At 66.8% G+C, this 115,343-nt stretch carries 96 protein-coding genes, 1 tRNA gene and 1 pseudogene (2 of these 98 running past the window's edge); 59 read left to right on the forward strand and 39 right to left on the reverse strand.

Features of this window, described 5'->3' with window-relative positions; all coding sequences use genetic code 11:
- A protein-coding gene (gene pucL, locus AC3ANU_RS05520; RefSeq protein ID WP_026264395.1) for a factor-independent urate hydroxylase crosses the window boundary here: on the reverse strand, positions 1-359 show its beginning. It extends 550 nt beyond the left edge of the window; only the first 359 of its 909 coding nucleotides appear in the window; its start codon is at positions 357-359; its stop codon lies off the left edge, out of view.
- Between the two features lie 348 nt (positions 360-707).
- Here pucL and AC3ANU_RS05525 point away from each other — a divergent pair, with 348 nt between their 5' ends.
- Complete coding sequence (locus tag AC3ANU_RS05525) at positions 708-890, forward strand: hypothetical protein (RefSeq protein WP_488315608.1); 183 nt, start codon at positions 708-710, stop codon at positions 888-890.
- An 18-nt stretch (positions 891-908) separates the two neighbouring features.
- Here the strand turns inward: AC3ANU_RS05525 and ligD are convergent, their stop codons facing one another.
- Positions 909-2,153, reverse strand: a complete 1,245-nt coding sequence (ligD, locus tag AC3ANU_RS05530) for a non-homologous end-joining DNA ligase (protein WP_488315609.1) — start codon at positions 2,151-2,153, stop codon at positions 909-911.
- A 39-nt stretch (positions 2,154-2,192) separates the two neighbouring features.
- Positions 2,193-3,569: an 8-oxoguanine deaminase gene (locus AC3ANU_RS05535; RefSeq protein WP_488315610.1), complete on the reverse strand. Its 1,377-nt coding sequence runs from the start codon at positions 3,567-3,569 to the stop codon at positions 2,193-2,195.
- Positions 3,570-3,954: 385 nt separating this feature from the next.
- Between AC3ANU_RS05535 and AC3ANU_RS05540 the strand changes: the two genes are divergently transcribed.
- From AC3ANU_RS05540 to AC3ANU_RS05580, 9 genes and pseudogenes are all read left to right on the forward strand, one after another.
- Positions 3,955-4,449 (forward strand): nucleoside deaminase, encoded by a 495-nt coding sequence (locus AC3ANU_RS05540; RefSeq protein WP_018761064.1) that lies wholly within the window; start codon positions 3,955-3,957, stop codon positions 4,447-4,449.
- A gap of 14 nt (positions 4,450-4,463) precedes the next feature.
- On the forward strand, positions 4,464-5,993 hold the full coding sequence (locus AC3ANU_RS05545) for an NCS2 family permease (RefSeq protein WP_488315611.1): 1,530 nt from the start codon (positions 4,464-4,466) through the stop codon (positions 5,991-5,993).
- Between the two features lie 99 nt (positions 5,994-6,092).
- Positions 6,093-7,310: an XdhC family protein gene (locus AC3ANU_RS05550; RefSeq protein ID WP_018769704.1), complete on the forward strand. Its 1,218-nt coding sequence runs from the start codon at positions 6,093-6,095 to the stop codon at positions 7,308-7,310.
- A complete protein-coding gene (locus AC3ANU_RS05555) occupies positions 7,301-8,236 on the forward strand; it encodes an FAD binding domain-containing protein (protein ID WP_018769705.1) in 936 nt (311 codons plus the stop codon). The genes AC3ANU_RS05550 and AC3ANU_RS05555 overlap by 10 nt, the downstream gene beginning before the upstream one ends.
- Before the next feature lie 2 nt (positions 8,237-8,238).
- Complete coding sequence (locus AC3ANU_RS05560) at positions 8,239-11,070, forward strand: molybdopterin-dependent oxidoreductase (RefSeq protein WP_018769706.1); 2,832 nt, start codon at positions 8,239-8,241, stop codon at positions 11,068-11,070.
- Between the two features lie 98 nt (positions 11,071-11,168).
- Positions 11,169-12,149 carry an aldo/keto reductase gene (locus tag AC3ANU_RS05565; protein WP_488315612.1) on the forward strand — a complete coding sequence of 327 codons (981 nt, stop codon included), beginning with the start codon at positions 11,169-11,171 and terminating at the stop codon, positions 12,147-12,149.
- A 32-nt stretch (positions 12,150-12,181) separates the two neighbouring features.
- Positions 12,182-12,481, forward strand: a pseudogene (locus AC3ANU_RS05570) (HEAT repeat domain-containing protein); the annotation flags it as partial.
- A 417-nt stretch (positions 12,482-12,898) separates the two neighbouring features.
- A complete protein-coding gene (locus tag AC3ANU_RS05575) occupies positions 12,899-13,540 on the forward strand; it encodes a uracil-DNA glycosylase (protein WP_488315945.1) in 642 nt (213 codons plus the stop codon).
- 49 nt (positions 13,541-13,589) lie between these two features.
- Entirely contained in the window at positions 13,590-15,146 is a 1,557-nt protein-coding gene (locus tag AC3ANU_RS05580) for an HNH endonuclease signature motif containing protein (protein ID WP_488315613.1), read from the forward strand.
- A 13-nt stretch (positions 15,147-15,159) separates the two neighbouring features.
- Here AC3ANU_RS05580 and nboR read toward each other — a convergent pair whose 3' ends face one another.
- From nboR to aceE, 3 genes are all read right to left on the reverse strand, one after another.
- The gene (gene nboR, locus AC3ANU_RS05585; RefSeq protein ID WP_488315614.1) at positions 15,160-15,810 is read right to left on the reverse strand and encodes a nicotine blue oxidoreductase; all 651 of its coding nucleotides are present in this window, start codon (positions 15,808-15,810) and stop codon (positions 15,160-15,162) included.
- Positions 15,811-15,844: 34 nt separating this feature from the next.
- Positions 15,845-16,762 (reverse strand): NAD(P)H-dependent flavin oxidoreductase, encoded by a 918-nt coding sequence (locus AC3ANU_RS05590; RefSeq protein ID WP_488315615.1) that lies wholly within the window; start codon positions 16,760-16,762, stop codon positions 15,845-15,847.
- Between the two features lie 178 nt (positions 16,763-16,940).
- The gene (gene aceE, locus AC3ANU_RS05595; RefSeq protein ID WP_488315616.1) at positions 16,941-19,682 is read right to left on the reverse strand and encodes a pyruvate dehydrogenase (acetyl-transferring), homodimeric type; all 2,742 of its coding nucleotides are present in this window, start codon (positions 19,680-19,682) and stop codon (positions 16,941-16,943) included.
- Positions 19,683-19,993: 311 nt separating this feature from the next.
- Here aceE and AC3ANU_RS05600 point away from each other — a divergent pair, with 311 nt between their 5' ends.
- The 3 genes from AC3ANU_RS05600 to AC3ANU_RS05610 are packed head-to-tail and all read left to right on the forward strand — an operon-like array spanning position 19,994 to position 23,108.
- Positions 19,994-21,562, forward strand: a complete 1,569-nt coding sequence (locus tag AC3ANU_RS05600; protein ID WP_478222898.1) for an NCS1 family nucleobase:cation symporter-1 — start codon at positions 19,994-19,996, stop codon at positions 21,560-21,562.
- A gap of 27 nt (positions 21,563-21,589) precedes the next feature.
- On the forward strand, positions 21,590-22,333 hold the full coding sequence (locus AC3ANU_RS05605; protein ID WP_018768995.1) for an aspartate/glutamate racemase family protein: 744 nt from the start codon (positions 21,590-21,592) through the stop codon (positions 22,331-22,333).
- A gap of 13 nt (positions 22,334-22,346) precedes the next feature.
- Positions 22,347-23,108, forward strand: coding sequence for an SDR family oxidoreductase (locus AC3ANU_RS05610; RefSeq protein WP_018768994.1), 762 nt, complete (start codon positions 22,347-22,349; stop codon positions 23,106-23,108).
- Positions 23,109-23,148: 40 nt separating this feature from the next.
- Here the strand turns inward: AC3ANU_RS05610 and AC3ANU_RS05615 are convergent, their stop codons facing one another.
- Genes AC3ANU_RS05615 through AC3ANU_RS05625 form a run of 3 tightly spaced genes read right to left on the reverse strand, consistent with a single transcriptional unit; the run spans position 23,149 to position 26,223 of the window.
- Positions 23,149-23,526: a sterol carrier family protein gene (locus AC3ANU_RS05615; protein ID WP_018768993.1), complete on the reverse strand. Its 378-nt coding sequence runs from the start codon at positions 23,524-23,526 to the stop codon at positions 23,149-23,151.
- A gap of 40 nt (positions 23,527-23,566) precedes the next feature.
- Positions 23,567-24,583: an asparaginase gene (locus AC3ANU_RS05620; protein ID WP_018768992.1), complete on the reverse strand. Its 1,017-nt coding sequence runs from the start codon at positions 24,581-24,583 to the stop codon at positions 23,567-23,569.
- 53 nt (positions 24,584-24,636) lie between these two features.
- Entirely contained in the window at positions 24,637-26,223 is a 1,587-nt protein-coding gene (locus AC3ANU_RS05625; RefSeq protein WP_026265721.1) for a molybdopterin-dependent oxidoreductase, read from the reverse strand.
- 95 nt (positions 26,224-26,318) lie between these two features.
- Between AC3ANU_RS05625 and purD the strand changes: the two genes are divergently transcribed.
- Both purD and AC3ANU_RS05635 read left to right on the forward strand, forming a co-directional pair.
- Complete coding sequence (gene purD / locus AC3ANU_RS05630) at positions 26,319-27,635, forward strand: phosphoribosylamine--glycine ligase (protein ID WP_488315946.1); 1,317 nt, start codon at positions 26,319-26,321, stop codon at positions 27,633-27,635.
- 1 nt (position 27,636) lies between these two features.
- Positions 27,637-28,575, forward strand: a complete 939-nt coding sequence (locus AC3ANU_RS05635) for a phosphoribosylaminoimidazolesuccinocarboxamide synthase (protein WP_018768989.1) — start codon at positions 27,637-27,639, stop codon at positions 28,573-28,575.
- Positions 28,576-28,623: 48 nt separating this feature from the next.
- Here AC3ANU_RS05635 and AC3ANU_RS05640 read toward each other — a convergent pair whose 3' ends face one another.
- The gene (locus AC3ANU_RS05640; RefSeq protein WP_018768988.1) at positions 28,624-29,892 is read right to left on the reverse strand and encodes a helix-turn-helix domain-containing protein; all 1,269 of its coding nucleotides are present in this window, start codon (positions 29,890-29,892) and stop codon (positions 28,624-28,626) included.
- Between the two features lie 128 nt (positions 29,893-30,020).
- Between AC3ANU_RS05640 and AC3ANU_RS05645 the strand changes: the two genes are divergently transcribed.
- Positions 30,021-30,239, forward strand: coding sequence for a hypothetical protein (locus tag AC3ANU_RS05645; protein WP_488315617.1), 219 nt, complete (start codon positions 30,021-30,023; stop codon positions 30,237-30,239).
- Between the two features lie 138 nt (positions 30,240-30,377).
- On the opposite strand, the gene AC3ANU_RS05650 is transcribed toward AC3ANU_RS05645, so the two are convergent.
- From AC3ANU_RS05650 to AC3ANU_RS05670, 5 genes are all read right to left on the reverse strand, one after another.
- Positions 30,378-30,454, reverse strand: a tRNA-Pro gene (locus tag AC3ANU_RS05650).
- A gap of 82 nt (positions 30,455-30,536) precedes the next feature.
- Complete coding sequence (locus AC3ANU_RS05655; RefSeq protein ID WP_056392561.1) at positions 30,537-32,363, reverse strand: ABC transporter ATP-binding protein; 1,827 nt, start codon at positions 32,361-32,363, stop codon at positions 30,537-30,539.
- Complete coding sequence (locus AC3ANU_RS05660; RefSeq protein ID WP_488315618.1) at positions 32,360-34,168, reverse strand: ABC transporter ATP-binding protein; 1,809 nt, start codon at positions 34,166-34,168, stop codon at positions 32,360-32,362. Before AC3ANU_RS05660 ends, AC3ANU_RS05655 begins: the two co-directional genes overlap by 4 nt.
- A gap of 135 nt (positions 34,169-34,303) precedes the next feature.
- A complete protein-coding gene (locus tag AC3ANU_RS05665) occupies positions 34,304-35,248 on the reverse strand; it encodes a metallophosphoesterase (protein ID WP_488315619.1) in 945 nt (314 codons plus the stop codon).
- A gap of 6 nt (positions 35,249-35,254) precedes the next feature.
- A complete protein-coding gene (locus AC3ANU_RS05670; RefSeq protein ID WP_488315620.1) occupies positions 35,255-37,579 on the reverse strand; it encodes a transglycosylase domain-containing protein in 2,325 nt (774 codons plus the stop codon).
- Between the two features lie 37 nt (positions 37,580-37,616).
- On the opposite strand from AC3ANU_RS05670, the gene sp36 reads away from it, so the two are divergent.
- The 8 genes from sp36 to arfA all read left to right on the forward strand — a co-directional run bounded on the left by sp36 (position 37,617) and on the right by arfA (position 45,278).
- A complete protein-coding gene (sp36, locus tag AC3ANU_RS05675) occupies positions 37,617-37,772 on the forward strand; it encodes a Sp36 family protein (protein ID WP_009359196.1) in 156 nt (51 codons plus the stop codon).
- A complete protein-coding gene (locus AC3ANU_RS05680) occupies positions 37,772-38,305 on the forward strand; it encodes a RidA family protein (RefSeq protein ID WP_488315621.1) in 534 nt (177 codons plus the stop codon). Before sp36 ends, AC3ANU_RS05680 begins: the two co-directional genes overlap by 1 nt.
- Before the next feature lie 15 nt (positions 38,306-38,320).
- Positions 38,321-39,232 carry an NUDIX hydrolase gene (locus AC3ANU_RS05685; RefSeq protein ID WP_110541722.1) on the forward strand — a complete coding sequence of 304 codons (912 nt, stop codon included), beginning with the start codon at positions 38,321-38,323 and terminating at the stop codon, positions 39,230-39,232.
- Between the two features lie 59 nt (positions 39,233-39,291).
- The gene (locus AC3ANU_RS05690; protein WP_026265720.1) at positions 39,292-40,290 is read left to right on the forward strand and encodes a LacI family DNA-binding transcriptional regulator; all 999 of its coding nucleotides are present in this window, start codon (positions 39,292-39,294) and stop codon (positions 40,288-40,290) included.
- A gap of 290 nt (positions 40,291-40,580) precedes the next feature.
- Positions 40,581-41,846, forward strand: coding sequence for an extracellular solute-binding protein (locus AC3ANU_RS05695; RefSeq protein ID WP_478223412.1), 1,266 nt, complete (start codon positions 40,581-40,583; stop codon positions 41,844-41,846).
- Positions 41,847-41,872: 26 nt separating this feature from the next.
- Complete coding sequence (locus AC3ANU_RS05700; protein ID WP_018768978.1) at positions 41,873-42,775, forward strand: carbohydrate ABC transporter permease; 903 nt, start codon at positions 41,873-41,875, stop codon at positions 42,773-42,775.
- 2 nt (positions 42,776-42,777) lie between these two features.
- Positions 42,778-43,674 (forward strand): carbohydrate ABC transporter permease, encoded by an 897-nt coding sequence (locus tag AC3ANU_RS05705; RefSeq protein ID WP_018768977.1) that lies wholly within the window; start codon positions 42,778-42,780, stop codon positions 43,672-43,674.
- 65 nt (positions 43,675-43,739) lie between these two features.
- Positions 43,740-45,278: an arabinosylfuranosidase ArfA gene (arfA, locus tag AC3ANU_RS05710; RefSeq protein ID WP_488315622.1), complete on the forward strand. Its 1,539-nt coding sequence runs from the start codon at positions 43,740-43,742 to the stop codon at positions 45,276-45,278.
- 131 nt (positions 45,279-45,409) lie between these two features.
- On the opposite strand, the gene AC3ANU_RS05715 is transcribed toward arfA, so the two are convergent.
- Positions 45,410-46,087 (reverse strand): Crp/Fnr family transcriptional regulator, encoded by a 678-nt coding sequence (locus AC3ANU_RS05715; protein WP_011775987.1) that lies wholly within the window; start codon positions 46,085-46,087, stop codon positions 45,410-45,412.
- 195 nt (positions 46,088-46,282) lie between these two features.
- Between AC3ANU_RS05715 and AC3ANU_RS05720 the strand changes: the two genes are divergently transcribed.
- Positions 46,283-47,467 carry a MarP family serine protease gene (locus tag AC3ANU_RS05720; protein WP_134164154.1) on the forward strand — a complete coding sequence of 395 codons (1,185 nt, stop codon included), beginning with the start codon at positions 46,283-46,285 and terminating at the stop codon, positions 47,465-47,467.
- Between the two features lie 10 nt (positions 47,468-47,477).
- On the opposite strand, the gene aroQ is transcribed toward AC3ANU_RS05720, so the two are convergent.
- From aroQ to AC3ANU_RS05745, 5 genes are all read right to left on the reverse strand, one after another.
- Complete coding sequence (aroQ, locus tag AC3ANU_RS05725; protein ID WP_056392571.1) at positions 47,478-47,942, reverse strand: type II 3-dehydroquinate dehydratase; 465 nt, start codon at positions 47,940-47,942, stop codon at positions 47,478-47,480.
- Between the two features lie 81 nt (positions 47,943-48,023).
- The gene (locus AC3ANU_RS05730) at positions 48,024-50,216 is read right to left on the reverse strand and encodes an alpha-galactosidase (protein ID WP_056392573.1); all 2,193 of its coding nucleotides are present in this window, start codon (positions 50,214-50,216) and stop codon (positions 48,024-48,026) included.
- A 152-nt stretch (positions 50,217-50,368) separates the two neighbouring features.
- On the reverse strand, positions 50,369-51,715 hold the full coding sequence (locus AC3ANU_RS05735) for an ABC transporter substrate-binding protein (RefSeq protein ID WP_134164153.1): 1,347 nt from the start codon (positions 51,713-51,715) through the stop codon (positions 50,369-50,371).
- A 76-nt stretch (positions 51,716-51,791) separates the two neighbouring features.
- Positions 51,792-52,715, reverse strand: coding sequence for a carbohydrate ABC transporter permease (locus AC3ANU_RS05740; RefSeq protein WP_018768971.1), 924 nt, complete (start codon positions 52,713-52,715; stop codon positions 51,792-51,794).
- A 10-nt stretch (positions 52,716-52,725) separates the two neighbouring features.
- Positions 52,726-53,658, reverse strand: coding sequence for a carbohydrate ABC transporter permease (locus AC3ANU_RS05745; protein WP_488315623.1), 933 nt, complete (start codon positions 53,656-53,658; stop codon positions 52,726-52,728).
- Positions 53,659-53,840: 182 nt separating this feature from the next.
- Here AC3ANU_RS05745 and AC3ANU_RS05750 point away from each other — a divergent pair, with 182 nt between their 5' ends.
- Together AC3ANU_RS05750 and AC3ANU_RS05755 are read left to right on the forward strand one after the other, a co-directional pair.
- The gene (locus AC3ANU_RS05750; protein ID WP_018768969.1) at positions 53,841-55,046 is read left to right on the forward strand and encodes a Gfo/Idh/MocA family protein; all 1,206 of its coding nucleotides are present in this window, start codon (positions 53,841-53,843) and stop codon (positions 55,044-55,046) included.
- A 10-nt stretch (positions 55,047-55,056) separates the two neighbouring features.
- Positions 55,057-56,079, forward strand: a complete 1,023-nt coding sequence (locus AC3ANU_RS05755; protein WP_488315624.1) for a LacI family DNA-binding transcriptional regulator — start codon at positions 55,057-55,059, stop codon at positions 56,077-56,079.
- Here the strand turns inward: AC3ANU_RS05755 and AC3ANU_RS05760 are convergent.
- Positions 56,076-56,873, reverse strand: a complete 798-nt coding sequence (locus AC3ANU_RS05760) for a DeoR/GlpR family DNA-binding transcription regulator (protein WP_018768967.1) — start codon at positions 56,871-56,873, stop codon at positions 56,076-56,078. The two genes, AC3ANU_RS05755 and AC3ANU_RS05760, sit on opposite strands and share 4 nt — an antisense overlap.
- 90 nt (positions 56,874-56,963) lie before the next feature.
- On the reverse strand, positions 56,964-58,985 hold the full coding sequence (gene acs, locus AC3ANU_RS05765) for an acetate--CoA ligase (protein WP_134164195.1): 2,022 nt from the start codon (positions 58,983-58,985) through the stop codon (positions 56,964-56,966).
- 410 nt (positions 58,986-59,395) lie between these two features.
- Between acs and AC3ANU_RS05770 the strand changes: the two genes are divergently transcribed.
- Genes AC3ANU_RS05770 through AC3ANU_RS05780 form a run of 3 tightly spaced genes read left to right on the forward strand, consistent with a single transcriptional unit; the run spans position 59,396 to position 62,344 of the window.
- Positions 59,396-60,832: an energy-coupling factor transporter transmembrane component T family protein gene (locus tag AC3ANU_RS05770; RefSeq protein ID WP_488315625.1), complete on the forward strand. Its 1,437-nt coding sequence runs from the start codon at positions 59,396-59,398 to the stop codon at positions 60,830-60,832.
- A gap of 43 nt (positions 60,833-60,875) precedes the next feature.
- Complete coding sequence (gene nth / locus AC3ANU_RS05775) at positions 60,876-61,670, forward strand: endonuclease III (RefSeq protein ID WP_018768965.1); 795 nt, start codon at positions 60,876-60,878, stop codon at positions 61,668-61,670.
- On the forward strand, positions 61,667-62,344 hold the full coding sequence (locus AC3ANU_RS05780; RefSeq protein WP_056392582.1) for an NUDIX hydrolase: 678 nt from the start codon (positions 61,667-61,669) through the stop codon (positions 62,342-62,344). The genes nth and AC3ANU_RS05780 overlap by 4 nt, the downstream gene beginning before the upstream one ends.
- A gap of 3 nt (positions 62,345-62,347) precedes the next feature.
- On the opposite strand, the gene AC3ANU_RS05785 is transcribed toward AC3ANU_RS05780, so the two are convergent.
- Positions 62,348-62,539: a YegP family protein gene (locus AC3ANU_RS05785; RefSeq protein ID WP_018768963.1), complete on the reverse strand. Its 192-nt coding sequence runs from the start codon at positions 62,537-62,539 to the stop codon at positions 62,348-62,350.
- 165 nt (positions 62,540-62,704) lie between these two features.
- Positions 62,705-64,441, reverse strand: coding sequence for a bifunctional 3'-5' exonuclease/DNA polymerase (locus tag AC3ANU_RS05790; RefSeq protein ID WP_488315626.1), 1,737 nt, complete (start codon positions 64,439-64,441; stop codon positions 62,705-62,707).
- Positions 64,442-64,772: 331 nt separating this feature from the next.
- Between AC3ANU_RS05790 and ssd the strand changes: the two genes are divergently transcribed.
- From ssd to AC3ANU_RS05825, 7 genes are all read left to right on the forward strand, one after another.
- A complete protein-coding gene (gene ssd, locus AC3ANU_RS05795) occupies positions 64,773-65,852 on the forward strand; it encodes a septum site-determining protein Ssd (protein WP_488315627.1) in 1,080 nt (359 codons plus the stop codon).
- The gene (locus AC3ANU_RS05800; RefSeq protein ID WP_488315628.1) at positions 65,849-67,153 is read left to right on the forward strand and encodes a TadA family conjugal transfer-associated ATPase; all 1,305 of its coding nucleotides are present in this window, start codon (positions 65,849-65,851) and stop codon (positions 67,151-67,153) included. Before ssd ends, AC3ANU_RS05800 begins: the two co-directional genes overlap by 4 nt.
- A complete protein-coding gene (locus AC3ANU_RS05805; RefSeq protein ID WP_488315629.1) occupies positions 67,150-67,947 on the forward strand; it encodes a type II secretion system F family protein in 798 nt (265 codons plus the stop codon). Before AC3ANU_RS05800 ends, AC3ANU_RS05805 begins: the two co-directional genes overlap by 4 nt.
- Positions 67,944-68,549, forward strand: a complete 606-nt coding sequence (locus AC3ANU_RS05810) for a type II secretion system F family protein (protein WP_018768958.1) — start codon at positions 67,944-67,946, stop codon at positions 68,547-68,549. The genes AC3ANU_RS05805 and AC3ANU_RS05810 overlap by 4 nt, the downstream gene beginning before the upstream one ends.
- A gap of 164 nt (positions 68,550-68,713) precedes the next feature.
- A complete protein-coding gene (locus AC3ANU_RS05815) occupies positions 68,714-69,094 on the forward strand; it encodes a DUF4244 domain-containing protein (protein ID WP_018768957.1) in 381 nt (126 codons plus the stop codon).
- On the forward strand, positions 69,091-69,594 hold the full coding sequence (locus AC3ANU_RS05820) for a TadE family type IV pilus minor pilin (RefSeq protein ID WP_018768956.1): 504 nt from the start codon (positions 69,091-69,093) through the stop codon (positions 69,592-69,594). The genes AC3ANU_RS05815 and AC3ANU_RS05820 overlap by 4 nt, the downstream gene beginning before the upstream one ends.
- Positions 69,591-70,013, forward strand: a complete 423-nt coding sequence (locus AC3ANU_RS05825; RefSeq protein ID WP_018768955.1) for an Rv3654c family TadE-like protein — start codon at positions 69,591-69,593, stop codon at positions 70,011-70,013. Before AC3ANU_RS05820 ends, AC3ANU_RS05825 begins: the two co-directional genes overlap by 4 nt.
- A 21-nt stretch (positions 70,014-70,034) precedes the next feature.
- Here the strand turns inward: AC3ANU_RS05825 and AC3ANU_RS05830 are convergent, their stop codons facing one another.
- On the reverse strand, positions 70,035-72,410 hold the full coding sequence (locus AC3ANU_RS05830; RefSeq protein WP_488315630.1) for a DEAD/DEAH box helicase: 2,376 nt from the start codon (positions 72,408-72,410) through the stop codon (positions 70,035-70,037).
- Between the two features lie 86 nt (positions 72,411-72,496).
- Positions 72,497-73,189 carry a GNAT family N-acetyltransferase gene (locus AC3ANU_RS05835; RefSeq protein WP_056392594.1) on the reverse strand — a complete coding sequence of 231 codons (693 nt, stop codon included), beginning with the start codon at positions 73,187-73,189 and terminating at the stop codon, positions 72,497-72,499.
- Between the two features lie 132 nt (positions 73,190-73,321).
- Here AC3ANU_RS05835 and trhO point away from each other — a divergent pair, with 132 nt between their 5' ends.
- The gene (trhO, locus tag AC3ANU_RS05840; RefSeq protein ID WP_134164140.1) at positions 73,322-74,218 is read left to right on the forward strand and encodes an oxygen-dependent tRNA uridine(34) hydroxylase TrhO; all 897 of its coding nucleotides are present in this window, start codon (positions 73,322-73,324) and stop codon (positions 74,216-74,218) included.
- 65 nt (positions 74,219-74,283) lie between these two features.
- Here the strand turns inward: trhO and AC3ANU_RS05845 are convergent, their stop codons facing one another.
- Positions 74,284-74,847, reverse strand: coding sequence for a DUF6023 family protein (locus AC3ANU_RS05845; RefSeq protein WP_268001942.1), 564 nt, complete (start codon positions 74,845-74,847; stop codon positions 74,284-74,286).
- A 50-nt stretch (positions 74,848-74,897) separates the two neighbouring features.
- On the reverse strand, positions 74,898-75,374 hold the full coding sequence (locus AC3ANU_RS05850) for a DUF6023 family protein (protein WP_018768950.1): 477 nt from the start codon (positions 75,372-75,374) through the stop codon (positions 74,898-74,900).
- A gap of 43 nt (positions 75,375-75,417) precedes the next feature.
- On the opposite strand from AC3ANU_RS05850, the gene AC3ANU_RS05855 reads away from it, so the two are divergent.
- From AC3ANU_RS05855 to proC, 5 genes are all read left to right on the forward strand, one after another.
- On the forward strand, positions 75,418-77,085 hold the full coding sequence (locus AC3ANU_RS05855; protein ID WP_018768949.1) for a DUF7059 domain-containing protein: 1,668 nt from the start codon (positions 75,418-75,420) through the stop codon (positions 77,083-77,085).
- 129 nt (positions 77,086-77,214) lie between these two features.
- Complete coding sequence (gene topA / locus AC3ANU_RS05860; protein ID WP_018768948.1) at positions 77,215-79,941, forward strand: type I DNA topoisomerase; 2,727 nt, start codon at positions 77,215-77,217, stop codon at positions 79,939-79,941.
- Positions 79,942-79,992: 51 nt separating this feature from the next.
- Positions 79,993-80,412, forward strand: coding sequence for an SseB family protein (locus AC3ANU_RS05865; protein ID WP_018768947.1), 420 nt, complete (start codon positions 79,993-79,995; stop codon positions 80,410-80,412).
- Positions 80,413-80,419: 7 nt separating this feature from the next.
- The gene (locus tag AC3ANU_RS05870; protein ID WP_018768946.1) at positions 80,420-81,409 is read left to right on the forward strand and encodes a Ppx/GppA phosphatase family protein; all 990 of its coding nucleotides are present in this window, start codon (positions 80,420-80,422) and stop codon (positions 81,407-81,409) included.
- 235 nt (positions 81,410-81,644) lie between these two features.
- The gene (gene proC, locus AC3ANU_RS05875) at positions 81,645-82,478 is read left to right on the forward strand and encodes a pyrroline-5-carboxylate reductase (RefSeq protein WP_018768945.1); all 834 of its coding nucleotides are present in this window, start codon (positions 81,645-81,647) and stop codon (positions 82,476-82,478) included.
- Here the strand turns inward: proC and AC3ANU_RS05880 are convergent.
- The gene (locus tag AC3ANU_RS05880) at positions 82,475-83,161 is read right to left on the reverse strand and encodes a potassium channel family protein (protein ID WP_026265713.1); all 687 of its coding nucleotides are present in this window, start codon (positions 83,159-83,161) and stop codon (positions 82,475-82,477) included. The two genes, proC and AC3ANU_RS05880, sit on opposite strands and share 4 nt — an antisense overlap.
- Positions 83,154-84,587, reverse strand: coding sequence for a TrkH family potassium uptake protein (locus tag AC3ANU_RS05885; protein WP_488315631.1), 1,434 nt, complete (start codon positions 84,585-84,587; stop codon positions 83,154-83,156). The genes AC3ANU_RS05880 and AC3ANU_RS05885 overlap by 8 nt, the downstream gene beginning before the upstream one ends.
- Before the next feature lie 104 nt (positions 84,588-84,691).
- Between AC3ANU_RS05885 and AC3ANU_RS05890 the strand changes: the two genes are divergently transcribed.
- Together AC3ANU_RS05890 and AC3ANU_RS05895 are read left to right on the forward strand one after the other, a co-directional pair.
- The gene (locus AC3ANU_RS05890) at positions 84,692-85,903 is read left to right on the forward strand and encodes an acetoin utilization protein AcuC (RefSeq protein WP_056392604.1); all 1,212 of its coding nucleotides are present in this window, start codon (positions 84,692-84,694) and stop codon (positions 85,901-85,903) included.
- Positions 85,904-85,963: 60 nt separating this feature from the next.
- Positions 85,964-86,608, forward strand: coding sequence for an ArsR/SmtB family transcription factor (locus AC3ANU_RS05895; protein ID WP_488315632.1), 645 nt, complete (start codon positions 85,964-85,966; stop codon positions 86,606-86,608).
- A gap of 29 nt (positions 86,609-86,637) precedes the next feature.
- Here the strand turns inward: AC3ANU_RS05895 and AC3ANU_RS05900 are convergent, their stop codons facing one another.
- Positions 86,638-87,975 carry an alpha-hydroxy acid oxidase gene (locus AC3ANU_RS05900; RefSeq protein WP_488315633.1) on the reverse strand — a complete coding sequence of 446 codons (1,338 nt, stop codon included), beginning with the start codon at positions 87,973-87,975 and terminating at the stop codon, positions 86,638-86,640.
- A 66-nt stretch (positions 87,976-88,041) separates the two neighbouring features.
- On the opposite strand from AC3ANU_RS05900, the gene AC3ANU_RS05905 reads away from it, so the two are divergent.
- Positions 88,042-88,734: a FadR/GntR family transcriptional regulator gene (locus AC3ANU_RS05905; RefSeq protein ID WP_026265711.1), complete on the forward strand. Its 693-nt coding sequence runs from the start codon at positions 88,042-88,044 to the stop codon at positions 88,732-88,734.
- 25 nt (positions 88,735-88,759) lie between these two features.
- On the opposite strand, the gene AC3ANU_RS05910 is transcribed toward AC3ANU_RS05905, so the two are convergent.
- Entirely contained in the window at positions 88,760-89,794 is a 1,035-nt protein-coding gene (locus AC3ANU_RS05910) for a LacI family DNA-binding transcriptional regulator (RefSeq protein WP_018768938.1), read from the reverse strand.
- A gap of 359 nt (positions 89,795-90,153) precedes the next feature.
- On the opposite strand from AC3ANU_RS05910, the gene AC3ANU_RS05915 reads away from it, so the two are divergent.
- Genes AC3ANU_RS05915 through AC3ANU_RS05935 form a run of 5 tightly spaced genes read left to right on the forward strand, consistent with a single transcriptional unit; the run spans position 90,154 to position 96,036 of the window.
- The gene (locus tag AC3ANU_RS05915; protein WP_018768937.1) at positions 90,154-91,569 is read left to right on the forward strand and encodes a Gfo/Idh/MocA family protein; all 1,416 of its coding nucleotides are present in this window, start codon (positions 90,154-90,156) and stop codon (positions 91,567-91,569) included.
- Between the two features lie 10 nt (positions 91,570-91,579).
- Positions 91,580-92,545 (forward strand): NAD-dependent epimerase/dehydratase family protein, encoded by a 966-nt coding sequence (locus AC3ANU_RS05920; RefSeq protein WP_488315634.1) that lies wholly within the window; start codon positions 91,580-91,582, stop codon positions 92,543-92,545.
- Entirely contained in the window at positions 92,542-93,447 is a 906-nt protein-coding gene (locus AC3ANU_RS05925) for a 5-dehydro-4-deoxyglucarate dehydratase (protein ID WP_056392616.1), read from the forward strand. The genes AC3ANU_RS05920 and AC3ANU_RS05925 overlap by 4 nt, the downstream gene beginning before the upstream one ends.
- Positions 93,447-94,556, forward strand: coding sequence for a mandelate racemase/muconate lactonizing enzyme family protein (locus AC3ANU_RS05930; RefSeq protein ID WP_488315635.1), 1,110 nt, complete (start codon positions 93,447-93,449; stop codon positions 94,554-94,556). Before AC3ANU_RS05925 ends, AC3ANU_RS05930 begins: the two co-directional genes overlap by 1 nt.
- Positions 94,557-94,584: 28 nt before the next feature.
- A complete protein-coding gene (locus AC3ANU_RS05935; protein ID WP_488315636.1) occupies positions 94,585-96,036 on the forward strand; it encodes an aldehyde dehydrogenase (NADP(+)) in 1,452 nt (483 codons plus the stop codon).
- A 78-nt stretch (positions 96,037-96,114) separates the two neighbouring features.
- Here the strand turns inward: AC3ANU_RS05935 and AC3ANU_RS05940 are convergent, their stop codons facing one another.
- The 4 genes from AC3ANU_RS05940 to AC3ANU_RS05955 are packed head-to-tail and all read right to left on the reverse strand — an operon-like array spanning position 96,115 to position 101,744.
- Positions 96,115-97,227, reverse strand: coding sequence for a M24 family metallopeptidase (locus tag AC3ANU_RS05940; protein ID WP_056392622.1), 1,113 nt, complete (start codon positions 97,225-97,227; stop codon positions 96,115-96,117).
- On the reverse strand, positions 97,224-99,269 hold the full coding sequence (locus tag AC3ANU_RS05945; RefSeq protein WP_488315637.1) for a DUF6807 family protein: 2,046 nt from the start codon (positions 99,267-99,269) through the stop codon (positions 97,224-97,226). Before AC3ANU_RS05945 ends, AC3ANU_RS05940 begins: the two co-directional genes overlap by 4 nt.
- A 30-nt stretch (positions 99,270-99,299) precedes the next feature.
- Complete coding sequence (locus AC3ANU_RS05950; RefSeq protein ID WP_134164128.1) at positions 99,300-100,421, reverse strand: acetylxylan esterase; 1,122 nt, start codon at positions 100,419-100,421, stop codon at positions 99,300-99,302.
- A gap of 54 nt (positions 100,422-100,475) precedes the next feature.
- Positions 100,476-101,744, reverse strand: coding sequence for an ABC transporter substrate-binding protein (locus AC3ANU_RS05955; RefSeq protein ID WP_488315638.1), 1,269 nt, complete (start codon positions 101,742-101,744; stop codon positions 100,476-100,478).
- Positions 101,745-102,115: 371 nt separating this feature from the next.
- On the opposite strand from AC3ANU_RS05955, the gene AC3ANU_RS05960 reads away from it, so the two are divergent.
- The 3 genes from AC3ANU_RS05960 to AC3ANU_RS05970 all read left to right on the forward strand — a co-directional run bounded on the left by AC3ANU_RS05960 (position 102,116) and on the right by AC3ANU_RS05970 (position 105,607).
- Positions 102,116-103,060: a carbohydrate ABC transporter permease gene (locus AC3ANU_RS05960; protein ID WP_018761806.1), complete on the forward strand. Its 945-nt coding sequence runs from the start codon at positions 102,116-102,118 to the stop codon at positions 103,058-103,060.
- On the forward strand, positions 103,050-103,994 hold the full coding sequence (locus tag AC3ANU_RS05965) for a carbohydrate ABC transporter permease (RefSeq protein WP_018768928.1): 945 nt from the start codon (positions 103,050-103,052) through the stop codon (positions 103,992-103,994). The genes AC3ANU_RS05960 and AC3ANU_RS05965 overlap by 11 nt, the downstream gene beginning before the upstream one ends.
- A 254-nt stretch (positions 103,995-104,248) precedes the next feature.
- Positions 104,249-105,607 carry an ABC transporter substrate-binding protein gene (locus AC3ANU_RS05970; RefSeq protein ID WP_488315639.1) on the forward strand — a complete coding sequence of 453 codons (1,359 nt, stop codon included), beginning with the start codon at positions 104,249-104,251 and terminating at the stop codon, positions 105,605-105,607.
- 123 nt (positions 105,608-105,730) lie between these two features.
- Here the strand turns inward: AC3ANU_RS05970 and AC3ANU_RS05975 are convergent, their stop codons facing one another.
- Positions 105,731-107,782, reverse strand: coding sequence for a beta-galactosidase (locus AC3ANU_RS05975; RefSeq protein ID WP_488315640.1), 2,052 nt, complete (start codon positions 107,780-107,782; stop codon positions 105,731-105,733).
- Positions 107,783-107,980: 198 nt separating this feature from the next.
- Between AC3ANU_RS05975 and AC3ANU_RS05980 the strand changes: the two genes are divergently transcribed.
- The 5 genes from AC3ANU_RS05980 (at position 107,981) to AC3ANU_RS06000 (ending at position 113,120) form a co-directional block, all read left to right on the forward strand.
- Positions 107,981-109,270 carry an ABC transporter substrate-binding protein gene (locus AC3ANU_RS05980; RefSeq protein WP_056392636.1) on the forward strand — a complete coding sequence of 430 codons (1,290 nt, stop codon included), beginning with the start codon at positions 107,981-107,983 and terminating at the stop codon, positions 109,268-109,270.
- Between the two features lie 45 nt (positions 109,271-109,315).
- On the forward strand, positions 109,316-110,269 hold the full coding sequence (locus AC3ANU_RS05985) for a carbohydrate ABC transporter permease (protein WP_018768924.1): 954 nt from the start codon (positions 109,316-109,318) through the stop codon (positions 110,267-110,269).
- Positions 110,266-111,183 (forward strand): carbohydrate ABC transporter permease, encoded by a 918-nt coding sequence (locus tag AC3ANU_RS05990; protein WP_134164123.1) that lies wholly within the window; start codon positions 110,266-110,268, stop codon positions 111,181-111,183. Before AC3ANU_RS05985 ends, AC3ANU_RS05990 begins: the two co-directional genes overlap by 4 nt.
- Before the next feature lie 18 nt (positions 111,184-111,201).
- Positions 111,202-111,837: a hypothetical protein gene (locus AC3ANU_RS05995; protein ID WP_018768922.1), complete on the forward strand. Its 636-nt coding sequence runs from the start codon at positions 111,202-111,204 to the stop codon at positions 111,835-111,837.
- 107 nt (positions 111,838-111,944) lie between these two features.
- Complete coding sequence (locus AC3ANU_RS06000; RefSeq protein ID WP_488315947.1) at positions 111,945-113,120, forward strand: MFS transporter; 1,176 nt, start codon at positions 111,945-111,947, stop codon at positions 113,118-113,120.
- Here the strand turns inward: AC3ANU_RS06000 and AC3ANU_RS06005 are convergent.
- Positions 113,107-115,343, reverse strand: partial view of a family 78 glycoside hydrolase catalytic domain gene (locus AC3ANU_RS06005; protein ID WP_134164120.1) — the 3' portion only. It continues 1,027 nt past the right edge of the window; 2,237 of the gene's 3,264 nt are visible here — the last part of the coding sequence; its start codon lies beyond the right edge, outside the window; it ends in the stop codon at positions 113,107-113,109. The genes AC3ANU_RS06000 and AC3ANU_RS06005 overlap by 14 nt on opposite strands.

The following is a 115,343-nucleotide window of genomic DNA, read 5'->3' on the forward strand; positions in this document are numbered from 1 at the left end:
GAGTGGTCGTGTTCGCTTCCGTGCGCCTGGATGCGGTTCCAGGCGTACGATTCGGCTTCCCAGCGGCCGCCGGTGACCCAGTCGAAGCTGGAGGTGAAGTGCTCGCCGAGCCGCAGCAGGAAGGCCTCGGGCGAACCGATGCCGTCCCGGGCGAAGGCGTAGATGGTGTTCTTCTGGGTGTCCGTGGCCACCACGTGGGCGTTGTCGCCTTCAAGGTGGGCCGCGGCGAAGTCGCCCCGCAACTGCGAGGTGACGTTCAGGTCTTCGATCTCGTGGCGGTTGGTGTCCCTGGTGATTTTGACGACGCGGACTTCGGCCTTGCCGTATTGGTTTTCGCCGAGAATGATCTTGCTGCTCATGGTCTTTTCCCAATCTCCGGTAAGTGGAACCAAGGTTCCATCACTGAAATTAAGCGCGCGTTTCAAGCGCGTTTCCGGTGGAGCCGACCCAACAAAAAAGAGCCGGCATCCATTGATGCCAGCTCATTACGACCCTGCCTGCTGCTCCCAGGTTACGTGACGTGCGCCACGAGTTGCCTACCAGCGTACCCCCGCCGGCCGGTGGTGTACATCACAACCCCAAAATTCAGTTTGTGACCGGACTGCCCGGGCGGGGGTTCCCGAGCGACTGTTGACGGCCCGGCGCGTTGATCCTAAACTTTCACAAAGTAGAATTTGCTTTCCGCATTACGAAATTAGGAGGTTTCGATGTACCAGCAGGACACCCCTCCCATGCCGGCCGCCCCGGCCGCCGGAGCCGGCGCGCAGGAGTTCTACCTCCCGATCGGCGGCGGGATCGACCCGGACCTGTTTGTGCCGGAAGAACGGCACCACGAACGCGGGCTGTTCTCGCGCTGGGTCCACGCGCTGCCGGTATTTGGCCGGCGCTGATGGCAGTAGCGGCAAGGCTCAGGAGCCGGGGCGTCCCGGCCACTGCTTGCCTGCCCAGGGGTCGTAGTCCGCGATGAGGTCTTCCTGCGGAGGGCGTTCGTCCTCGGGGACGTGCTGGAGGTTGACGCGGACCCGGTACCAGAGCGAGCTGGACCCGCGCATCCCGTCCACAAGGACGTCGGCCGGCTGGAGCGCGCCAACCGCTGCGGGATGCCGGGCCTTCCACTGGTCAAGGGCTGCCAGCGCCTCGGGCTTGGTCTTGGTCCGGGCAACCTCGATAAGCGGCATGAGCGACTGCCGGCGGCCGGTTCCGTTGCCGCTGCGGGGCGCCTTCTCTGCTGGGCCTAGCTTTTCGGCCAGGGCGAGGAGCCCGTCAAGTGCGCCCACCGCGTCATCGATTCCGGCATGCGGATCGCCGATGTCCGCGAAGCGCTGCGGTACCGTCTGCACCGTGAACTGCGCCGGCCGGGCGGTGCGGACCTCTTCCCACGTGAGCGGCGCGGACACCCGGGCGTCCGGCAGCGGCCTGACCGAGTAGGCGGAGGCCACGGTGCGGTCCTTCGCGTTCTGGTTGAAGTCCACGAAAACGCTCTCGCCGCGCTCCTCCTTCCACCACCGTGCCGAGGCGAGGCCGGGCGCACGGTTTTCCACCTCCCTCGCAAGGGTCTCGGCGGCGAGCCGGACATCACGGTACGACCACTGCGGGGCGATGCGCACCAGGATATGCAGTCCCCGTGATCCGCTCGTCTTCGGCCAGCCCACCAGCCCCGCGTCGGCCAGGACCTCCCGTGCCACGTAGGCGACGTCCACGATCTGCGACCAATCCACGCCGGGCATCGGATCGAGGTCCACCCGCAGTTCGTCCGGGTGCTCCAGGTCTTCGGCCCGCACCGGATGCGGATTCAGGTCCAGGCAGCCAAGGTTGATGACCCAGGCTAGGCCCGCCGCATCCCGGATGACAGCTTCCTCGGCCGACGTTCCGGACGCGTAATGCAGCGTGGTGGTGCCGACGAAGGGCGGGTGGTTCTCCGGCACGCGCTTCTGGAAGAACGGCTCGGCGTCGATGCCCTTGGGAAACCGTTTGAGCACCATCGGCCGGCCACCCGCGCCGCGCAGCGCCCCGTCCGCCACGGCCAGGTAGTACCGCACCAGGTCCAGCTTGGTCAGCCCGGGGTCCGGGAACACCACCTTGTCCGGGCTCGAGATCCGGACCTCAACACCTTCGATATCCAGGACCTCGGCCGGCGTCTTTGACGGAGTCATGCCGCCACGGTAGCAGTGGCCCGGACCCGTGTCAGCCGATCACCGGCCCCCGTTTACCAGGCGCTTGGCCGCCGCTGAGTGCTCCGCGATGAGCCCGGCGATGTCCAGGCCGGGGATTTGCCCATCCACGACGCGCCACTGGCCGCCCACCATCACGCGGTCGGCGCGGTCGGCGGCGCACAACAACAGGGCGGCGACGGGGTCGTGGCTGCCGGAGAAGCGCAGGTCATCGAGCTTGAACAGGGCAAGGTCGGCCTGCATCCCTGGCGCCAGCTGGCCAAGCCCGGGCTGTCCCAGCACTGCGGCCGAACCACGGGTGGCCCAGCCGAGTGCCCGCTCCACGGGGACATCAGCGCCGTAGCGGAGGCGCTGGAGGTACAGCGCCTGCCGGGCCTCCAGGATCATGTTGGAAGCATCGTTCGACGCCGAACCGTCTACTCCCAGCCCCACCGGAACGCCCGCGTCCTCGAGTTCCAGGACCCGGGCAGTGCCCGAGGCGAGCCGCATGTTGGACGTGGGGCAGTGGGCGACCGCGGTCCCCGCCGAACCGAGGCGGCCGATTTCGGCGTCGCTGAAGTGGATCCCGTGCCCCAGCCAAGTGCGGTCCGTCAGCCAGCCCACGCTCTCCAGGTAGTCCACCGTCCGCAGCCCAAACATCTCCCGGCAGAAGTCTTCCTCGTCAAGGGTTTCGGCCAGGTGGGTGTGCAGCCGGACGTCCAGCCGTTCGGCGAGTGCGGCACTCTCGGCCATGATTTCCTTCGTGACGGAGAACGGCGAGCACGGCGCCAGGGCGATCTGGATGACGGCGTCCTCCCCACGCTCGTGGTACGCGCCGATCAGCCGTTCGCTGTCCGCCAGAACCACCTCCGGTGCCTGGACCGTTGACTGCGGCGGCAGGCCGCCGTCGTCCGTTCCCAGCGTCATGGAGCCGCGGGTGAGTGTTGCCCGCATGCCCAGCCGGCGCACGGCCGCCACCTCGATGTCGATGGCGTCTTCCAAGCCGGCGGGAAAGAGGTAGTGGTGGTCGGCGGCGGTGGTGCAGCCGCTGAGCAGCAGCTCCGCGAGGGCGGCGGTGGCGGCGAGCTCCACATCCTTGGGTGTGAGCCGGGCCCAGACCGGATAGAGGTTCTGCAGCCAGGGGAACAGCGGGGCGTTGGCCACCGGACCCCAGGCGCGGGTGAGGGTTTGGTAGAAGTGGTGGTGCGTGTTGATCAGTCCCGGCAGCAGCACGTGGCTGCCGGCGTCGAACGTCTCGGCACAGGGTTCGGACGGTATCTGTCCGGCGGCCAGGACCTCGGTGATGACGCCGCCGCTGATGACAATCCCGCCGGAGGCGTCAAGGTTGTTGGCGGTGAACGCGGCCTGCGGATTCCGGATCCAGAGCCGGGGTGCGGGTGATGGTGCGGGCTGGTGCATGGGTTTTCCTGTCCTGAGCGCGGTGGCAATTGTTCCAGCTCAGTGAGGCCCTGTCTGCTGATCCAGGTGGCCGCGGCGGGCCGCGGATCCGATGAGACTAGCCAGCCCGGGCGCAGGGCGTCAATACCGGCGGGATGTGACTGGCGGGGGTTAGCAGACTGAAACATGGATTTCACATAGCGAAATTAAATTTCCAGAAAACTATGGCGCGGGCCACAAACCGGTGCTAATCTCGATTCTGCCAAAGGCGGGCACCCGAACCCGGGAAGCTATCTACCAGGCGCAACTTAACCTTCGCAGCACATGCTGAAGCCTGGTAACCGTCGCACCTGGTTCTACTGGTCCTTGCACGGCATCAGGCTTCCCGGCAAAAGGAAGTCGCATCATGAGTACCACCGTCACGGCCGAGCAGTTCCTGGCCAGATCCATCCGGCTGGCAACAGCCAACGTCCTGAACAGCGGCGGCCCTTTCGGCGCCATGATCGTTACCGCGGACGGCAAAACGTTCGACGGCGTCAACCGCGTCACCGCGGACAACGATCCCACGGCCCATGCCGAAGTCACCGCCATCCGCACCGCCTGCCGCGAACTCGGCACCTTCGACCTCAGCGGTGCGGTCCTCTACACCAGCTGCGAGCCATGCCCCATGTGCCTCGCCTCCGCCCTCTGGGCCCGGGTTGACCGGGTGGTCTACGCCGCCGACCGGCACGATGCCGCCTCTGTGGGCTTCGACGACGCCGTCTTTTACGAATACTTCGAAAACCAGGACAGGGACTCCCTGATGCCGGTATCCAAGCTGGAACTGGGCGATCCCCAGGCACCCGCACCGCTGGAACCGTTCAATACCTGGAACACGCTCGAATCCAGGATCGACTACTAGGCCGGGCGGCTGAGATGACCATCCTGGACCATTCCCACGAGGAGCATCCGGCTCCAACCACCAGCACCTCGCGGCGGTCGCCGCGTACCCCATCCGTACCCGGCCCGCCGGCGTCGGGATCCTTCCTGGACCGCTTCTTCCAGATCACCCGCCGTGGCTCAACCGTTGCCCGGGAATTCCGGGGCGGCCTGGTCACCTTCTTCACCATGGCGTACATCGTCATCCTGAACCCCCTCATCCTGGGCGGGTTCAGCGCGGACAACGCACCCACCGATGTGGCTGGCGGCTGGCTCTCCGCGTCCCAGGTGGGTGCCGTCACCGGCCTCACCGCCGGCGTCATGACCATCCTCTTCGGCCTCATCGCCAACCTGCCGTTCGGGCTCGCCGCCGGACTGGGCATCAACTCCTTCCTGGCCGTCTCGGTGATCCACGAGGTCACCTGGCCCGAGGCCATGGGGCTGGTGGTCATCAACGGCATCCTGATCGTCCTCTTCGGCGTCACCGGCGCCCGGACCGCGATCTTCAGGGCCGTTCCCAAGGAACTCAAGGCCGCCATCACCGTGGGCATCGGCCTGTTCATCGCCTTCATCGGATTCGTCGACTCCGGCTTCGTCCGGCCCACGGCGGGCGGTCCGCCGGTCCAACTGGGCGACGGCGGCTCCATCACCTCGGTGCCAACGCTGGTGTTCGTCGTCGGCCTCCTGGCCATGGGGATCCTCGTGGCGCGCAAGGTGCAGGGCGGCCTGCTCATCGGCATCGTCGGCACCACCGTGCTGGCCGCTGTCGTGGAAGCCATCATGAAACTGGGTCCTGCCGGCACCACCAACCCCGGCGGCTGGCACCTGAACACCCCTGTCCTGTCCGGCCAGCTGGTCTCCGCACCCGACCTGGGGCTGGTGGGGCACTTCGACCTCTTTGGTTCGTTCAGCCGGATCGGCGGACTTGCGGCCACCATGCTGGTGTTCACGCTGGTGTTCACCAACTTCTTCGACGCCATGGGGACCATGACCGGCCTGGCCAAGAGCGCAGGCGTCGCACACAAGGACGGCACGTTCCCGCGGCTGAAAGCCGCCTTCATCGTCGAAGGCTTCGGCGCCGTGGCGGGCGGAGCAACCTCAGGTTCCTCCAACACGGTGTACATCGACTCCGCGGCAGGGATCGGCGAAGGCGCCCGGACGGGCCTGGCATCAGTGGTCACCGGCCTGCTGTTCCTCGGCTCAATGTTCCTCACCCCGCTCACCAGCGTGGTGCCGCTCGAAGTCGCGGCCGCCGCCCTGGTGGTGGTGGGCGCCATGATGATGGCCCAGATCCGGGAGATCAAGTTCACCAAGTTCACCGTGGCCCTGCCGGCATTCCTGACCATCGTCACCATGCCGCTGACCTACTCGATCGCCAACGGCATCGGTGTTGGCTTCGTGAGCTGGGCCGTCATCGGGGCTGCGTCAGGCAAGGCGAAGAAAATCCATCCGCTGATGTGGGTGGTGAGCATCGGGTTCCTGGTGTACTTCGCCCGCGGTCCGATCAACCACCTGCTCGGAGGCTGAGCTTGCGCCAGCCACACCGGGGGCCGGGCCAACCCTTGGCCCGGCCCCTGCCAGGACCGACAATGGACACCACCGCCGCGCGGAAGAAGGAGTGCCGCCATGCTTGACCTGATCCCTTCGCTGGGCCCGTGGCTGCACCGGCTTGCAGACGGGCAGTTCGCCGTTGCCACCATCGTGGCGGCGTCCGGTTCCGTGCCCCGGCCGGTGGGAACATCCATGCTGGTCACCGAATCCGGCGAGGTGCTGGGCAGCCTCTCCGGCGGCTGCGTGGAAGGCGCCGTGGTGGTGCTCGCCCAGGAGGCAATGGACGACGGCGGCCCGCGCCTTGAGTCCTACGGGTTCAGTGCCGCCGACGCCTTCGCCGCCGGGCTCACCTGCGGGGGACGGCTGGACATCCACATCCAGCCGGTGCCTGCCGCGGTTCCGGCCGAACCCGCCCATCCGCTGCGCACCGCCCTGCTGCAACTCGCCGAACCCGGCCCGGACCAACCCATGGCCCTGGTACGGCTGCTGGGCAGCCCGGGAGGCGCCGCCGTCGTACTGCACCATCCCGCCACGGCCGGCGTGGCCGCATCCCCGGAGCTGTCCTTCCTCCAGGGGGAGGCGGCACTGCAGGTGGAGGCCATCCTGCGCCTCGGTGGCACCGGACTGGTCAGTATTCCCGGGGCAGGGGACTGTCTGCCAGACCGGACAGCGCAGCCTATGGACGGGTCCGCCGTCCTCGTGGAGTCGCGGCTGGCCCCGCCGCGGATGCTGGTGTTCGGCGCCAACGACTTCGGCGCGGCGCTGGTACCGGCTGCGAAGCTGCTGGGCTACCACGTGACCCTGGTTGATGCCCGGCCCGCCTTCGCCAGGCAGCCCCGTTTTGCCGCCGCCGACCAGGTGGTGGCCGAGTGGCCGCACCGGTACCTGGCGGCGGAAGCGGCTGCGGGCAGGACGGACCACCGCACCGTGGCCGCCGTCCTGACCCATGATCCGAAGTTCGACATCCCGTTGCTGGAAGCCGCGCTGGCCCTGGACCTCGCCTACGTTGGCGCCATGGGCTCCCGCCGGAGCCACCTCCAGCGGGTGGGCGAACTCCTCAGCGCGGGTGTCCCGCCGGAGCGGATCGCCCAGCTGCACTCACCCATCGGGCTGGACCTTGGTGCCGCCACCCCCGCCGAAGTGGCGGTGTCCATCACCGCGGAAATCATCGCTGCCCGCAACCGCGCCGCCAGCTGCCTGCCGCTGCGCGAAACCTCCGGCACCATCCACCCCCACCCCGCGCCCACGCCGGCGCCTACAGACTCTGACAAGCAGGAGATTGCATGGACATGAACACCATTGAAGCGGTGGTCCGCACCACCGACCCCGCGGAATGGCGCGACGGCGACGCCTGGCTTGCCGGCGGGACGGTCCTTTTCTCCTACGGCAGCTACGCCTTCGGGCCCCAGCCGCTCAAACGGCTCCTGGACCTCGGCGCCGCAGGCTGGACGCCCATCACCGTCACCGACGACGGGATCGAGCTTGCCGCCACCTGCACCATCGCCGGGCTGTACAGCCTTCCCGGGCTTCCGGATGTGTCGGACCGCGGCTGGCGGGCGCTGGACCTGGTCCGGGCATGCTGTGACTCCTTCGTGGCTTCCTTCAAGGTGTGGAACATGTCCACCGTGGGCGGCAACCTCTGCACCTCGCTGCCCGCCGGGCCCGTCATTTCGCTTTGCGCCGGACTGGACGGCACAGCCACCCTCATCGCACCGGATGGCGGCAGCCGCACCCTTCCGGTGGCGGACTTCATCACCGGCGACGCGAAAAACGCCCTGGCACCCGGTGAGCTGCTCCGCAGCGTCCACCTCCCGGCGTCGGCCCTTTCCGCCCGCGTGGCGTTCCGCCGCCTGTCCCTGAGCAACCTGGGCCGGTCCGGCGTGCTGCTCATTGGAAGGCTCGACGGCGGCACCTCCCTGGTGCTGACCGTCACCGCCGCCACCAAGCGGCCCGTGCAGCTGCGCTTCGACGCGCTGCCGGACGCGGACCGGCTGGCGGCCGGACTCGATGACCATATTCCGGCGGAGCTCTACCACGACGACATCCACGGGCTGCCCGCCTGGCGCCGCGACATGACGTACCGGCTGGCCGAGGAAATCCGCGGCGAGCTGGCAGCGCCGCAGGGAACGCCGGGACTGGCTGTGTCCGGGGACTTCTGGCCGCCCCGGACCGGCGGGATGCCGGGGCCCGGGCCCACAACTCTTTCGAAAGGGGCCTGAGCATGGCCATCGAGATTAACGGAATTTCCGCGGACGCGGCACCCCGTCCCGGGCAGTGCCTGCGCACGTTCCTGCGGGAGCAGGGAAACCTTGGGGTAAAGAAAGGCTGTGACGGCGGCGACTGCGGTGCCTGCACGGTGCACGTGGACGGCACCCCGGTCCACAGCTGCATCTACCCGGCTGTCCGGGCGGAGGGCCATGCCGTCACCACTATCGAGGGGCTCGCGGGTGCCGGCGGCCCCGACGGGCAGCTCCACCCGGTGCAGCAGCAGTTCCTGGAGCGCCAGGGCTTCCAGTGCGGCTTCTGCACGGCCGGCATGGTGATGACGGCCGCCACCTTCACAGATGAACAGAAGGAGAACCTGCCCCGGAACCTCAAAGGCAACCTCTGCCGGTGCACCGGCTACCGTGCCATCGCGGATGCCGTCTGCGGGGACGCCGGGCGCCCGGATCCCCAGGGGCCGGGCTCCGGCATCGCAGGGGACGGGCAGCCGGATCCGGAGCCGGGCCGGCTGGGCGATGACGTCCCGGCGCCGGCCAGCCGCGCGGTGGTCACGGGCGCTGCCCGGTACACCCTGGACGTGCCGCCGGAGCAGCTGCAGGGGCTGCTGCACCTGAAGATCCTCCGTTCGCCCCATGCCCACGCGCGGGTGGTGTCCATCGACAAGGCTGCGGCGCTGAGGGTTCCCGGCGTGGTAGCCGTCTTCACCTCCGAAGACGCCCCGGAACAGCTGTTCTCCACCGCACAACACGAGCTGTTCACGGACGACCCCGATGACACCCGGGTGCTCGATGACGTGGTCCGGTTCATTGGGCAGCGGGTGGCCGCCGTCGTGGCTGAATCGGTGGGCGCCGCGGAAGCCGGCGTCCGTGCCCTCCGGGTGGACTATGAGGAACTCCCGGCGGTCCTCTCACCGCAGGATGCACTGCTGCCCGGCGCCCCGCTGGTCCACGGTGGCAAGGATGCTGCAGGCTCCCGGATCGCCCGGCCTGAGCGGAACGTGGTGGCGGAGCTCCACTCGGAGCTGGGCAGCGTGGCCGACGGTTTCGCTGCCGCCGACTTCATCCACGAAAAGACCTACCAAACCCAGCGGGTCCAGCACGTGGCACTGGAAACCCATGCAGCCATCGCCTCGGTGGACGCGGAAGGACGGCTGCAGGTGCGCACCTCCAGCCAGGTCCCCTTCCTGGTCCGCCGCACCCTGTGCCGGATCTTCGGCCTGGAAGAGGACAGAGTGCATGTGGTGGCCGGCCGCGTGGGCGGCGGGTTCGGCGGCAAGCAGGAAGTGCTCACCGAGGACCTCGTGGCGCTCGCGGCCCTCAAGCTCGGGCGGCCCGTCCAGCTGGAACTGACCCGCACCGAACAGTTCACCGCCACCACCACCCGGCACCCCTTCACCATCAAGCTGAAGGCCGGAGCGAGCAAGGACGGGAAGCTGACGGCCCTGGAGCTGGACGTGGTGACCAACACCGGCGCCTACGGAAACCACGGCCCCGGCGTCATGTTCCACGGCTGCGGCGAATCGCTGGCGGTCTACAACTGCGCGAACAAGAAGGTGGACGCGCATTCTGTGTACACCAACACCGTGCCGTCCGGAGCTTTCCGCGGGTACGGGCTGAGCCAGATGATCTTCGCCGTCGAGTCCGCCATGGATGAGCTCGCCGCCGGGATCGGCATGGACCCGTTCGAGTTCCGCCGCCGGAACATGGTCCGGGAAGGGGACCACATGCTGTCCACCCAGCCGGACCCGGAAGAGGACGTCCATTACGGCAGCTACGGGCTGGACCAATGCCTGGACCTGGTCAGGGACGCGCTGGACCGCGGCCGCGAACGCTACCGGCAGGCCGGCCTTGAGGACCTGGGGCCTGACTGGATGGTGGGCGAAGGCACGGCCCTGTCCATGATCGACACCGTGCCGCCGCGCGGCCACTTTGCCCATTCAAGGCTCCGGCTCCTGCCGGACGGAACGTACCAGGCCGACGTCGGGACCGCCGAGTTCGGGAACGGCACCACCACGGTGCACGCCCAGCTTGCCGCTACCGCCCTCTCCACGGAAGCGTCCAGGGTGGCGGTGCGGCAATCGGACACGGACCTGGTAGAGCACGATACCGGTGCCTTCGGCTCGGCCGGCACCGTAGTGGCCGGCAAAGCCACCCTCGCCGCAGCAGAGGAACTGGCCGTCCGGATCCGTGCATTCGCCGCCGGCATCCGGCAGACCCAGGCCTCCGCCTGCGTCCTTGAGGGCGACGTCCTGGTGGTCGACGGGACTCCCGTGGCACTGTCTGAACTGGCCCAGGCCGCGGAGAGTGCCGGCGTCGAACTCGCCGCCGAGGGGCGCTGGGGCGGGACTCCGCGCTCCGTCGCATTCAATGTGCACGGCTTCCGGGTGGCGGTGAACCGCGGCACCGGCGAGCTGAAGATCCTGCAAAGCGTGCAGGCGGCCGACGCCGGCGTGGTGGTCAACCCGCGGCAGTGCCGCGGCCAGATCGAAGGTGGGATCGCCCAGGCCCTTGGCGCCACGCTCTACGAGGAGGTGGTGGTGGACGACGCCGGAAAGGTCACCACGGACATCCTGCGGCAGTACCACATCCCTACTTTTGCGGACGTGCCGCGCAGCGAGGTGTACTTCGCGGACACCAACGACAAGATGGGGCCGCTGGGGGCCAAGTCGATGAGCGAAAGCCCCTTCAACCCGGTGGCGCCGGCGCTGGCCAACGCCATCCGCAACGCCACGGGCGTGCGCTTCGCGTCGCTGCCAATTTCCCGGGACCGCATCTACCTGGGGCTGAAGGAGGCGGGGCTGGTGCCCAAGCTCGAGCACGCCCGGTCATAACGCCGGGGCCCTGCCCGCACCGTGCGTGCGGAAGGCCCAAAAGGTGTTCGCAGCGGGGCAACCTGACTGCGGGTTGCATCGTTGCATATAGTCAGGGGATGGAACAGCGGATTTTAGGCAAGACCGGACGGAACGTCTCCATCGTGGGGCTCGGCACCTGGCAGCTCGGCGCGGACTGGGGCAACGTGGACCCGGCACAGGCGCAGGCCATCCTCGCCGCCTCCGTGGAGGCCGGGGTCACCCTCTTCGACACCGCAGACGTGTATGGCGACGGCAAGAGTGAGCAGGCTATCGGGAAGTTCCTGGCGGACAACCCGGGCCTCGGCGTCACGGTGGCCACCAAGATGGGCCGCCGGATGGAACAGCGGCCGGAAAACTACACGCTGGCCAATTTCCGCCAATGGGTGGACCGCTCAAGGAAAAACCTGGGCATGGACACCCTGGACCTGGTCCAGCTGCATTGCCCGCCCACCCCGGTCTACAGCAACAACGAGGTCTACGACGCCCTGGACACCCTTGTGGCCGAAGGCGCCATCCGTAACTACGGCGTCAGCGTGGAGCGGACGGACGAGGCCCTCGAAGCCATCCGCCACGAGGGAACTGCCTCGGTGCAGATCATCCTGAACGCCTTCCGGCTCAAGCCGCTGGACGAGGTGCTTCCGGCCGCCAAAGCGGCCGGGGTGGGCATCATCGCCCGCGTGCCGCTGGCGTCCGGCCTGCTGTCCGGGAAGTACTCGAAAGAGACCACCTTCGCGGAGAACGACCACCGGAACTACAACCGCAAGGGCGAGGCGTTCGACGTTGGCGAGACTTTCTCCGGCGTGGACTACGAACTGGGCCTGAAAGCCGTGGCGGAGTTCGAACAGCTGGTGCCGGAGGGCGCCACCACCGCGCAGGCGGCCATTGCGTGGATTGCCGCGCAGGACGGCGTCACGTCGGTGATCCCCGGCGCGCGCAACGTGGATCAGGCCGGGGCGAACGCCGCTGCGGCCACGGTCAGCATCAGCGAAGAGTTCGACGCCGGCGTCCGCTGGATCTACGACCACTACTTCCGTGAGGCCATCCACCCCCGCTGGTAAGGCAGCACCTGTGGGCGGCAGGGAGTTGAACGATGACCAAGACGTCGGACTACCGGGCGGTCCTGGAAGCGCTGCCGTCGGCGCAATGGGAGGCGTACCTCCGCGCCGAGTCAGGATTGCCGGGGCCGCGCGGCAACCTTGAACTGGTTGCGGCGTTCGCCGACGTGGCGGATCCCGGCCTCATCCGACGGCTCGTTGACAGTCCGGACGAGTACCTTGCCACGTGCGCTGCTGTCGGCCTCGGCCGCCTGCTTGCCGCGGGTGACCAGCGCGCCGCGGAAACACTAAGGGTCTTGGCGGAGGACGGGCGCTGGCGGGTTCGTGAAGGTGTTGCCATGGCCCTGCAGCGGCTGGGAGACGCGGACATGCGGGCACTGTGGGCGTTGGCCAGGGAATGGGTGGACGGGAAGCCCCTGGTCCAACGTGCCCTTGCAGCCGGGGTCTGCGAACCACGGCTGCTCCGCGTACCGGAAGATGCAGCCAAGGCAGTGGAAACCCTCGACCGGATCACGGCGTCGGTCGAAGGAACCGGCCCGGAATCGCGGAAGCTGGATCAATTCCGCGTGCTGCGCCAGGGGCTCGGCTATTGCTGGAGCGTTGCCGCGGCCGCTTCCCCTGCCCTGGGCTTCGCGCGGCTGGAGCGGTGGGCAGCCAGCCAGGACAAGGATGTCCGCTGGATCGTGCGCGAAAACCTTCGGAAAGCCCGGCTGTCCCGCGCGGACGCACCGGCAGCGGAACGCGTTGCGGCGATCCCAATTCAAGCCTTCGTTGAGCGGCTGGCCGCCGTCGAGGCCGGGCCGGTCTGCAACAACTTCTTCAACCGTTCCGTCCCGGCGAATGAGCTGCGCCGGCGCAACCTTGAGATCTACCTGCAGGAAATGCTGGACCGGCGGCCCAGGGTACTGCTGGTGGGTGAGGCCCCGGGCTTTAGGGGCATGCGGATCACGGGCGTGCCCTTCACCAACAGGACCATCATCGAAGGTCCCGTCAACAGGTTTGGACTCTTCGGCCCCGGCAAAGGCTATGTGCTGCCGCCGGACGCCGCGGGAATAGCCGCCGAACCTACTGCAACGGTGCTGTGGCAAGTCCTCGAAGAAGTGGACTTCGTACCGCTGCTCTGGAGTGCTTTCCCCTGGCACCCCCACCAGCCCGGCAAGCCCTTGTCCAACCGCACACCAAAACCCTCGGAAACCAAGCTCGGAACATCCTTCTGGCAGGAGCTCGCGGAGATCTTCGGGATCAGCTCCATCGTGGCAGTGGGAAATGTTGCCCAGCACAGCCTGCAGCGCAGCGGCCTGGCTGCCCCTAAGATCCGGCATCCTGCCCATGGCGGCCGGTCCGGCTTCAAGCGGGGACTCGAGGAGTTGCTTGAGGGAAGGCCGCAGGATTGACCTGACTCTTCACGGCCAGAATGTCGGACCCCCTTGTCATGATGGGTTTATGGGGAAGGCGGCGGTGGTGAGGGCGTTCGAGGAGATTCGCGCTGCCCTTGCTGTGCTTCAGGCTGAGGTGGACGGGGCGGGTCTGGAGGCGTTCTCGGATGCTGATGCGGTTTCTGATCCGCTGGCCGGTTTGGCGGATGGGTGCCTGGACATCCTCGCCGGGGCCCGGGAGGTCGAGGCGCGGGTTGCGGGGTTGAAGGCGAAGGCTGCGGTGGGGTACGCGGAGGCTGCGCATGCTGTGGCGGGGCCGGACGTGCCAATGGTGGCGCAGGAAATGGCGGTCGCGGCGGAGATCGGGTGCGTGCTGGCCCTGGGTCCGCGGGCGGCGGCGTCGTTCCTGGCCACCTCCCACGCCCTGACTGTTTCATTGCCGCGGACTTTGGAGGCGCTGCAGTCAGGGACCCTGTCGTGGCAGCACGCGATAGTGCTGGCAGACGAGACGGCGTCCCTTGATGCGGCGGGGGCGGCGGCGTTGGAGGCGCATTTCCTGCCACCCGATACGCCGGACCCGGACGCCCTTCCCCCGGCCAGGGGGTGCCCGGTTGGGGAACTGCCGGCGCACCGGTTCCGGGTCAAGGCCCGGACCTGGCGGGAACGCCACCACGCCGAATCGATGGAGAAGCGGCACGCCAGGGGTGTGGCGGAGCGGCGGGTGGAGTTCCGGCCGGACCGGGACGGGATGGCGTGGCTGGGCGCGTACCTGCCCGCGGACCAGGCCATGGCTGGGTGGAACCGGCTCACCGCTGCCGCACGAGGTTTGCAGGGGCCGGCCGAGGACAGGACCATGCCCCAGCTGCGCGCGGACAGTTTCACCGCCGCGATCCTCGGCAGCGGTAACACCCGGGGCGGCAGCACCAGTCTCACCAGTGCCAGTGCCACTGCCGGCGTCGTGGCTGCTGCCGGGCCGGGCGCCGGCACCAGCGGCAGCGGGACCAGCGCCGCATCGGGAACTGGCCACCAGTCGCCATCGGTCCGCGCCGAGGTCCTGGTTACGGTTCCGGTGTTCGCGCTGATGGGCCTGACCGATGAACCGGCGATGCTGGACGGGTATGGTCCGGTGCCGGCGTCGATGGCGCGGCGACTGGTCGCGGACGGGGCGGGCTCGTTTTACCGGGTGTTGGTGGACCCGCGGGACGGGGCGCCGTTGGAGATTGGCCGGAAGAGTTACCGGGTTCCCAGGGCGATGCGGGCCTGGCTGCGGATGCGGGACGGGAAATGCCCGTTCCCGGGCTGCAGCAACACCTCCCTGGACACGGAGGCCGACCATCTTCTCGCCTGGCACCACGGCGGCACCACCGGCATCAGCAACCTGGGACAGCCCTGCCCGAAACACCACAGGCTCCGGCACACCACCGCCTGGAAACCCACCCCGGCCAGCACGAACGAACCACCCGGCTGGACCTCACCCACCGGCCGCCACTACACAAGCGAACACCAGGACTGGGAACCACCAAGGTGGCCGGAACGACCACAGCCGGGCAGCATCGACATCGTTCACCACGGCACGTCCCCCTGGGAGGATGCCCTTGAGAAGTTCCTGCACGCCCATGCCTGACCACCCTCGGTTGCTAACGGAGAAGCCCCAACTGGTCCGGGGTATCCACATCCTCACCCGTTGATTGGTCGCTGCAATCCACCTCATCCACCAGTTCCGGATGCGCCCGCAGGAAGCCGCGTGCGCCGGCGTCGCCCTTCACTGTTGCACACACCGCTTCCCGCAGGGACACGTCGATGAGCAGGGGATGGCCGCGCTGGAGTTCAGCGTCCCCGCCCTCGCCGGGGCCGTCGCGTCGGCGGTAGGCGGCAGCGGTAATCCGTCCGCGGCGGCGGCGGTCCAGCAGCCGCTCCACGGTTTCGGAGGTCAGGCCCGGCTGGTCCACCAGCGCAACCAGCAGGTGATCCTGCGGAGCCGCGGCCTGGTTCCCGAGCAGGAAGGAACTGCCCATGCCTGACTGCCATTCCACGTTGGTCAGCACGCGGCACTGGTCCAAACGGGCAGCAGCCTCAACATCAGCTGCTCCAGCCCCCAGGACCACCACCACTTCCCGGCAACCGCCGTCGAGCAGCCTGCCTGCGATGGCCTCAACCAGTGGCCGACCGCGATACGGCAACAGGGCCTTGGGGCCCAAACCCAGCCGTGTCCCGCCTCCGGCTGCCAGCACAATGCCCGTCACCCCGGGGCCAGCCGATTCCGTTCCGCGGGCATCCATGCTCGTCATAGCTGCACTGTAGTGCTTCCGAGGCGGTGGCCTTTTACACACCAAGTTCCCGGGCACGCCGCAATGCGCCAACGGCTCCAGCCACGAGCTCCTGCACGATCCCTGCGGCCGGGAGAATGCTGCTGACCAGCCCCGCGGACTGGCCGGTGAATGGTACATACTCCTCCATCCGCCCCTCCCGGATTCCCGTTCCAATATCTTCCTGGAGCCGGGCCGACTGCTGCACCGCTCCAGCCCGGTTGGGTTGCCACTGATCTATGAAAGGGGTCCGCAGGGCGCGGGGAACCACATCGAAGGCACCGCTCCCCGGTTTCGTGAAGATATCGTCCCAGACCTCCACCTTGACGGCGTCCTGGGCTTCGGCGGCTACCAGGGAGCGTTTCCAGCCTTCGCTGATCGATGCTTCTGTCGACGCCAGGAAACGCGTCCCCATATTGGCTCCCTGGGCGCCCAGCATGAGGGCAGCCGCCAAGCCCCTGCCGTCTGCAATTCCACCCGCAGCCAGAACCGGCAAGGGATTCACCGCATCCACCACCTGCGGCACCAGGACCAACGTGGAGATACTCCCGCCGAACCCGCCGGCTTCAGCTCCCTGGGCAATGATCACGTCCGCGCCGCGGTCCGCAGCCAGCCGGGCCTGCTGGACAGTGTGGACCTGCTGTACAAAAAGGCCACCCGCTGCATGCACCTTTGCCGGGAACCCGTACGGATCGCCCAGCGCCATGGAAATCACAGGCGCCTGCATCTCCACAGCTATGTCGAAGGACTCGGGGTGGCCCTGCAGCCAGGGCTGGGTGAAGTTCACCGCGAAAGGCCGCCCGGTGAGCTCCCGGATTCGCCGGATGCTGCCGCGAAGATCCTCGGCGGTGCGAAGTGCACCGCCGAGGCTGCCCAAAGCGCCTGCGTTGGAAACAGCAGCAGCCAGTGCTGCATCGCTCCCGAAGGGCCCCATTCCCGCCTGCATGATGGGGTAGTCAATTCCGAGGAGTTTACAAAAAGACGTCCGCAGCATCGGACTCCACCGCTGCTCCTTCACACAACAGGGACGGGCTTACAGGGCAAGTACAGACCGCAGCTGCACCGTCGTCAATAGGCCCAAAGGCCTCCGGAATTTGGCGCGGTTCCCCGTCTCAGGCGTCGCCGCCCGCGCCACCGGTGGTGCCGGCGTTGACGTCCAGGAGTTTGTAGCGGTCCAGGGCATACGACGGCGCGCCCTCCTCAACCTCGCCCCTCGCCGCCAGCATTTGCAGCACTTTCACCACGATGGAGTGGGTGTCGTTCTTGAAGTAGCGGCGCGCTGCTGCGCGGGTGTCGGAGAAGCCGAAGCCGTCGGCGCCGAGGGTGGCGAATTCGTTGGGGACGAACTGCCGGATCTGGTCGGGGACGGCTTTCATGTAGTCGGAGACGGCGACGATGGGGCCGGTGGCGCCTTCGAGTTGCTGGGTGACGAACGGGGTGCGGGCGGGTTGGCCGGGGTTGAGGAAGGCTTCTTCTTCGGCGGCGAGGCCGTCGCGGCGCAGTTCGTTCCAGGAGGTGACGGACCAGACGTCGGCGGAGACGTTCCAGTCGTCGGCCAGGACGCGCTGGGCTTCGATGGCCCAGGGCACGGAGACGCCGGAGGCGAGGATCTGGGTGCGGGGACCGTCGATCTTTGCCGGTGCGAGCAGGTAGATGCCCTTGATGACGCCTTCGATGTCGAGGTTTTCGGGTTCGGCGGGCTGGACGATGGGTTCGTTGTACACGGTGAGGTAGTACATGACGTTCTTGTCCGTTGAGTCCGGCCCGTACATGCGTTCGAGGCCGGAGCGGATGATGTGGCCGATTTCGTAGCCGTAGGCGGGGTCGTAGGTGAGCACGGCGGGGTTGGTGGAGGCGAGCAGGGGGGAGTGGCCGTCGGCGTGCTGGAGGCCTTCGCCGGTGAGGGTGGTCCGGCCTGCGGTGGCGCCGATGATGAAGCCGCGGGTCATTTGGTCTGCTGCGGCCCAGAAGGCGTCGCCGGTGCGCTGGAAGCCGAACATGGAGTAGAACACGTAGACCGGGACCAGGGGCACGCCGTGGGTGGCGTAGGAGGTCCCGGCGGCGGTGAAGGCTGCCACGGCGCCGGCTTCGTTGATGCCGGGGTGGATCAGTTGCCCGGCGGGGGATTCCTTGTAGGCCAGGACCAGGTCGCGGTCCACGGACAGGTAGTTCTGGCCCTCGGGGTTGTAGATCTTCGCGGTGGGGAAGAACGCATCCATGCCGAACGTGCGTGATTCATCCGGCACGATGGGCACAATCCTGCCCCCGAACTTTTTGTCACGGAGCAAATCCTTGAGCAGGCGGACGAAGGCCATGGTGGTGGCGGCCTGCTGCTTGCCAGAACCCCGCCTGGCTACCTCGTAGGACTTTTCATCCGGAAGCTCCACAGCACTGTATCGGCTGCGGCGCTCGGGAACCGATCCGCCCAACGCCCGCCGCCGTTCAAGGAGGTAGGCGATCTCGGGTGCATCCAGGCCCGGGTGGTAATAGGGAGGCCGGTATGGGTCGGCGTCCAGTTGTTCGTCCGAGATGGGGATCCGCAGGTAATCCCTGAAGTCCTTGAGATCCTCGACCGTCAGCTTCTTCATTTGGTGCGTGGCATTCCTGCCTTCAAACCGCGGTCCCAGGCCGTAGCCCTTGACGGTGTGGGCGAGGATGACGGTGGGTTTGCCCTTGAATTCGGTGGCGGCTTTGTAGGCTGCGTAGACCTTGCGGTAGTCGTGGCCGCCGCGTTTGAGGTTCCAGATCTGGTCGTCGGTGAGGTCCGCGACGAGGTCTTTGGTCTGCGGGGTTTTGCCGAAGAAGTGTTCGCGGACGAACCCGCCGGATTCGGCTTTGTAGGTCTGGTAGTCCCCGTCGACGGTTTCGTTCATGATTTTCACCAGGGACCCGTCGGTGTCGCGGGTGAGCAGGTCATCCCATTCCCGGCCCCAGACGACCTTGATCACGTTCCAGCCCGCGCCGCGGAAGAACGCTTCGAGTTCCTGCATGATCTTGCCGTTGCCGCGCACCGGCCCGTCCAGGCGCTGGAGGTTGCAGTTGATCACGAAGTTCAGGTTGTCCAGGTTTTCGTTCGCCGCCAGCTGCAGCAGGCCGCGGGATTCGGGTTCGTCCATTTCGCCGTCGCCCAGGAACGCCCAGACCTGCTGGTCGGAGGTGTCTTTCAGGCCCCGGTTGTGCAGGTACCGGTTGTTCTGGGCCTGGTAGATCGCGTTCATCGGGCCGATGCCCATGGACACGGTAGGGAATTCCCAGAAGTGCGGCATCAGGCGCGGGTGCGGGTAGGAGGACAGGGCGTGGCCCTCGCGGGACTTTTCCTGCCGGAACCCGTCCAGGTCCTCCTCGGAGAGGCGTCCTTCCATGAACGCCCGGGCGTACATCCCGGGGGAGGCGTGGCCCTGGAAGAAGACCTGGTCCCCGCCGCCGGGGTGTTCCTTGCCGCGGAAGAAGTGGTTGAACCCGACCTCGTACAGGGTCGCGGCACCGGCGTAGGTGGAGATGTGCCCGCCGACGCCGATATCGGGCCGCTGCGCCCGGTGGACCATGACCGCGGCGTTCCACCGCATGTAGGCCCGGTACCGGCGCTCGTACTCCTCGTTGCCCGGGAACTGGGCTTCCTGGTCCACCGGGATCGTGTTCACGTAATCGGTGGTGGTCACCATCGGCACCCCGACGCTCTGCGCGCCGGCGCGCTGCAGCAGGCTCCGCATGATGTATTGGGCACGCTCGGTGCCCTGTTCCCTGATCAACGCATCCAGGGACTCAACCCACTCGGCAGTCTCTTCCGGATCACGATCAGGCAGCTGGTTAGTCAACCCGCTGAGGATATGGGAGGTATCTTCTCCTGCAGCCACGGCAGCCTCTTTTCATCTTCGAATGCTCGGCTTGAGTTTTCATATTACGAGAAAACATTATTGCTAGATGAGATTAGTCAGACGCGGGGGTATGGTCAATGTGACCGGTGCCCCTGAGCCCGCAGGGTGCGCAGGCCGGGAGGAAGAAACAGTTTGTGACTGCCCGCCCATGCCGGCATTGCTTGACGCCCCCGTGACGCAGGTCATACTCTTATTTCACTATTCAATATCTCGATTCCGCAATGTGGAATAACAGAAACGACCCAAGGTCGGCCTCACCACACGGAATCCACCAAAGAATTGAGACCCCTATGCAGACCCCTCCATCGGCGGGCGTTGACGCGGACCTGGACCTGACAGCGCCGTCAGCCGGGCCGGTCCACCCGGCCGGCAGTGTCGAAGCCCTGTGCGAATCGGCCAGCGCGGCTTCCGGCAAGAGCATCAGCCCTTCCCTCTACAATGCAGACCTTGCCCCCACCAAACGCACGGGCCGCAGCTGGACGAGCTACAGCATCTTCACCCTGTGGGCCAATGACGTGCACAGCCTGGGCAACTACGCCTTCGCCATTGGGCTGTTCGCTTTGGGGCTGGGCGGGTGGCAGATCCTGATGGCACTCGGCATTGGTGCCGCGCTGCTGTTCGGCCTCCTTACCCTTTCCGGCTTCATGGGGGTGAAGACCGGCGTCCCCTTCCCGGTCATGAGCCGCATCAGCTTCGGCATCAGGGGCGCCCAGATCGCCAGCCTCCTCCGCGGCGCGGTGGCCGTGGCCTGGTTCGGCATTCAGACGTACCTGGCGTCCGTTGTCTTCCGCGTCATGCTCGTGGCCATGTTCCCGGGCCTCCACGACCTGGACCAGGACTCCCTCCTGGGGCTGTCCACGCTGGGGTGGATGGCATTCGTGGCCCTCTGGGTGGTCCAGCTGGTCATCGTCAGCTTCGGCATGGAGATGATCCGCAAATACGAGGCCTTCGCCGGCCCCGTCATCCTGGCCACCATGGCCGCAATGGCTGTCTGGATCTTCGTGGAGGCCGGCGGAAGCATCGCCTGGTCCTCCAACAAGGCCCTGGAAGGGCCGGAAATGTGGCTCACGATCTTCGCCGGCGGCGCCCTCTGGGTTTCGATCTACGGCACCTTCGTCCTGAACTTCTGCGATTTCACCCGCTCAGCCGTCTCAAAGAAGGCCGTGGTCCGCGGAAACTTCTGGGGCATCCCCATCAACATGCTCGTGTTCGGCGCCATCGTGGTGGTCATGGCCGGTGGCCAGTTCAAAATCAACGGGACCATCATCAAGAGCCCCTCGGATATCGTCCAGACCATCCCCAACACGCTCTTCCTGGTCCTTGCGTGCCTTGCCCTGCTGATCCTGACCATCGCAGTGAACCTCATGGCCAACTTCGTCGCCCCTGTCTACGCCCTGACCAACCTGTTCCCCCGGCGGTTGAACTTCCGCAAGGCAGCAATGGTCTCCGCCACCATCGGCCTGGTCATCCTGCCCTGGAACCTCTACAACAACCCGCTGGTCATCGTGTACTTCCTGGGCGGCCTCGGTGCCTTGCTCGGCCCGCTGTTCGGCGTCGTCATGGCTGACTACTGGCTGATCCGCCGTGGCAAGGTCAACGTCCCCGAGCTCTACACGGCATCACCGGAGGGCGCGTACTTCTACAGGAAGGGCGTCAACCCCCGGGCGATCATCGCCATGGTTCCGGCCGCCGTCCTTGCCCTGCTGATCGCCTTCGTACCGGCACTGGCTGCCGCGGCACCCTTCGCCTGGTTCTTCGCAGCGGGCATTGCGGCGGCACTGTACTTCTTCATCGCCGACCGCAACCAAAGGCTGGACGACCACGACGGGGAAGCCATCGCCGTCGTCAGTACCCACTGAGCCAGTCACAAGCCAAGGACCTACCCAATGCGCATACTTGTCGCCAACGTAAACACCACGCAATCAATGACGGACTCCATCGCGGCCTCGGCACGCAGTGTTGCCGCTCCCGGCACGGAAATCGTGGGAATCACCCCGAGGTTCGGCGCGGACTCCTGCGAAGGCAACTTCGAAAGCTACCTGGCTGCCATCGCCGTGATGGACGCCGTCACCTCCTTCCCGGGAACGTTTGACGCCGTCATCCAGGCCGGCTACGGCGAGCACGGGAGGGAAGGGCTCCAGGAGCTGCTGGACGTGCCGGTGGTCGACATCACCGAGGCTGCCGCCGGCACAGCCATGTTCCTGGGCCATAAATACTCGGTGGTCACCACGCTGGACAGGACGGTTCCCCTCATCGAGGACCGGCTGAAGCTGGCCGGCCTGGACGCAAGATGTGCTTCCGTCCGTGCCAGCGGAATGGCGGTCCTGGAACTCGAGGAGGAACCGGAACGCGCCGTTGAGGCAATCATCAACCAGGCCATGCTGGCCGTCACTGAGGACAAGGCCGAGGTGATTGTCCTTGGCTGCGGCGGGATGGCGGGGCTGGACGAACAGATCCGGCAACGGGCAGGCGTTCCCGTGGTGGACGGTGTGGCCTCGGCCGTAACCATCGCCGAATCGCTGGTCCGGATGGGCCTTTCCACCTCCAAGGTGCGGACCTTCGCTGCGCCGCGTCCCAAGACCGTCATAGGCTGGCCGCTGAACAAGCCGGCCGTGCCGGCGCAGTTTTAGGCCAGGAGACCGCATGACCACTTCCCTTCCCACAGCACGCGTTGCCGTAGTGACCGGGGCCGGCTCCGGCATTGGCCGGGAGGTTGCCCGGCAGATGCTGGCCGACGGCTACCGCGTGGTGCTGGCCGGCCGCCGCGAGGCCCAACTTGCTGAAACGGCGGACGGCCACGCGGAGGCCCTGGTGGTGCCGTGCGACGTCACCCGGCGCGACGACGTCGAACGGCTTTTCGAGGCAGCGCGCCGGAAGTGGGGGCGGGTGGACGTCCTGTTCAACAATGCCGGCGTGTTCGGTCCCGCCGCCGGGGTGGATGAGATCAGCCTGGAAGACTGGAACGCCACCCTTGCCGTGAACCTCACCGGGTCCATGCTGTGCGCCGCCGCGGCGGTAAGGACCATGAAATCGCAGGAACCGCAGGGCGGCCGGATCATCAACAACGGCTCCATCTCGGCGCATTCACCGCGGCCGCGGACGGTGGCCTATACGGTCACCAAGCACGCCATGACAGGCCTGACCAGGAGCATCGAACTGGACGGCCGGGGCTACGGCATCACCTGCGGGCAGATCGACATCGGCAACACCGCCACCGACATCATGGACACCATCGGCGTCGGCTCGGGGGCCCTGCAGGCAGACGGCAGCCGCAAGGTGGAGCCCATGTTTCCGGTGGCGGACGCGGCCCGCGCAGTACTGATGATGGCCAACATGCCGGCCTCGGCCAGCGTGGGGTCAGTAGTGGTCACCGCTGCGGGCATGCCCTTCATCGGCCGCGGCTAAGGCTTCTGCCGGGCCGGAGCAGCGCGAAGGGCCGGAGGGGCTAGAGGGGCAGCAGGGCTGACAGGTCCGCGCGCAGCCCGGACGCGGCCACCTTGCCGGCGCTGACTGCGTCGGCCCACTCCATCTGTCCCGTCACCATCGCAAGCCAGGTGGCGGCGTCGCACTCAATCACGTTGGGCGGGGTGCCGCGCGTATGCCGCGGGCCCTCAACGCACTGGGTGACGCCGAACGGCGGGACGCGCACCTCCACGGAGTTTCCCGGTGCACGCGCCGTCAGCTCCTCCAGCGAGTACCTGACGGCAGTGGCCAGGACGGTTCGCGGCAAGGGAGCGTCCGACGACGGCTGGGCAGCTTCCAGCCATGCGTTCAGTGCTGCTTTGCCTTGCTGGACGTCAATACGACGGCGGGCTACGGCCATGCGGTCAGCCTTCCTTTGATGTCTGGTGTGGGAAGGGGTGTCAGTCCAGGAGGGCGGAAACAGCGGGGCCCAGGCGGATCTTTCCTACCGGCCGTCCGCCGCCCATCACCGGTTCCACAACCTGCTCCAGGGCGCTGGCAACTCCCGGGATCTCCACGGCCCCCGCCGCGGCGAGCAGCGTCAGGGCCACCAGCGAGGTGGCCCTGATGTTTCCGTCCAGGATCTTGACGGCCACGGACACGCCCTGCGGAGTGGCCATGGCCAGCACCCCCTCTGCCCCGATCTTGGCGATGATCTCCAGCTCGTCCATCACCAGGGTGTTGGCCTCGCCACGGCCCTGTACCGCCCATGGGTAATCGAGCATCGAAGTGGCGATGGTGGCGGCCCTGGCGCTGAAGCTCTGGTCCCCGGGAGCCTTGGCGAGCTGGGAGTAAGCCCTGGCCAGGCCTTTCAGGGAGACAGCCGCCACGGGGGCGCCGCAGCCGTCGATCCCCAGGTGGGCGATCTTCTCACCCGTGTATTCCTCCACAACGGTGCGCACGCGCTGCTGCAGCGGGTGGTTCGGCTCCAGGTAGCTGTGCGTGTCCCACCCGTTTTCCGTGCAGGCCCACAGGAAAGCGGCGTGCTTTCCGGAGCAGTTGTACGCCAGCCGCGACTTGCCCTTTTCGGAGCGCACCAGCCAGTTCCGGGCCGTTTCATCCTGCGGCCAGGCCTCGGGGCACTGCAGCTGGTCTTCACGGACTCCGGCGGCCTTGAGCATGCCCGCCACCACGTCCATGTGGTCCAGGGAGCCCGTGTGGCTTCCGCAGGCAATGGCCACCTGGGCGCCCCGCAGCGGAACCCCGGACTGCATGGCGGCCAATGCCTGGAACGGCTTGAGCGTGGACCGCGCGAAGATGGGCGTGTTGATGTCTCCGAGTTCGGTGACCACCGAGCCGTCGGCGGACAGGAGCACGGCGGAACCGATGTGCCGCGACTCCACAAAGCCGCTGCGTTCGATCACGGCCAGTTCGACGGCGGAGTCAACAGTGAAGGTGGCATGCGGATTATGCGGCATACTGCCAGTCTATGGGCCAGCCCCGCAGAAGCCCGGGCACTCCGGGCTGCGGCCTACTGCACGGTGACCATTATCGACTGCCAGCCCGACGCACCGTCAGGCACGGGATCTGCGCGCTGGTCGGTTTGGACCGCCCCGGTCCCGTCGGTTGCCCGTACCTTGATGTAGTGGGGGCCGGGCGTGGCGTCCCACTCATAGGACCACTGGCGCCAGGTAACGGTGGACGCTTCGGCGGAGAGGGTGGCTTCCGCCCACCCGCCGTTGTCGATCTGGATTTCCACTTTGCTGATGCCGCGAGTTTGGGCCCATGCGGTGCCGCCCACCGCGACTTTCCCGGCCGGCACCTTCGCGAAGGACTTGGGCACGTCCACGCGGGCCATCGTCTTGATGGGGCCGCGCTCGGACCAGCCGCGCTCGGTCCAGTAGGCCTTGCTGTCCGCGAAACGGGTGACCTCCAGGTCCACCACCCATTTGGTGGCGGACACAAACCCGTACAGTCCGGGGACCACCATCCGCACGGGGTAGCCGTGCTCCAGCGGAAGCGGCTCACCGTTCATGCCGATGGCCAGCATGGCGTCCCTGTCATCCTGCAGGACCTCAAGGGGAGTGGAAGCGCTGAAGCCGTCGATGGACTTTGACAGCACCATGTCTGCTCCTTCTTTGGGCTTGGCGCGCGCCAGCACCTCACGGATGGGCAGGCCCAGCCACTTGGCGTTTCCGGCGAGGTTGCCGCCCACTGGATTGGACACGCAGGTGAGCGTGACGTGGGATTCGATCAGCTCGGCGTCGAGCAGGTCCTGGAAGGTGAGCGTCACTTCCTGCTCCACCAGCCCGTGAACGCGCAGTTCCCAGTCGTCAACGTTGATTTCCGGCACGCTCAAAGCCGTATCGATCCGGTAGAACTCGCCATTGGGCGTCAGCCACGGCGGGACGCCGGGGACCGTGGACTGGACCCCGGCCGGTACGGCGGCTGCAGCTTTCGCCGGCGTTGGCAGGCTCAACGCTTCACGGGCCTGGGCCACATTGCTGCGCGCCGCAGCCAGCAGCCGCCCACCGGTGGCGGCGATGCCCGCGGCTACGGCCGTGATCCCGGCAGTGGCGAAGAAGCGCCGGCGGCTGGTGCCTTCGCCCCCAGGCCGTTCGCCGCCGTCGGACGCTGTATCCGCCGGTGCTTCCGGCCACGCCTTCAGCCCCCACAGCGGCACCATCAGGCGGTGCAGGACCACCAGTCCGGCCAGGGTTCCCAGCACCGAAGGGATGGCGTCAGCGGCGCCGACGCCGGCGCGGGTCACCACGCTGGCCACGATCACGGCCCCCATGAAAAGTACACCCAGGACGCCGAGGGCCCATTTCCGGTAGGCCACCACGCCCAGGATGCAGGCGAGCACCGCAATGGTCAGGCCCATGCCCACGAATAGCGCTGTCTTGTCGTTGGTGCCGAACGTGGCGATCGCAAAGTCCTTGAGCCACGGCGGCGTGAAGTCGATGAAGGTGGACCCCAGGGCAAAGAGGGGGGTGGCGCGGGCGGTAAAAAATGCGCCAATCAGCTCCGCAACGGCAAGTACGACGGCGGCTGCCACCACGCCTGCCAACGCGGCCATGGTTCCGGCGCCTGTCATCCTGTTTCGCAGCTTTGTCATATGTATGGTTCGGAGCGGGCGGGACTCCGGATTGACCAGGCGGGGGAGGACACAGCTTAGGAGCGGGGAGGGTGCACAAAGTACCCTTGGACACTGTGAAGGTACTCGTCATTGGCCCCGGAGGCCGCGAACACGCCATTGTCCGCTCCCTGCTCGCCGACCCCAACGTGTCCGAGGTCCACGCGGCACCTGGCAATGCCGGCATCAGCAAACTGGTTCCCACCTACGACATCAACGGCAACGATCCCGACGCGGTCGCCGGGCTGGCCGCACGGCTCGGTGTGGACCTCGTGGTGGTGGGCCCGGAAGCTCCGCTGGCCGCCGGCGTATCGGACGCCGTCCGCGAAGCCGGGATCCCCGTCTTCGGACCCAGCAAGGCAGCAGCCCAGCTGGAGGCCTCAAAGGCCTTCGCCAAGGAGGTCATGGCGGAAGCCGGCGTCCCCACGGCGATGGCCATGGTGGCCACCAACGCCGAGGAAGCAGCATCGGCACTGGACACCTTCGGCGCCCCCTACGTGGTGAAGGACGATGGACTCGCCGCCGGCAAGGGTGTTGTTGTCACCCGCAACCGCGATGAAGCTTTGGCGCATGCCCAGTCCTGCTTCGACGCCGGCGGCTCCGTGGTCATCGAGGAGTTCCTGGACGGCCCGGAGGTTTCCCTGTTTGTGCTCTGCGACGGGCAGAACACGGTGGCGCTCTCGCCCGCCCAGGACTTCAAGCGCATCTTCGACAATGACGAAGGGCCCAACACCGGCGGCATGGGTGCCTATACCCCGCTTGAGTGGGCCCCCGAGGGACTGGTGCAGGAAGTCCTTGAACGCGTGGCCCAGCCCACCGTCAACGAGATGGCCCGCCGCGGCACCCCTTTCGTCGGCGTGCTGTTCGTCGGCCTGGCCCTCACGTCACGCGGCACCCGCGTGATCGAGTTCAACGTCCGCTTCGGCGACCCGGAAACCCAGGCCGTCCTCGCCCGGCTCAAGACCCCCCTCGGTGCGCTGCTGATGGCCGCCGCCAAGGGCGAACTGGACAAGGCTGAGGAGCTGCGGTGGTCCAAGGAGTCCGCCGTCGCCGTCGTCATTGCCTCCGAAAACTACCCGGACACGCCCCGCACCGGTGACCGGATCCGTGGCCTCAAGAAAGTGGAAGCGCTGGACGGCGTGCACGTTATCCACGCCGGAACCGCCCTGGACAAGGAAGGCAAGGTGGTGTCCGCCGGCGGCCGTGTCCTGGCGGTTGTCGCCCTGGGCAGTGACCTGGTGGAGGCGCGCGAGAAAGCGTACGACGGCGTGGAGCTGGTTCAGCTGGACGGGGCGCAGTTCCGCACCGACATCGCCCGCAAAGCCGCCCGTGGCGAGATCAAGGTTCCTTACGGCGCCACCGGTTCGATGCCCATCGTGAAAGCAAAGGCCTGACATGACTGAAAACCGAGAGAACCGCGGCTACGCCACCAAAACACTGGATCTTCCCGGCTGGACCCACGTCTACTCCGGCAAGGTGCGCGACCTCTATGAGCCCGCCGACGAATCCATCCTGCAGCGCGTTGGGCAGGACTGCGTACTGGTGGTGGCCAGCGACCGCATCAGCGCCTTTGACCATGTGCTGTCCAGCGAAATCCCGGACAAGGGACGCATCCTCACGCAACTGAGCCTCTGGTGGTTCGACCAGTTGGGCGTGGAACACCATGTGCTCGGCTCCACGGTGGAGGACGGCGTCCCGGCCGAGGTTGAAGGCCGGGCCATGATCTGCAAGAAGCTGGACATGTTCCCGGTGGAATGCATCGCACGCGGCTACCTCACGGGCTCCGGCCTGCAGGAGTACAAGGCCTCCGGAACCGTATGCAACATCCCGCTGCCGGAAGGGCTGGTGGACGGATCCCGGCTGGAGCACGCCATCTTCACGCCGTCGGCCAAAGCGCTGATCGGGGAGCACGATGAAAACATCACCTACGACGCCGTAGTGGCGCTGGTGGGCGACGACATCGCGGGCCGCCTCAGTGAGTTGACACTGAAGATTTACACGACGGCGGAAAAGATCGCCCGGGAGCGCGGCATCATCCTGGCGGACACCAAGGTGGAGTTCGGCTACGACGCAGCCTCCGGGTCGATCACTCTGGGCGACGAGGTGCTGACCCCGGATTCCTCGCGTTTCTGGGACGCTGCCACCTACAAGCCGGGCCAGGCCCAGCCGTCCTACGACAAACAGTATGTGCGGGACTGGCTGACATCGGCGGAGTCCGGCTGGGACAAGGCCTCGGACACGCCGCCGCCGGCGCTCCCCGCTGAAGTAGTGGAACGGACCCGCAGCCGCTACGTCGAAGCATACGAGAAGATCACGGGGAAGGCGTTCTCCTAGAACAACCGGAAGCCAGGTAAGCCCGCACTGCGGGTTTACCTGGCCTGGTCAGCTGGCTTTCGCAGCCGCAGCGGCGGCGCGTTTCTGCGCCAGCTTAATCTCGAGGATCGCGTCCAGCGCCTGTTGAACCCGGTCCTGGGCGCCGGCAGTGGCGAAGGCCTTTTGGGCTTCCTCGAGATGCACCAGTGCTTCGTCCGTATCACCCGCGGCCTTGAGGGACTTGCCCAGGAGGAGGGAAACTTCACCCGCGGTGTGCTTGGCGAGCTCCGCGCGTTCGGCGTGGATTTCCCGCAGCTTTTCGACGGCGGCCACAATGTCCCCGGTCAGGTACAGCCAGCGGGCACGGATGAAGGCGACCTCCAGCTGATCGGACTTGTTCCCACCCACAATCGACAAGGCCAGTTCGGCACGTTCGATTGCCGACAGGGTCTCCGGCTCCACGATCCCCGAGGAAAGCCGGACGGCTGCGGAGGCCTTGTTGAACCGGGCCCACAGTTCGATGTCATTGGCGGGGGAGAGCAGGCGTGCTGCCCGCTCATGGTGTTTGACGCCTTCCGTGTAGTCATGCCGCATGAACGCAACGTTCCCCACAACCCAGGCCACCTCGCCGGCGAGCTGCGTCATGGAAAGCTCATCCACGTGGTCGATCATGGCCTGGCAATACTTCCAGGCCTCGTCGAGCCGCCCGCTTTCTGCAAGCGCCCCGATCAGCGCGTGATGGGCGTTGATGATCAGGGTGGATCCCTTGGGAAGCTGCCTGCAGAGGTCCACTGCCTGGATCCCCTGGTCCACGGCAAGGCTCAGCTGGCCTTGTCCCTGGTAGATACCCGCCAGCATCTGGTGTGCCCGTACGGCAAGGCCGGCGGATTCCCTGGCCATGGGGTGCTCCAGTAAGTGCTCCATGATCTTCTGGGCTTCGCGCCAGTTTCCCTGTTTGATGAGGCATTCGGCCTGCATATAGGTCATGTTCCACCAGGCGCTGGTGTTCCGCCCCTCGAGGGCAATCTTTGCGGCCGTGGCAGCGTGGCTTGCCGCCAGTGGATAATCACGAAGGTCCCACGCCTGGCGGGCATAGAGGCCTGCCAGCACGTACTCGGCGTCGCTCACGGAAATTGGCTGGCTCCAAGCCTCCAGCGCCTTGGGGGCCAGTTCCAATCTGCGTGCCAATTCTTCAATTACTTCGGCTGTCGGCTCCCGGCGGCCGGTTTCCAGCAGCGAAATGTAGCTGGGTGAATACAGGTCCTTGCCCAGTTCGGCCTGTGTCAGTCCACGCTCCAGGCGCTCCGCGCGGAGCTTTTCTCCGAACCCGTTGCCCACGCGTTTCCTCCTTTTGGACACTTGGGCTGCCGAATGCTTGACAGTCCCTGTGGAAAATATTTTACAATGTGTGTCAACAAGGACAGTGCTGGCTTTGTAACGAATCCGACTCGTATTGAGGAACTTATATGTTGAAGAAGATCGCAACCGCGGCCGTCCTGGCTGGGGCCCTGGCTTTTTCTGCGGCGGCTCCGGCCGTCCTGGCTTCAGGTTCCGTCGCCGATAATTCGGGTGTGTCGGTAGCTGTTGGTAACTGGCCTGATCCCGCCTCGGCAAAGGTGAAGAAGGACAAGAGCACCGATACTACCTTTACAACCTACGTTGGTAACTGGCCTGATCCCGCCTAAACAGCTTCCTCACATCAGGAGGCGAGAGTGGCCCCGGAGCAACAGCTCCGGGGCCACTCGTTTTAACCCCGGTGTGCCGGGCCGTGGCCACATCGAGACAAAAAAGAGGGCCTCCGCAAGGAGACCCTCTTTTCGTTATGGTCGGGATGACAGGATTTGAACCTGCGACCTCTTCGTCCCGAACGAAGCGCGCTACCAAGCTGCGCTACATCCCGATCCGCTGCAAAAGCAACTTTACAAGGATAGCCGATTCCGGGTCCCGATGCGAAATCCTGCCCGGTCCGGGCGGGACGCGGGTCAGACCAGGGAGTCCTTCCACGCCCCATGCAGGTCGGCGAAGCGTCCGCCGCCGCCGATCAGTTCCTCCGGCGTGCCGTCCTCCACGATCCGCCCGTCGTGCACCACCAGGACACGGTCCGCCGTCTCCACCGTGGACAAGCGGTGGGCGATGATCAACGCCGTCCGGCGTCTGGCTTCCGTGCCGGCCAGCAGGCGGGCCAGTCCGGCCTGCACCAGGCGTTCGGACGGGATGTCCAGTGAGGAGGTTGCCTCGTCCAGGATCAGCACGGCCGGCTGCGCCAGGAACGCCCTGGCAAAGCTGATCAGCTGCCGCTGGCCGGAGGAGACCCTGCCGCCGCGTTTGTTGACGTCGGTGTCGTAGCCCTCGGGAAGTTCAAGGATGAATTCGTGGGCGCCAACTGCCTTGGCGGCCTCTTCGATTTCGGCGCGTGATGCCTCCGGCCGGCCCAGGGCGATGTTGTCCGCCACCGAGCCGCTGAACAGGAAGGCCTCCTGGGTGACCATGACGATGTTCCGGCGGAGGTCGGTGGTGGCCAGGTCGCGGAGGTCCACGCCGTCCAGGGTGAGCGTTCCGGAGGTGACGTCGTAGAACCGGGCGATGAGTTTGGCCAGGGTGGATTTTCCAGCGCCCGTTTGTCCCACCAGCGCCACTGTCTGTCCGGCCGGGATGTGCAGGTCCAGGCGCGGCACCACCAACGGACCGTCGCCATAGCGGAACTCGACGCCGTTGAAGTCGATGCGTCCGGTGGCGCTGGGCAGGGCCACCGGGTTCCTGGGTGGCCGGACCGTGGGAACCTCTTCGAGCAGTCCGGACACCTTCTCCAGTGCTGCCTGCGCGCTCTGGAATGAGTTGTAGAACATGGCCATCTGGTCCACCGGCTGGAAGAACCGCTTGGTGGACAGGATGAGGGCCAGGAGCACGCCCACTGCCAGGCCGCCGTCCAGCACCCGGAATCCGCCGAAGAGCAGGACCACGGCAACGCAGACGTTGCCAATCAGCACCAGTCCCGGTTGGAAGATGCCGTTGAGGTTGATGGAGCGGACTGTGACCAGGCGGTAGTCCTCGGCGAGTTTCCCGTAGCGCTCCGAGTTCTCCTTCTCCTTGCGGAAGGCCTTGACGGCGCGGATGCCGGTCATGGTCTCCACGAAATGCACGATCAGCCGGGCGGAGACCACGCGGGACTCCCTGAAGGCAATCTGCGAGTGCTTCTGGTACCAGCGCGACAGGAAGAACATCGGCACGCCGGCGGCCAGCACCAGCAAACCGCTCCGCCAGTCCAGGGCAAAGATGGTGACGGCGGTGAAGGCCATGAAGAGCATTCCCGAAGCCAGTGAACTGACCCCCGAGTCGAGGAGTTCGCGCAGTGCTTCAAGGTCTGAGGTCTGCCGGGCGATGATCCTGCCGGAGGTGTATTTCTCGTGGAACTCCAGGCTGAGCCGCTGCGTGTGCCGGAAGACGCGCACCCTGAGGTCCAGCAGCATCGCCTGGCTGAGCCGCGCCGTGGAGGTGACGTACAGGGCGGTGAGTCCCGCCGTCGCAATGGCTGCCAGAAGGTAGCCGACGCCGGTGAACACCAAGGGGGCGTTGTTGCCGGCCTGGAGGGCGGGAAGGGCATGGTCGATCCCGAACGCGATCAGTGCCGGGCCGGCCACCCGCGCGGCCTGGGACAGGACCACCATGGCGATGGTCAGCCAGAACCGGGCCCGCACGGGACGGATCAGCGATCGCAGCAGGGCAAGTGAACGCCGTCGTACTGCCCGGCTGTCGCTCTTGCTGAGGTGGGCATTGTCTTCATTGGCGGTGCCGAACGTTGCAGTGCTCATCGGGACACTTCCTCAGCATTGTCTTCAAGTGCCGACAGTTCAGAGTCCAGGTCCCGCGGCTCCCGGTCCAGGCTGGCGATGACGTAGCGGTAGTGCTGGTTATGGGCCAGCAGTTCGGTGTGCGTTCCGACGGCGGCGATGCGGCCGTCCTCCAGCAGGGCCACCCGGTCCGCGAGGGCCACGGTGGACGGCCGGTGGGCCACGATCAGGGTGGTGGTGTCCTTCAGGACCTCGCGGAGGCGGGCCTCCACCAGCTCCTCGGTGTGGACGTCCAGGGCTGACAGCGGGTCGTCCAGGACCAGGATCCGCGGACGGGCGGCGATGGCACGTGCCAGGGCGATCCGTTGCCGCTGGCCGCCGGACAGGCTCAGGCCTTCCTCGCCGATCAACGTGTCCACACCCCCGGGCAGGGAATAGGCGAAGTGCGCCTGCGCCACATCGAGGGCCTCGTCCAGGACCTCCTCTGTGCGGGCCGGGGCGCCGAGCAGGACGTTGTCCCGCACGGAATTGGAAAAGAGCGTGGTGTCCTCGAAGGCCACCCCCACGATCCGGCGCAGCTCCTCCACGCCGAAGTCCCGGATGTCGACGCCGTCGATGGTGATGGCGCCGCCGGTGACGTCGTACAGGCGCGGCACCAGCTGGATCAGCGCACTCTTGCCGCTGCCGGTGATGCCCACCAGGGCCATGGTTTCGCCGGGCCGGATGTCCAGGTTGATGTCCTTGAGAATGGGCCTGTCCGGTGCGTCCTCGAAAGCGAACGTTGCATCACTGAACCGGAGCGCCCCGGCCAGTTCGTCCGGTCGGCGGGGCTGGGCAGGGCTGGTGATGGAGTTCGGGGTGTCCATCACTTCGTAGTGGCGGTCGACGGCGGACTTGGCCGTGAGTGCCATGGCCAGCAGCATGCCGGAGAACTCAACGGGGGAGGCGATGACGGCGGCCGTGGCAAAGAATGCCACCAGCGCCCCGATGCTCAGCTGGCCGCTGGCGCAGAGCATGACGCCGACCACCAGCCCGGCGCCGAGGGCGAGTTCGGGGAGAAGGGTGACCACCAAGGTAAACGTTGCCTGGTGCCGCGCCTTCGCGATCTCCGTCTGGCGCAGTTCCTCCGCCTGTTCATTGAAGTTCTCCAGGGCTTCCCGGCTGCGGCCGAAGGCCTTGAGGACACGGATGCCGTGGACGGATTCCTCCACGGTGGTGGCAAGGTCACCGGCCTGGTCCTGGCTGCGCCGCGCTACTTTGCTGAACCGGGTGCGGAACCGGAAGCTGTTGATCGTAATGGGGACGGCCGCAGCCAGGAAGATCAGGGCCAGCTGCCAGCTCATGGAAAACATGGCCACGATGCCAATAATCACGGTGAGGGTGGTGACCACCAGCATGATGGCGCCGAAGGCCATCCAGCGGCGCAGGAAGTTCAGGTCCGTCATGGCGCGGGACAGCAACTGGCCCGAACCCCACCGGTCGTGGAACGAAACGGTCAGGTCCTGCAGGTGGTCGTAGAGGGACACCCGCATCCGGGTTTCCACCGACGTGGCCGGGTTGATGACGAACTGTCGGCGCAGGGCCACGAGTCCAGCTTCCGCGACGCCCAGCACCAGGATGACGCCCGCGGACGTCCACACCGCTTCCGGTGCTCCGCCGGGCTGAAGCGCGGTGTTGACCAGGATCCGGAGCACCTGCGGGATGGTCAGCGCCACGATGCTGGCCAGGAGCGCGCAGAGAAGCCCGAGCAAAAGGCGGGGCATGATGGGCCGGACGTGGGGGTAGAGACGGCTGATGGATCGAAAGAATGGAGTCTGCTTGGCCATGCCCGCTTCTCAAGCTCTAAAACGAATGTAGTTTCCTGTAGCAACTACCCTATGCCAAGGGCGTGAGACGATTCACAGCTATCGTGACACCCCGGCGACTGCTTGCCCAGTTATTGCGGACCGTAATGCTCCGGTTCAGCTGGGGGAAGTGAGGGTCAGCAGGACAGCCTCCGGCTTGCAGGCGATCCTGACTGGTGCGAAGCGCGAGGTGCCGATGCCGCCGGAGACGTTCACCGGCGTCGTGCTTCCGTTGCTGGACCAGTCGTGGAGGCCCTTTGCCCGCCAGGTGGGGATGTCGCAGTTGGCCACCACGGCACCATACCCCGGGATGCACAGCTGCCCGCCGTGCGTGTGGCCTGCCAGCAGGAGGTCGGCGCCGCTTTCCGTGAAGTGGTCCAGCACCCGTTGGTAGGGCGCATGGATGACCGCGACCTTGAGGTGGTCCTTGGCATCCTGGCTTACCGTTCCGCGGGGCCAGCCCGCGTACCGTTCGCGCTTCAGGTGGGGATCGTCCACCCCCGAGAAATCGAAGCGCATGCCGTTGAGAACCAGCGACTGGTGGCGGTTGGTCAGGTCCACCCAGCCGCTCATGCCAAAGCCCGACCGCAGCCGCGGCCAGTCGAGGGCAACCGGCTTTGGCTTCACCTTGGATGGTCCCAGCAGATAAGACGCCGGGTTCTTGGGACTGGGCGCGAAGTAGTCGTTGGAGCCCGGGACAAAGACGCCCGGGAACTGCAGCAGTGGTTTCAATGCGTCCAGGAGCGGGTCCACTGCTTTGACATGGCTGAGGTTGTCTCCAGTATTGACCACCAGGTCCGGCCGAAGGTCGGCCAATGACCCCAGCCAGTCAGCCTTCTTCCGCTGTCCCGGCACGAAATGGATGTCGCTCAAGTGCAGGATCCGGAACGGGGCGCGGCCGGCCGGCAGGAGGGCCAGGGTCTCTTCGCGGAGGACGAACTGGTTCTTTTCCCACAGGCCATACCCGAAAGCGGCCATTCCGGCCGCGGCTCCGGCGCCCGCGGTAACGGCAAAGCCGCGCCCGATCGATCGGGCGCGGCCTGCCAGGCTATCGATGCTCATGCGCGGTCAGCCGTTGCCCTTTCCATTCCCATTCCCGTTGCCATTGCTGGTTGGCGCCGGAGCGGGAGCCTGCGTGGCAGGAGCCTGCGTCGCCTGCGGGGCAGGAACGGGAGCCTGGGTGGCCTGCGGGGTGGTAGTCCTGTTAGGCGAGGTTGTGGTGGCTCCGTTGATCATGTTGCTCGGAGGCGCGGGGAACGGGTTGGTCCCGTACGCCGGTGCGATCTTGGTCATGAAGTTGGAGAACATCGGTCCGGCAATCATGTAGCCGTCAATGCCCTGGTAAAACTTGCCGTTGATCGTGACGTTTTGCCCTGCGCGGCCCTGGTTGCCGAGCGGATCACCAAACCAGGCAGCGGTTGCAAGCCCCGTGGTGTGGCCAACAACCCAGGTGGAACCATTGAGGTTCGACGTACCCGTCTTGGCGCCGATGGGGAAGCTGGTCTTGGTGGAGATCCGGGGCTGGATCAGCGAACCTGAACCGCGGTTCAGGACTTCCTGCAGTGCGTAGTTCACGCCCCTGGCCACCTCGGGCTTGATGGCATCCCGGCAGCTGCTGGACTGGGCCGGAAGCTGCTTGCCCGTAGCGTCGACAACGGAGGTGATGGCGATGGGTTCGCAGTACTTGCCGTCATTCGCGAACGTGGCAAAGGCACTCGCCATGGTCAGCGGCGACGTCTGGGTGGACCCCAGCAGGTTGCCCAGGGTCGACATGTCGATCTTCGGGTGAGGGTCGTCTCCGGAGGGCAGGCCACTGTGCATTCCTGTTGCGTCCACGATTTTCTGGATTCCACACAGATCCAGCTGGGCGGCGGACGCAAACGTCACAGTATTGATGGAGTTGTAGAGGCCTTCGAGGACTGTCAGCGGTCGGTACCACTGCGGCTCAGCATTTTGCAGGTCATCTGCGGCGCCCAAGCCAGCGTTCTTCTGGGCCGTGCTGTAACCGTCCACGACCTTGCCGCAGGTGTCCTTCCACGGGTAGCCGATGGGGTAGACCCGCTGGGCGGCGTTAACCACCGTGTTCATGGTTTTGCCTTCATTCAGCCACTCGGCGAAGGTGAATGGCTTCATGGTCGAACCGGGCTGGAAACCGCCGATTCCGTTGAGGTCGTTGCCGTCCTTGTCCAGCTTGTCCACGTTAAAGTTCAACTGCGAGTCAAACCCCTGGCCTGGCAGGAACGTCGTGTTCTGGGCCATCGAGATGATCTTGCCGGTGCCTGGCTGGACGGAAACCATCGAGGCGCCCCATTTGTCCGGGTTGGCCCCCGTGGCGGCGTTTGCCTGCTCCTGGGCGGTGGCCTGGGCGTTGGGGTCGAGTGTGGTGGTGATGGTCAGGCCGCCGCCGTAGATCAGCCGCTGCCGGTCCTTGACGTCCGCACCGTAGGCGGGGTTGTTCTCCAGCAGGTGGAGGATGTAATCGCAGAAGTACGGGGCGGTGGCCGCATAGGAGCAGCCCTGCTTGGGCTGGGTGACCTTCGGCTCCACCGGCGTGGCCACGGCGGCCTGGTACTCCTCGGGAGTGATCTTCTTCTGGTCCTTCATCAACCCCAGCACCAGGTCGCGGCGCTGCTTGGACTTCTCCGGGTTGGTAATAGGGTCGAAGGCCGACGGGCTGTTCACCAGGCCGGCAAGGAGTGCCGCCTGGGGCAGGGTCAGATCCTTGGCGGTGGTGCTAAAGAAGTAGCGCGAAGCGGCTTCGATGCCGTACGCATCACGGTTGAAGAACACGATGTTCAGGTAGCCCTCAAGGATCTGATCCTTGGTGAAATCCTTCTCCAGGGCGATGGAGAGCTTCATCTCGCGGAGCTTGTCCCCAACGCCCTTGTTGACGCCGTTGAGCTTGATCTGGTCTTCCTCACCGGCGGCGGCGAGGTTCGCGTTGAGGACGTTGTTGACGTACTGCTGCGTAATGGTTGATGCGCCCTGCTTGTTGCCGCGGGCGGTGGCGACCAGCGCACGCAGGATGCCGGTGGTGTCCACACCGCCGTGCTCGTAGAAGCGGCTGTCTTCCACGGCGATGATGGCATTCTTCATGTTCGGGGAAATCTGGTCCAGCGGGACCTTGGTGCGGTTCTCCGTGTAGACGCTGGCGATCTCGCTGCCGTCCGCGGCCAGGATACGGGTGGTCTGGCTCGGGGGATCGACCTTCAGCTCCGCCGGGAGGGAGTCGAAAAAGTCGATGGAACCGCTTGCCGCACTGCCGGAAACGGCCGCGGCGGGGACCAGCAGGCCGGCCACCAGGACACCGCAAATCGCGCTCACACCAAGGAAAAGAAGGATTTTACCCAGTGTGGTGGCAGTGTCGAATAAGGGGTTGTTGCGAGTCGCCATGTTTTCCACTTTACCGGCAACGGCTACGCTTTCTCTCATGACCAAATGGGAGTACGCGACGATTCCGCTCATCATTCACGCCACAAAGCAGATCCTGGACCAGTGGGGAGAGGACGGCTGGGAGCTCGTCCAGGTAGTCCCCGGACCGGACGGCAACGGCCTTGTCGCCTACCTCAAAAGGGAGAAGCAGTAATGAGCACACCAGCAGAAGCCCAGTCCAGTGCCGCAACGGCGCCCGTGTCCGCCGTCGAACAGCGCCTGGCGGAACTTGGAATCACGCTTCCGGAGGTCGCCGCCCCGGTGGCCTCCTACGTTCCCGCCGTGGTTTCCGGAAGCCATGTCTACACCTCCGGGCAGTTGCCATTTATTAACGGCAAACTCGAAGCTACGGGCAAGGTGTCGGGCGGTACCGAAGGGTACGCCGACGAGCCCACCGTTTCCCCGGAGGACGCACAGAAATACGCCGCCGTCTGCGCTGTAAATGCCCTCGCCGCCATCAAGAGCGTCATCGGCGACCTCGACCGGATAACCCGCATCGTCAAGGTCGTCGGATTCGTCGCTTCGGATCCCTCGTTCACGGGCCAGCCCGCCGTCGTCAATGGCGCTTCCGAACTGCTGGGCCGTGTTCTTGGTGACGCCGGGCAGCATGCCCGTTCCGCCGTCGGCGTTGCCGTACTTCCGCTCGACTCTCCCGTAGAGGTCGAGCTGATCGCCGAATTCAGCTAAGACCGGACAATTCCCTTGCCACACCTCGCACGACGCCTATTTGCACTTCCCCAGGATCTTGAAGGGGCAGCGCAAAGCTGGCTCGAACACGGCGAGCGGACCCCCCGTGCCGCCCGCTACGCCTCCTCGGTGGTCCTCCTCCGCGATTCGCCCACCGGCCTGGAGACGTGGCTGGGTTACCGGCCCGGCTCCTCGCCGCTGGGCGTGCTCGCGTTCCCGGGCGGTTCCCTCGACCCGGCCGACGACGACGCCATGGGTTGGCTGGGCCCGTCGCCGCAGTATTGGGCCGAGCAGATGGGGACTGACGACATAGGGTTGGCACGCCGCCACGTGGTGGGTGCGGTCCGGGAACTGTTCGAGGAAACGGGCATTCTGCTGGCCGGTCCCGACATGTCCAACACCGTCGAGGCCACCTCCACGCCCGAATGGATGCGGGCCCGCATTGCGGTGGCTGACCAGGAGAAGACGCTGGCCCAGGTGCTCGGCAAGCGTGGCCTGTCCTTGCGCACGGACCTGCTCAAATCCCTCGTCAACTGGCGCAGTCCCGACTTCGCGCACCGCCGGTTCGACACCCGCTACTTTGCGGCCACCGTGCCGCTCGGCCAGGAACCGTCCTTGCTCGAAGGCAAGGGCGTCTGGGGCCGGTGGGTCAACGTTGCGCAGGTGATCCAGGACCGGAACACCAGCGCCCTCGGCGACGAGGCCGGCCAGGAGAACACCGTGGGCCGCCCACTGGGTGAACTGCTGGTTCCCGGCTCCGAAATCATGCTCGAGAAGATGGCGGCTGCCAACGGCTGCATCGCCTACCTGAGCTACAAGCGCAAGCCGCATGTGTACCAGCCCACGTTGGTCGAGGAAGACGGCAAGCTCATGCTCGAAGTGGAGGCCGCGAAAACCGTGGCGGGTGACCACCAGCGCGAACGCTGACGCGCCACGGAGCCGGGTAAAATCTTCACCAAAGCCACACCGGGAGCAAGGGGGCGCCTTTGCGCGCAACGGTCAAGGACGTAGCGCGCCTCGCAGGGGTTTCGCCAAAGACCGTCTCGAACGTCATGAACGGCATTGTTCCGGTCAGCGGCCCCACCAGGATCAAGGTGGAGCAGGCCATGGCGGAACTGGACTACGTTCCCAACCTCTCTGCCCGGGGACTGCGCAACGGAAGGTCGGGCGTCATCGCCCTGGCCCTGCCCGATCTGGCCACGCCGTACTCCGCCGAGATCGCACACAGCGTGGTGGAGGTGGCCCACGAGCAGGGGTGGAGCGTGCAGATCGAGGAGACGGGGTCCGATCCCACGCGCGAATACGAGCTGATGTCGCGGGCGCGGTCCAACCTCATCGACGGGCTCATCCTCAACCCCGTGGTTTTGGACGAGAGTGCCGTGAAGGTGGGGGTTGCCCTGCCTCCGGTGGTCCTGCTGGGTGAGGTGACGCAGAAACTGGCTGACCGTGTATGGGTGGACAGTGTTGCCGCCGCACGGGACATGACGCTGGCGCTGGGCAGCACCGGCAGGCGCCGTATTGCCGTGCTGGGGGCCGCGGAAGGCAGGGGCTCGGCGGCGGCCGTCCTCCGCACCCGTGGGTACCAGGCTGCACTCGAAGAACTTGGCATTGGCTGGGATGACTCACTGATCATCCCCTGCGAAAAGTGGAGCCCGGATACGGCGGCGAAAGCGCTGTCCACCTACCTTGACTCGCATCCCCTGCCCGAGGCCTTGTTCTGCTTCACCGACTCCATGGCCATCGGGGCCCTCAGTGTGCTGTGGAAGCGGGGCATCAGGGTGCCCGACGACGTGGCCGTTGCCGGCTTCGACGACATCGCCGACGCCAGGTATGCAGTGCCGTCACTGACCACCGTTTCCTTTGACAAGCGCCAGGTGGCCAGGGAGGCCTTGCGCCTCCTGACCGAGCGCATGGCCGACCGTGAGGGCCCGCAGAAGGTAGTGGCCATCGATTACCGGATCGTGGAACGGCAGAGTACCTCCTAGGCTCCTGCCCTCCGACCGGGATCCTGGCGCGGGAGCCCTAATCGAGAGTGGCGGGTCACTTTGCGAACGCTAACAATTATCCATTGCGGTGGCCATTACATCGATGTAATGTGAGGCGTGCGTCACACCGGGGCCCCGCGGGGCATGGCTGCCCAGCATGCGGCAGCAACGGTTTGTGGCGCGGGAATGACTTTCAGCGGACCCATCCAAAGGAGTGACGGGTGAAGCAGTTTGATTTTTTCGCAGGCAGGCAGCTGTCGAGACGGCAGCTGTTGTCGGGAACCGCAGCAATGGGCAGCGTCATTGCTGCGGCGGGCCTGGCAGGGTGCGGTGGGAATGCCTCCGCAGCGGCCGCCAGGGACATCCAGTTCTGGCATCTGTTGTCCGGCGGCGACGGCATCAAGATGCAGGCCATGATCAACAAGGCGAACGAAGCCAACCCCGGGTTCAAGGTGCACCCGACCGTCCTTGCGTGGGGCCCGCCCTACTACACCAAGCTCGCCATGGCCTCGGCCGGCGGCCGGCCGCCGGAGTTGGCCATCATGCACGCCAGCCGTGTCCCGGGCTACGCCCCGGGCGGCCTGATTGAGCCCTGGGACCTCTCGCTGCTGGCAGAGCACGGCGTCACCGGCGCCGACTTTGCCCCGCGGATCTGGCAGAAGAGCCAGCAGGACGGCAAGGTGTTTTCCATCGCCCTGGATTCGCACCCGTTCATCATGTTCTACAACACGGACGTTGCCCGCAAGGCCGGCGTCCTGGGTGGTAACGGGCAGCTGCAGGAGGTCACGTCCCCGCAGGGGTTCATGGCCATGGCCAAGGAAATGCAGAAGGTCACGCAGGCCCACGGGTTGTCCTTTGGCTACCTCGGCAGCGGATCCCAGATGTGGCGGCTGTTCTACACGCTCTACAAGCAGCACGGCGCCGACATGACGCTGACGCCGGGCCAGCCGATGAAGGTTGACCGGGACGCCGCCATTGAGTCGCTGGAATTCATGGCATCGCTTTTCGACGACACCATTGCGGCAAAGAGCGGCGACATCAGCACCGGCATCGCGGAATTCGCCCGCGGCGGCTCGGGCATGCTGTTCAGCGGCGTCTGGGAACTGCCGACCATGAAGAAGGCAGGCCTCCCGGTGGACGCTGCAACGATCCCCACGCTCTTTGGCACCCCGGCCGCGTACGCGGACTCGCATTCCTTCGTCCTGCCACGGCAATTGAACGTGGACGATACGAAGCGGCGCGATGTCTACAAGTTCGTCAGCGACATCCTCAAAGGATCGCTGTCCTGGGCGGAGGCAGGACACATCCCCGCCTACCAGCCCGTGGTCCAGTCCCAGGCGTATAAGGCCCTCACACCGCAGGTGCATTACGCCAACGCCGCGGACGTCATTGCCTACGATCCCGAAGCCTGGTTCAGCGGCTCCGGTTCCGACTGGCAGACCTACTTTGCCGAAAACGTCCAAAACGTCCTCCTAGGCCGCGACAAGGCAGCGGCCGGATGGGACGCCTTCGAAAAGCGCACCAACACCCTTCTTTCCCGGCCAAATCCGGTCTAACCGCCCGAGCGACAAAGGAGTCCTTCATGAGTTCTTCACCAGCAGCCCGGCGCAGGACCGGGAGCCTCGCCAGGAGCAACCTCAGCGGTTGGGGGTTTGCGGCGCCCTTCCTGGCTTTCTTCGTCGTCTTCCTGGTGTGGCCGGTTCTTTACGGCATCTATATGAGCCTCACCGGCAAGTCCCTTACCGGAGCCAACGACAGCGTGATCGGTTTCGCGAACTACGCCGAAGCCTTCGCCGATGCCGACATGTGGCGTTCGCTCGGCAACACCCTCTACTTCACCGTCATCAGCACGGTCCCGCTGGTGCTGGTCGCTTTGGTGATGGCGGCACTGCTCAACGCCGGCCTGCCGGCGCAGTGGCTGTGGCGCCTGTCCTACTTTGCCCCGTACCTGCTCGCGTCCACCGTCGTTTCGCTGTTCTTCAGCTGGATGTACAACCCGCAGCTGGGCCTCATCAACGATTCCCTGTCCAGGATCGGCATCCCCAAAGTCGCCTGGCTCAACGACCCCAACGTGGCCATGTGGGCCATCGTCATTGCCACGCTGTGGTGGACGGTGGGGTTCAACTTCCTGCTGTACCTGGCGGCCATGCAGAACATCCCGCAGCAGCACTATGAGGCGGCATCCCTCGACGGCGCCGGAGCCTGGCGCCAGCTCTTCTCGATCACCTTGCCGCAACTGGGCCCCACCACCGTGATGATCGTGCTCCTCCAGGTCCTTGCCTCGCTCAAGATCTTCGACCAGGTGTACCAGATGACCGCCGGCGGGCCCGGAGGGTCCACCAGGCCGGTGGTGCAGTACATCTTCGAAACCGGGTTCACCGGCTACCGGCTGGGCTATTCCGCAGCCATCTCCTACATCTTCTTCGGACTGATCGTGGTCGTCTCGGTCATGCAGTTCGTCATCACCCGCCGCAGGAGTGCATAACCATGGCAACCCAGACCATCAGCCGGCCCCGGCCGGGCACCAACACCAGCCAGGAAACCCGCCAGCCCCGCAAGACGATGACCCCGGGCAAGATCGCCACCCTGGTGGTGGCCGCGGCCATCGCGGTCCTGTGGCTGGTCCCGTTCGCCTGGGCCACCGCCACCGCCTTCAAGAGCGAGACGGATGCCGCAGCTCCGAAGGTCAGCTGGCTGCCGCCGTCGGGCTTTACTGCCGACGCATTCGTCAAGGTCTTCCAGGACGGAAACATCCCGCTTTGGACGTGGAATTCCCTCTATACCTCGGCCGCCATCACGGCCATCACCCTGGTGATCTCGGCGCTCGTGGCCTACGCCTTGTCCCGGATCGACTTCAAGGGCAAGAAGGTGCTGATGACGGTGATCATCGCCTCCATCATCGTCCCGCCGCCGGTCCTGATCATTCCGCTCTTCTACCAGATGCTCGCCCTGCACATGGTGGACACCTCATGGGCCATCATCCTGCCCCAGGTCATCCACCCGGCCATGGTGTTCGTACTCAAGAAGTTCTTCGACCAGATTCCCCGCGAACTTGAGGAGGCCGCGGTGATGGACGGTGCCAGCCGCATGAGGATCTTCACCCAGATCATCCTGCCGTTGTCCCGGCCCATCCTGGCCGCCGTCGCCATCTTTGTGTTCATCGGCGCATGGAACAACTTCCTGTGGCCGTTCATCGCCACCAACGACGCCTCGCTGCTCACCCTCCCGGTGGGCCTGCAAACCATCAAGAGCGCCTACGGCATCCAGTACGCGCAGAACATGGCGTCCGCCCTGCTCGCGGCGCTGCCGCTCATCCTCGTGTTCCTTTTCTTCCAGCGCCAGATCATCAAGGGCGTCGCGACGACGGGCCTCGCCGGAACCTGAGCCGGCACCTTCCGCCCATCCAGACCCACACCTGCGAACCAACCACAACCAAGGAGATGTCCCACATGTCCCGCGCACGGATCACCCTCGACCGCGACTTCACCATCGGCGAAGTCCCCCGACGCCTCTTTGGCTCCTTCGTGGAGCACATGGGCCGCTGCGTCTACACCGGCATCTACGAACCGGGCCACCCTGAAGCGGATGAAAACGGCTTCCGGCAGGACGTCCTCAAACTCGTCAAGGAACTCGGCGCCACCGTCATCCGCTACCCGGGCGGCAACTTCGTCTCCGGCTACAACTGGGAAGACGGCATCGGCCCCCGCGAAAACCGGCCCCGCCGGCTGGACGGCGCCTGGCACACCGTGGAGACCAATGCGTTCGGCCTCCACGAATTCGTGGACTGGTCCCGCCAGGCCGGCACGGAAATCATGGAAGCCATCAACCTGGGCACCGGGGGAGTGGACGCGGCCCGCGAGATCGTCGAGTACGCCAACCACCCCGGCGGCAGCTACTGGTCCGACCTCCGCGCGAAGAACGGCCACAAGGATCCGTTCAACATCAAGCTCTGGTGCCTGGGCAACGAGATGGACGGGCCGTGGCAGATCGGCCACAAGACCGCAGAGGAATATGGCCGTCTGGCCCAGGAAGCCGCCAAGGCCATGCGTTTCGTGGACCCGGACATTGAACTGGTGGCCTGCGGAAGTTCCAACTCCGGCATGCCCACCTTCGGCGCCTGGGAGCAGACTGTCCTGACCCATGCCTACGACGAGGTGGACTACGTCTCCCTCCACGCCTACTACCAGGAGCACGACGGCGACGTGGGCAGCTTCCTCGCCAGCGCAGTCGACACCGACTATTTCATCGAGTCAGTCATCGCAACCGCCGACGCCGTCCGGGCGAAGGGAAAGCACAAGAAACACATCAACCTTTCCTTCGACGAATGGAATGTCTGGTACCAGCGCGGCCGGGACACCGAGGACCAGCTGCGCAACGTCGCCAAGGCCGGCTGGCGCGAGCACCCCCGGCTCATCGAGGACAAGTACAACGTGACGGATGCCGTGGTGGTGGGAACCCTGCTGAACTCGCTGCTCCGCCACGGCGACCGCGTCAAAATCGCCAACCAGGCGCAGCTGGTCAACGTCATCGCCCCGATCTTCAGCGAGGAGAACGGCCCGGCCTGGCGCCAGACCATCTTCCACCCGTTCGCCCGGATGGCAGAGCTGGCCAAGGGCCAGATCCTGCGGTTGTCCGTGGACTCGGACCAGTACGCCAACAGCCGGTTTGGTGACACGGACCTGGTGGATGTCAGCGCCACCTGGAACGAGGAAACCGGCCGCGTGGCCCTGTTCCTGGCCAACCGCGGCCTGGAAGAGGCCGCGGACGTGGAGGTCAGCCCGCGGGGCTTCGACGCACGGCGGGTGGTCAGGGCCGAGGTGCTCGAGATCCCGGAAGGCGGCGACCGCTTCACCATCAACAACCAGGAAAAACCCGACCGGGTGGGCCTGAAGCCGCTTGAGGGAGCCAAGGCAACCGGATCTGAGCTCCGGCTGGGACTTCCCGCCCTGTCGTGGGCTGTGGTGGAACTGGACGTGGCGAAGAACTGACCCACGTTCCAGGCACAAAAGGTCAGGCACAAAAGGTCAGGCACAGGAAAGGCCGCCCCGAGGGGCGGCCTTTCCTGTTGGGCCTGGTTTTTGTTGGGCCTGGTATTTCTTGGTTCTGGTTTTTGTTTGTCCTAGCGGGAGCGCTGGCGGAGGCGCTGCATGTCCAGGATGACCACCGCGCGGGCTTCGAGGCGCAGCCAGCCGCGCTGGACGAACTCGGCCAGGGCCTTGTTGACCGTTTCGCGGGAGGCGCCCACCAGCTGCGCCAGTTCTTCCTGCGTGAGCTCGTGGGCCACCAGGACGCCGTCGGTAGCCGGCCGGCCGAAGCGGTCCGCCAGGTCCAGCAGCGCCTTTGCCACGCGGCCGGGGACGTCGGAGAACACAAGGTCCGAGAGGGAGTCGTTGGTGCGGCGCAGGCGGCGGGCCAGGGCCTGCAGCAGCTGGGCCGAAACCTCCGGGCGGGTGCGCAGCAGGGCGTTCAGGCTCTCGTTCTTCAGCCCGGCCAGCCGGGTTTCGGAGACCGCGGTGGCGGTGGCGGTGCGGGGGCTGGGGTCGAACAGCGCCATCTCACCAAAGAGCTCGCCCGGGCCGAGGATGGCCAGGAGCGATTCACGGCCGTCGGGCGAGGTGCGGCCAAGCTTTACCTTGCCGGAGACGATGAAGTACAGCTGGTCACCCTGGTCACCTTCGCGGAACACCGAAGCGCCGCGGGACAGGTCCACCTCGGTGAGCTCGTCCGTCAGCAGCCGGAATGCGTCGTCGTCGAGCGTGGCGAAAAGGGGTGCTCGGCGCAGTACCTCGATGTCCATGAAATCTCCTGAGTAAAAGTATCGGCTGTGGCGCTTGTGCCATTGTTTCAGAATTTTCAACGTTCTGTGACGAACTTGGCAGCCGAAACGCCTGCGGGCAACCGAATGCAGGTCTGCCGGAGGGCGGTGCACGCCACAGAAGATTGTCAGCGTCCGCCACTAGAATGGGGGTTCAACTGTAAATAAGGAGCCTTTGTGGTCGGCCTGACTGTCCTGGACATCGTCCTGATCCTGGCGCTGCTGTCATACCTGATCTATGGCCTCCGCAACGGGTTCCTGGTCACTGTCGGCGGCCTCGCCGGGTTTGCTGCCGGTGCCATCGCCGCATTCTTTGCCGTCCCCCTCGTCAGCACCTTTGTCGAGGACTCCGGGTGGAGGCTTACCGCCATCATCGCTGCCGCCGTCGTGCTGATGGCCGTGGGACATGGCCTGGGCACCATGGCCGGGCGGCAACTGCGCGGCGTGGTGCGGATCCGTCCCTTGCGGGCGGTGGACCGGCTGGTGGGCGGGGCGTTGAACCTGGTGGTCTCCGCGCTGGTCATGTCCATGCTGGCGTTCAGCGTCAGCTCCCTGGGCGTGCCTTTCGTGTCCCAGCAGCTGGCCGAGTCCAAGGTGATCCGCTTCATCGACGGGCTCACCCCCACCCCCGTCAAGGCCACCATGGCGCAGCTGCGGTCCACTGTGATCGGCAACGGCATTCCCACGTTGATCGAAGGGCTGGACCAGGGCCAGGCGGTCCAGGTGCCCAACACCAGCACCAACACTCCGGCGCTGAACAAAGCGGCGCAGTCCGTCCTGAGGATCGCCGGCACTGCCTACGAATGCGGCCAGAACCAGACCGGCAGCGGCTTCGTGGTTTCCCCGGACCGCGTGGTGACCAACGCCCACGTCGTTGCGGGCGTGTCGCAGCCGGTAGTGGAGATGCCCGACGGCGGTGCGATGCCCGGCCGCGTGGTCTACTTCGACACCAAGCGGGATCTGGCGGTCCTGGCGGTGGACAACCTGCCGTCCCGGCCGCTGCCGCTGAGCCGCGACCTGCCCGGCGGCAGCCAGGCCGCGTTCGCCGGGTACCCGCACGGCGGGCCTTTCCAGTCCAAGCCCGCCACCGTGCAGGACATTGCCACGGTCCTGGTCCCGGACATCTACGGGAACAACCCGTCCCCGGAGGACATCTACCGCCTTGCCGGGGACGTGCAGCCGGGAAACTCGGGCGGCCCGCTGCTGACCACTGACGGCCAGGTGGCCGGGGTGGTCTTTGCCAAGGCAACCTCTGACGCCGAGGTGGGGTTCGCCATCACCATGAACGATCTTGACCCGGTCGCGGAGCAGGCACCCGCATTGTCCACACCCGTCTCCTCCGGGCAGTGCATCCAGAAGTAGCGGCTCCCGGCTACAGGACCTCGGCCAGGTAGTCGATGGCAAGTTTGTAGCCGAACACCCCGGCACCAACGATCACCGCCGCGCAGACCGGCGACAGGTAGGAGTGGTGCCGGAATTCCTCGCGCTGGTGCACGTTGGTGATGTGCACCTCGACGGCGGGCACCTGCACCGCGGCCAGGGCGTCACGAAGAGCAACGGACGTGTGCGTGAAGGCGCCGGCGTTCAGGACAATGCCCACCGCGGTGCCCCGGGCGGCGTGGATGGTGTCCAGCAGGACGCCTTCGTGGTTGGACTGGACGCACTCCACTGCGAAACCGTGCCGCTCTCCGGCGGAAGCGGCCAGCCGCTCCACATCGGCAAGGGTGGAGGTGCCGTACTTCTCCGGCTCCCGCGTACCCAGCAGGTTCAGGTTGGGGCCATTGATGACCAGGATGGTGCCGCGGCCGGCTTCGACAGTGGAGGAGGCTTCAGTCATGCCTGCAAATCTATCGGTTGGCCCTGCCCGCCGCGCATTCTTACGTCCGGATGCGCGGCGGGCAGGGGGTCCGATGGCTGTTTAGAGGGCCGTCGCCTTCAGCAGCAGGGCATGCTCGGGGTTCAGCACCGGCATCGGCAGCCCTACCTCCGCGAGGAAACGGCCGTTGGCAACGGCTCCACCGGCAAGCCACGCCGGCGGTTGCGCCTGGGTGAAGGTGTGCGCGTAGTCGGCGTCCTCCTGGACGGGGGCGAGGACCTCAATCCGGTAATTCCGCTCCGGCTCCAGGCCGGGGAGGCCCATGCGTCCGGGCTGCTCCGCGGCAGAGGTGCGCGTGCCCACAACGGCGAACAGGGCCGCCGTCGTGCTGTCCGCGATGGACCCGTCCGCCACCACGCCGTGCAGCAGGAAGGCATCATCGGCGACGTCCGCGTGGACCCGGCGGCCGCTGTGGATCAGGTCCCGGTGTTCCTTGTACAGGCCCACGATGCGCCGAAGTTCGTCGCGCTCCTTGCCCTGGACGCTCCGGACGTCCCATTCCATGCCAAAGTGGCCGAACAGGGCGGTGATGGCCCGGAAGGACAGGTCGTGCGTGCGGGCGGTGGTGTGCGACGTGGTGGGGCCGATGTGGCTGCCCACCAGCTCGGGCGGGACCACCGCGCCGGTCCAGCGTTGGATGGTCTGCCGTTCCAGCGCATCGTTGCAGTCCGAGGCCCAGATCCGGTCGGTCCGCTCCAGGATGCCCAGGTCCACGCGCGCGCCGCCGGAGGAGCAGCTTTCAATCTCCACGCCGGGGTGTGCCTTGCGGAGCTCGTCGAACAACCGGTACGCGGCGAGGGTCTGCGCGTGGACGGAAGGGGCGCCGGCGTGGCCGTGTTCCACGAGGTCGCGGTTCTGGTCCCACTTCAGGTAGCTGATGTTGTTGCCGGACAGGAGCCCGTCGATCCGGTCGTAGATGTACTGCCACGCGTCCGGGTTCACCAGGTCGATGACGTGCTGGTTGCGCCACTCCAGGGGCAGCCGGCCGCCGTCCTTGTGTGCCTTCGCCGACGGGCCCACGATCCAGTCAGGGTGGGCGCGCGCGATGTCCGAGTCAAGGTTGACCATCTCCGGTTCAACCCACAGCCCAAACTCCATGCCGCGGGAGGTGACGGCGTCGATGAGGGGGGCCAGGCCGTTGGGCCACAGGGTTTCGTCCACGTACCAGTCGCCCAGGCCTGCATGGTCGTCCCGGCGGCCGCGGAACCAGCCGTCGTCGAGCACGAAGCGCTCCACGCCGAGGTCGGCGGCCGATTCCGCCAGTTCGGTCAGGATGTCCAGGTTGTGGTTGAAGTAGACGGCCTCCCAGACGTTGAGGACGACGGGCCGCGGCTTGCCGGCGGGCAGGCCGGTGGACGCGGCGGGCAGGACATGGTGGGGACGGGAGCGGAACCAGCTGTAGAACGCTTCGGTAATGCCGTCCAGGCCGTGGTCGGAGTAGGCGGCGAACAACGCGGGGGTGGTGTAGCGGGCACCTGGTTCAAGGATGACTTCGGCGGGACCCAGCAGCTCGGAACCGCCGATCATGGTCCGGCCGTCGCCGATGGTGTCGGCGAACTGTTCATGGTTGCCGCTCCAGGCCAGGTGGGTGGCCCACACCCTGCCGTGCCGGTTGCCGAAGCCCTTGGTGCCGGCGGCGAACAGCAGGGAGGAATCGTGGCCGGTGCGGCCGTGCCGGCCGGTGCGAACCCAGGTGCCCTGCTGGATGGGGCGGCGCTGGGGATGCCGCTCGCGGCACCAGCGCCCGGTCAGGTCAAGGAGTTCGACGGCGTCCGGTGCCACGGGCAGGACGGTCGCCAGCTCGTCCACCTGGAAAGGCGTGGTTCCCTCATTGGTGATGGTGTGGCGCAGTTCCAGCAGGCCGCCCGCATGAAGCGCAAGGGACGTGGCGACGCTCAGGCCCGTGTCGCCGTCGGCCTGCACGATGGTGGCGCAGGATCCTTCGGTGCTGACGGAGGTGACGCGGAGGCGGGAGGAGAAGTCCCGGCCGGCGCCGCTGTCCGTGATCCTGTGGCCACGCAGGGCCGGGCGCCCGCGCCAGGCCGAGGAAGCCTGGGGGAGGAGGCCCGCGGGAACGCGGACGTCGATCGACGAGGGCGGCACCGCAGCCGTGAGGATGGCCAGGTCCGGCAGGTCTGCGCCCAGCTCGGCGCCCCAGTGGATGACTTCGGCCTCTCCGCTGTCGAAGCTGATCACCAGGCTGGTGCCGGCGGAACGGAGGTGCAAGGGATCCATAGGGAAGTCTCTTTCAGTGTTCAGGGATTGCGTCGTCACGAACGCGCAAAAGGAAAATCACGGGAAGGGGAGGCCGGGTGCCGCCGCCGCGAGGAGGGGACGGCGGCACCCGGCCGGGTGGCTGCGACCACATACGCAGCCACGTGCGGGGGTTACTTGAAGAGGGCGTTGACCTGGTCGTTGGCGGCCGTCAGGGAGCTGGCCTTGGATTTGCCGGAGACCACGGAGTCCATGGCCGGCTTCATGATGCCGTCAACCTTCGCGGCGTTGTCAGCGATCGGGTAGAGGAACGTGGTGCCGTCCTTGACCTGCTGGCTGAAGGGGGTGACGTCCACGCCCTTGGCCTTGAAGGCTTCCACGGCCTTGTCTGCGGAGGTCTTGATGGCGGGGAAGACGACGGCCTTGGAAGCCACCACGTCCTGGCAGGCGGCGGAGCCGAGGTATTCGACCCACTTGATGGCGGCTTCGGGCTTCTTGGTGCCGGCGTAGATGGAGTCCGCCAGGCCGTTGTACATGCTGGCGCGCTTGCCGTTGACACCCACCGGGGTGGGGGCGATGCCCACCTTGACGTCCTTGTAGCCGGTGTACTGGCCGATCATCCAGGAGCCGTTGGCGTTGATGACGGACTTGCCGGCGGCGAAGGTATCGGCCATGCTGGCGCCCACCGTGGTTTCGAGCTTGGGCATGTAGCCCTTCTCCACCAGCCCGGCGAACCAGTCGATGCTTTCCTGGAACTTGGGGTCGTCGTAGTTGAAGTGCTTGCCCCACGGGTTCTTGTCCGTGTGCGTCCAGCCGGTGGTGCCGGTCAGGTAGCTCCATTCGGTCTGGCCCTGGCCGGAACCGGAGCCGTTGAGGCCGAGCCCGTAGACGGCAACGTTGTTCTTGTCGAAGCCGGGCTCGTCGCCGCGCTTGCCGTTCTTGTCCACGGTCAGGTGGGCGATGGTCTTTTCGTACGAACCGCCGTCCTTCGGATTCCACGTCAGGTTGGCCATCTGCTCCGGGGTGACGCCGGCGTCCGCGGCAAGTTTGGTGTTGTAGAACAGCGCGATGGTGTCCCAGTCCTTGGGAAGTCCGTAGCGCTTGCCGTCCTGGCCCACCCAGAGGTCCGCCAGGCCGGAGTTGTAGATGCCGGTGTCGATGTTGTCCTTCTTGACGGCGTCGTCCAGGGCGAGCAGCTGCTTGTTCTTGATGAATTCGGGGTACTTGCCCAGGTGGTCGGTGAAGACGTCCGGGGCGGTGCCTGCCACGAATCCGTTGGTCAGGGTGCCCCAGTAATCGTCCCAGCCGCGCTGGGTGACCTTGACGGTGATGTCCGGGTTGGCCTTGTGGAAGTCGTCGGCGCACTGCTTGTAGGCGGGGAGCTGGTTGGCGTCCCAGAGCCAGTAGTTGATCTCGCCCTTGCCGGCTTCCGCGGAGCCGCCGCCTCCGCAGGCGGAGAGGGCCAGGACTGCTGCCGCGGCTGCTGCGAGGGAGCCGAGTGCTTTCTTGTTCAGGTTCATGGGGGTCCTTTCAGGGTGCTTCCGGGCAGGCCGCCGTGGCGCGCGCCGGGAGGGGGAATTTCGAGGGAAGGGGTGATTACTTGATGCCGGAGAAGCCGATGGAGTTGACGATTTTCTTGCCGAAGACGGCGAACAGGATCAGGACGGGAAGGGCGGAGACCAGCGTGGCTGCCATGAGGCCGGACCAGTCCGGCGCTCCCTGCGGCGATTGGGACTTGAACACGCCCAGGCCCACCGTGAGGACGCGGACGGACTCCTCCTGGCCCACCAGCAGCGGCCAGAAGTACTCGTTCCACTGGCCGATGAAGGTGAGCAGGGCCAGGGTGGCGATGGGGGCTGCGGCGTTTGGCAGGATGATCTGGAAGAAGATCCGAAGGTGCTTGGCGCCGTCGAGCATTGCCGCTTCCTCCACCTCGCGGGACATGTTCAGGAAGAACTGCCGGAGGAAGAAAATGGCGAACGGGGTCATGAAGATGTAGGGGAGTACCAGCCCCGCCATGGTGTTGAGCAGGCCCAGGTTCTTGATCAGGAGGAAGTTGGGCAGCGCGGTGAAGATCGGCGGCACCATCATGGTGGCCAGGAACAGGCTGAAGACCAGGTTCCGTCCCCGCCACCGCAGCCGGGCGAAGGCGTAGGCGGCCATGGCGCTGAAGAACACTGCGCCGGTGGTGGTGATGGAGGCAAAGAGCACGGAGTTGCGCAGGTAGATCCAGAAGTCGATTTGCGCGCCGGATCCGCCCTGGGCCACTGCCTCTTCGGGGGACTGCAGGCCGAAGACGCGCTGGAATGCGCCCAGGCTGAATTCTGCGGGCAGCAGGTTGGTGGCGTTGCCGGCCAGGGCCCCGTTGGTGGACAGTGCCGTCCGGAGGATCCAGTAGAAGGGGAGGACCGAGACGGCCACGGCGATGGCCACAAGGAACCAGGCGGCGGTGCGGCGCCAGTTGAACGGACGACGGCGGGTGGCGGGCCGGGCGGGTGCGGAGACTTTTGCGGTGGTCATGGAAGTGTCCTTAATCCAGGTCTGATTCGTTGCCCTTGAGGAACTTCATCTGGATGAAGGCCACCAGGGCGAGGATGACGAAGAGGATGACCGCCAGGGCGGAGCCGTAGCCGAAGTCCGATTCCGTGAAGGCCTTTTGGTAGATGTAGAACTGCAGCACCCGGCTGGCATTGACGGGTCCGCCCAGGGTGGTGACGGCAACGGTGTCGAACACCTGGAAGGAACCGATGACGGTGACGATCAGGACCAGCGCGAGCACCGGGCGCAGCAGCGGCATGGTGATCTTGCGGAATGTTTGCCAGGGTGAGGCGCCGTCCAGGTTGGCCACTTCGTAGACGTGGCTGGGAATGGCCTGCAGGCCGGCGAACAGCAGCAGGGCGGTGTAGCCCATGTGCCGCCAGGTGTTGATGAGGGCCTGGGTGGGGATGGCCCATTCCTCGCTGCCGAAGAATGCCACCTTGGGCAGGCCGATGGCGTCGATGAAGTAGTTGACGATGCCGATCTGGTAGTCCAGGAGCCAGAACCAGAGGAGGGCGGCGATCACGTTCGCCATCAGGTACGGCAGCAGGAGCGCGCCGCGGATCACGGTTGATTTGGCTACCCGGTGCATCAGCAGGGCAAGCCCCAGTGCGAGCGTGGTCTGGAGGAGGATGTTGATCAGGACGTACTGCCCGGTGACAGCCAGCGCATTCCAGAACAGGGGGTCCTTGGCGATGGCCTCATAGTTGGCGGCACCGATCCACGTCGGGTCGCCGAGGATGCTGTATTCGGTGAAGCTGAGGTAGATGCCCCGCAGGGTGGGCACCAGGTAGAAAACGATAAATCCGATCATCGCCGGGGATATGAAGAACAATGCGATCTTCAGGTCGCTCTGTCCCCGGCGCTTCAGCGGCCGGTGCGCTGCGTGCACTGCCGGGCTGGCGTTCCTGGTAAGGGTGGTCATCGTCGACCCTTTCCTGAGTGTGATGGAAGTAACAGGCTGGAAAGAAATCTACACGAGTAGATATTGGACGGCAAGGGCTTATTTCAATGTTTCAAAACCGGGGCAATTACGCCAGTGACTGGATATTGACTCGAGTAGATGCGGGTGAAACACTCGGAGAAACTTCAATCGGAAGGCAAACAATGACGTTCTCCATCGGCATCGTGGGCGCGGGCCAGTTCGGCAGCCAGTTCGCACACCTGTTCAACCTGCATCCCGGCGTCAGTGCGGTCTATGTTGTGGACGAGCTGCCGGAGCGGGCTGAATCCGTGGTCCGAAGGCTGGATCTTGCCGGCGTCGTGCCCGACTTTGACGCCCTTCTGGCCTCCGACGTCGACGCCGTGGCGGTCTTCACCCAGCGCTGGACGCACGGGCCCCTGGTGGAGCGTGCTCTCCGCGCCGGCAAGCACGTCTACTCAGCCGTGCCCATGGCGGTTGCCGAAGAGGAGATCGCCCGCATCATCCAGGCCGTCCGGGACACCGGCAAGGTGTACATGATGGGTGAGACCAGCTACTACAACCCCGCCACCGTGTATGCCCGCGAACAGCAGGCGGCCGGCAGGTTTGGCCGGGTCTTCTACTCCGAAGGCGACTACGTCCACGACATGGACCTCGGCTTTTATGACGCCTACCAGTACAGCGGGGGCGAGCGGTGGAAGGAGACGGCAAGCTACCCGCCAATGCTCTACCCCACCCATGCGATCGGCGGGGTGCTGGGGGCCATCCCGGCGCACGCCGTCAGCGTCAGCTGCGTGGGCGTCAAGGACCAGCGGGATGACGGGGTATTCGACAAGGACGTCAGCATGTTCGGCAATGACTTTTCCAACGCCACGGCGCTCTTTGAACTGAACGACGGCGGCGTGATGCGCACCAACGAGATGCGCCGCGTGGGCTATCCCTCCCACATTCGCGAATCGCGCTTCCGGTTTTTTGGCACGGAGGCAAGCTTTGAACAGCTCGCCAGGGTCACCGTCTGGCAGGACAAACAGAATGTCCACGACATCTCCGAGCAGATGGAAACCCGGCCCAGCATGTCCCTGGACGATCCCTCACTGGCCAACGTGGCCCCGGAACTCCGGGACGCATTCGTGTCGGGACTGGCCCCGGTCCACGACGCCGGACGGTTGCCTGAGGAGTTCCGCGGCGCACCGAACGGGCACGAGGGAAGCCACCATTTCCTGGTGGACGACTTCGTCACGGCGGTCAATGACGGCACACTGCCGCCCGTGAATGCGTGGGTGGCCGCCCGCTTCACCCTCCCGGGCATCGTGGCCCACCAGTCCGCCCTGCAAAACGGCGTACGGCTTCCCATCCGTGACTTTGGGGATGCGCCGGGTATGAGTGGTTAGCATGGACAGCATGACTTCCCTGGCCGCGCAGGCCTCCCGCGGCGGCCCGGTGACCCGCAAGGATGTGGCGCGCTATGCCGGCGTCAGCACCGCCGTCGTCAGTTACGTGGTCAATGGCGGACCCAAGAAAGTGGCGCCGGCAACCGAAGCCAAGGTCCAGGACGCCATCCGCGTCCTGGGCTACCGGCCCAACGCCGCCGCGCGGGCGCTGAAGCTCGGCTCAAGCGAGACCCTGGGGCTTATCGTCCCGGACATCTCGAACCCGTTCTTCTCACTGTTTTCGCACGCCGTGGAGGATGCCGCCGCAGACCTGGGGTACGCGCTGGTGTTGAGCAACTCGGACGGAAACCTGGCCAAGGAACGCCGCAACATCCGGAACCTCGCCGCCCGGCAGGTGGACGGCGTCCTGCTGGCCAGCGTCCTTTTCGAACCCGATCTCGAGGCGCTGGAAACGGCGGACATCCCGTCCGTGCTGCTCAACCAGGAACGTGACGCCCCGGGCTTCAACAGCATCGGTGTGGACCTGGCGGCCGGAGCCAGGATCGCGGTGGAACACCTGATCAGCCATGGCCACACCAACATCGGCCTGGCCATGGGAACCAACGTCTCCGGGGAGACCGACGGCCGTGAAGTGGGTTGGCGGCAGGCGCTCCAGGAAGCTGGTCTGCCCGAGGGGCCCATTGCCTACAGTGCCTTCACCCGGCCCGGAGGGTACGTGGCCGGGCAACGCCTCCTGGCGTCAGTGAACCGGCCAACGGCCGTCTTCGCCACGTCCGATATGCAGGGGATTGGACTGCTGCGGGCCATCCATGAAGCGGGACTGTCTGTTCCGGGCGACATTGCCGTGGCGTCTTTTGACGGCTCGGCCGACTCTGAATACTCCTGGCCGCCGCTGACCACCGTTGAGCAGCCGGTGGCGGCCATGGCGGAGGCTGCCGTGGCGGCACTCGTTGGAGCCAGCCGGGGGGAGGACCCGCGGCACCGGATCTTTCCCACCAAACTGCACGTACGCCAATCCTGCGGCTGCCCCTAGCCGGCCGACTGCATGGCGGGCAGGCGCAGCCTGGTCCGCTCCTGCAGGACCCGCCGGGCCTCCGGGCCAAGTCCGGAATCGCTGATGACCTCATCCACGTCATCCAGGGCGGCGATGGAACTGATGCCCAGCATTCCCCATTTGGTGTGGTCGGCCAGCACCACTGTCTTGCGCGCTGCTGCCATGAAGGCCCGGTCGGTTTCGGCTTCGAGCAGGTTGGGTGTGGTGAAGCCCGCCTCGGCATCCATCCCGTGGACGCCCAGGAACAGCACGTCCAGGTGCAGTTGCTTGAGGGCGCCCGTTGCGATGGGCCCCACCAGGGCGTCTGAGGGCGTGCGCTCGCCTCCCACCAGGATCACGGTGGAGGAGTAACGGGCCGAGCCGGACGAGGCAGCGTGGTGGAAGAGGTCCGCGATCCTGACAGAGTTGGTGACCACCGTGATCCGCGGCCCTCCAACCAGTTCCTTGGCCAATGCCCACGTGGTGGTGCCGGCACCCAGGCCGACCGCCATGCCCTCGTGGACCAGGGCGGCCGCCTCCACGGCGATGGCGCGCTTCTCCGCGGTCAACTGCGTGGACTTCAGCTCGAAACCGGGCTCATGCGTGCTTGCATCCCCCGGCAGCTTGGCGCCGCCGTGGATTCGTTCCAGCTTGCCGCCCTCCTCGAGCAGCTCGATGTCCCGCCTCACCGTCATCAACGAGACGCCAAGCTGGGTGGCGAGGTCCGAGACCCGGACCACCCGCTCCCGCTGGACGGCATCCAGGATTGCTTGGTGTCGGGCGGCAGGCAGCATGGAGGCGGATCCTTCAACGCGGGTGGCAAGGGTGCTCCCAGCATACGGCGACGGCGCCTCCCCGGCTGGGGAAGCGCCGTCGCCGTATTGCTACTTCCGGAGGCTGGCCGCGATCTGCTGCATGATCGTGGGGTCGGACAGCGTGGTGGCGTCGCCCGGGTCGCGGCCTTCCGCCACGTCCTTGAGGAGCCGGCGCATGATCTTGCCGGACCGGGTCTTGGGCAGTTCGGGCACCACCAGGATGTTCTTGGGCTTGGCAATGGGCCCGATTTCCTTGCCCACGTGGTTGCGCAGCTCCTGTACGGTGGCGTCGCCGTTGTTCACGGCATCGCCGCGGAGGATCACGAACGCAACCACGGCCTGGCCGGTGGTTTCGTCCGTGGCGCCCACGACGGCGGCCTCCGCCACGGCGGGGTGGCTCACCAGGGCGGATTCGATTTCTGTGGTGGAGAGCCGGTGCCCGGAGACGTTCATGACGTCGTCCACGCGGCCCAGCAGCCAGATGTCCCCGTCTTCGTCCTTCTTGGCGCCGTCCCCGGCGAAGTACATGTTTTCGAAGCGGGACCAGTAGGTGTCCTTGAACCGCTGCGGGTCGCCCCAGATGCCGCGCAGCATGGCCGGCCAGGGTTCGCGGATCACCAGGAAACCGCCGTGGCCGTTGGGGACGGACTCGCCCATTTCATCCACCACATCCACGGCGATACCGGGCAGCGGCACTTGGGCGGAGCCGGGCTTGGTGGCGGTGACCCCGGGAAGCGGGGCGATCATCTGTGCGCCGGTTTCGGTCTGCCACCAGGTGTCCACGATGGGCGCCTTGTCGCCGCCGATTACCTTGCGGTACCACATCCAGGCCTCGGGGTTGATGGGCTCGCCCACCGAACCCAGCACCCGCAGGGAGGAAAGATCGTACTTCGCCGGGATCTCCGCGCCCCACTTCATGAAGGTGCGGATGGCGGTGGGAGCGGTGTACAGGATGGAGACCTTGTACTTTTCCACGATCTCCCACCAGCGGCCCTGGTGCGGGGAGTCCGGCGTGCCCTCGTACATGACCTGCGTGGCGCCGTTGATGAGCGGGGCGTAGGCGACGTAGGAGTGGCCGGTGACCCAGCCGACGTCGGCCGTGCACCAGTACACGTCCGTTTCCGGATGCAGGTCAAAGACCGCCCTGTGGGTGTAGGCGGTCTGGGTGAGGTAGCCGCCGGTGGTGTGCAGGATGCCCTTGGGCTTCCCGGTGGTACCGGACGTGTAGAGGATGTAGAGCGGGTGCTCCGAATCGTGGCCCACTGCGGTGTGCTCTGCGCTGGCCGTCCCCACCGTGTCCGCCCACCAGTGGTCCCGGCCCTCGTGCCAGTCCACGTCCTGGCCGTTGCGCTTGACCACCACCACGTTCTGGACCGTGTGGCCATCGTGGGCCAGGGCATCATCGACGGCCGGCTTCAGGGGGCTCGGCTTGCCTCGGCGGTAGGTGCCGTCGGCGGTCACCACCAGCTTGGCTTCGGCGTCGTCGATGCGGGACCGGAGGGCCTCGGCCGAGAAGCCGCCGAACACCACCGAATGCACCGCGCCGATCCGGGCACACGCCAGCAGCGTGATGACGGCTTCCGGGATCATGGGCAGGTACACGGCCACCCGGTCGCCCTTGGCAACGCCCAGGGACTCGAAAGCGTTGGCCGCCTTCTTCACTTCCTCGGTCAGCTGGGCGTAGGTATAGGTGCGGGTGTCGCCGGGCTCGCCCTCGAAGTAGATGGCCACGCGGTCGCCGTTGCCGGCCTCCACATGCCGGTCCAGCGCGTTGTACGCCGCGTTGATTTCGCCGCCAACGAACCACTTGGCGAACGGCGGATCAGACCAGTCCAGCGCCTGTGTGAAGTCCTTGGACCACGTCAGCAGCTCCCGGGCCTTCTTCGCCCAAAACGCGGGCCGGTCGGCGTTCGCCTCCCCGTACTCGGCGGCGGTGACAACGGCGTCGGCCGCGAATTCCGGGGAGGGTGGAAAGGCCCGCGTCTCATGCAGCAGGTTCGCGAAGGCGTCGCCCTGGTGGCCTTGCTGTCCTGCCGGCTGGGCGGAAGCGGACGGAACGGTAGCCGTGGAGCTGGGGGTGTCCTGGGACATGTGAACCTCATCATTCATCGATCTTTGCCGCGCGGGACGCCGCCACCGCATTGGCCCGCCGATCGCACGGCATTGGGCTCCAGCCGGGGGCGGGCATACCGCAAAGAGCTGTTCCGCAACCAAGCCTAATGCTTACGGTGCATCCGCTGTGTGCCCCGTCACATAGGCGGCCATGAGCGGCATTTTTTATGCGGTGAATGGTCTCTTCATGACTCGCCAGGCACCGCCGGAGGCCTGCCCCAGCTAGTGATCGGCCGGGCCGTTGACTAGGCTGAGATGGAATTGTGACTTCACTTCGGACCTCTCCGGCCGGGCGCAAACAGCGCCTTGCCGGGCCCGGACCGCATGTCAAGACGGCACAGTTTTCGGGTCCGGACCGGGCCCGGTGCCGCCACGCTAAGGAGAGCAGAATGAACCAGCAGAGTTACGGCCAGCGAACGGGTCCGGACACCAAGGCAGGGCCAGGAGCCTCCGGGCCTGCCGTGGGAGGATCCGCGCACGCGACACCGGCCGGCAACGCCGCCAAGGGGCAGGCTGCAGGGCAGAAGGCCGGCTCCGGGAAGATCGACCCGAACGCCAACCAGGCGGTCCTCGGTCCGTTCACCGTGCGCGACCTGGCCGTCTTCGCAGGCACCCTGATCCTCTTTGTCGCGTCCCTGCTTCCCCTCTTCGGCGCCCGGTACAACCTGTGGAACCTCAACAACCTGTTCTTCCTGGGACTGGGCATCGTCCTGCCGCTGATCGCCAGCGCACTGTTCGCGGCGCGCCGCCTGGCACCCGCCACAAGGATCCGCGTGGGGTCGCTCTCGATCGACCAGTTCGCCTCCGTTGTGGCCTCCTTCGCCCTGGCCTTCTTCTTCCTGTCCGTTGCAGGCGGCTACGTCACCAGCCTGCTGGTGGGCCTGATCGGCTCGCTCGTCCTCTTCGCCGCCACCGTGCTGGGCCGGTTCCTGCCGTACCTTTCCGGTGACTTCAAGGACCGGCCAGAGACGCCGGCGCACATTGTGGCCCGCGAGGCCGCGGTCCCGCTGCGGAAGCCGCGCACCCCCAAAGCCCCCAAGCCGGAGTCCGGCTCCAACCAGTCAAAGGGCGGCTTCAAAGGTGCCACCCTGTTCGGTGGGGCCGGTGCAGGTTCCTCCGCCGTCGAGCCGGGATCTTCCAGCCCCAACCCTGCGCCGGCGCGTTCCACCCACACGCCCGCCACTGCCGCCGTCCCCGTGGCCAATGCCGGGGCTGCCGTTGCAGGGACCGGTGCTGCAGCTGCCGGCGCTCCAGCTGCGGGCACCGTCGCGGGTCCGGCTGCCTCGACCCCCGCGGCGCCAACCGCCCCTGTATCAACCAGCCCTGTATCAACCAGCCCTGTATCATCCACCCCTGTATCAACCGCCCCCGAAGCCGCTGACCGGGATGCCGGCACACCGCATGTGGACGCCGGCCCGCCCACCCAGGCGGCCGACGTCGTCCGTCCTGACTCAACCCCGGCCCCGGCAGCCGAGGAGACCCAGCACGGTGCCGTCCCCGCCGTGGGCGCTCCGCAGGCAGCGTGGGAGCCGCCGGCCGCCACCGCTGTCCACCAGCAGGTCCGTTCCGAGCATCCCATCGGCGCGACGGTGGACCCGTCCACCCGCCATGACGAGACCGACGGGCAGCCCATCCATGAGGCTTTCTGGTTCGCCGTCGCCCAGCACCGCACCGCCTACGACCCCCGCACCGGTGCGCCTGCCTTCGTGATCGAGCCCGGCGGCTGGGTACTGGCGCTGGAGGACCGGGGCCACGAATTCCTGGTCCAGCACACGGACGGACGGCTGGGCGTCCTGCGCGACCTCAGCAACATCGAGCGCGGCTGACGCCGTGGCCGGGCCACGCAGCAAGAACGGGCAGGCCGCGGGGATGCCCGTGGTCTCGTCCGAATCCGTCCTGGCGCTGAAACGGCGGGCACGGCGCATCCACCGGGCCCTGGCCGAAAAATATCCCTACGCCCACGCGGAACTGGACTTCCGCAACCCCTTCGAACTGCTGGTGGCCACCGTGCTGTCCGCCCAGACCACCGACGTCACGGTCAACCAGGTCACCAAAGTGCTGTTCGCACGCTGGCCCAATGCCCGGTCCCTGGCCGAGGCGGACCCCACGGAGCTTGAAACCATCCTCAAGCCCACGGGGTTCTTCCGCGCCAAAGCGAGGAACGTCCTGGCGCTGTGCACCCGCCTGGTGGATGACTTTGACGGCGAGGTCCCGGGGCGGATGGAAGACCTGGTCACCTTGCCCGGGGTGGGCCGCAAAACCGCCAACGTGGTGCTGGCCAACGCCTTCGGCATCCCGGGCATCTCCGTCGATACGCATTTCGCCCGGCTCGCCAAGCGGTTTGGGTGGACCCAGTCCGAGGACCCTGTGCAGATCGAACAGGACGTGGCGGAGTTGTTTGACCGCAGGGACTGGACCATGCTGTCCCACCGTGTGATCTTCCACGGCCGCCGCGTCTGCCACGCCCGGAAGCCCGCCTGTGGTGCCTGTCCCGTGGCTAATTGGTGCCCGAGCTATGGCCTGGGGGAGACCGACCCCGTCAAAGCAGCCAAGCTCCTCAAGTATGAACTTGCGCCCGGCAGCGAGGCGTTGCTGGAGCAGTACCTGTCTGAACAGCAGCGGGCTGCGGAGATCCGGATGGCCTCCCAGGCGAGGGCCACGTGAGCGCAAGGGAAGACCTGGCCGCGCTGGTCCAGCGGGCGGAAGCCGGGACGGCCGGGCCCCCTGATCCACGCTGGGCTGCACTGACAGTAGATGCCTCCCGCGCCCGCAGGGCCGCGGTCCTGATGCTTTTCGGGGTGCTCGACGACGTCCCGGCCGCGTCCGGCAAGCCACTGGCGCCGGCGGATCTGGACGTCCTGCTCCTGGAGCGCGCCCACACCCTGGGTTCGCATCCAGGGCAGGTGGCGTTTCCCGGCGGCAGCATCGACCGGGGCGAAACGCCGGTGGCGGCTGCGCTTAGGGAAGCCGAGGAGGAAACCGGACTGGACACCGGCGGGGTGGAAGTCCTCGGCACGCTCCAGGAACTGGGCCTGGCGCACAGCAACTTCCTGGTGACGCCGGTGCTCGGATGGTGGCACTCGCCGTCGCCGGTACGGGTGGTGGACTACGCCGAATCCGCCCAGGTATTCCGCGTCCCGGTCAGGGACCTCCTGGACCCGGACAACAGGGTGATGGCCACGGTGCACCGCGCAGGCCGCACGTTCGACAGCCCTGCCTTCACTGTCAACGGCGTGGTGGTGTGGGGCTTCACCGGCATTGTGCTGAGCGGCCTCTTCGACCAGCTCGGCTGGTCCGTTCCATGGGACCGCACCAGACTGCACCCGATCGGGGTCTAGTTTTCAGGCCTGCTGGTGGCGCAAATCCACCACGATTCCGGTGGCGGCATTCTCGCGCATGGCGTTGATCCCGTCGCGGAGCAGGCTGAGGGACCTGAAGGTTGGTGACACCGCAACGATATTGCCTTCGGCGTCGGTCAGCCGCAGCCGGTACGACTCATCGCCTGCACGGTGAATTTCAAATCTTCCCGCCATGGACGGGGACCTCCCTGGTATGCGTCGTTGCATCAGCGTGTGGACCGGTCTGCATCAGCCCCGCTTCGACTGTAACGTCCGTCACCGGGCGCGCATAGCTACCGCCGGGTAGATTACTTATCGTCTCGACGACAGCGAAAGAGGCAGCACGGGAGGCCCTCCGCCCTATTTGGCGAGGTCGTAGGAGTCCACCACGGCCATGCTGACGGGGAACTCCACGGGGATGGGACCGAACAGCAATTCCTTGGCGGCCTTGGCCGATTCCTCGATTGCCGCGATGCAGGCATCGACGCGGTCCGAGGGCGCGTGCACCATGACTTCGTCATGCAGGAAGAAGGCGAGTTGGGCCCCCACAGGTCCGCCGCTGCCGCCGGTTCCTGCCGGCCGCAAGGCGCGCAGCCGCCGTCGCAATTCTGCCAGCCAGCAGGCCGCCCAGTCCGCTGCCGAGCCCTGGACCACGAAGTTCCGGGTAAACCGCCCGCGGGACCGCGCGATCGACTCTGCCCTCCGCTGCTCCTCCGCCGTGGCCGAGCGCTGGCTGAGGAACCACTGCCCGGACGGCGGAGGGCTGCTGCGGCCCAGCCTGGTGGTGACCGTCCCGCCCGCTTCGCCCGCCCGTGCCGCCCGCTCCACAAAGTCCACGGCACGCGGGTAGATGCGGGCCAATTGCGGCATGAGGCGGCCGGCCTCGCCGGAGGTGGCGCCGTACATGGCGCCCAGCAGGGCCATCTTCGCCTTGGCCCGGTCGCCGCCAAATCCCTTGGCGGCGATCCCGGCGTACAGGTCCTGGTCCCGCGCCGCCTCAGCCATGGCCGAGTCCTGCGCCAGGGCCGCCAGGACGCGCGGCTCCAGCTGCGAGGCGTCCGCAACGATGAGCTTGTGGCCAGGGTCGGCGTGCACCGCGCCGCGGACCTGGCGCGGAATCTGCAGCGCCCCGCCGCCGCGGGATGCCCAGCGGCCCGACACCACGCCTCCCACCACGTATTCCGGGCGGAACCGGCCGCCGTCCACCCACGCGTCCAGCCAGGACCAGCCGTTGGCGGTGTGGAGGCGGGAAAGCTTTTTGTACTCCAGCAGCGGCTCGATGGCCGGGTGGCTGGATTCCCTCAGCTCCCACTTCCGGGTGCTTTTGACCTCGATCCCGTTGCGGTGCAGCGCGCGCATCAGGTCCTGCGGGGAGTCCGGGTTGAGCCCGGGCGAGTTGAGCAGGGCGCGCAGCTCCGCCGCCAACGCCTCCAGTTTCACCGGACGCTGCCCGGCGGGCGGGCGCGGTCCCAGATGGCCGGCCAGGATCTGTTCGTGCAGGTCTTCGCGCCAGGGGACCCCGGCGTGCTGCATCTCGGCGGCCACAATTGCGGCCGCCGACTCCGCCGCGAGCAGCAGCTGGAGGCGGTTCCGGCGGTTTTCCTCCGTGCCCACGCCTGCCAGCGCACTCTGTTGGGCTGCGTATTCGGAACGGAGTTCCTCGAGCGGCGCCCCCGGCGGCGGCCCGGTTGCGGGATCATCGAACAGCGCGCCCTGGTCTGCAGGGGGACGCGGCGGCTGCAGCGACTTTGGCGGAAGAGCGGGATCCTCCACCGGTACTCTGTCCGTGTTCCGGGCGTAGTCGGTGTGCGCGCTGAACTGCGAGAAGGCCAGGATGTTGCCGCACAGGGTGAGGTCGTAGCAGCGCTCCACCTCCACCCCGGATGCGAGCAGCGCCGGGTACCAGTCCTGGGTCCGGTGCCATATCCAGCGGGGCGGTTGGCCACCGGGGCGCCGTGCCTCCAGTTCGCGGACGACGGCGGCAAGGTCGGTGAGTGCCACAACGCGGGGTTCGGGATTGGCCGGCTGGGCGAGGCCCGCCAGCGTCAGTTCCTGGAGCGCCGCGCCGCGGGGGTGGGCGGCGAGCAGCAGGTACATGTTCCCATTGTGCCTTGTTGGAGGCTGTGCCTCGTTGGAGGGTTGGGCCTTGTTGAGGTGTCCGCGCTGCAGGTTGTCCACATACGGGACTTGCTCCCTTAACCAGGCCGCACCGCCGCGGCAGAGTGGCTCCATGAGCAGGCACCAGCTGAACGCATCCACATCCGGTCCGGGACCGGCCTCCGGCTCCTCGTGGCGGCCAACGAACACGGCGCCACCATCCCGCGGGGGTCCTGTTGCGGACAGCGGGGAAGCGTCCGAGGCCGCCTGGCTGCCGGAGCATTCAAAGCCTGGCGCTTCAGGGCTCAGGGGTTCAATGCTTGGGGGTTCAATGCCCGCCGGGATGCGGCCGGATGGCGCAGGAGAGGTCCTGCTGGTGACCTCCTCCGGCGTCCTCCGTGCCGAAGTGGAGCGTATTGTGGCAGCCGCCGGCGCGCACCTGCACGTTGTCCCGGAAGCAGTGGAGGCAGGCCGCTACTGGGAGGCGGCAGCTGCCGTCCTGGTGGGCAGTGACGTGCGTGAACTGCCGCCCCGGCGCAGCACGCCTGCGGTCATGGTGGGCCTCGACGGCGAGGGCGACAGCCTCTGGCACCTGGCGGCGGCCCTCGGGGCAGAGCGTGTTGCCGTACTGCCGGATGCCGCCGCCTGGCTGGCAGACCATCTGAGCAGGTCGCGGTCGCCGGGCCCGGGCGGAATGGTCCTTGGCATCACGGGCGGTTGCGGCGGTGCAGGAGCCACCACCGCCGCCATCTGGATAGCGCAGGCGGCAGCAGGGCTGGGGGTACGGGTCCTGCTGGTTGACGGCGACCCATGGGGTGGCGGCCTGGAGCTGGCGCTCGCAGCAGAGGAAACCCCCGGGCTCCGATGGCCGGACCTCGCCGAGGCCAGGGGAAGCATCGACCCCCTGCAGCTCTCGGATTCCCTACCCGTTGCGGGAGGCTTTTCCTTCCTGTCCTGGCCTGCCACACGGGAGCAACCCCTTCCCGTCGCCGCCGCAGCCGCAGCCGGTGTGCTTGATGCTGCGCGCCGTGGCTATGAACTGGTCCTGCTCGATGTGGGAAGGGGGGCAGAGCCGCTCCATACGGTGGCCTGGGACTGCGACCGGATCATGATGGTGGTACCCGCACAACTGAAGGCAGCAGTGGCGGCCGTACGCCTGATGCAGGAGCTTCCGCCAGTGGAGGCGGCCCTGCTGGTGCGGGGCCGGCCGGGCTCCGCGCTGGACAGTTCGCTGATCGCTGACGCCGTGGGACTGCCGGTCCAGGGCCGGATACCAGAAGTCCGCGGCGTCGGCGGAGCCATGGAATCCGGCCGGCTGCTGGACCTGGGGAAGCGCCGGAACATCCGGCGCTTCGCTGCATCTGTGCTCGATTGGCTTGGCGATGACCTGCCGGCTGGAGAGTTGGCATGAGCCCGGCGCCGGGTAATCCGTCGGCTCCGGCCGGGAAAGCGGGCAGCGCAGCGGGGGCGGGAGGCCTGGGCTCACGGCGCAGCGTCCGCATCCTGGAAGCAAACCAGGCAGGCCGCCTGACGCGCAGCAGGGGAACCGCCGGCAGCGGCAGGACCATCGATTCAGGGCTGCTGGAATCCGTCCGCGAATCGATGATGGCAGAGGCCGGTGCCGTGACGCCGTCACGGGTTGCCGCGGCAGTCCAGGCCACCGGCAAGCTGTTGGGCACCGCAGGATCCCTTGCCGCCGTAGAGCGGATCAGTGCCGAACTCAACGGGCTGGGGCCGCTGCAGGAGCTCACCCGGGATCCCGCCGTCACCGACATCTTCGTCAACGCTCCCCACTCCGTCTGGGTGGACCGGGGCCGCGGCATCGAGCGGGTCCCCGTCCTGTTCGACGGCGAGGCACAGCTGCGGGCGCTGGCCTGCAGGCTCGTCGCTGCAGGCGGGCGCCGCCTCGATGACGGCTCGCCCTGTGTCGATGTCAGGCTCGCCGGCGGCTACCGTGTCCATGCCGTGTTGCCGCCGGTTTCCACGTCCGGGACGCTGCTGAGCGTCCGGATCCGCAGGGAGAAGGTCTTCAGCATGGAGGAGCTGCGCACCGGGGGCATGTTCGGCCCGGGAGTGCAGGCGGTGCTTGAGAAGGTCGTGGACAGGAGGCTGAGCTTTCTGATCAGCGGTGCCACGGGTTCCGGGAAGACCACGCTGCTGTCTACGCTCCTGGGATTGTGTGCGGCGGAGGAGCGGCTGGTCCTGATCGAGGATGCGTCCGAACTGAATCCTGTCCACCCGCACGTAGTCGCGTTGGAATCACGGCACGGAAACCTCGAAGGCGGCGGGACAGTGGACCTGGGGGAACTCGTCAGGCAGGCACTTCGCATGCGTCCGGACAGGTTGGTGGTGGGCGAGTGCCGGGGCGCGGAAGTCCGCGAGCTCCTTACCGCGATGAACACCGGGCACAGCGGCGGTGGAGGAACCATCCACGCCAACACGGCAGCAGCAGTCCCCGCCAGGCTCAACGCCCTGGGCGCGCTCGCCGGGCTGGGACCCGAGGCTGTTCGGCTCCAGGCTGCCAGCGCCGTTGACGCTGTGATCCACGTGGGCAGGACGTCCCGGGGGAGGGAAGTCCTTTGCATCGGACTTATCGGCGACGGCCCGGAGGGGCTGACGGTGGTGCCGGCGGTTGAAGAATCGGGGGTGGCGGGTCCCGCATGGCCGGCGCTGGCTGCCCGTTTGGGAATGGACTCCGGGGTCACCCTGTGACGATCCTCCTCATCGGAGTCCTGGGCGCCGCTGTGGTGCTGCTCCTGAAGCCGCCCCTGGATGCTGCGTCCAGGTTCCGTGCAGCAGGCGGCAGCAGCCAGAAGGCACCGGGATCCCGGCAGAGCCGGATACTGCGCTGGGGCAGCGCAGGCGGACGGGGCTCGGCGAAAATGCGGGGCCCTGGACTGACCCTGGTGGTGCAGCAGCTGGCGGCGCTGCTCAGGGGCGGCCGGACACCCGGGCGGCTGTGGGACGAGCTGTGGTCCGTGTACGGCACGCCGCAGGACGGGCAATGGCATGACCACGCGGCGCTCCCATCCCCAGCGCTGTCAGAGGGTTCAACTGCCGTCCTGGCTTCCGCACGCGCGGCCGCGGCAACCGGAGCCCCTGTCTCGGAGGCCATCCGGCGTGCGGTTTCCACGGCGTTGCCTCACAGGGACCGGGAGGCCAGGACCTGGTCTGAGCTTGCTGCCTGCTTTGACATAGCCGAAGCCAGTGGATGTCCGCTCGCCGACGTGCTGACCCGGTTCGTGGCCCAGCTGGAAGCGGAGGATGATGCGGATGCAGCCAGGCAGACCGCCCTCGCCGGCCCCAAAGCCACGGTCCGTCTCTTGACCTGGCTTCCATTGATGGGTCTTGGACTGGGTGCTGCCCTGGGCGTGGATCCATTGGCCACCCTGCTGGGAACACCCCTGGGACTGGCCGCATTGTTCAGTGGCGCGGTGCTCACGGCAGCAGGAAGGGCGTGGTCCGCCAGGCTTGTTGCGGCGGCCGCAGGGACAGGAGTGCCATGACCCCGGGTTTGGCTGCAGGCTTTGCACTGTTCCTGCTGCTCGCCGCAAGTGCCTGGCTTGCCTGTTCCGGCTTTAACCGGTCGTGTCACCGGCTCCGCCACCTGTTTCATGCCGTCCCGGGGGCGCAGCAGGTGGCCGAAGCCGAGTGGCCCGCAGGGAGCCGCGGCGAAGGCTTGAAGGACACTGCCATGATGCTCGAACTCGTGGCGGCGATGCTGGATGCCGGAGCCGGCATCGGGCGATCGCTCGAACTGGTGGCTGCCTCGGCCGCGCCGCAGTACAGGGACTCACTGCGGCCGGTGGTCTCGGCGCTGGCCATCGGGGCCGACTGGGAAACAGCGTGGCGCAGCTCCGCCGTCCGGCTCCCCGAAATCCTGGAGCTCCGGGATGCGCTGGGCTTCGCCGCGCTCACGGGGGCGCCATCGTCTGCAATCCTCTACGCCCAGGCAGCAAGGCTTCGCCGGGAACGGTTCCGGGCCGCGGAAAAGCGGGCCGCTTCGCTTGGCGTGAAGCTGGTAGTTCCGCTGGGCCTGTGTTCACTCCCTGCCTTTATCTGCCTTGGCGTCGTCCCCGTGCTGCTTGCCCTGGTTCCCACCGGGTAACCTGCCGCTGCCGTGGCCACCGCGAAGGCCGATCCCTTCCTCCACAACACCGGGACGGCCCACCTTTTCCACTTAGCGCATCCCCTCCCTTACCTGCTCCCGCTGGGCGGGGAAGAGTCAAGACAGCCGGGAAACCACCGGAAACCAATGGAAAGGAAAACCACATGTCCATCCACCACCGCCGTCACTACACGGCAGGAACCTCCGCGTTCGCCGCGTCCGGCCAGAAGCCCACGAAAAAGGACGGCGCCCCGCGCAGCACCAGCAGCATCCCATCCGCTTCCGCCCCTGCCTTGGGCCCAAAGACTTCCCTCCCGGAGGCAGGCAGGATCGTCGAACTCCACCCTGGTTCGGGAAGTCTCCGGCCCAAGACATGGCGCCCCACGGGGCTGCTGGGTTCCCAGGCCGGCATGGCCACCGCGGAATATGCCATTGCTACCCTGGCCGCCGTCGGGTTCGCCGGGCTGCTTGTGTTCATCCTCCGCAGCGACGAGGTACGTGGTTTCCTGCTCAACCTCATCCGCACCGCGCTGGCGCTGCCGTGACACCTCTGCCGGCGGGGCTGCGAATTCATGGACCCCTCACGGCCGTCGTCGGCAGCAGCGCCGGCGGCAACGATGACCGGAAGACGGCGGACGCCGGTGCAAACGCCCGCGGCGCGGTTACCGCAGAGTTCGCCGTGGCACTGCCTGCCGTACTGGCATTGCTGGCCATGCTGCTTGCAGCAGCCGCCGCGGGGATGACGCAACTGCGCATCGAGGAGGGAGCCAGGGCCGGTGCCAGGGCGCTGGCCCGGGGCGATGACACCGTGGCAGTGGAACGGACGGTCCGGACGCTCGCCGGCGGTACGGCGGCTGCGTCAGTTGCTGCAGACGGCGAGTGGTTCAACATCACGGTCACGGACCGCGTGCCTGGGCCATTGGGAGCATCCATCCCGTGGACCCTCACCGCGCGTGCGTCAATGCGGAGCGAAACAGCCGGGACGGGAGCCGGCATCGGCGCCGGTGCCCTCAGGGGCTCCACGCATGGCCAGGCCGCCAAATGATGGCCGATGCCGGACGGCCCCACACTGCCGCCGCCAGGCGCCACACCACCAAGGGCAGGCGCGGGGCGGGAAGGCATGACGGCCGCGAACGCGGTTCGGGCACAGTCCTGGCCGCAGGGCTGGCCCTTGTGGTCATGACGGCCATGGCCGTCATGCTGCTGCTGGCCCAGTCCGCCGTGCTGGCCAGCAGGGCGGCAGCGGCTGCGGACCTGGCGGCCCTTGCCGCAGCGGATGCGCTCCGCGGCATCACCACGGGCGAGCCCTGCAGTGTTGCCGCCGAGGTCGCCGCGCGGCACGCCGCCACGGTCCTTAGCTGTACCGAGGGCGCGGGCCAGACCATTGAGGTGCGGACCCGGCTCGGCGAGCGCCCGCTGCTGGGAGCCGCAACCGGACATGCCCGGGCAGGGCCGCCGCCATAGCGATGACGCCGGCATCGGGCGTCAGCTCCTCGCCTCCACATCCACACGGGACGTCTCGGAGGCATCCTTGAGCAGGACATCCAGCAGGGTCACCGCGGCGGCCTTGTCCAGCGGATTGTTCTTGTTGCCGCACTTGGGGGACTGCACGCAGGACGGGCAGCCGGACTCGCACTCGCAGGCCTTGATGGCGTCCCGGGTTGCCGCCAGCCACACCATGGCCTTGTCGAAGCCCCGTTCGGCAAACCCCGCCCCGCCGGGGTGCCCGTCATACACGAAGATGGTGGGCACCCCGGTGTCCGCATGCAGTGCCGTGGAGACCCCGCCGATGTCCCAGCGGTCGCTGGAGGCGACGAGGGGAAGGAGCCCGATCGCGGCGTGCTCGGCGGCGTGGAGGGCACCGGGGAACTGGGCTTCGATGAGGCCGGCCCCCGTCAAGGAACGGTTGTCCACCACGAACCATACGGCCTTGGTGAAGAGCTCCCGGGCACCCAGCTCAAGGGGCTCCTCACCCAGGACTTCGTTGGAAATCAAGGCCTTGCGCTGGAAGGAGACAACCTGCGTGGTGACCTTCACATCGCCGAAGTGGACGGTTACATCGCCCCATTGCATGGTCCGCACCGTGTCCAGGACCTCGATCTGGGTCACGTCCCGTGCTGTGGTGTAGTAGTCGGGGTTTGCCCGGCGAACCATGACAGAGTGGTCGTCTTCGTTCAGGTCCTCCACCACGTAGGTGTCGCCCTGGTGGACGTATACCGCGCCCGTGTGGGCCTGGTAATGGGTCTGGGGCGAGTCCATGGTCCCCAGCAGCGAGCCGGTCTCGGCGTCAACGATGCTGACCGGACCGCCGCCGTCGGCCCGGAGATTGACCATGGCCGCGGCGCTTTGCGAGTGGGTCCAGAACCAGCCGGCGGGACGCCGCCGCAAATATCCCTGCGCCACCAGACGGTCCAGGAGCTTTTCGGCAGTTCCGCCAAAAAGGTCCAGCTCCGCCGGTCCCAGGGGGAGTTCCGCTGCCGCGGCGCAGAGGTGTGGTCCCAGCACATAGGGGTTGGACGGGTCGAAGACCGTGGCCTCCACCGAGACATCGAAAATCGCCTCCGGGTGGTTCACCAGGAAGGTGTCCAGCGGATCATCGCTGGCCACAAATGCGGCGATGGCATCCTGGCCCGCCCTGCCGGCGCGGCCAATCTGCTGGAACAGGGAAGCCCGCGTCCCGGGCCAGCCGGCCACCAAGACCGCATCGAGACCGGAAATGTCGATTCCCAGCTCCAGGGCAGACGTGCTGGAAACGCCCAGCAGCTGGCCCGACCGCAGCGCCTTCTCCACCGCGCGCCGCTCTTCCGGAAGGTATCCGGAGCGGTAGGCGGCCACCCGCTGCGGGAGGCCGGGGTCCACCTCGTCAAGGAGCCGCTTGGTGATGGCGGAGATGGTCTCGGCGCCGCGGCGGGATTTGATAAAGGCAATGGTCCGGATCCGGGCGGACACCAGGTTGGCGAGCAGGTCAGAAGTTTCGGCCACTGCCGTCCGCCGCTCCTTGGCCCCGTTCTCGCCCCGGACCTCGGTCAGCGCCGGTTCCCAGAGCGCCACGGTGGTGGCCCCGTGGGGCGAGCAGTCCTCGGAGACCGCCTTCACGGGGGCGCCGATGAGGCGTGAGAAGGAGACATCAGGCTCGGAGGCGGTGGCGGAAGCCGCGATGAAGACCGGTTCGGGGAACGAGGTGCCCGCGCCATAGTACGCGCAGATCCGGCGGAGCCGGCGCATCAGGTTAGCAACATGCGATCCGAAGACGCCACGGTAGCTGTGTGCCTCGTCCACGATGACGTAGCGCAGCCGGCGGAAGAACCCGGCCCACCAGGCATGGTTGGGAAGGATGCCGAAATGCAGCATGTCCGGGTTGGCCAGGATGAAATTCGCGTGGTCCCGGATCCACCGCCGGGCGGCCGGATCCGTGTCGCCGTCGTACGTTTCCGCCCGTACCGTGGGCAGCCTCAGGGCCCGGATGGCGTTCAGCTGGTCGGCCGCCAGCGCTTTGGTGGGGGAAAGGTAAAGGGTGACGGCACCGTCGTCGTGAATCTTTCCCGGCTCCGCCAGCACGCGCAGCTCGGAACGGTGGATCGCATCCAGCGCCGGCAACTGGTACGCCAGCGACTTCCCGGACGCGGTTCCGGTGGCCACCACAACGTGCTCCCCGGCATATGCTGCATTGGCCGCGTCCACCTGGTGCCGGTACGGCTCGCGGATGCCAAGCGACCCGTACGCCCCGAGAATGTCCGGGTGCACCCAGGCCGGCCACGGCGCGTGGATTGCCTCCCGCGCCGGGATCCTGCGGACATGACGGAGCTGTTCCGGGTCCGGGCCGCGGCCCAGCAGAGGAATCAGGGAGTCATGGGGGTTCACCCCACCATTCTTTCATCCGATGCACCGCGGCAGGCCACGGGTCACCAACGGGAACCCCGCAGCCCGGCTCCGCCGGACGGGCCGGCTCAGCTCAGCGACAGATCCGATCCGTCATGCGATGCCGAAAGCATCAGGACCCGGGCAATGGTGCTCCAGCCGAGGTGCGAATAGAGCTTCTGCCCGTCCACGGACGCCAGCAGGAGGCCGGTCCGGATGCCGCGGCCGGACGCCTGCGCCGCCAGCGCCCGCATGATCAGGCTCCCCAGGCCCCTGCGCTGGAATGCCGGCTGGGTGATGATCTTGTCAAAGACGGCGGTATCACCCACCACGAAGGCCCGGCCGCCCGCCGCGACCGCGTCCCCCGAAAGGACTTCGGCGTAATACACGCCGTCCCTTTCGTACGTGGAAAGTCTCAGGTCGTCATCGGAAAGCCACGGGTCCTCCGCGTCCTGGGTTTCCATGTCAACGATCATCATCGCCTGCGAATCCGAGGTGACATTCAGGCCCTGCCGGCCTGCCATTGCCGCATAGCGGGAGGGGTCATTGGTAAGGATGGTCAGCACCCGCGCGGGGGCTTCTGCGGTTCGGGCGGCCAGCGTGGCGAACTCGTCATCAGTAGGTTCTGAGGCGAAGACTTCCCACTCGCCGCTGGTATCAGCACGGAGTGCTGCCGGGAAGCGGCCCTCCTTGGCGGTCTGGTAACCGCGACACCCGGCCCAGCCCGCAACCCACACCTCAAGCAGGCCAGTGATGTCTTCAACCGCGGTTTCCGGACTCATGGCAAGAAGACTATTCCAGCCCGATCGCCAGCAACAGGGGGTAGGGAATCGCTTATGCAATCGTAATGAGGCCCTCCTCCGGGCGTTGTGAAGCAGGACCAGGCCGCCGCTGCAGCCGGTACCCTTAAATGCGTGGCTTTGAACAAAATTGTGCTTTTCTACGGCTTCACCCCCATCACCGATCCGGACGCCGTCCGGCTCTGGCAGCGCGCCCTCTGCGAGAAGCTGGGTCTTACGGGCCGCATCATCCTCTCCAAGGACGGGATCAACGCCACCGTGGGCGGGGAAATCGGCGCCGTTAAGCAGTACGTCAAGACCACGCGCGAATACGCCGGGTTCCGCGGCATCGACGTCAAATGGTCCGACGGCGGAGCAGAGGACTTCCCCCGGCTCAGCGTCAAGGTGCGGGACGAGATCGTCTCCTTCGGCGCACCCGGAGAACTCAAGGTCGACGCCAACGGCGTGGTGGGCGGCGGGAAGCACCTCAAACCCGAGGAACTCCATGAACTGGTGGATGCCAGGAAGAAGGACGGCGAGGACGTCGTCTTCTTCGACGGCCGCAACGCGTTCGAAGCTGAGATAGGCCGGTTCAAGGACGCTGTAGTCCCGGACGTGGCCACCACCCACGACTTCATCAAGGAACTGGACTCCGGCAAGTACGACTCCCTGAAGGACAAGCCGGTGGTCACCTACTGCACCGGGGGCATCCGCTGTGAGGTGCTCTCCAGCCTGATGGTGAACCGCGGCTTTAAAGAGGTGTACCAGCTGGACGGGGGTATCGTGCGCTACGGCGAAGCCTTCAAGGACCAGGGACTGTGGGAAGGCTCGCTCTACGTCTTTGACAAGCGCATGCACCTGGAGTTCAGCGACGACGCCAAGACCATTGGCCAGTGCGCCCGCTGCTCCGCGCCGACCAGCAAGTTCGAGAACTGTTCCAATCCCAGCTGCCGCACGCTGACGCTGTACTGCACGGAGTGTGCCGCCAGTCCCGAGACGTTGCGCTGCCCCCAAGGCTGCACCGCCGCCTGAGGACGGTGCCGCCCCGGACGCAGGTGCCAAGCCAGGGTGAGGCCCCGCCGGGACGACCCCGGCCGTCAGAGCCGGTACACGCGGAACGCATAGTTGGCCGCGGTCCTGGCCTCCACCCTGACCGTCAGGACGCTGTCCGTGGACAGGTAGATGACGTTTTCGCGGTTGATGCCGCACCGCAGGCCCAGGTCCACCAGTGTGAGGGTCTCAGTGCGCACCGTGAAGGTCACCCGGCGCTGGCTCCTGCAGGCGATGGCCAGGGTGTAGGTTCCGGTCTTCAGGACCGGTGAGGAGATGGTCCGCACTTCCGCGGGGGCCAGGAGCCCGGCATCGGCCTGGACCACCGGACCGGTGCCGTCGGGGAGCGCCCGCGACACCCAATCGCCCAGGTCCGCCTCGCTGACCGGGTCCTGCTGCAACGGGTCACGGGTGAAGGCCGGCGCCGGGGCGGCGCTGGCGGTGCCCTGCACGGTGCCGGTCCGGGCGTCGTCGTACGTATATTCGCAGCCGGCCAGCGCACCTGCCGCAAGCACCAGCCCAAGGGCGACGGCGGCGGCGGGCTTCGGTGCCAGCGGCGCCCGTGCTCTCCCTCGGGGAAGGGGCGCGGAGATTCTCCGCACACTGGGCATAGTCAGACTTTATGCCCGCAGCGGGCGGCGGACCATAGCCCGAGCGGGCGTTATTGGGCCGGTACCAGCTGGTAGGCGTAAAGCAGCGGAGCGTCCACGCTGGAGCTGCTGATTTCTACCCGTCCGGCAGCTGGCAGGCTGATTTTCGTGGTCTCGCGCCGGCCGTTGCAGGCGGCCCCGGCTTCCGCCACGGGCTTGCCGTCCAGCGTCACCGCGAAGAAGGCCTTCCCCGTCCCGTCACAGACTGCCGTCAGCGTGTAGCTTCCGGCAGGCACCCTTGCGGCCGCCTGCACGATCCGGTCGCGGTTAAGGATCTTGCCCGAGTCCTGGAGCACAACGGCCGCTGAGGAGGAGGGCAGGGCCGTGGCCCGCCACTTGGGGACATCCGCATTCTCCACGGAGGTCCCGGGCGAACACCCCGCAACGGCCAGGGCGAGGACCGCGGCAAACAGAGTCCCCGGCAGCGGCCGGCGCACCGCAGCGGCTGCCATGCGGGCGCGCGGAAGGAGGGCAGGACGTGAAGGCATGGCTCCACCGTACCGCGCAGGCAGGCCGGACTAAACTTGAGCGGTGCCTAGATCCCCTCACGAGTTCACCGCCGGCAACACCCCCGACGCTCCCCGCAGCGACCTTCCCGGCCTGCTGGCGGCGCTAGCCGCAGACCTCCGCCGCCTCGATTACACGCTCGACGGCGTCGCCCGGCTGCTTGGCCCCACCGCCTCCGCGGCACTGAACCGGGACCAGATCATCCCCGCGCTGCTCGCTGCCGAGCGGGCAGTGCGGCAGGACAACCAAGCAGCGCCGCTTGCCGCCGTCGTCCGTCTGTGGCTCCTTGCCGAGCCCCAGGAACGGGAAACGCTCGACGCCGCCCTGCCGGGCACAGGCGTGGAAGGCCTCCTCGAGCTTGGGCTGGTACAGCCCGTTCCCGGCTCGGGCCTGCTCACCGCCAAGGCCGACCTGCGGCCGTACGGATGGGACAGGAATGACGACGGCAGCGGCGGCGCCGAGCTGTGGGTGGCCAGCGACCTTGCCGCCCACCAGCAGGCCGGGGTGCTGCGGCACGACCACGTCCTGGGCATCGGGCAGGCCTCCACCACCCTGGTGCAGACCACCATCCGCCGCCACACCGAGCGCGCCCTGGACCTGGGAACCGGCTGCGGCATCCAGGCCTTCCACCTGCTCCACCACTGCCAGCACGTGACCGCCACCGACATCTCCGAGCGAGCCCTGGCCTACGCCCGGTTCAACATCCTGCTCAATGCAGAGGCGCTGTCCGTCGATCCCGACCGGCTTGAGGACCGGGTGAGCCTGCGCCTGGGTTCCCTCCTGGGGCCTGTAACCGGTGAGGAATTCGGCCTGGTGGTCTCCAATCCGCCGTTCGTCATCACCCCGCGCAGTTCCGGCGAGGATGCCGCGGACCAGTTCACCTACCGCGACGGCGGCCTCCCGGGCGATGACATCGTCGCCTCCCTGGTGGCGGACCTGCCCGGGATCCTGGCCCCCGGCGGTTCGGCACAGATGCTGGGCAACTGGGAAGTCCCGGCCGGCTCTGGCTGGGACGAGCGGCCAAAGTCGTGGGTGCGGGCGGGAACTGACGCATGGTTTATCCAGCGCGAGCAGGTCAGCCCGGAACAATATGCCGAAACCTGGCTGCAGGACGCCTCGGAATCCCGGGACCGGCAGCACTACCGGGACGCGTACGCCGCCTACCTTGACGACTTCGCCTCCCGGAACGTGGCAGGGATCGGTTTCGGCATGGTGTGGCTGCGGCGCCCCGCACACGGCGGCCCGGCCGCCATCAGCCGTTTCGAGGAAATCAGCTACCCCATCGAGCAGCCCATCGGACCCCACCTGGGTGCCGCCGTCGAACGCAGCGACTGGCTGGCCGCGCATGATCTTGCCGGCACGCACCTGCTGGTGGCCGACGACGTCACCGAGGAGCGCCACCAGCGCCCCGGCGCCGAACACCCGGGCGTGATCCTGCTCCGGCAGGGTGCCGGGCTTCGGCGCACCAACCTGATGAGCACCGAGCTGGCGGGCTTCGTGTCCGCGTGCGACGGCGACCTCACCGCCGGTCAGATCGCCGGTGCCCTGGAGGCCCTCCTGGGTGGGGCCCTGGACGCCGGCGGGGACGGGGAGCAAGGGTTCGACGCCGGATCCTTCCAGGGTGCGCTGCTCGCCGACGTGGCCAACCTGGTCCGCGACGGCTTCCTCATTCCGGCAGGGAGCCCAGCCTGACGGGAGGCCCCCTAAGACGCTCGCCGGAACCCCGTCTTTTCCACATGAATGCGCACGATTCCCCAAAATATGGTGAACTAGGCGAACATGGGCTCATCTGCCCCAGCAACCTTTTTCTGTAGGAGCACAGTGCCAAGCAAGGCCAAAACCGGCAAGAAACTCGTGATTGTGGAGTCTCCGGCCAAGAGCAAGACCATCGCCAAGTACCTCGGCGAGGGCTTCATCGTTGAGGCCTCCATTGGTCACATCCGCGACCTGCCGCAGCCGTCCGAACTCCCTGCCGAGCTGAAGAAGACATCGGTGGGCAAGTTCGCCGTGGACATTGAGCACGACTTCAAGCCGTACTACGTGGTGTCCCCGGACAAGAAGAAAAAGGTGACCGAGCTCAAGGCTGCGCTCAAGGACGCCGACGAACTCTATCTCGCAACCGATGGGGACCGCGAAGGCGAAGCCATCGCGTGGCACCTGCTGGAAGTGCTGAAGCCCAAGGTCCCGGTGTACCGGATGACGTTCGGCGAAATCACCAAGGAAGCCATCCAGCGCGCCATGGGCAACCTGCGCGACGTGGACCAGGACCTGGTGGATGCCCAGGAAACCCGCCGCGTGCTTGACCGGCTCTACGGCTACGAAATCTCCCCCGTGCTGTGGCGCAAGGTGGCGCGGGGACTGTCCGCCGGGCGCGTGCAGTCCGTGGTCACCCGCATGGTGGTGGACCGTGAACGCGAACGCATGGCCTTCAAGGCAGCCTCCTACTGGGACCTGACCGGCCAGTTCGGTGCCGACTCCGGCTCCTTTAAGGCCAAGCTTGCCGCCGTTGACGGCGCCAAGGTGGCCACGGGCCGCGATTTCAACGACAACGGCGAACTCACTTCCCGGAACGTGGCCCACCTCAACGAGGAACTGGCAACGTCCCTGGCGGCAGGGCTGCAGGATGCGGAGTTCCGGGTCCGCTCCGTTGACACCAAGCCGTACACCCGGCGTCCCGCGGCGCCGTTCACCACCTCCACGCTGCAGCAGGAGGCGGGCCGGAAGCTGCGCTTCTCCTCCAAGAGCACCATGCAGATCGCCCAGCGGCTGTATGAAAACGGCTACATCACCTATATGCGTACGGACTCCTCCGCGCTGAGTGACGAAGCCATCACCGCTGCCCGCCGGCAGGCTTCGGAGCTGTACGGCCCCGAGTACATCCCGCAGTCACCGCGCGTGTACACCGGCAAGGCAGCGAACGCGCAGGAGGCACACGAGGCCATCCGCCCCGCCGGCGACTCGTTCCGCACCCCGGCCCAGGTGGCCAAGCAGCTGTCGGGCGACGAATTCCGTTTGTACGAACTGATCTGGAAGCGCACCGTCGCCTCCCAGATGGGCGACGCCAAGGGTTCGACGGCGACCATCCGCCTGGGTGCCGTGGCCACCGACGGGCGGGACGCGGAATTCTCCGCCTCCGGCACCGTGATTACCTTCCCCGGCTTCCTCGCCGCCTACGAGGAAGGCAAGGACGAGACGCGCGGCGACGACGACTCCGACGAAGCGCGCCGCCTGCCCAACGTGGCCAAGGGCGACTCCCTCACCGCTGCGGACATCCAGGCCGTGGGCCATGAGACCTCCCCGCCTCCGCGCTACACCGAAGCATCCCTGACCGCGGAACTGGAAAAGAAGGGCATCGGCCGCCCGTCCACCTACGCCTCCACCATCTCCACCATCCAGGACCGCGGCTACGTCCGGAAGCAGGGCTCCGCGCTGGTGCCCAGCTGGATCGCCTTCTCGGTCATCCGGCTCCTGGAGCAGCACTTCTCCGACTACGTGGACTACGAGTTCACCGCCGACATGGAAGGCGATTTGGACAAGATCGCCAACGGCCAGGAAGCCGGCGCGTCATGGCTGCGGCACTTCTACTTCGGCGAGGACTCCGACCCCGGCCTGCTGAGCATCGTGAACAACCTGGGCGAGATCGATGCCCGGGAAATCAACTCGATCCCCATCACCGACGACATCACCCTCAGGGTGGGCAAGTTTGGCCCCTACCTGGAAAGCTCGGCGGCAGTGGTGGACCCGAAGACCGGCGAAATCGTCGAATCGGCGCGCGCCAATGTGCCCGAGGACCTGGCCCCCGACGAGCTCACCGCCGCCAAGGCCATCGAACTGATGGAGACGGCGGCGCCGGAGGAACGCGTGCTGGGCACCGACCCGCACACGGGCCACACCGTTGTTGCCAAGAACGGCCGCTACGGAGCCTACGTCACCGAAATCATCCCGGAGATGACCGAGGAACAAATTGCGGCGCAGCCGGTGGAGTACTACAAGAACGGCAAGCCCAAGCCGCCCAAGAAGCCGGTCAAGGCCAAGCCGCGCACCGGTTCGCTGTTCAAGTCCATGACCGTCGAATCGGTCACGCTGGACGAGGCGCTGCAGCTCATGAGCCTGCCCCGCGTCCTGGGCGAGGACGCCGAGGGCAACCTCATCACGGTGCAGAACGGCCGGTTCGGCCCGTACCTGAAGAAGGGAACCGACTCCCGGTCCATCGGCTCGGAAGAGGAAATCTTCACCATCACGCTGGAGCAGGCGCTGGAGATCTACTCCCAGCCCAAGCAGCGGGGCGCCCGCGCCGCGGTTCCGCCGCTGGCAGAGTTCGGCCCGGACCCGGTGTCCGAGAAGAACATCGTGGTGAAGGAAGGCCGGTTCGGCCCCTACATCACCGACGGGATCACCAACATCACGGTTCCGCGGGCCACGCCCCTCGAGGAACTGACGCGCGAACAGGCCGTGGAACTCCTGGCCGAGAAACGCGCCAAGGGTCCGGTCAAGCGGACCGCCACCCGCAAGGCTCCGGCCAAGAAGAAGGCAACGGCGAAGAAGTAGCCCGTGGCCGGCGCGTTTGCGCCGGCCACCGGATCGTGATCGGCTAGTGGTATGACTGAACAGCCAGCGCACACGGACCTCCAGCCGCTCAACGACCTCGAAGAGAAGCTCGCCACCGGCGGACAACCCGACGCGAACCCTGTGGACGTCATCCTGTCGTTCCTGAACAGCGAGGTCTACATCATCAGCTCGGACACGGTTGAGGGCATCGACTCCCAGGTGGAGCCCCTGGTCCTTGCCAACGCCGACGGCGACCCCGTCCTTGCCGTGTTCTCGCACCCGAGCCGGGTGGACCAGCAGTACCTGGAAGCTGCACCCAACGTGCTGGGCACCCAGGGCGCCGCCATCATCGCCAACCTTGGCGATGAACTCGGCATGGTGATCAACCCCGGTGCTGCCTATGGTTTCGAGATCAACCCCGAAGGCGTGGCCAACATCAGGCGCGACTTCAAGCGCGCTGACGAGCAATAATGTCCCCATGCGTCTAGGCGTCCTCGATATCGGTTCCAATACTGTCCATCTGCTCCTGGTGGATGCCCACCCCGGTGCGCAGCCGGTCCCGTTCGCGTCCCACAAGCGGCCGCTGTCCCTGGTCCAGTACCTGGAGCCGGACGGCAGCATCAGCGACGAGGGCCAGCACGAGCTGACCGAGTTCGTGCTGGAAGCGTGGGAATTTGCTGCCCGGCACAAGGCCGAGGACCTGCTGGCCTTCTGTACGTCAGCCATCCGCGAGGCCACCAACGGCCCGGCAGTGCTGGCCCGGGTCAAGCACGAAACCACGGTGACCCTCCAGGAACTCACCGGAAGCGAGGAAGCGTCCATGACGTTCTTCGCGGTGCGGCGCTGGCACGGGTGGGGCGCCGGACCCATCCTGAACCTGGACATCGGCGGCGGTTCCTTTGAAATGGCTTTCGGCCAGGACGAGCTCCCCGAAGTGGCCACGTCCGTGCCGCTCGGCGCAAGCCGCCTCACCCGGGACTGGCTCGCCGAGGATCCGCCGTCGGCCAAAAGCGTCAAGGAACTCCGGCGCTATATCAGGGCGACGCTCAAGCCCGCCGTCCGCGGGTTCGACGGCCTGGGCCGGGCCAATGTGGTGGCCGGCACCTCCAAGACCTTCCGCTCCCTGGCCCGGATCGCCGGGGCTGCCCCCAGCGCTGAGGGCCCGTACGTCAAACGGGAACTGCACGCCTCGGACCTGGGCATCTGGACCCAGCGGATCTCGGCCATGAGCTCGGAGGACAGGCTGCACCTTCCCGGCGTATCCGAGGCGCGGGCCCATCAGCTCCTGGCCGGCGCGCTGGTGGCCGAAGCCGCGCTTGAGATGTTCAAGTTCAAGAAGCTCCGCATCTGCCCCTGGGCACTGCGTGAAGGTCTCATCCTCCGGCGCCTGGACCAGCTGGTATTTTCCGGTCCGCTGGAGCCGGCACCGCATGTGGCCGCTTCCCGGCCGGTGGAAGCACCGGTCTAGGGGCCCAACGCCCCCGCTGCCGCGGCCGTTAAAAGCGGAAGCACCGGGGCGGGCAACAGGAAAATGGGGGAAAACCTGTCGCCGCGCCGCCGGTGCCCTGGCAGGCATCCCCATGCCTGCCGCATCACTCGCACCCTCAATGAGGTAATAACTACGTTAGGACCGCAAGTTGTGTGCTGCCTGCGGTGAAGATGGGAGTTGCCTGTGAATGCCTGCCTCCTGCAATGATGGAGGCATGAGCAACCGAATCGCATTCCTTGGCTGTGGATCCATGAACGAGGCCATTCTTGGCGGCCTGCTGGAGGCAGGGACGGATCCCGGGGATGTGGTGGCCACGGTCCGCCGCGCGGAGCGTGCATCCGAGCTGGCCGAGCGCTACCCGGGGATCACTGCCATTGCCGGCGAGGAGGAACCTGACAACAACAGGCAAGCCACCAAGGGGTCCGCCGTCGTCATCCTTGGCGTCAAGCCGGTGGGCATCGCGGACCTTGCCCGGGAGATCAGCCCGGCACTTTCGCCGGACACCGTGGTGGTCAGCGTCGCCGCCGCGGTCTCGATCGCCCAACTCGAGGCAGCCCTCCCGGAAGGGCAGCCGGTCATCCGGACCATGCCCAACACGCCGGCAAAACTGGGGCGCGGCGTCGTGTCCGTCTCGCCAGGAACCCACTGCAGCCCTGGGCAGCTCCAGAAGGTCAAGGACATCCTCCAGGGAGCAGGCACCGTGGTGGAGGTCCCGGAGGAGCAGGTGGACGCGCTCTCCGCCATCAGCGGGTCCGGCCCGGCCTACGCCTTCTACCTCGCAGAGGCCATGGCGTCCGCCGGGGAGGAACTGGGCCTGGACCGGGAGTTGTCCCTGCTGCTGGCGCGCGAAACTGTTGCCGGTGCGGGCCTCATGCTCGCCCAGCCCGGAGCGGACCCGGCAGCGCTGCGCAAAGCCGTGACCAGCCCCAACGGCACCACCGAACGCGCCATCGCCACCTTCGACGAACAGGGCATCCCGGCCATCATTGCGGCCGGTGCCCGCGCCGCAGCCGACCGGGCAGCGGAGATTACCAGGCAGCTCGGCTAGGGCCGCGCGGCGAACCGTTCGAGCAGGTCCACGTGGCCGGAGACGATGAGCATGTCGCGGGAGGACACCTTGGTCTCGGGCCGAGCATAGGTGAAGTCCTCGCCGGGGGACTTCACGCCCACAATGGTCACGCCGTACTTGGAACGGACCTTTGACTCGTCCAGGGTGAAACCCACCGTTTCGCGCGGCGGGTACATTTTCACGATGGCAAAGTCGTCGTCGAACTCGATGAAGTCCAGCATGCGCCCGGAGACCAGGTGCGCGGCGCGGACACCGGCGTCGGCTTCCGGGTAGATCACGTGGTTGGCGCCGATGCGGGTCAGGATCTTGCCGTGGGAGGGCGTAATGGCCTTCACCCACAGGTGCTCGATGCCGAGGTCCACCAGGTTGACGGTAATCAGCACGGAGGATTCGATGGAGGTGCCCACACCCACGACGGCGGAGCTGAACTCCTGTGCGCCGAGCTGGCGGAGCGCATCGATGTTGGTGGCGTCCGCCTCCACCACGTGGGTCAGGAGGGGCGCCCATTTCTGCACCAGGTTCCGGTCCCGTTCGATCGCGAGGACTTCCCGGCCCTGCTTCACCAGCTGTTCAGCCGTGGATGATCCGAAGCGGCCCAGCCCGATCACCAGTACAGGGGCATTGTGGGCGGGGCGCCGGGGGGCGTCTGTGGAACTAGCCAATGATCGGCCTCTCTTCGGGATAGTGGTACAACTGGCTGCGCTGGCGCAGGGCCAGGGCAGCGGCGAGGGTAACGGTACCCACGCGGCCCGCGAACATCAGCGCCGTGAGGACGTAGACGCCGGCGGGCGGCACCTCCGCGCTGAGGTTGGTGCTGAGTCCCACCGTGGCGAACGCGGAGATGGTTTCGAACAACACACGGTCAAGTGACTGGCCGCTGATGTGCAGCAGCAGGAAAGCCGACACGGAAACCAGGGTGGCGCCGGCGACGATCACAGAGATGGCCACCCGCATGCTGCCCTGCGGGATGGTCCGGCCGTAGACCTTGACGTCGGCGTCGCCACGGGCCTCGGCGACGATGGCCAGGAACATGACGGCGATGGTGGTCACCTTGATGCCGCCGGCCGTGGAGGCGGAGCCGCCGCCGGCAAACATCAGGGCATCGGTCAGCAGCATGGTGGTGGAGTCCATTTGGTTCTGGTCCACCAGGTTGAATCCGCCCGAACGCGTCATCACGGACGCGAAGAGCGCGTGGGTGATCTTGTCGCCCACGCTCATGGTGCCGATGGTCCGGGCGTTGTCCCACTCCATCAGCGCCCACAGGAACGCCCCTGCCGCCAGGAGGATCAGGGAAACCTGGATGGTGAGCTTGGTGTGGAGATTCCACTTCTTCCAGTTCAGGCCGTTCTGCTGCAGGACCATCACCACGGGGAATCCCAGGCTGCCCATGAAGACCCCCACCATGAGGGGGATCAGGATCCAGAGGTCCGTCTCGTAGGGCACGATCCCGTCCGAGTGCGGCGTGAAGCCGGCGTTGTTGAACGACGAGATGGCATAGAAAATACCGTGCCACACCGACTGCCAGAAGGGCTCACCCAGGGTGAGGAACCGGGGGACCAGCGCGAGCGCCAGGACACCCTCGATGACCACGGACGTGGTGATGACGATCCGCAGCAGGGTGCCCACCTCGCCCAGGCGCCCGGCGTTGTTCATGGACTCCGCCGCGATGATCTTGCCCCGGACACCCAGCCGCTTGCTCACCATCAGTGCCAGCAACGACGCCAGCGTCAAGGTGCCCAAGCCGCCGATGAAGATGCCCACCAGGATCACCAGCTGGCCGAAGAAGGACCAGTGGACCGCCGTCGACACCACCGTGAGCCCCGTGACGCACACCGCAGAGACCGCAGTGAACAGCGCCTGGTGGATAGGCGTGGGGCTTCCGTCAGCTGAGGAGACCGGCAGGGACAGCAGGAACGTGAACACCGTGCAGACGGCGGCGAACGCCGTCAGCGCCAGCCGTGCGGGTGTGGTGTTGGCAATGTCGTCAATGAGGTCGCGCAGCCGCGTGAGGACCCGGAGGCCCTCCCGCTCCTGCGCCGGGGGGTGCCAGGTGGCCGGCGTCCGGGGCCTCGACTGGCTCTGGGTCATGTGTGGCTTTTCCTCGGTTGTAACGGCTTCCCCCAGTAGTAAACCACTAAAGCCCGCGTCATGGCCGGGTGGGCGGCCGTGCGGGCTCGGGTAGCCTGTGATTGATGACATACCTGCCCGGCCTCAGCCAGCCCGCGCCGCCAACGATGGTGGCGTGGAGTCCTGACATGACAGCCTACAACTTTGGTCCGGGCCACCCCATGGCGCCGGAGCGGATGGACCTGACGGCCCGCCTTGCCCGCAGCCTGGGTCTGTTCGACCTGGACCATGTTGACGTCGCGGCGCCGGAGGTGGCCTCGGACGCCGACCTGCAGTCCGTTCACTCGCCGGAATACGTGGCGGCGGTCCGCCGTGTCAGCACGGACCCCTCCCGGCCGGACGAGTCCCGGGGGCTGGGAACTGAGGACGATCCCGCGTTCGCCGGCATGCATGAGGCTGCGGCACGCCTGGCCGGCGGATCCCTGCTGGCGGCATCGCGCGTGCTGGAGGGGTCGGCCGTCCACGCCGTCAACTTCGGCGGCGGCATGCACCACGCGTCCCGGGACCGTGCCAGCGGATTCTGCATCTACAACGACGCAGCGGTTGCGGTGCAGAAGCTGCTCGACGGCGGCGTACGCAAAGTGGCCTACATCGACGTCGACGCCCACCACGGGGACGGCACCCAGAACATCTTCTGGGATGATCCCCGGGTCCTCACCCTCTCGCTGCATGAGACAGGGCTGACCCTCTTTCCCGGGACCGGGTTCGCCAACGAGATCGGCGGCCCGGCGGCAGAAGGAACCGCAGTGAATGTCGCCCTGCCTGCGGGCACCGGTGACGCCGGGTGGCTCCGCGCCTTCTACGCCGTGGTGCCGCAACTGGTGGGCGCCTTCGAACCCGAGGTGATTGTGAGCCAGCACGGCTGCGATTCACACCGCAGCGATCCCCTGACGCACCTCAACCTCAGCGTGGACGGACAGCGGGAGGCAGCGAACGCCGTCGGGCATCTGGCCGAGCGCTACTGCGGTGGCCGGTGGATCGCCACCGGCGGCGGCGGCTACAACGTGCTGGACGTGGTGCCGCGGGCCTGGAGCCACCTGGTGGCCATCGCCGCCGGACGGCCCGTGCCGCTGCGGACGCCCGTGCCCGGGGACTGGCGGCAGTATGTGACGGAGAAGTTCGGCAGGGAGGCGCCGGCCCTCATGGGGGATGACGTGGAGCTGTGGTGGCGGTCCTGGGAAGTGGGCTTCGACCCCAACGACGCCGTGGACCGCACTGTCATGGCCACCCGCAAGGCAGTGTTCCCGCTGCACGGGCTGGACCCCTGGTTCGACTAGGTTCCCTGGCGGCCGAAATAGTTGATGCCTTTCGGGGCATATGTCGCTAGGGTGGGAGGCATGGTGACAGACGACGTATTTGCCGTCATAGCGGAATCCACCCGGCGGGATATCCTGGTGGCCCTCCGGGCAGGAGACAAGGCCGTGGGGGAGCTGGTGGAGGAACTGGCGGCGAGCCAGCCCACCATTTCCAAGCACCTGAAAGTCCTTCGTGAAGCACAGCTGGTCAGCATGCGGGCCCAAGGCCAGAAGCGGTACTACGCGTTGAACCGCGGGCCGCTGGAGGGCATTGCCAGCTGGCTGGAGACGTTCGACGTCGGCCCTGGCACCAAAGCCGCCACGGCACCGCGTGGCCATCATCAGGAAATCCCGGGTCAGGCAGTCCCGGCCCAGGCGGGCAGTGCCACAGCGGGCGCTGTCCACCTGACCGAAGGCGTCGCCGCCGCGGCCCCCTCCCTGTCCCGGGCCGCCGGCGCTGCCGGGCCAGGCGCGTCGCAGACCCGGGAGGAAGTCCCGGCGCCCGTCCTGGTGCGCGAAGGCGCCGAGCTGAGCCCCGCCGTCGTGATTCCCGGCGGGACGGCCGCCCCTTTGAGCGATGACAGCGTGCCCCAGCAGATCGGCAGGACTGTTGGCCGCGCTGCCACCAAGGCCGCCGACCTGCTGGCGAACCTGCCCAACCTCCCTAAGTTCGGCCGCAAGAAGTAATCCCTGCGGAGCGGTAAGCGCAGCGCAGCCTACTTGGCCAGCAGGCGCACGTGGTCCGGGGTGAGTTCGGACACCTTGCTGACGCCCAGCAGGGTCATGGTCCGCGCCATGTCCTTCTCGAGGATCTGCAGGGTGCGGTCCACTCCCGCCCGTCCGCCGGCCATCAGGCCGTAGAGGTAGGCGCGGCCGATCAGGGTGAAGTCCGCGCCCAGGGCCAGGGCGGCCACGATGTCCGCGCCGCTCATGATCCCGGTGTCCAGGATGATGGCGGCATCGGTGTTGTCCGCCGTGAAGGCCTCCTTGACCCCGGGCAGCAGGTGGAACGGGATGGGGGCCCGGTCCAGCTGGCGGCCGCCGTGGTTGGACAGGACCACGCCGTCGGCGCCGTGGTCCACTACCTTGCGGGCGTCCTCAACGGTCTGGATGCCCTTGACCACCAGCTTGCCTTTCCAGGTTTCGCGCAGCCAGTCCAGGTCCTCGAACGTGAGGGTGGGATCGAACATGGAGTTGATGAGATCGGCCACGGTGCCGGTGTAGCGGGAGAGCGAGGCGAACGTGAGCGGCTCGTGGGTGAGGAAGTTGAACCACCAGGCCGGCCGGTAGGAGGCATCCAGGACGGTCTTCACCGTGAGCGCCGGCGGGATGGTCATGCCGTTGCGGACGTCGCGCAGGCGGGCGCCGGCCACGGCAGTGTCCACGGTCACCATCAGGGTGTCGTTGCCCGCCCTGGCTGCGCGCTCGATCAGTTCCAGCGACCGGTCCCGGTCCGTCCACAGGTACAGCTGGAACCAGTTGCGCCCGTTGGGTGCGGCAGCGGCGACGTCCTCGATCGAGGCGGTGCCCATGGTGGACAGGGTGTAGGGGATGCCTGCGGCCTCCGCTGCCTGCGACCCTGCGTATTCGCCCTCGGACTGCATCATCCGGGTGAACCCCGTCGGTGCGATGCCAACGGGAAGCCGCGAGGGCTTTCCCAGGATCTCCGTACTGAGGTCGATGGCGGAGACGTTCCGCAGGATGCCCGGCCGGAACTCGATGTCCAGGAAGGCCTGGCGGGCGCGGCGGAGCGTGATCTCCTCTTCAGCCGCGCCGTCGGTGTAGTCGAAAGGCGCCTTGGGGGTGCGGCGCTTGGCGATGTCGCGGAGTTCCCAGATGGTGCTGGCCCGCTTCAGCCGCGCCTCCTTGCTGAACTCCGGCTTCTTGAACTGCATCAGCGGCGCCAGGTCCGAGTACTTGGGAATACGGCGCTTCAGGGCTGCGGGCAGCGCGGACGACGACGGTGCCGGGGCGGGTGCCGGCGCTGCGGGGATGTCGGTGGTGTCCGGCGCCGGGGTCGCCTCAGGGTTGTTGGGCTGGATTGTATGCGTCATGGGTCCTCCTATGGTCCAACCACACTCTAGGTTATGTGGTCCAACCACATCAAGTACCATTGGCCTATGCGTACCCATCAGCTGGTCCTGTCCTGGATCGAGGACCAACTCTCGGCCGGCCGGTTGGCCGTGGGTGGAAGGCTGCCGGCGGAGCGCACCTTGGCCGAACAGCTCAAGGTCTCCCGCACATCGGTCCGCGAGGCGATCCGGATTCTGGAGGCAATGGGAGTGGTCCGCGCGGGCGTCGGGTCCGGGCCGGAAGCCGGGACGGTGGTGATTTCGGACCCCACCGCGGCGCTGGGCTCCGCCCTGCGGCTGCACGTGGCCACCCAGCACCTGCCCGTGGCGGACATCGTGGAAACGCGGGTCCTGCTGGAGTCATGGGCTGCGGCGAAAGCCCCGCAGGACGCACCCGAACTTGACGGGGCGGCCGCGCTCCTGGCGGCCATGGATGCCCCGGACGGACTCTCGGCCAGCGATTTCCTGGCCCTCGATGTCCGGTTCCACCTGGCCCTGGCCAACGCCGCCGGCAATGCGGTGGTCAGTGCCATGATGGGGTCGCTCCGGGAAGCCATCCAGGGCTACGCTGCCGAACTCACGGCCACCTTGCCGGACTGGGAAGCCACAGCGTCGCGCCTGCGCACCGAACACCACGCCATCCTCGCTGCGGTCAGGAATGGGGACGGCGCCCGGGCCGCGGAACTCGTGGCGGCCCACATCGAGGGATTCTACAAAGAGGCCGGGCTGGGCGCGGGATAAACCTGGGCGGAGCGTACAGAAAGGCTCAGCCGTGGACCGTGCTGCGCGGCGCCTTGGCCGGCCCGGTGCTGGCCCGCACTTCCAGCCGCGGCTGGTAGCGGCTGCCCGTGGACGCATTGCCTTCCTTCCGGATCAGCGCCCGGAGCTGGTGCCAGGCCTGCTCGCCCAGTTCGGTGATGGGGACCGCACCGGTGGTGAGGGCCGGCGTCGTGTACCTGGCGAAGGGGATGTCATCGAAGCCGGTCACGGAAATATCCCCGGGGACGTCCAGGCCGCGCTCATGCAGTCCGCTCATCAGGCCCATTGCCACCAGGTCATTGAAGGCCAGGATGCCTGTGGCCCCGCTCGCCAGGACGGCATCCACCGCTTCGTGCCCGGTGTCGAAGTCGGAGCCGCCCTCCAGCATGGTCACCTCCACCTCGGGGTGGGCGGCCCTGAAGGCCTCCAGGCCCTTGAGCCGCATCTCATTGGAGGCGCTGCGGGGCGGGCCCGCGAGGAAGGCCAGGCGGGTGTGGCCCAGTTCCACAAGGTGCCCCGCGATGTCCTGGACGCCCTGGCCGTAGTCCACCACCAGGCTGGGCACGTTCGGCGTGGAGGTGGTGCGGTTGATCAGCACCAGCGGGTGCAGCGAGGGTGCGATCTCCTCCAGTTCCGCATCGGACATGCGCGGGGCGCACAGGACCAGCCCGTCGCAGCGCCGGCGCGCCTCGCCCGCGAGGATGGACTCCTCGCTGGACACTTCGAATGAGTCCGCGATGAGCACGCGGTAACCGTCCTGGGCGGCTGCCCGGCTCAGGCCGCGGAGGATCGCCTGGAAGGTGGGGTTGGCCAGGTCCGGCACCACAATGCCGATGGTGTCCGTCTTGCCCAGGGCCAGGCTGCGGCCCACGGGATTGGGCTGGTACTTCAGTTCGGCGGCCGCTGCACGGACCCTGGCGGCAATGTCCGGGTCCACGGTGAAGTTTCCGTTCATGACACGCGAAACGGTGGCATGGGAGACTCCCGCCTTCACGGCGACATCTGCGATGCCGATCCTGCCGCTTGCCGATTTCCTGGCCATGGGGAACCCTTCGTTTGCGCCATCCGCCGGAGCTGCCGCGACCGGTTGGTGCCCGGGCGGCCGGCCGTGATGGCAACCTGCTTTGAAAGACAGCATATACGGGCGTAGGAAAGCGATTTCTATGCTTTTCCCAGCCGTTTTCCCGGACCGCCGGCAGATGTCCTGCGCCGGGAGCGAAGAAAGCGCTTTCCCTCAGCGCGGGAAATGGTTGACGAATGCCCCGCGGGGTTGGTACAACTTTTATAGACAACTGAGAAAACGCTTTCTCGCCTGCTTTTCCAACCGGTGCAGCAGAGTGCCGCCGCTGATCCACAGCCGCCGTTCCCACGGCCGTTCAATGAGCTTTCGAAAGGGACCCCATGGTCAACACAGCCGAGACGACGTCGGCCGCAGCTGCCGCCCAGGCCACTGCCAAGGACGGCGGGAAGACCCGCATCGCCCTGATCGGCACCGGTGGCCGCTCCGAGATGTACATCCGGGCCATCTTCGGCAAGCACGCCGATACCGCCGAACTGGTGGCGTTCTCCGACGTGAATCCCGGACGCGTGGAGTTTTACCAGAAGCTCATCCAGGAACTGGGCGCGCCGGGACCGGTGGCGTCCTTTGATCCCGCGGACCTGACAGCGTTTATCCAGGCCAACGGCATCGACCGGATTATTGTCACCACCCCGGACTACACCCATGCGGACTATATTGTTGAGGGTCTTCGTGCCGGAGCGGATGTCGTGGTCGAAAAGCCACTGACCATCGATGCCGAAGGCTGCCGCCGCATCACCCAGGCCGTCCAGGAAACCGGCCGGAACGTGGTGGTCACGTTCAACTACCGCTACTCGCCCCGCAACAGCGCGCTCAAGGAAATCATCCAGAGCGGCGTGATCGGCAAAGTCACGTCCGTCGACTTCAGCTGGGTCCTGGACACCGTCCACGGCGCGGACTATTTCCGCCGCTGGCACCGTGAGAAGAAGAACTCCGGCGGGCTGCTCATCCACAAGGCGTCGCACCACTTTGACTTGGTCAACTGGTGGATCGACGACGTCCCGGAGCGGGTCTTCGCTTCCGGTGGCCTGAAGTTCTATGGCGACAAGAACGCTGCCGAGCGCGGCCTTGGCCCACGCCCGGAACGGGGAACGCCCGACGCCGATGCCCCCGCCGGCGAGAAGGACCCCTTCGCGCTGGACCTGCGCGAGGACGAGCGGCTCAAGGCACTGTTCCTGGACAACGAACACTACGACGGCTACCGCCGCGACCAGGATGTCTTCACCGCCGGCATCACCATTGAGGACAACCTGGCCCTGGTGGTGGAGTACCAGGGTGGGCCGCGCCTGAGCTACTCGCTGAACGCGCACAGCCCCTGGGAAGGCTACCGGGTGGCGGTCAACGGCACCGAGGGCCGGGCGGAGCTTGAAGTGGTGGAACGCGCCGCCGTCCTGCACAGCACCGACCAGAAAACCGTCGTGGACCCTTCCGCAACCCCCGTGGAGGAAGAGGACGCCGTGCGCCGCAACGGCGAGCGGCTGGTGGTCCAGCGCCACTGGGAGGCCGCCTACGAGGTGCCGATCGTCAACGGCGAAGGCGGGCACGGCGGCGGTGACGAACTGCTGCTGTCGGACCTCTTCAACGGACCGGGCGAGGACCCCCTGGGCCGGCCCTCCGGTTACCTGGACGGCCTGCGTTCAGTGTCCGTGGGCATCGCAGGCAACCGCTCCCTGGAATCGTCCCTGCCCGTCCGGGTCGAGGACCTGGACCTCGGCGTCGACCTTCGCCGCGCCAAGTAGAGGAAAAACCATGAGCAGGATATTCGTGACCGGCGGCGCGGGCCGCCTTGGCCGCAGCGTGGTGGCGGGGCTGGCCCAGGCGGGCCATGAGGTGGTCTCGGTTGACCGTGACGCCGTCCCCGCCGGGCTCCTGCCGGCCGGCGTCGTCCAGGAGACCGCGGACCTCCTGGCGCCGGGCGAGGCACTGCGCCTCCTTCGGGGTGCAAGGCCCGACGCCGTCATCCACCTTGCGGCGATCGCGGTACCGTTCAGCGCACCCGAGGACGTCATTTTCGCCACCAACACCCGGCTCGCCTTCGCGGTCATCAGCGCCGCAACGGAACTGGGCGTTGGCAAAATCGTCACCGCCAGCAGCCCCACGGTCCTGGGCTACGGATGCCCGGCGGGGTGGCTGCCGCCGTCGTTCCCGTTGGACGAGCGCACGCCGCCCAAGCCCTGGAACGCCTACGCGCTGTCCAAGCTCATCGCCGAGCAGACCATGCAGATGTTCGCCACGGCGCAGGGAGAGAAGATCCGGTACGCGGCGTTTCGTCCCTGCTTTGTCATCTCGCCGGAGGAATGGGACGGTGCCCCCACCCAGCAGGGGCACACGCTCGCCGAACGCCTGGCCGACCCCGCCCTCTCCGCTCCGGCGCTGTTCAACTACGTGGACGCCCGGGATGTGGCTGATTTCCTGGACCTGCTGCTGCAGAAAATGGCAGACATTCCGAACGGGGAAACCTTCTTCGTAGGGGCAGCCGACGCACTGGCCACCGCGCCCCTGGCGGAGCTGATGCCAAAATTCCTGCCGGGAAGCGAAGCGCTCAGCGCCGGCCTGACCGGAACCAACCCGGCGTTCTCCATTGCCAAGGCCCGGGAACTGCTCGGCTGGCAGCCCAAGCGCAGCTGGCGCACAGAACTCAAGTCCCACCCAACCCTCAACGACGAGGCTTCCACGCTGGTTACCGCCAGCGCCGGAGGCAAGGAGACATCATGAAATTCGACGGCGTACTCTTCTTCCCCGTCACCCCGTTCACGGCCGAAGGTGCCGTTGACGTGGAACTGCTCAAGGAACACATCAGCTCCCGGCTGCCTTTCGGCCCGGGCGGCGTCTTCCCCGCCTGCGGCACCGGCGAATTCCACGCCCTCAGCATCGGGGAGGTCCGCACCGTGGTGGCGGCCGCCGTCGAGGTCGTTGCCGGGCGAGTCCCTGTGGTGGCCGGTGCGGGCGGACCCCTGGGCCACGCCCTCGCAGCCGCCCGGGCTGCCGAGGAAGCAGGCGCCGACGCGCTGCTGGTGCTTCCGCCGTACCTGGTCACCGGCCCCGCGGACGGGCTGGTGGCCTACATCGAGGCCGTGGCCAACGCCAGCAGCCTGCCGGTCATCGTGTACCACCGCGGCAACGCCAAATTCACCGCGGCGTCAATGGCCAAGCTCGCCGCCAACCCCAAGGTCATCGGTTTCAAGGATGGTCTTGGCGACGTGGGCCTCGCCCAGGAAATCGTGTCCGCGGTCAAGGCAACGGGCCGCAAGGACTTCGCCTTCTTCAACGGCCTGCTCACCGCCGAACTGACGCAGGGCGCGTACCGCGGTCTGGGCATCCCGCTGTACTCCTCGGCGGCTTTCGCCATGGCCCCGGAGATCGCCAAGGCCTACTATGACGCCTACGCTGCCGGAGACGAGGAACGGCGCAACGCCCTCCTTGAGGGTTTCTACGCACCCCTGGTACGCCTGCGGGACCAGACCCCCGGCTTCGGCGTTTCCCTGATCAAGGCGGGCCTCCGGCTGGGCGGAATGCCGGTGGGTTCCGTCCGCCCGCCGCTGGTGGACCCCACGGAGGAACAGCTCGTGGAGCTCAAGGCCATCCTGGCCAAGGGTTACGAGCTGGCCGGGCACTGATGGGCGCACCGGCGGCCGAAGCCGTCCGTACCGTTCCGCGCATCACCGGCCTGTCGACGCGGCTCCTCACCGTTCCGCTGCGCCGCAGCTGGGGCGCAGAGGCGCCGGAGAACCACGTGATCGCCACGGAGGTTCACACGGACGACGGCGGCACGGGCTTTGGTTTCTCCTGGATGCCCACCATCGGTCCCCAGGCAGTCAAGGCGCTGCTTGATCACGACATCGCCCCTTTCATCGCCGGTCTGCCCGCCACCCCCGAGGGGGTGTGGGACGTGCTCTGGAAGCGGCTGCACGAGGCCGGCGGCGGAGGGCTCACCACCATCGCCATGGCTGGTGTGGACCTGGCGCTGTGGGACCTGCAGGCCCGCCGTGCCGGGACGTCGGTCACCGGCCTGCTGGGCCAGCGGCAGGAATCAGCCGAGGTTTACGGCTCCGGCGTGAACCTGCACTACACCCTGGACGAGCTGGTGGCGCAGGCTGAACGCTGGGTTGCCGCCGGCCACCAGGCAGTGAAGATCAAGGTGGGCAAACCGGACCTCCGCGAGGACCGCGAACGCGTTGCCGCCGTCCGATCCGTCCTGGGCCCGGACCGCAGGCTCATGATCGACGCAAACCAGCGGTGGGACCTGCCCACCACCTTCCGGGCCCTCGATGTGCTGGCCGAATTCGGGCTGGAATGGCTGGAGGAACCCATCCGCGCGGACGATCTCTGGGCCTACCGCAGGCTCCGGAAGCACTCGCCCGTGCCCATCGCCCTTGGCGAAAACCTGCACACCATCTACCGGTTCCGCGATTTCATAGAGGCGGAGGCGGTGGACATCATCCAGCCCAACATCATCCGGGTGGGCGGCATTACCCCGTTCCGGCGGATCGTTGAGCTGGCACGGACCAACAGCATCAAGGTCATGCCGCACCTGCTGCCCGAACTGTCCGGGCAGCTGGCCCTGACCCTGGCGGAGCCCACCATGGTGGAGGACGTCGAGGAGGCATCCTTCGAACAGTTGGGGATCCTGGCCGGCCCGTCGCCGGTGCGGTTCGCCAACAGCAGGGTGGCCCTGGCGGACCGGCCCGGACTGGGCTTCCGCTTCCGGGAAACCCCGCAGCCATGAACTTCCATACGACGAACAGGTACCTGACGTGACAACTGCAACGCTTTCCCTGACAGAGCTCACCGCTGCGGCCACAGCAGCAGCCAGGATCTCGGCCGCAGCCCGTGACGCAGAGCGCGCCGGCTGGCTGAACGCGGTGGCTGACGCCCTGGACGCCAATGCTGCTGAACTGGTTGACATCGCGGACGCCGAGACCAGCCTGGGTGCCCCGCGGCTGACGGGGGAGGTGGCCCGCACCACCGGCCAGCTGCGCCTGTTCGCCCGGGTGATCACCGAGGGTTCCTATCTTGAAGCCATCATCGACCACGCGGATCCCGCTGCCACCCCGCCCAGGCCTGACCTCCGCAGGATCCTCAAGCCCATCGGCCCTGTTGCCGTCTTTTCCGCCTCCAATTTCCCGTTTGCCTTCTCCGTGGCAGGCGGTGACACCGCCTCGGCCCTCGCCGTCGGGTGCCCGGTCATCGTCAAGGCACACTCAGGCCACCTGCGGCTGTCCGAACGCACCGCGGAGATCGTGGCGGAGGCGCTTCGCGGCGCGGGTGCACCGGACGGCCTGTTCGCCCTGGTCCACGGCCGTGAAGTGGGAACAGCCCTGGTCCAGGACCCCGCCATCAAGGCCGTGGGCTTCACCGGGTCCATCCCCGGCGGCCGGGCCCTGTTCGACCTTGCCACGTCCCGCCCCGACCCCATCCCGTTCTACGGGGAACTGGGGAGCCTGAACCCCGTGGTCATCACCGCGGCGGCACTGGAGGCACGCTCCGCGGAACTCGCCGCCGGACTGGCGGGCTCCTTCACCCTTGGGGCGGGCCAGTTCTGCACCAAGCCGGGCCTGGTGTTCATCCCCGCGGGGACGCAGTTTGCCGGGGCCGTGGCGGAGGCCAGCAAGGACAAGCCGGCCCTGGGCATGCTCACCAGCCGGATCGCGGAAGCCTACCCGGACGGGTTGCGCGCCTTCGCGTCAGTCGACGGCGTGGAGGTGGTCAGCGGCACAGTGGACCAGGACGCGGCCGCCAACGGCGCCGCTCCGGTGGTCTTCTCCACCACCGCCGCCAGGGTGCTGGAACGCCCGGAGCAGCTGCTGGAGGAGTGCTTCGGCCCCACCACCATCCTCATCGAATACACGGGCCAGGACGAACTGTCCGCCGTCCTGGCCAAGGTCCCGGGGAGCCTGACCGGCACCCTGCACGCCCAGCCCGGTGAGGACATCGCAGGCCTGGTGGAGCAGCTGTCCGGACTTGCAGGACGCGTCCTGTTCGAAGGCTGGCCCACGGGCGTGGCCGTCAACTGGGCCCAGCAGCACGGTGGCCCGTACCCGGCCACCACGTCACTGTTCACCTCGGTGGGCGCGACGGCGGTCCGCAGGTTCCAGCGGCCGGTGGCCTACCAGGACGCCCCGGAGGCAGTGCTGCACCCGGCACTGCGTGAGGACAACCCCTTGGGCATCCCGCGCCGCGTGGACGGTGAACTGCAGCTTCCGTAAGCCAAGTGCCGGCAGGACCATCGACTAAGCCCCGGGACCGCAAGGTCCCGGGGCTTACGTGATGCCTGCAGAAGCGCCTTACAGCTGCAGCGTCACCGGCCGGTCCAGCCCATTCACGGTGGCCACAGGCCAGCGCGGGTCCACGGTGAGCACTCGAAGTCCGGATTCCGTGAGCTGTACCGTGTCTTCGATCTTGACGCCGGGGCCGGAAGGGTTCCAAGTGAAGGCCTGGTCCAGCACCACAGTGTCGGTGGCTTCGGATGTCACCCGCGGGTCACGGCCCGCGTAGCCGGCCGGACCACCCTGGTGGTGCTGCTCCCACTGGTCCGCCCCGAAACCGTGCCGCACGTAGGATGCCTGGATCTCGGCGAAAATCCTGTCCAGCCCGACTCCCGGGACGGTGGCGTCAAAAACATCCGCTTCCACTGCCGCGATGCGCGCCTCGGCGTCGCGCTCTTCCGGGGTGCCGGCGTCGAACCTGATCCAGCGGGTGATGTTGGCAACCAGGCCGTCGCGGCGGGCGCACACGACGGCCATGGCACGCCTGCCGAGGGGGGAGTGCGTGGCCAACGGGTGCCGGAAGGTGGTGCGGGAGCTGCCGTTGCACAGCAGGACCAGCGGCTCCGCGCCGGCGGCCACCACCCGGCCCGCCAGGGCCGAAACCAGCTCGAATTCCGTGGTGTCGGGGCGGGCGGCAGACAGGACATCGGTCATCATGGCGGCCAGTTCCGCGCTGAGGGTGGAATAGCGGGCGCTTTCAGCGGGAAGGAGCCGCTGGCGGGCGGCCCGCAGCTGCGAAGAGACGTCCGCTTCCGCCAGCGGCCGGGAGCCGTTTCCGACGGCGGCCGCGGCCTGGTGCAGGTTCCCGTACCAGGGCACGGTGTGCAGGTTGACGCCGCCGGGAAGCTCCTCGGCCGCGATCCTGCCGGCTTCGTTGTTGAACGTGACCAGGTGGTCGCCGTCCCGGTCCACCAGCAGGGCGGCGATGGGATCGCCGGCCAGGCTGATGTGGACGCGGCTGCCGTCCAGGTACCACGTCAGGGCGGTGTTCGTGGTGAGAAGCACGGAGTCATGCCCGGCGGCGTCGAGAATGTCCAGGACACGCTGGCGCTTGATGGCCCGGTCCGTCCTGGACCCGGGAGCCACCCGCGCCTCCCGCCCGGAAACGGCTGATGTTGTTGTTTGGCTCATGACGGGTCCCCCTGCTGGTTGGTCAAATCTTCGATGTCGGTTGTGGACAGGATTCCGTCGGCCACGAAGACGGTGACGCGCCGCCGCACGGGACTGCCCGGCCGGGCCGTCACGGGGGCGTCCCATGCCAGGGACTGGCCCACTCCGGGGTAGCCGTCCACCCGGACAAACCAGGGATCCGTGGACCCTTCCGGTGCGACGAACACCAGGGTGGCGGGCCCGCCGTCGAACTTTCCTGACCAGGCGAGCCAGGGCGTGACGCTTCCGTGGGTCTCCGCCTCGCCGGAACCGGCGGTGGTCCAGACCGCGGCGTCACCGCAAGGGGGCAGGCGCCAGAAGAAGCCACCGTAACCGCCCTCGAAGCGTCCGTTCGATCCCGGGCTGCCCAGGCTGACCGGCTTGTCACCGGCGGGGGACAGCGCGAAGTCGAGGGACAGCCGCCAGATGGAGGGCGCGACGCCGGACCACGCCCAGGAGCGCTCCTCCACCAGGATGGGGGCGCCGTCGGGCCCGTTCCAGTCCAGGGTTTCCTGGAGCTTGCCCGCACGCCCTTCGCCGGCGTCGGCCTGCACCGCCGTGGTGGCGGTGCGGACGATGCTGCCATGGTCAGGACGCCAGACGTACTGCCCGGCTTCCCGGGTATAGGTGCGGCCGCCCCAGAAATTCACCCCGTCCACGTCCTGCAGCGCCACCCCAACCCCCAGGTGCCACACGTGGTCCAGCGGCTGGTGGTCCGTCACCACGGTGCCGTTGAGGGTGCGCACCGGGTGCAGGTAGGGGCGCGGGGAGGATACTGTGCGGATGTGGCTGCCGTCCTGGTAGTCCGCCACCGGTCGGCCCCCAACGGTCAGCGTCCGGACCGGCGGAAGCGGGCGGGCCCAGGGGACGCCGAGTTCGGCGAAGGTTGCCTGCGCCTTGACGGCGCGGGCCATCAGGTCGGTGATGCCCGGGACCACGGGGTGGGCGTCGTCGCCCCCGCCCTCCCAGGAGACGTACCGGGCGTCGATCGGGGCCGGTGCCGGAGAGGTGCGGATGGCCTCCAGGACGGCAGTGAACGCGCCGGTGTCCTCAAGGGCGCAGAGCAGGGGAGCCCCCGTGGCCCGGGCCTCGAGCAGGTTCTCCAGCAGGTCCGTCCGCGCGTAGGTCTCCCGGCGCTCGCCGTCGGGCGTGGTGATGACCACCTCATCGCTGGTGTAGGAAAGGGTGATGTCACCCAGGGTTCCGTGCACGGTCACGGTGGGGTCCAGCTGTTCCGGGGCGCAGAGCGTGAGGGCGCACAGCAGCGTGGTTCCCTGGGAAGTGCGGACGCGCAGCACGGAGGTGTCGTCGCTTTCGGTCTGGTTGGCCCGGTACAGGTCCGTTTCCACGGAGGCAATGTCCGCCAGGGTGTGTGCCCCGGCCAGATGCAGGGCGGTGGCCACTGCGTGTGCCAGGGCATTGGTGGCCACGCCGTCCACCACGTCCACGCCGTCGAGGCTGCGCTTCCCGGCCCAGCGCGAGCGCTTGAAGTATGCCGTGGTCCGGAGCCACTGGCCGGTGGCGCTGATGCCCAGGACGGTGCCGATGTCCCCGGCGGCCACCAGGTCCCTGATGGCGGGCAGGGCGTGCGATCCCAGGCTCTGGAAGCCGACCTGGACCAGGCGGCCCGCTTTCCCGGCGGCTGCCAGCACGTCCTGGAACTGGGCGAGGGATGCTACCGGCGGCTTTTCCACATACACGTCCTTGCCCGCTGACAGGGCGGCGAGGGCCAGGGGAGCATGGGTCTGGATGGGGGTGGCAATGATGACGACGTCGACGCCCGGCTGGGCGGCCAGCAGCCCGTCCATGTCCGGGTACACAGCCACCGAACCGGCCAGGCTGCCGGGCTGCGGCGGGTTGGGATCGGCGACGGCCACCAGTTCAAGGGCGCCTGCCTGTTCAAGGCGGGCCAGGTTGGCAAGGTGCCGCTCGCCGAAGCCGTGCACGCCCACCAGGGCCACCCTGGGGAGGTCTGTGGACGGGGGCTGCCGGTGTGTGGATTCCGCCGAATGCTGTGTGGTCACGTGGGTCCTTGGGGAGGTTGTGGAAGAGGGTCAGAAGGCCAGCGTCTTGGCCAGGAACTCAAGGGCTTCGTCCTGCATGGGCGCGGTGAAGACGTGGCCGCCGGGCCAAAAGCTGCCCGTGTACCTGTCGGTGCCCCCGTACAGGGATTCCAGTATCCGGTGCGCCTGGCGCATTCCGTCTTCCGGAAAGAGATCGTCGGCCAGGGCGTACTGCACCAGGAACCGGGCGGCTCCTGCGCGGGCGGTGAGTTCGGGCCAGTCGCCCAGCTTCCACAGCCCGGGAGTCTGCAGCAGCCACGAATGGGCGTCCAGGTAGGCCGGGAGCAGGGACTCGAAGGTGGTCATCATGCAGGACACCACGGCGGCCCGGATACGCGGACTAAGGACTGCCAGGGCCAGGGAACGGCCGCCGCCGCCGGAGAATCCGATGCAGCCCAGCCTGTCCTGGTCGACGTCCGGCAGGGACGCCAGGATGTCCAGCGCGGCGAGGTCGTCGTGTGCCACCATGCCTGCCAGGCTGCTGCCGAGCAGCCCTGCGGCCTTGGCCACCGTGTCCTCGTGAAAGCCCGCAGCAGCGTTGTAATCGTCCGCGTCGGAAGGTACGACGCCGTCCTCCCTCCATTGTGCCCGCCGCGCGTCCAGTGCGGCGGAAGTGCGCCAGGGGGGAGCAGAAAGGTCGAATTTGCGGCTGCCCCAGGCGAAAGAGTCATGGGCCAGCACAGCGAAGCCGCGGCGAGCGGTGTCGGTGGCCAGGGCGTGGCCGTCGTAGTGGCCGGCGCGGGCTGCCGCCGCCGACGGATGGTTGTCCGGCAGTTCCACCAGCCGGTCGGCGCCGCCGAACTTGTTGCCGCCGTGGCAGTGCAGCGCCAGGACCCCCGGCAGGGGCCCGGAGCTTCCGGCCGGCCGGACCAGCCAGCCCGTGGTCCGTGGGCCGAAGCCCAACTGCCAGCTGAGCTGGGAGGTGGTGGCGCCGTCGTGCGTTTCCTCCCAGTGCACGGTTAGTCCGGAAGGTGCGCATGCGCCGGGAACACCCAAGGCGTCGGAGAACTCCTGCGCAGGAGGGGCGGAGGCCTGATGCCGTGGATGGTTCCGGACGTAGGCAGGCCAGTCTTCATAGCCGGCAATGGCACTGGGGCGTGCTGTCGGGGTCATCCAGCCTGCCTCCTTTCGGCAGTGCTTCTGCTATTACAGCGCGGTCGGTCCGGTTCACGCGAGGTTCTGATTAACCTCGGCGATCATGCCCTTGGCTGCGTCCCTTGGCGAGATCTTCCCGAAGAGTACATCCGTGTTGTAACGGTTCAAAACTTCCAAGGTTGCGGATGATCCTGCCGGGAACGGCTTGGGGGCCTCGACCTTCAGGGCGGCGATGCGGTCCAGGTACGCTGCCTCCTTCTGCTGTGTTTCCTTCAGCAGTGGAGTGATGCCCGCCTTCAGTTCGGTGTTGGCAGGCATGCCCCGGTCGCTCTTGATCTTGGACGCTGCATCCATGTTGTTGACCAGGTAGTTGATGAAAAGGGCCGCTTCCTTGGGCTGCGCGGACTTGGACGAGATGGCGTATTCCATCGAGGACCGCAGCCAGGCGCCAGGCTGTTTGCTCTCACCCGGCAGCTTGGCCATGACCAGGGGTGCACCCGAGTAGGACGTCATCTGGTTGCTCCAGGAAATCTTCATGCCTTGTTTCCCCTGTCCCATCAGCGTCAGTTCCGGCTGCGCGGAACCGTCCTCAACGGTCTGGGACGCGGAGGGGGCGCCTCCGGTTTCCATCAGCTTCTTGTTGAGCTCAAACCACTTGGCGAGCGTGTCCTCGCTGATGCCCATTTTCTTGCCGTCGTCCGTGTAGAGCTCCTGGCCATTCTGGCGCGCCCAGACGGCAAGGAAGGAGTCGTTGGCCATGGGGGTCGTGCCGAAGGTGCCGGCGGGCGACTTTTTGGTGATTTCCGCGGCGATCCGCGCGTAGTCGTCCCAGGTCCAGGTTTCGTCGTCCGGCAGCGGCACCCCGGCGGCCTCGAAGACCTTGGGGTCCAGGACCATGGACATGGAGTTGACGCCCGCCGTAATGGTGTACTGCTTTCCGTTGATCTTGCCCAGGTCAACGGTCCCGTCGGCGAACTTCGAGGTGTCGATCTGGTCCTTGACCTTGTCGAGGTCCAGGAGGACGCCGCGGCTGGAGTATTCGCTGGGGTAGGCGCCGCTCATGGCGATCACGTCCGGGGTGGTTCCGCCGGCGATCTGGGTGGCCATCTTGTCCCAGTAGGAACTGAATTCGGTGTTCTCGCCCTGGACCTTGATGGTGGGGTTGGCGGCTTCGAAGGCTTTGATGACCTCCATGGTGGTCTTTGCCCTGGAGTCGTTGCCCCACCATGCGAACCGGATCGTGACGGGATCCTCCGCAGTCCCTACTTTCCCGGCCTGCGGGCTGTTGCCGCAGCCGGTAAGAACCATAGCCAGTGCGGCGGCGGCGCCGGTGATTCCCATTACCGATTTCCTGAGACCAAACCTCATTGTTGTCCCCTCATATTTGGTAGTCACGTCCCTCTGCCACATGTAACAGAAAACGTTTTCTCAAAAACTAACAAAGGGCTGTACAGGAGTCAAGAAACCGTTTACTTTGGTACGGAGCCGCTTTCTAAAACGACGCTCCCGGCGGGCGGAACCGCTCCAGCCCTGGCGGGCATGCAGCGGGCCCGCAAAGGGAGTCCCGATCCCCCATCGCCTGGCGATGACCGAAACGTGGAGGCCACGATGACCGAAGGAGACCACATGGCCGCAAAACATATTCCCAGGACGCGCCGTCCGGCCCAGTTGCCGGCCGCAGCGTGCCTGCTGTCCGTGACGGAGCAGCAACCGTGAGCGCCATCAGCGAACTGTCTTCGCTGAGCCGGCGGAAGGGCAAAGCCACCGCTGAGGAGAAGAAGGCCAACAGGCGGGACAACAAGGCCGCCTACATCTTCCTGCTCCCGTGGCTGGTGGGCCTGGTGGCCATCACCATCGGCCCCATGTTGATGTCCCTCTACCTGTCCTTTACGGACTACAACCTGCTGCAGCCGCCTGAATGGACGGGGCTGGACAACTTCACCAGGATGCTCAGCGATGCCCGGCTGCACAACTCGTTGCGGGTTACGTTCACGTACGTCCTGGTGGGTGTTCCACTGCAGCTGGCTGTTGCACTGCTGATCGCGCTCGTCCTGGATAAGGGGCTCCGCGGCCTTCCGTTCTACCGCTCGGTGTTCTACCTTCCGTCGTTGCTGGGCGGTTCGGTGGCCGTCGCCATCCTGTGGAAGCAGATCTTCGGTACCACGGGCTTGGTCAACCAGGTGCTGGCCATGTTCGGGATCCAGGGTCCCGGCTGGATCTCGGATCCCAGCACCGCCCTGGGATCCATCATCCTGCTGCACGTCTGGACCTTTGGCGCTCCCATGATCATCTTCCTCGCGGGGCTGCGACAGATCCCAAATATGTACTATGAGGCGGCCAGGGTGGATGGTGCCACCACGCTGCAGCAGTTCTGGCGGATCACCATGCCGATGCTGAGCCCGATTATCTTCTTCAACCTGGTGCTGCAGATCATCGGTTCGTTCCAGTCCTTCACCCAGGCGTTCATCGTCTCCGGCGGCAACGGCGGACCTTCCGACTCGACGATGTTCTTCACCCTGTACCTCTACCAAAAGGGCTTCGGCCAGTTCGACATGGGCTACGCCTCAGCCATGGCGTGGGTGCTGCTGCTTATCATCGGCGTTTTCACCGCCATCAACTTCATCGCTTCTAAGTATTGGGTTTTCTATGACGACTAAGCTTGAGACGCTGCCCACCCCGGAGAAGAAGTCCGGGGGCGCCGGCAAGCCTACGAACCGCAAGCCCAGGGTCCGCGAGTCCCGGGGAACCCTGGCCTTCAGCCGTGCCCAGCGCAGCAAATCGCTGATGAAGCACGGCATTCTGATCCTCGCCGGCACGCTGATGATCTACCCGCTGCTGTGGATGGTGGTGTCCTCGCTGCGTCCGAACGAGATGATCTTCCGTGAACCGGGCCTGTGGCTGAACAGCCTGGAAATGAGCAACTACACGTCCGGATGGTCGGCCCTGACCCATCCGTTCGGCCACTACATGATCAACTCCGCGATCGTGGTGATTGGATCGATCCTGGGCAACCTGGTCTCATGCTCGATGGCTGCCTACGCGTTCGCCCGCCTGCAGTTCACCGCCAAGAAGCTGTTCTTCGGCATCATGCTGCTGACCATCATGCTCCCGTTCCACGTGGTGATCGTTCCGCAGTACATCCTGTTTTCGCAGATCGGCTGGGTGAACACCTTCTGGCCGCTGATCGTCCCCAAACTGCTCGCCACGGATGCGTTCTTCGTCTTCCTCATGGTGCAGTTCATCCGCGGCATCCCCAAGGAGCTTGACGAGGCCGCCAGAATCGATGGAGCCGGCCACCCGCGCATCTTCCTTCGCGTGATTCTGCCGCTGATGGTGCCGGCCCTGGCCACCACCACCATTTTCACCTTCATCTGGACCTGGAACGACTTCTTCGGCGCCCTGATCTACCTCACGGACCCGGACATGTTCACGGTTCCGGTGGCCCTGCGGGCCTTCGTGGATTCGCAGTCGGCCACGAGCTGGGGCTCCCTGTTTGCCATGTCCATCGTGTCCCTGCTGCCGGTTTTCCTGGTCTTCCTCTTCGGCCAGCGGTTCCTCATCAAGGGCATCGCCACCACCGGAATCAAATAACGGCAGGCCTCGCCCGTCGCCGCGGTACCACCCTGCACTATCTGTTCGAACGGCCCGTCGCCAGCGACGGGCCGTTCGTGCGTCACGGGACGGGCGCATTTCGTTCGCATCTTGTAATACAAGTAATGAACTTGTAGCATTAGGTACAGAAAGCGCTTTCGCGGACTGTGGCCGGCCTTCGAAACCTCGACGGCTATGCCACCGGCCAGCCCCAACATCACCGCACCTGGATCAAAGAAGATCGGAGTCAAACAGTGCCGCTATTTCCCCGTCCTGCATCCGCTGCCAAGCAGCCGGCAGGGGTACCACCTTCACGCCCATTGCGCCGAACCCGTACAGCAGGTGCGGTCGCCGCTGCCGTCGCCGCCGTCCTTGCCCTCAGCGCCTGCGGCGGGGGAGCCACTCCCCAGAACGCTGACGGAACCGTTGAGCTTCGCTTCTCCTGGTGGGGCGGCGACAAACGCGCCCAACTGACGCAGGAAGCCATCAAGCAATTCGAAGCCGAAAATCCCAAGATCAAGATCAAGCCGGAGTTTGGGGACTGGAGCGGCTACTGGGACAAGTTGGCCACGCAGGTGGCAGCCAACGATGCCCCGGACATCATTCAGATGGACGAGAAGTACATCACGGAGTACTCCAGCCGCGGCGCCCTTCTTGACCTGTCCAAGTACGACATCGACACGTCCAAGCTGGACGAGGCAGCACTCAACGCAGGCAAGGGCGAGAAGGGGCTGACGGGGATTGCCGCCGGCATTAACGCGGCCACCATCCTGGCCAATCCTGCCGTCTTCCAGGCTGCCGGGGTTCCGCTCCCGGACGATAGCAAGTGGACCTGGGACGACTTTGGCCGCATTGCCGCTGAGATCACCGCCAAGTCGCCCAAGGGGACCTACGGCGCTGCAGCCTATGGAACTGACGAGGCGTCCCTGGGTGTCTGGCTTCGGCAGAACGGCAAATCCCTGTATACCTCCGATGGAAAGCTGGGCTTCGAGCCGAGCGATATCGCCGAGTGGTGGGCATTCCTGAAGCAGCTGAGCCAGAAGAAAGCAGTCCCATCCGCGTCCGAGGTAGTGGAAGCCGAGGCTGCCCCGCTTGACCAGAGCGGATTGGCAACAGGCAAGAACGGAATGGCCTTCTGGTGGTCCAACCAGGCGCCGGCCCTGGAAAAGGCAAGCGGCGGGGACCTGAAGATCCTGCGGTTCCCCACCAAGACCGGCTCTGCCGCTGATGCAGGCCTCTGGTACAAAGCGTCGCAGTTCTGGTCAGCTTCCTCGCGCACCAAGCACCCGCAGGAAACGGCCAAGTTCATCAACTTCCTGACCAACAATGTCAAAGCCGGCGAGGCCCTCCTCGCTGACCGGGGTGTCTACCCCAACTCCGACGTGCGGGCCGCGATCCAGCCGAAACTCACCCCGGCCGATGTCAAGGTGGTCAAGTTCATCGACCAGATCAAAGACGAGCTCGGCGAGGCGCCGGCGCCGCCGCCGAAGGGAGCCGGTGCCATCCAGGAGATCATCAAGCGTTACACCTCTGAGGTCCTCTTCGAGCGCTTGTCCCCGGATGATGCCGGCAGGAAGGCCACCGACGAGATGAAGTCGGCCATCAGCAAGTAGGACTCCACACCGCCAACACGGCTCCGGACAACATGGGTGGGTGCCTCCCCACCCAGATGTCCGACGGCGGGTGGCAGCTCCGCCCCGGCGGGAACCGATGGTTCCTTTCCGGGGCGGAGTTGTTTAAAGCGCAGTTGTACGGCTGCCGGCTTGCTGCGCCTGGCTTTCAGCCACCACTGCGACGCCGCCGGCAGGAACTGTACCCGGAAACTGCTCACCGGTCAGCAGGTCCACACCGGCGGCTGTGACGGCGGCATCCGCCCGCGTGTGGTTGATCGCGAAGAGGAAGCTGCGCCCGTCGGCGGACCGGCGTCGCACCACTTCCACTCCGGGATCGGCAGTGGCAACGGGGGATACGCCTGATTCGGCCAGCAGTTTGTCAACCAGGGCCTCAATCCCGTCGGCATCGGGGAACGTGGCCAAGTACCAGGCAGCCCCGGAACCCACGGGCCGGCGGGTGAGGGAAGGGACGCCCTCCAGCGGGTATTCGGTGAAGGTCTGGATGGCCTCGGCGCCGGCAAGGTGCAGGTGTTCGCTCCAGACGGATGACACAGTGCCGTCGCCCAGCTTCAGCTGCGCCCCGGCCAGCAGCGGATGGAACTCCTCCACCCTTACGCCCAGGAGCTCACGGAAGGCGCCCGGATAGCCGCCCAGCCGCACATGGTCCTGCATGTCCACGATCCCGCTGAAGTAGCTGACCAGCACCGTTGCGCCGGAGTCGGCCGCAGCGGCGACATTGTCAGCGGACTCATCGGACGCGGCGTACAGCGTGCACACCAGCACCAGGTCGTAGCCTTGCAGTGACGTTGACGGATGCACCAGGTCCACGGAGACTCCGCGCAGGACCAACGACCGGTGGAACGCCCGCAGCAGGTCCAGGTACTTCACGTCGATGCTCGGCTTGGAGTCGATCTCAGTGGCCCACCAGGCCTCGTAGTCGAACACAATGGCGGTACGCGACTGGACCCGCGAACCGCGCACGGGTTCGAGGCGTTTCAGTGCCGCGCCGAGCTCCACCACCTCACGCCACACCCGCGTGTCCCGTCCGCCGTGCGGGACCATCGCTGAATGGAATTTCTCGGAGCCCACATAGCTCTGCCGCCACTGGAAGAACATCACGGCGTCGGCCCCGCGTGCCACGTGCGACAGTGAATTGCGCAGCATCTCGCCGGGCATCTTGGGCTGGTTGCGCGGCTGCCAGTTAACGGCCGACGTCGAATGCTCCATCAGGATCCACGGGTCGCCCCCCGAGATACCACGGGTGAGGTCCGCGCTGAACGCGAGTTCCAGGTGGCGTTCCGGGTCCGCGGCCACAAGGTAGTGGTCGTTGGCGATGACGTCCAGGTCTTTGGCCCAGCTGAAGTAGTCCATGGATTTGGTGGCACTTGAGGCCATCAGGTTGGTGGTGCAGGGGATGTCCGGGGTCACCTCGCGAAGGACGGCCACCAGCTCCCGGTAGTAGTCCATCAGCGCCCACGAGTTGAACCGCTGGAAGTCCAGTTGCTGGCCCGGGTTCAGGGTAGACGGGGCGACGGCGGGCGGCAGGATTTCGTCGAAGGAGCCGTAGTTCTGGGACCAGAATGCCGTGCCCCAGGAGGCGTTCAAGGCATCGATGCTCCCGTACCGGCGTTCGAGCCAGGCGCGGAAGGCGGCTGCGTCCTCTTCCCCGTAGAACTCCGAGACGTGGCAGCCCAGTTCGTTGTCAACGTGCCACAGCGCCAGCGCGGGGTGGTTCTTGTACCGTTCGGCGAGTGCGCGCGTGATCCCGGCGGCGTAGCGGCGGTACACGGCCGACGACGGCGTGTAGTGCCGCCGTGAGCCTGGTCCCAGCACGGTCCCGTCAGCCGTTACCGGCAGGATTTCCGGGTGTTTGCGGACCAGCCAGGCGGGAGGCGCGGCGGTGGCGGTGGCCAGGGCCACTTTAACGCCGACCCCGGCGAGGTTGTCCATGACTTCGTCCAGCCAGCCGAACTCGTAGTGCCCTTCCGCGGGTTCCAGCAGGGCCCAGGAGAAGATGCCGACGCTGAGGAAATTCACGCCCGCTTCCTGCATGAGTTCCAGATCCTCCAGCCGGACACCCGCGGGCCATTGCTCGGGGTTGTAGTCGCCCCCGAATGCGATGCCCCCGACGTTGCTCCAAACTTTGGACGGGCGGGTGCTTTCCTGCTGTGTCATGGGACTCCTTTGTCGACTGAGGTGCTGCCTTACAGTAAGGAAACGCTTTCTTGGAAAACGCTTGCCTGAGGGCCTGGAAAACGCTTGCCCATTGATCCGAATGCAGCTATTGTATCGTTTCAGACGCCATGTTAGCCAGCTCACTACTTACGTAGTAGACCGAGCCAGGCCAGGCACCCGTAGAGCAAGGAGGCTCCCGTGATCAACAGAAGGCATTTCCTCACAACCGTGGCCATCGGCACCGCATCTGCCGCAGCCCTGGCAGCCTGTGGGAACGGAGGCAGCTCGTCCGGGCAGACCGGATCCGCTGAAAAACCCGTGACCATCAACTACACCTGGTGGGGCAACGACGACCGCGCCGAGCGGACCCGCAAAGCCATCGCCCTGTTCGAGTCGAAGAACCCGGACATCAAGGTCAACGGCAACTTCACGGACTTTGCCGGCTACTGGCAGAAGCGCGCCACCGAAGCGGCAGGCGGCGGCCTGCCTGACGTGATGCAGTGGGACCTGTCCTACCTGCGCGATTACGGCCAGCGCAACCAGCTCCTGGACCTGGGCACAGTGAAGATCGATACCTCCGCGTTCGAGAAATCACTCCTGCCGTCCGGCCAGATCAAGGGAAAGACCTACGGCATCCCCACCAGCACCAACGCCTTCGCGGTCTACTACGATCCCGCCAAGCTGGCCTCCCTGGGCATCGCCGAACCCACCGGTAAGTGGACCTGGTCCGAATTCCAGGCATTCCTGAAGGAAGTTGGGGACAAAGGCAACGGCACCCTGTACGGCTCCACGGACTTCACCGGCGTGTGGTGGCAGTTCAACATTTGGCTCCGGCAGAAGAACATCCAGGCTTTCACCAGCGACGGGAAGCTGGGATTCAGCAAGGACGACCTGAAGACCTGGTGGAACCTCAACTCGAAGCTGCGCGGCACCCAGGCCCTCGTGCCGGAAGACCGGGTAACCCAGCTCAAGCCCAAGTCGCCGTTCGGCTCCAACGTCAGTGCCGCCGAGGTTACCTGGGACAACTTCATGGCCGGATACCTGGCCGACAGCGGTGCCAAGCAACTCAAGCTGGTACCGGTACCCTCGGACGACCCGAACAACCTGGGCCTGTTCCTGAAGCCGTCCATGCTGATGGTGGCCAGCGCCAAGACCAAGTTCAAGGACGCTGCCGCACGCTTCATCGATTTCATGGTCAACGACCCCGAGGTGGGCCAGATCTTCAAGACCTCCCGCGGCGTTCCGGCCTCCAAGACCCAGCGCGACGGCACCACGTTCGATGGCGCCGACAAGCTGGTGGTTGATTACGAGAAGTCCATCGAGCAGTACCTCAAGGACGCACCCGAGCCGCCCATCGTCGGTTTCGGCACGCTCGAAGCGTCGTTCGGCCGGATCGCCTCCGACCTCAACTACGGCAAGCTCACCGTTGACGGTGCCGTCGACGCGTGGTTCAAGGAAGCCGAAGACCTCATCAAGCAGAATGCCTGATCCGGCCAGTGCCGATCGAGTGTTCACGACTGACGGATTGAACTCGTGACTCAAAGCCCAACCCTGAGCAGGCGCCAGGGGCACTCCGGTACCGCGCTGCCGCGCAAGTCGCGGCAGCGCGGGGCGGATGCCCGCGCCGGTTACACCTTCCTGCTGCCCTGGCTGCTGGGTTTCATCGCCCTGACGGTCGGGCCGATGATCTCCTCGCTGTACCTGTCGTTCACCAACTACAACCTGTTCGAGCCGCCCAAGTGGATCGGCTTCGATAACTACGCCACCCTCTTCCAGGACGAGCGGTTCCTGCAGTCCGTGGGCGTGACCCTCTCCTACGTGGTCTTCGGCACCCCGCTCAAGCTCGCCGCGGCCTTGGCGGTGGCGATGCTGCTGAACAGCAAGCGCCGCGGCCAGGGCTTCTACCGGTCGGCTTTCTACGCCCCGTCCCTGATTGGGGCCTCGGTGTCCATCGCGATCGTCTGGAAGGCCATGTTCGGCGATTCCGGACCCGTTGACCAGGGCCTGTCCTTCTTCGGGATCAACATCGGCGGCTGGGTGGGGAATCCGTCCATGACCATGCCCATGATGATCCTGCTGACCGTGTGGCAGTTCGGCGCCCCGATGGTGATCTTCCTGGCCGGCCTGAAGCAGATCCCGGGCGAACTCTACGAGGCGGCATCGATGGACGGTGCCGGTCCGGTGCGGAAGTTCTTCAACATCACCTGGCCCATGCTCTCCCCCGTGATCTTCTTCAACCTCCTGATGGAAACCATCCACGCGTTCCAGATCTTCGCGTCGGCTTACATCATTTCCAACGGTGAAGGCGGCCCCGCCGGATCCACCCTCTTCTACACCCTCTACCTGTACCTGCGGGGCTTCAGCGACTTCCGGATGGGCTACGCCTCAGCCATGGCATGGTTGCTGGTGATCGTGGTAGGCATCATCACCCTGATCTTCTTCCGCACGTCCAAGTCCTGGGTCCACTACAGCGGTGATGCAAAATGACAACCACGGCAACCCCCGTCCAGCCGGCCCCGGGCGCCACCGCCCCGGCCTACAACCCGAAATCCGAATCCAGCAGCGCAAAACGCGCCAAGAGCACCATCTTCCACGCCGCAGCGCTCGTGCTGACCTGCGTGGTGCTCTACCCGGCCCTGTGGATGATCGCCTCCGCGTTCAAACCCAACTCGGAAATCGGCGGCCAGAACACCTCGCTGTGGTCCAACAACTTCAGCTTTGACAACTTCGCCACCGCGATGGACGGCATCGGCGGGGTCTCCACCCTGCAGTTCTTCACCAACTCGCTGATCCTGGCCGTCGGCGCCGTCGTGGGCACCATCCTCTCAGCGAGCGTGTCCGCCTACGCCTTCGCCCGGATCAAGTTCCCCGGCCGCAGCGTGTTCTTCGGCATGATGATCGCCACCTTGCTGCTGCCGTTCCACGTGGTGATCATCCCGCAGTACATCATCTTCCAGCAGCTCGGACTGGTGGACACCTACGTCCCCCTGCTCATCGGCAAGTTCCTCGCCGGAGACGCGTTCTTCGTGTTCCTCATGGTCCAGTTCATGCGAAACCTCCCCGCCGAACTCGACGAAGCAGCCCGCATCGACGGCGCAGGGCACGTCCGGATCTTCACCTCCATCATGCTGCCCCTGATGAAACCGGCCCTGATCTCGACCTCGATCTTCTCCTTCATCTGGAGCTGGAACGACTTCCTGGGCCCGCTGCTCTACTTGAACACCCCCGACAAATACCCGCTGCCCCTGGCCCTGCGCCTCTTCGTGGACCAAACCCAGTCTTCGGACTACGGCGCCATGATCGCCATGTCCGTCCTGGCCCTGCTCCCCGTGCTGATCTTCTTCCTGATCTTCCAGCGGTACATCGTCGAAGGCGTTTCCACCCAGGGCCTCAAGGGCTAACGGTCAACGGAGAGAAAAATGAGCATCATGGACAGCACCACACCGGCAGCCCACCAGCACGAGCCCATCCCGGTGAACAGGTTTGCCCTGTTCTCCGAAACCCTCCTGGCAGGACTGCTGGTGCTGGTGCTGTCCATCCCGCTGGTCACTATCCCCGCTGCCTACGCCGCCGGCATCGCCCACCTGAAACGCCACCTGGCGGGCCGGGATGATTCGGTCCGCGGACTCTGGAGCCTCTTCAAGGAGGCCCTGCCGGGCAGCTGGAAGCTGGGCCTCACGACGGCGGCTGCCGCCGTCGTGATTGTCCTCAACCTCCTGCTGGCCTGGGTGGGGCAGCTTCCCGGCCGTGGTGTGGTGCTGCCTGCCACCCTGGTCCTGGCGGCCGGGGCGGCGATCGTGCTGCTCCGCACCGCCTCCGCCTGGTCCGACGGCCAGCCCACCGGCGCCACCGGCAACAACATGTGGCACCAGGCCCTCCGTACCGGCAAGGACATCTCCCTGCGCGACTGGACCGGTTCGCTGCTCCTCGCGGCCGCGCTGTTCTGCGCCGTGGTGTTCGTCTGGATGCTCGCGGCGCTCTTCGTGGTAGTCCCCGGCACCCTGATCCTCGCCGCGGCCGCAGTCAAACTCCGTTCCCACCGCACCCTCCGGTAGCTGTGCCTTCCCGACGAACCCGTTCCGGACCCGCCGCCAGCCCCGGTACCACCCGGGCCCGCTGGTACCACCCCCTCAGCCAACACAATTACCGTCTGTTCCTGGCCATGCAGCTGGCCGGGAGCCTTGGCGTGTGGATGCAGCGGCTGGCGCAGGACTGGCTGGTGCTGCAGCTGACCGGAAGCCCCGCGGCGGTGGGGGCCGCCGTCGCCCTGCAGTTCCTGCCCATGCTGGTGGTGGGCCCGCTGGCCGGACTGGTGGTGGACCTCTTCCCCAAGCGCCGGATCATGATGGTGTGCCAGTCCGTCATCGTGCTCCTGGGCCTTGGGCTGGCGGCATGGGCGGCAAGCGGCACCCTGACCGTCTGGGTGGTCTACGGCAGCTGTATCGCCCTGGGCGTCACCGCCGCAGTGGACCAGCCCACCCGCCAGGTCTTCGTCAATGAAGTGGTGGGCGATGCCGCCCTGCGCCCGGCGATCGGACTCAACAACGCCCTGTCCCAACTGGGCGCCATGGCCGGGCCTGCGCTGGGCGGCATCGTGATTGCGCAGGCAGGACCGGCGGCCGCGTTCGCTTTGAATGCGTTGATCGGGGTTGTGGTGCTCGTCCTGATTGCCGGCATCCGGTTGCACGAACTGCACCCCGGCGCACCGGCCGAAAGGGGCCGGGGCCAGGTCCTTGCCGGCTTCCGGTATGTCCGGGAGAGGCCGCGCCTGCTGCTCCTTATTGTGTTGGCCGGGCTGCTGGGCGCCTTTGGCATGAACGGGCCGGTGGTCCTTGCCGCCTTTGCCGAGCGGGTGTGGCACAACGGGGTGGAAGGCTTTGGCCTGTTCAACACGGTCAGCGCCTTGGGCGCACTGGCAGGCGCACTCCTGGCGGCACGGCTGGGCAACATGGGCCGAAAGGGCATCGTGGCCGCGGCGGCCCTCTTCGGGTTGTCCCAGCTGGTGGCCGCGCTCATGCCCACCCTGGTGCTGTTCGTGGCGATGCTGCTGGTGGTGGGTGTGATGACGCTGCTGTTCCTGACCTCCGCCGCCACGGCCGTCCAGCTCGAAGCCGGTCCCGCTATCCGCGGCCGGGTGATGGCCCTGTATTTGCCGCTCCTGCTGGGCGGGCATGCCTGCGGCGGCCTCCTGGCCGGCTGGCTGACCGAGCAGTTCGGTGTCCGGGCCGGGCTGGTGGTCACCGGCTGCCTGGGCATGCTGTCCGCCGTGGTCATCGGCTTCCTGCTCTGGCGGCACGGGCGGCGCACCCGTCCTCCCGTGGCAACTACCGGGCCGTAAACGTCCAGGTGCCGGTGTGCACGCGGAACTCCCTGGCGGCGCCGGCCGCTGCGCGCAACGGGACGGAAGGTACGACGACGGAATCCGCGGAGGGCCCCTTCACCCCGTAGGCGCCGTCGGGCAGCCGGACGATTGCCGTGGTTCCGGGTGGAATGGTGCACTCCAGTTCCACCAGGCCGCCGCGCCGGTGCCAGCCGGCCTGAACGTATCCGTTGCCGGTAGGGACGCTGCCGCGGGCATGCTCCAGCCGGCAGAGCGGTGGTTCGACCACAACCTCGCTGCCGCCGGCCACGGCGTACCGGATGCCGAGCAGGTGCTCAAGGATCTCCTTGAGCACGGACGCGGACCAGGCATGCGACTGGCTGTAGTCGCTGCCGTCAACCAGGTCCCACGCCTCCCACGTGAAGGTGGCCCCGCGGTCCAGGAGCCGTGCCCAGCCGGGCTGCCCCTTGCCGGTGAGCAGGTCCAGCACGGCGTCAGTCATGCCCTGGTCCACCAGCGCGCGGACCAGCCGGTGGACCGTCATGGGTCCCTGCCGCATTCCCATTCCGGCAATCCGGGCGGCATCCGCAGCAGCATAGGCGGGGTCAGTGATGCCGAGCGACAGCGGGAAGGACGTGGCGTGCTGGGAAGCGTGGGAACTGGGTGTCCCGTCCTCGTGGAGCCCGTCCACCATCACCCCGCCAACGCGCAGCCGGCTGCGGATCGCGCCGGCCAGGGTGCGGGCCATGCCGGCATAGTGGGCCGCCGCGTCCTGTTCGTCGGCCGCGCCGCAGAGCCGGGCGGTGGACACCAGGGCCGAGTAGGCCTGGGCGTTGACGGTGGTTTTGGCCGCGCAGTCCATGTCGTAGCCGAACCGGCCGGGCGCCGGCCAGTCGACGATGCCGTGCAGGTAGGGTCCGGAGCCGCCGCCCAGCCTGGTGACCAGTCCCGCCGTCGGGCCCTCCGCCGGAATGTACCGGAGCGCATAGTCGGCCGTGTCGCGCAGGTGCGGCAGCAACTCCCGGACCAGGGCAAGGTCACCCGTGCGCAGGTGATACTCCTCCGCCCATTCCGGCAGCATCAGTGAAAAATCGGGGATGTCGCGCTTCCCGTCGCCGTTGGGATAGACAGCGTTGTAGCGCCCCTTCTCCTCCCCGTCATGCCAATAGCGGCAGGCTGACCAGGCGAACTCCCGGAGCGCCTGCGCCGTATAGGCGTGTTCGCCGAACAGCGCCATGGTGGCATAGGAAATGTTCGCGGCGTCGGCCAGGAACTGGCCTTTTTCCCGGGTGGGAGTGTCCACGAACTGTTCCTGGATGCCATGCAGCGCAGAATCGCGGAGCAGGCCGAACACCGCGTCCAGGGTTGGGTCCGAACTGCTGAAGCTGCCCTCGGCGGGGTGGCTGGCATGGACGGTAGCGGCGCCAACGCGTGAGACTTCCGCGGCATCCACGCCGGGAAGCTCCAGGTAACGGAAGCCCAGATGCACTGAGGCCCGGTACTGCTGGGGCCCGGAAGCCTGGGTGTAGGGGAAGGACATGTCGGTGTTCTGGCTGGCGGTCTTCCCGGCGTCCACCCTGCCATCGGGGCGCAGGACGTAGCCGGCCCGGAGCATCACGGTGCGCCCGGGCACCCCGTCCAGGAAGTCCACCTCCGGCCGCGCGGCGATGACCTGGCCAAAGTCGGCAACCATTGTGCCGTCGTCGGCCGTCAGGAACTGCCGTGGCGCCACGAACCCGCCGGCAAGGAAGGTCCTGCGGGGGTGCAGCCGGGGAAAGTCCGACGACGGGTGGCCGGCAATGGGGATGGCGGCCGGCAGGTCAAAAGCCGCGTCAAGGGACGCGGCTGCCTGTCCGTCGAGGTGCTCGACGGGATCGCCCTCGTCGTTGCGGTAGCCGGCCTGGCGGTACGGCGCCTCGCCGGCGGACCAGCCAGGGCCCGAGGCAAGGATTTCCCGGCGCCCGTCGTCGTAGTCCACGGTGAGCCGGACCAGGAGGCCGGGGATGCCGGCGGCGCGGCCTTGGCCCGGGCCGTACCAGTGAAGCAGGGCCGTCACCGGCACGGGCGTGTCCGTGGGGTGTCCGGCGAGGAGCTCCGTAAGGTCGGCGGCGTCGTAATAGCCCTCGCCGGGGTAGCCGAACGAGGTGGTGCTGAGGCAGTGCGTTCCTGCCACGGAGAACTGGGCGTGATGGTGGGCTGCGGCGTAGAGCCGGGCACGCCGCACGGTCCCGCCGAGTGTGA

Source organism: Arthrobacter sp. SDR-2R, from assembly GCF_057747955.1.

Bases quoted from the DNA above. Each gene is read 5' to 3' on its own strand.
- aroQ (WP_056392571.1), bottom strand. From the start codon at position 47,942: ATGACTGAAGCCTCCTCCACTGTCGAAGCCGGCCGCGGCACCATCCTG.
- AC3ANU_RS05620 (WP_018768992.1), bottom strand. From the start codon at position 24,583: ATGCCGCATAATCCGCATGCCACCTTCACTGTTGACTCCGCCGTCGAA.
- proC (WP_018768945.1), top strand. From the start codon at position 81,645: ATGAGCAACCGAATCGCATTCCTTGGCTGTGGATCCATGAACGAGGCC.
- AC3ANU_RS05870 (WP_018768946.1), top strand. From the start codon at position 80,420: ATGCGTCTAGGCGTCCTCGATATCGGTTCCAATACTGTCCATCTGCTC.
- AC3ANU_RS05545 (WP_488315611.1), top strand. From the start codon at position 4,464: ATGACCATCCTGGACCATTCCCACGAGGAGCATCCGGCTCCAACCACC.
- AC3ANU_RS05990 (WP_134164123.1), top strand. From the start codon at position 110,266: ATGACAACCACGGCAACCCCCGTCCAGCCGGCCCCGGGCGCCACCGCC.
- AC3ANU_RS05905 (WP_026265711.1), top strand. From the start codon at position 88,042: ATGCGTACCCATCAGCTGGTCCTGTCCTGGATCGAGGACCAACTCTCG.
- AC3ANU_RS05560 (WP_018769706.1), top strand. From the start codon at position 8,239: ATGGCCATCGAGATTAACGGAATTTCCGCGGACGCGGCACCCCGTCCC.
- AC3ANU_RS05865 (WP_018768947.1), top strand. From the start codon at position 79,993: ATGACTGAACAGCCAGCGCACACGGACCTCCAGCCGCTCAACGACCTC.
- AC3ANU_RS05995 (WP_018768922.1), top strand. From the start codon at position 111,202: ATGAGCATCATGGACAGCACCACACCGGCAGCCCACCAGCACGAGCCC.
- AC3ANU_RS05580 (WP_488315613.1), top strand. From the start codon at position 13,590: ATGGGGAAGGCGGCGGTGGTGAGGGCGTTCGAGGAGATTCGCGCTGCC.
- AC3ANU_RS05955 (WP_488315638.1), bottom strand. From the start codon at position 101,744: ATGGGAATCACCGGCGCCGCCGCCGCACTGGCTATGGTTCTTACCGGC.
- AC3ANU_RS05635 (WP_018768989.1), top strand. From the start codon at position 27,637: ATGACTGAAAACCGAGAGAACCGCGGCTACGCCACCAAAACACTGGAT.
- AC3ANU_RS05825 (WP_018768955.1), top strand. From the start codon at position 69,591: ATGATGGCCGATGCCGGACGGCCCCACACTGCCGCCGCCAGGCGCCAC.
- AC3ANU_RS05910 (WP_018768938.1), bottom strand. From the start codon at position 89,794: ATGGCCAGGAAATCGGCAAGCGGCAGGATCGGCATCGCAGATGTCGCC.
- AC3ANU_RS05615 (WP_018768993.1), bottom strand. From the start codon at position 23,526: ATGGCCGTAGCCCGCCGTCGTATTGACGTCCAGCAAGGCAAAGCAGCA.
- AC3ANU_RS05950 (WP_134164128.1), bottom strand. From the start codon at position 100,421: ATGACCCCGACAGCACGCCCCAGTGCCATTGCCGGCTATGAAGACTGG.
- AC3ANU_RS05590 (WP_488315615.1), bottom strand. From the start codon at position 16,762: ATGGGGCCCTTCGGGAGCGATGCAGCACTGGCTGCTGCTGTTTCCAAC.
- AC3ANU_RS05735 (WP_134164153.1), bottom strand. From the start codon at position 51,715: ATGAACCTGAACAAGAAAGCACTCGGCTCCCTCGCAGCAGCCGCGGCA.
- AC3ANU_RS05540 (WP_018761064.1), top strand. From the start codon at position 3,955: ATGAGTACCACCGTCACGGCCGAGCAGTTCCTGGCCAGATCCATCCGG.
- AC3ANU_RS05800 (WP_488315628.1), top strand. From the start codon at position 65,849: ATGAGCCCGGCGCCGGGTAATCCGTCGGCTCCGGCCGGGAAAGCGGGC.
- AC3ANU_RS05850 (WP_018768950.1), bottom strand. From the start codon at position 75,374: ATGCCTTCACGTCCTGCCCTCCTTCCGCGCGCCCGCATGGCAGCCGCT.
- AC3ANU_RS05845 (WP_268001942.1), bottom strand. From the start codon at position 74,847: ATGCCCAGTGTGCGGAGAATCTCCGCGCCCCTTCCCCGAGGGAGAGCA.
- arfA (WP_488315622.1), top strand. From the start codon at position 43,740: ATGTCCCGCGCACGGATCACCCTCGACCGCGACTTCACCATCGGCGAA.
- AC3ANU_RS05695 (WP_478223412.1), top strand. From the start codon at position 40,581: ATGGGCAGCGTCATTGCTGCGGCGGGCCTGGCAGGGTGCGGTGGGAAT.
- AC3ANU_RS05600 (WP_478222898.1), top strand. From the start codon at position 19,994: ATGCAGACCCCTCCATCGGCGGGCGTTGACGCGGACCTGGACCTGACA.
- AC3ANU_RS05925 (WP_056392616.1), top strand. From the start codon at position 92,542: ATGAAATTCGACGGCGTACTCTTCTTCCCCGTCACCCCGTTCACGGCC.
- AC3ANU_RS05645 (WP_488315617.1), top strand. From the start codon at position 30,021: ATGTTGAAGAAGATCGCAACCGCGGCCGTCCTGGCTGGGGCCCTGGCT.
- AC3ANU_RS05535 (WP_488315610.1), bottom strand. From the start codon at position 3,569: ATGCACCAGCCCGCACCATCACCCGCACCCCGGCTCTGGATCCGGAAT.
- AC3ANU_RS05755 (WP_488315624.1), top strand. From the start codon at position 55,057: ATGACTTCCCTGGCCGCGCAGGCCTCCCGCGGCGGCCCGGTGACCCGC.
- AC3ANU_RS05660 (WP_488315618.1), bottom strand. From the start codon at position 34,168: ATGGCCAAGCAGACTCCATTCTTTCGATCCATCAGCCGTCTCTACCCC.
- AC3ANU_RS05525 (WP_488315608.1), top strand. From the start codon at position 708: ATGTACCAGCAGGACACCCCTCCCATGCCGGCCGCCCCGGCCGCCGGA.
- AC3ANU_RS05835 (WP_056392594.1), bottom strand. From the start codon at position 73,189: ATGAGTCCGGAAACCGCGGTTGAAGACATCACTGGCCTGCTTGAGGTG.
- ligD (WP_488315609.1), bottom strand. From the start codon at position 2,153: ATGACTCCGTCAAAGACGCCGGCCGAGGTCCTGGATATCGAAGGTGTT.
- AC3ANU_RS05665 (WP_488315619.1), bottom strand. From the start codon at position 35,248: ATGAGCATCGATAGCCTGGCAGGCCGCGCCCGATCGATCGGGCGCGGC.
- AC3ANU_RS05975 (WP_488315640.1), bottom strand. From the start codon at position 107,782: ATGACACAGCAGGAAAGCACCCGCCCGTCCAAAGTTTGGAGCAACGTC.
- AC3ANU_RS05920 (WP_488315634.1), top strand. From the start codon at position 91,580: ATGAGCAGGATATTCGTGACCGGCGGCGCGGGCCGCCTTGGCCGCAGC.
- AC3ANU_RS05740 (WP_018768971.1), bottom strand. From the start codon at position 52,715: ATGACCACCGCAAAAGTCTCCGCACCCGCCCGGCCCGCCACCCGCCGT.
- AC3ANU_RS05965 (WP_018768928.1), top strand. From the start codon at position 103,050: ATGACGACTAAGCTTGAGACGCTGCCCACCCCGGAGAAGAAGTCCGGG.
- AC3ANU_RS05930 (WP_488315635.1), top strand. From the start codon at position 93,447: ATGGGCGCACCGGCGGCCGAAGCCGTCCGTACCGTTCCGCGCATCACC.
- AC3ANU_RS06000 (WP_488315947.1), top strand. From the start codon at position 111,945: ATGCAGCTGGCCGGGAGCCTTGGCGTGTGGATGCAGCGGCTGGCGCAG.
- AC3ANU_RS05745 (WP_488315623.1), bottom strand. From the start codon at position 53,658: ATGACCACCCTTACCAGGAACGCCAGCCCGGCAGTGCACGCAGCGCAC.
- AC3ANU_RS05790 (WP_488315626.1), bottom strand. From the start codon at position 64,441: ATGTACCTGCTGCTCGCCGCCCACCCCCGCGGCGCGGCGCTCCAGGAA.
- AC3ANU_RS05705 (WP_018768977.1), top strand. From the start codon at position 42,778: ATGGCAACCCAGACCATCAGCCGGCCCCGGCCGGGCACCAACACCAGC.
- AC3ANU_RS05915 (WP_018768937.1), top strand. From the start codon at position 90,154: ATGGTCAACACAGCCGAGACGACGTCGGCCGCAGCTGCCGCCCAGGCC.
- AC3ANU_RS05700 (WP_018768978.1), top strand. From the start codon at position 41,873: ATGAGTTCTTCACCAGCAGCCCGGCGCAGGACCGGGAGCCTCGCCAGG.
- AC3ANU_RS05890 (WP_056392604.1), top strand. From the start codon at position 84,692: ATGACATACCTGCCCGGCCTCAGCCAGCCCGCGCCGCCAACGATGGTG.
- nth (WP_018768965.1), top strand. From the start codon at position 60,876: ATGCCCGTGGTCTCGTCCGAATCCGTCCTGGCGCTGAAACGGCGGGCA.
- sp36 (WP_009359196.1), top strand. From the start codon at position 37,617: ATGACCAAATGGGAGTACGCGACGATTCCGCTCATCATTCACGCCACA.
- nboR (WP_488315614.1), bottom strand. From the start codon at position 15,810: ATGACGAGCATGGATGCCCGCGGAACGGAATCGGCTGGCCCCGGGGTG.
- AC3ANU_RS05550 (WP_018769704.1), top strand. From the start codon at position 6,093: ATGCTTGACCTGATCCCTTCGCTGGGCCCGTGGCTGCACCGGCTTGCA.
- AC3ANU_RS05610 (WP_018768994.1), top strand. From the start codon at position 22,347: ATGACCACTTCCCTTCCCACAGCACGCGTTGCCGTAGTGACCGGGGCC.
- AC3ANU_RS05815 (WP_018768957.1), top strand. From the start codon at position 68,714: ATGTCCATCCACCACCGCCGTCACTACACGGCAGGAACCTCCGCGTTC.
- AC3ANU_RS05810 (WP_018768958.1), top strand. From the start codon at position 67,944: ATGACCCCGGGTTTGGCTGCAGGCTTTGCACTGTTCCTGCTGCTCGCC.
- AC3ANU_RS05900 (WP_488315633.1), bottom strand. From the start codon at position 87,975: ATGACGCATACAATCCAGCCCAACAACCCTGAGGCGACCCCGGCGCCG.
- AC3ANU_RS05715 (WP_011775987.1), bottom strand. From the start codon at position 46,087: ATGGACATCGAGGTACTGCGCCGAGCACCCCTTTTCGCCACGCTCGAC.
- acs (WP_134164195.1), bottom strand. From the start codon at position 58,985: ATGTCCCAGGACACCCCCAGCTCCACGGCTACCGTTCCGTCCGCTTCC.
- AC3ANU_RS05670 (WP_488315620.1), bottom strand. From the start codon at position 37,579: ATGGCGACTCGCAACAACCCCTTATTCGACACTGCCACCACACTGGGT.
- AC3ANU_RS05555 (WP_018769705.1), top strand. From the start codon at position 7,301: ATGGACATGAACACCATTGAAGCGGTGGTCCGCACCACCGACCCCGCG.
- AC3ANU_RS05895 (WP_488315632.1), top strand. From the start codon at position 85,964: ATGGTGACAGACGACGTATTTGCCGTCATAGCGGAATCCACCCGGCGG.
- AC3ANU_RS05655 (WP_056392561.1), bottom strand. From the start codon at position 32,363: ATGAGCACTGCAACGTTCGGCACCGCCAATGAAGACAATGCCCACCTC.
- AC3ANU_RS05785 (WP_018768963.1), bottom strand. From the start codon at position 62,539: ATGGCGGGAAGATTTGAAATTCACCGTGCAGGCGATGAGTCGTACCGG.
- AC3ANU_RS05940 (WP_056392622.1), bottom strand. From the start codon at position 97,227: ATGAGCCAAACAACAACATCAGCCGTTTCCGGGCGGGAGGCGCGGGTG.
- AC3ANU_RS05750 (WP_018768969.1), top strand. From the start codon at position 53,841: ATGACGTTCTCCATCGGCATCGTGGGCGCGGGCCAGTTCGGCAGCCAG.
- AC3ANU_RS05605 (WP_018768995.1), top strand. From the start codon at position 21,590: ATGCGCATACTTGTCGCCAACGTAAACACCACGCAATCAATGACGGAC.
- AC3ANU_RS05885 (WP_488315631.1), bottom strand. From the start codon at position 84,587: ATGACCCAGAGCCAGTCGAGGCCCCGGACGCCGGCCACCTGGCACCCC.
- AC3ANU_RS05680 (WP_488315621.1), top strand. From the start codon at position 37,772: ATGAGCACACCAGCAGAAGCCCAGTCCAGTGCCGCAACGGCGCCCGTG.
- AC3ANU_RS05770 (WP_488315625.1), top strand. From the start codon at position 59,396: ATGAACCAGCAGAGTTACGGCCAGCGAACGGGTCCGGACACCAAGGCA.
- AC3ANU_RS05625 (WP_026265721.1), bottom strand. From the start codon at position 26,223: ATGACAAAGCTGCGAAACAGGATGACAGGCGCCGGAACCATGGCCGCG.
- AC3ANU_RS05760 (WP_018768967.1), bottom strand. From the start codon at position 56,873: ATGCTGCCTGCCGCCCGACACCAAGCAATCCTGGATGCCGTCCAGCGG.
- AC3ANU_RS05730 (WP_056392573.1), bottom strand. From the start codon at position 50,216: ATGGATCCCTTGCACCTCCGTTCCGCCGGCACCAGCCTGGTGATCAGC.
- AC3ANU_RS05565 (WP_488315612.1), top strand. From the start codon at position 11,169: ATGGAACAGCGGATTTTAGGCAAGACCGGACGGAACGTCTCCATCGTG.
- ssd (WP_488315627.1), top strand. From the start codon at position 64,773: ATGCCCGCCGGGATGCGGCCGGATGGCGCAGGAGAGGTCCTGCTGGTG.